Raw genomic sequence first — 95,074 nt, 5'->3', positions numbered from 1 at the left:
AGCGTTTTGGACCCACCTGACCCCATGCCGAACTCAGTAGTGAAACGAAACAGCGCCGATGATAGTGTAGCAGCTGCTATGTGAAAGTAGGTCATCGCCAGGCTCCAAATAAGAGAAAGCCCGATTCAAAAGAGTCGGGCTTTTTTGCGTTTTAGCTTTCAGCCAGGTAGGTTGGGTAGAGCGGAGCGAAACCCAACATAATCCATATGACCTTCTTCATAACCCATGGTTAAAAATTCTTAAAATCTCTACTGGTCTAACAGGTTAGCGATCTCTAAAATGGCTTACTTCACCTTGCGCTAATTCGTCTTTTATTAATGAGCTTTATCTCTTCATTGTGCATGACGAATTACCACGCTGTTGGGTTTCGCTGCGCTCTACCCAACCTACGCCAGAATTCCAAACCTTTACTCCTTCAACTTTCCCCTCGCTAACTTTACTCTTGTAATTCACGAGCTCGCTCAGCTGCCGTTCATTAAATTAACTTTGCTTTGTTTATGGCTTTGATTTAGGATCAAATCAGTTTAAAAGCAAGAACTAATGGCCTGTGTCTAGATTACTTATTTGTTTATTATTATTTTTTTCGAGTGCTTCAACCTTTGCTGTTGAGGTGACTAATTTATATCAAGATACTCTTAAAGTTGCAGACAAATCACGTGATGCTCGTTTGGCAGCAAGCCGTGAAGCGCTGCTAAATGTGTTGGTGAAAGTAAGTGGGGACACAAGCGCAGATCAAAACCCGGTTGCTAAACAACGCACCCGCGACATTTCCGATTACATGCTCAAATTTGAATATGACGAAAAAGCAGATGGCAGTTTAAATCTAGTTGTTAAGTTCGAAGCCAATAAGATTAATGCATTAATCAAAGATCTTGGCTTGCCACTTTGGGGGACACGTCGTCCTTTGGTGGCGATCTGGCTAGGCATTGAAGATAACTGGCGCCGTGAATTGGTTACTCAAGAATCATACCCACAGCTTGAACAGCTTATATACGACAAAGCAAGTCGTCGTGGTTTACCTGTGGTTGTGCCACTACTTGATTTACAAGATCGCGCTATTGTTGGGATACCAGAAGTGTGGGGTAATTTCTCTGAGCCTGTAGAGCGAGCTTCAAGTCGTTATAGTGCAGAGCGCAGTATTACTGCAAGAATGTATCAACAAGCTGATTCAGAAACCTGGATCCTTGATTGGCGTTTTACGAATGCTGAATTATTCGATACTAATCGTTTGATGGGTGATAAGCAGCAAATTGTTGCAGACATGATTGATAGTTTAGCAGGTGGCTTAGCAGCAGAATACGCAATAGATCCAACGATGATTGGCCAACTTGCTACAGCAACTTTCTATCTTAAAGGTATCAATAACTTTGTTGATATTGAATTTGCTAAACGCCGTTTAGAGAGCTTAAGTGTTGTTACTCGTGCCGTAATATCTGTGCGTACACCTGATAGCGTTCAATTTACTGTTAATCACACTGGCAGCATGAATGATTTTAGAAAAGCGTTAGAACTTGATAGTGCCTTTAAAGCGTATCAGGACCCGCGTGATTTCTATCAAGTGGTCAATAAAGATGAGCTTGAATATCAGTGGCAGGGGCTTTAATCGCAGTGCAAGAACCAATGCAAATGGCATTGCCAGTTACTTTGCCTGATGATGAAACATTTACTTCTTATTTTGGTGGCGAAAACTCGCTTGAAGTGAGTCACCTTAAAGATGCGTTCACAAAGCTTAGTAACAAATTTCAATATACTTATTTATGCGGTTTGGGCGATTCAGGTAAATCGCACCTGTTGTATGCGACCTGTATTCACGCTCAAGAGCGCGGTTTGTCAACCATGTTACTTTCGATGCGTGAAGTGATTGACTACGGCCCTGTGGTACTTGAAGGTCTCGAAAACCTTGACGTGTTATGTATTGATGACGTGCACTTGGTAGCAGGCAACGATGCATGGGAGAAAGGATTATTTAACTTTTTCAATCGCTTTAATGAGCCGGGCAAATACCTTGTGGTCACAGCTGATTTATTACCTGACATGCTACATATCAACCTACCGGATTTAGTTTCGCGTTTGAAGTGGGGCACAACGTTACAAATTCGTTCAATGAGCGATGATGACAAAGCCGAAGCGCTCGTACGCCGTGCTCACATGCGTGGCCTTGAATTGACGGATGAATGCGCGCGCTTTTTATTAACGCGATTAAGCCGTGATATGCGTGCATTATTAGACGTTTTAGATAAACTTGACCACGCCTCAATGGCTGCACAAAGAAAATTAACAATTCCTTTTATAAAATCAACGTTAAAGCTTTAGTAGGGCTAGAATCTAGTCCTTGCTTTCAGTTATCATTAGCTATTACAAAAATCCTTCTGTGAAAGACCAGGTACTCAATGAACTTAGAAAATATTTTAGCGCAAGCACTTGAGGCAGTTGCCAGTGCGAATGAAATCGCGCAACTAGAAGATATCAGGGTTAATTACCTTGGTAAAAAAGGTGAAATCACCAGCTTACTTAAAACGCTAGGCAAGATTGCCCCTGAAGAGCGTAAAGAAGCGGGTCAAGTGATTAACCAAGCAAAACAAGAAGTACAAACAGCCATTAACGAAAAGCGTGAGTTACTAGCAAGTAAGGCTCTTGAAGAGAAGCTAGCGGCAGAAACGATCGACGTAACTTTACCGGGTCGTGTTATGCCAACAGGTGGCTTACACCCAGTAACTCGTACTATTGAACGTATTGAAAGCTTTTTTGGTGAGTTAGGTTTTGCGGTTAAATCAGGTCCTGAAGTTGAAGATGATTTTCATAACTTCGATGCGCTAAATATTCCTGAGCACCACCCAGCGCGTGCTGATCACGATACTTTCTATTTCAACCCTAAGCTTGTGTTACGTACACAAACAAGTGGTGTACAAATCCGTACCATGGAAACTGAGCAGCCACCACTGCGCATCATTTCTCCAGGTCGTGTTTATCGTAACGATTACGACCAAACACACACGCCAATGTTCCACCAAGTGGAAGGCTTAATGGTTGATACAGATGTAAGCTTCACTGAGTTAAAAGGTATTCTGCACGACTTCTTACGTAACTTCTTTGAAGAAGATATGGAAATTCGTTTCCGTCCTTCTTACTTCCCATTTACCGAGCCATCAGCTGAGGTTGATGTTATGGGTAAAAACGGCAAGTGGTTAGAGGTATTAGGCTGTGGCATGGTTCACCCTAACGTTCTTAAATCAGTGGGTATTGATCCAGAAAAATACACAGGCTTTGCATTCGGTATGGGTGTTGAGCGCTTGACGATGTTGCGTTACGGCGTAAACGACTTACGTGCATTTTTCGAAAACGATTTAAAATTCCTAAACCAGTTCCGTTAAGAGTGAAGATATAAAATGAAATTTAGTGAAAAGTGGTTAAGAGAGTGGGTTAACCCAGCAATCGACACACAGGCTCTTTCGGAACAGTTATCAATGGCTGGTCTTGAAGTTGACGGTGTTGAGCCTGCAGCAGCTGAGTTCACAGGCGTTGTTGTTGGTGAAGTAGTTGAGTGTGGTCAACACCCAGACGCTGATAAGTTACGTGTAACTAAAGTAAACGTAGGTGGTGATGAGCTACTTGATATCGTCTGTGGTGCACCTAACTGTCGTCAAGGCTTAAAAGTCGCTGTTGCGACTGTTGGCGCTGTATTACCTGGCGACTTCAAAATTAAAAAAGCCAAACTTCGTGGTCAACCTTCACACGGTATGCTGTGCGCATTCGTTGAATTAGGTATCAGCGAAGAAGGCGATGGCATCATGGAATTACCAAGTGATGCGCCAATCGGTACTGATTTACGTGAGTACTTAAGCCTAGACGACAACATTATTGATGTTGACTTAACACCTAACCGTGGTGATTGCCTAGGTATCAAAGGCCTAGCGCGCGAAGTGGGTGTACTTAACAGTGTTGATGTAAACACACTTGAAATCGCACCAGTTGCTGCAACGATTGATGACAAAGTATCGATTGAGCTTGTGAATGATGAAGCGTGTCCTCGTTATTTAGGTCGTGTCATCAAAGGTATTAGCCTTGATGCAGAAACACCACTTTGGATGGTAGAAAAACTGCGTCGCAGTGGTATTCGCTCAATTGACCCTGTTGTTGATGTAACAAACTACGTGTTATTAGAGCTAGGCCACCCAATGCACGCATTTGATTTAAATGCGATTGAAGGTGGTATTAAAGTACGTAGCGCAAACGCGGGTGAAGAGTTAGTTCTGTTAGATGGCAACACTGCAAAACTAAACGAGTCTACGCTTGTGATTGCTGATCACAATAAAGCGCTTGCTATTGCAGGTATTTTTGGTGGTGAAAAGTCAGGTGTAACTGAATCAACGTCAGATATTTTATTAGAAAGTGCATTCTTTAACCCTGTCGCTATTGCGGGTCAAGCACGTAGCTACGGTTTACACACAGATGCGTCACACCGTTACGAGCGTGGTGTCGATTTTGCACTGCAAAAAGATGCGATGGAACGAGCGACAGCATTACTTCTTGAAATTGTTGGCGGTGAAGCAGGCCCAGTTGTTGAAGCAGTTGCAACTGACAAATTACCAAAAGTAACAGAAGTACGTTTACGTCGTGAGCGTTTAGACCGTGTAATTGGCCACCACATTGATGATGCAAAAGTAACTGACATCCTAACGCGTTTAGGTTTAGACGTTAAAGTTGTTGATGGTGTATGGAGTGCTGACGTACCTAGCTATCGCTTTGATATTCGTATCGAAGAAGATTTAATTGAAGAAGTTGCGCGTGTATACGGCTATAACAGTATTCCTAACGTTGCACCAACTGCTAAATTAAAAATGACTAACCATGACGAGTCGCATGTTGCGGTAACTAAATTCCGCAATACGCTTGTAACACGTGGTTACCAAGAAGCAATTACTTACAGCTTCGTTGATCCAAAAGCACAAGCAATTTTACACCCGCAAAGTGATGCGCTTGTATTGCCACACCCAATTTCGGTTGAAATGTCGGCAATGCGCGTGAGCTTGATGCCGGGTCTATTAGCGTCTCTAGTTTATAATCAAAACCGTCAGCAACCACGTGTACGTTTATTTGAGCACGGCTTAAAATTCTTACGTGACGAAAATGCTGAAAACGGTGTAAACCAAGTTGCTGTTATCGGTGGTGTAATCTCAGGTCTTGCACACGGTGAACATTGGGTTCAAGAGAAGCGTAGCGTTGATTTCTATGATTTAAAAGGTGATGTTGAAGCACTTTTAGCTATTAGTAACGATTCATCACGTTATGAGATAAAAGCAGAGCAGTCTGATGGCTTACACCCAGGCCAATCAGCCGTTATTTATGTTGATGGTAAAAAAGTAGGTTTCTTTGGTGCAGTGCACCCACAGGTGCAAAAGTCACTAGATATCAACAACACAGCATTTGTGTTTGAAATCGAAATGTCTGCACTAGAAAAAAGAAAATTACCAGAAGCAGTGGCAGTGTCGAAATTCCCGTCAAACCGCCGTGATATAGCGATTTTAGTGGAAGATCACGTAAAATCTGGCGATATTTTAAATGTCATAGAAAAAGTTGGCGGAAATCAATTGGTTGACCTAAACTTATTCGATGTGTATAAGGGCAAAGGTATTGAGCCAAATTATAAGAGTTTGGCGATTGCTCTAACACTGCAAGCGGTTGATAGAACGCTCGAAGAGAAAGATATCAATCAAGTAGTTGATAATGTGGTGGCCGCACTGGCCGAACAATTTAACGCATCGTTGAGGGACTAGATATGGCGCTTACTAAAGCCGACATAGCTGAACACCTATTTGAAAAACTCGGGATCAATAAAAAAGATGCCAAAGATTTAGTTGAAGCGTTTTTTGAAGAAATCCGCTCAGCGCTAGAAAAAGGCGAGCAGGTTAAGCTCTCTGGATTTGGTAACTTTGATCTTCGAGATAAAAAAGAACGTCCAGGCCGCAATCCGAAAACAGGTGAAGATATTCCTATTTCGGCACGCCGAGTTGTGACTTTTAGACCAGGTCAAAAGCTAAAAACTCGTGTAGAAGTTGGTACAAGCAAAGCAAAATAAGAAAAGGCAGCGTTAGCTGCCTTTTTTATTTGTCTGAGCACTGCACATTAGCGAGTTGGAATTATCAAAACCCGCGTGGTGATACGAAGCTTCCTTCTTGGATACTGTCGTAGGTTTTTTGTGCTAAATCATCTAAGCTGTCTAGGCTTTTGCCTGCGGCAGCAAGTTGATGTTCGATAGGTAAAATATCGACATTTTCATACCCTGATAATTGTGCCACGCGTGCAAAAGTGTATGCGTGCTTATACTTTTCGTGTTTGTAAAATAAGCTGACCAGAGTCGGGTAGATCTCTGGATTCGGTGTTTCACCTGCTTTATTTAACTCGAGCGTTTTGTATAGCAAATCAATGGTTTTTTCATCATCAAACTTCACGTAGTAGCTTGCCAAGAAAAACTGCATTTCAGCATCTTCGGTCACCCGTTTATCTTGTTTTTCTTCAAGGGCGAGTAGTTTAGTTAACGCTGATTGGTCGTTATTACGTGACCAATGGTAATACAACAAACCAGGGTGGTTCGTATTTTTGGTATCTTGAAAAATACGTGTCATTTCTTTAATGCTTGTTAAATGACCTTCAACGCGAGAGGTGGTTTTTTCTTTTAGTTTTATATGCTCAATCTTGGCCGCAAGCGATACACATTGATCGTATTTCTCAAAGTCTTTTAATAATTGATATTTGTTTTCGTCTGTTGGCGACTTATATTCAACATAACGTTGAATGATGACCTCGGCACGTTGCTCTTTACAGTGACTGTCTTTATTTAAATCACTGCAGAAGCCAGGTGTTTCGTCGCACACTTTCGCCAGTGTAAGCGGATCTTCACAGCCTGCTAATGCCAATAAACCAAGCAACACGCTTGCTCTTAATAACATTCCTTAACCTCTACTTAATTTGTACTACTTTATTCTAGCGCAATGATTTGTTCTGTAACAGTGGAGAATCGTTCGAGTTTAAATTAGAATACCCCTGCCTGAGATGTGTTGCTCTCAAATCACAACACATTTTTTAAGGCTATCCGTTCAAAATTGTTTAATTAGGTAAAAAAAATGACCTCATCTCACGAGTTAGAATACACAAGCAGCTGGCAAGAACGTCAAGATTACGCAGAAAGTATGCAACCTATCATTGGTAGACTTTACCGTAATCGTGGTATCGAAATCGCTGTATATGGCCGTCCTCTCGTTAATGCCAGTACAATCGATATCATCAAAGCACACAAAACAGTTGCTCAGTTTGAAGGTACAAAACTACGTTTACGTGAAAGCTTCCCTTTCTTAGAAGCAATTAGCAAAATGGACTTAAACTCAGCACGTATCGATATTGGTAAACTAGCGTATGGTTATTTGTTTAACGATGCTGCGAAAGGTCGCTCAGTTGAAGAGTACTTAACTGACGAATTAGCAGAAATCGCAAACTCAGAGCGTAAAGAACCACGTGATGTTGTGTTATACGGTTTCGGTCGTATCGGTCGTTTATTAGCGCGTCTTTTAATCGAGAAGTCAGGTCCTTATGCAGACCTACGTTTACGTGCAATCGTTGTACGTGGTGGTAAAGATGGTGACCTAGAAAAGCGTGCAAGCTTACTTCGTCGTGATTCTATCCACGGTCCATTCAATGGCTCAATTACAATTGACAAAGAGCGCAATGCAATTAAAGCTAACGGTAGCTACATCCAAGTTATCTATGCTAACTCACCAAGCGAAGTTGATTACACAGCTTACGGCATTGAGAATGCGCTTATTGTTGATAACACAGGTATTTGGAAAGACGAAGCAGGCCTTGGTCAGCACTTAGAAGCGAAAGGCGCAGCAAAAGTATTATTAACTGCACCAGCTAAAGGTAACATCAAGAACATCGTGTACGGTGTTAACAACCAAGATATCAAACCTGAAGATAAAATTGTCTGTGCAGCAAGCTGTACGACCAATGCTATTACGCCAACGTTAAAAGCGCTTAACGATAAGTTTGGTATCAAAAATGGTCACGTTGAAACTGTTCACTCGTACACCAATGACCAAAACTTAATTGATAACTACCACAAAGCTGAGCGTCGTGGCCGTGCTGCTGCACTTAACATGGTTATCACTTCAACAGGTGCTGCAAAAGCGGTTTCTAAAGCTTTACCTGAGCTTGAAGGTAAACTAACTGGTAACGCTATCCGCGTTCCTACGCCAAACGTATCAATGGCTATCTTGAACTTAAACCTTGAAAAAGGTACAACTGTTGAAGAACTAAATGCGTTCTTACGTGAAACAGCACTTCATTCAGACCTTCGTGATCAAATCGATTACACAGCGTCTACTGAAATCGTATCGACTGACTTAGTAGGTAGCCGTTACGCAGGTGTTGTTGATTCACAAGCGACAATCGTAGATGACAACCGCGTTGTACTTTACGTTTGGTACGATAACGAGTTCGGTTATAGCTGTCAGGTAGTACGTTGTATGCGTGATATGGCTGAAGTAACTTTCCCAAGCTTACCTCGCTAATACCTAAGTTATAAAGAATCTAGAAGCCAGCATTATGCTGGCTTTTTTAGTCGTGAAAGTTTTTGCAAATTTTCAGCATGTGATAGGCTGTTAAGGGTCTACACCATATTACTAACAAAACGTTCTAACTACAGAGCGTTGACTTAATTCTGAACTAACAAGCGAATAGCTAAGAATTATTTTTAACCAATAGGTTTATAGAATGAAAATCACCAGCAATTTTGACAGTGGTAATATCAAGGTTATTGAAGCCGTTGATCCACTGAATATTCAATTAGAAATCAATAAAGACAATCAGTCTGATTTTTTCCAGTGGTTTCACTTTCGTCTTGAAACAACTGCGTTTCAAAACCATAAATTACACATTAATAACCTAGAGAACTCAGCATACCCTGATGGCTGGGAAGGTTACCATGCGGTTGCATCATACGACCGTCAAACTTGGTTCCGTGTCCCATCTGAGTACGCAAACGGCACACTATCATTTGAAGTAGAGCCTGAGTGCGGCAGCATGTACTTTGCTTACTTTGCGCCATACAGCTATGACCGTCACTTAGATTTACTAGCATGGGCACAAAGCCAACATGCCTGTGAATTAGAAACATTAGGCGAAACCCTTGATGGCCGTGACATGAGTGTTTTACGTGTGGGTATTCCTAGCAGTGAGAAGAAAAAAATCTGGATCACGGCGCGCCAGCACCCAGGCGAAACTATGGCTGAGTGGTACGTTGAAGGTTTACTTCATAAATTACTTGATGATGAAGACCCACATGCAGCGGCACTATTATCTAAAGCGGTATTCTACATCGTGCCAAATATGAACCCAGATGGCAGTGTGCGTGGTCACCTACGTACTAACGCTAAAGGCGTTAACTTGAACCGTGAATGGCAAACACCGAGCATGGAAAATAGCCCTGAAGTTTTCTTAGTGCTTAACAAAATGCGAGAAACTGGCCTTGATATGCACTTAGATATTCATGGTGACGAAGCAATTCCTTATAACTTTGTTGCGGGTAGTGAAGGTATCCCGGGCTACGATGATCGCTTAAAAGAGTTAGAAGATAGCTTTAAAGCTGCGCTTTTAACTGTGACGCCTGAGTTCCAAGACGAACATGGTTATCCAAAAGATGAGCCGGGCCAGGCTAACTTAACTGTCGGTTCTTCTGCTGTCGCGCATGAATTTAATGCATTAGCGTACACGGTAGAGATGCCATTTAAAGATAACGATGATTTACCAGATCCAGATTATGGCTGGTCAGATCGTCGCTCGTATCAATTTGGTCAAGATACGTTAGCGGCTATTGTTAACGTGGTTGATAAATTAAGATAACGACCCTTACGGGCATCAGCAAAACTGATGCCCGTAATTGTATCTGATACCAATTTGCAAAAATACTTAATTAAACAAATTGGTATGAAAGTTAAAAAAGCAGCGGTGCAGAGCAGGATGCATCGAATGTTAATTTAGTAGGTACATTTATCATATTGAAAATTAACTGTTAACAAACTTGGTTGGTTTAAGTTAATATCCAATATATTCAGCTGTGAAGTAACAAAATTTCATTTTTATTTCTCACAGTTATCGAGTCGCGCATTCTCACAAGCTCACGCTGAGTATCGTAACTAACAATAAAAAATATAATCATAGAGGATATCCATGGAAGCTTTAGTAAGCGCCGTTAACGACATAATTTGGAGTGATGCACTCATTTATTTATGTCTAGGCGCAGGTCTGTTTTATTCCGTTTTAACCCGATTCGCACAAGTTAGACATTTTAAAGAAATGTGTAAATTATTACTTAGCTCTAATAATTCAGATACGGGTATTTCTTCGTTTCAAGCGCTAGCGGTTTCGTTATCAGGCCGTGTAGGTGTAGGTAATATTGCCGGGGTTGCTGCAGCAATCGGCTTTGGTGGTCCGGGTGCGATTTTCTGGATGTGGATAGTTGCGTTTCTTGGTGCAAGTACTGCGTATGCCGAGTCAACACTTGGTCAGATTTATAAATCAGAAGAAGACGGTCAATATCGCGGTGGCCCAGCATATTACTTCGACCGCTGCTTACAGCAAAAGTGGTTAGCCGTATTATTTGCAGTATCGGCGATTATTGCTTGTGGTGTATTCCTTCCGGGCGTTCAAGCGAATGCGGTAGGTAATGCATTCACACAAGTTTTTGGTGAAGGCACATTGGTTAGCACCAGCTTTGGTGAAGTAGGTAGCTTTAAGTTGGTTGCTCTTGCAATCATCTTAATTGTGCTTGCATTTATCATCTTTGGTGGCATTAAACGTATCGCAAACTTCACACAAATTGTGGTGCCATTTATGGCGCTAGGTTACATCGTGTTAGCGTTAATCGTGGTGTTCTTAAACCTAGATAAAGTGCCAGGTATCTTCTCAATGATCTTATCTGATGCATTCACCGCGCAAGCAGGCTTTGGTGCTGCTATTGGTTGGGGTGTTAAACGTGGTATTTACTCAAACGAAGCAGGGCAAGGTACGGGTCCGCATGCAGCATCAGCTGCCGAGGTAGATCACCCAGCTCAACAAGGCTTAGTGCAAGCATTTTCTGTTTATGTTGATACCATTTTTGTTTGTACAGCAACAGCGTTAATGATTCTAATCACTAAACAATACAACATTGTGGGTGAGTTACCTGCAGGTCAATTCATTGTGCAAAACGTTGATGCTGCAACTGAAGTAGGCTCTGCTGCTTTTACACAAATGGCATTATTTAGCGTATTTGGTGGCTTTGGTGAAGCATTCGTTGGTATTGCTTTATTCTTCTTCGCATTTACTACAATTCTTGCTTATTACTATATTGCTGAAACGAACGTTGCTTATTTAAACCGTTATTTCAAAGGCAATATTCCGTTGGTTGTTGTGAAGTTTGTCATCATGTTTATGGTGGCTTACGGTATGGTAAACAACTCAGGTTACATCTGGAATATTGGTGACATTGGCGTAGGCTTAATGGCCTGGATCAATATTGTGGGTATTTTGGCTATTTTCTTTGTCGCAAAACCTGCACTTAACTGTCTACGTGATTACGAAGATCAAAAGAAAGCCGGTGGTGAAATCACTTTTGATCCAGTTAAATTAGGCATTAAAAATGCGACTTTCTGGGAAAAGCGTCTAGCTGAAAAGGCGAAACAGAAACAATAAATCGTTTTTTTGAGTTTTTACGGTGAATTTAGTTGTGCAGGTTTTCGAATCTTCATAAATGAATGAAATTCAAAAAAGACATCGACTCATAAAACAAGTACAATAAAGGGCGCCTAAAGGCGCCTTTTTTATGCGTAGTATGGAGAAAGATATGGCGATTATTAGTTGCCCGCAGTGTGCAAAATCAATATCTGACAAACATAAGCAATGCCCGCATTGTGAATGCCAAGTCACCGATCTAAGCAATGAGCAATTGCAGCAAATGCAAAAAGAAACGCGCATTCGTAGACAACAAAAGTTTATGAATCAGTCTTTCCTCGCACTGATTTTATTTTTAGGGGGCTTTTTCTGTTATTACTTTATGCACCCCGAAGCAAAGTCTCTTGAGTGGTATGCCTATACATCGGCAATGGCAGTAGGTTTTGTGTGGTATCTTGTAAGCCGCATCTATTTAGTTGTTTTAAAAAAGAAAAAGTAACATGAATATTGATCACATCGTTAAAAATATCACCCCAGAAGTATTTGAACGTCTTCAGTATGGTGCCTCTACGGGTAAGTGGCCAGACGGCACTCCTTTGACTGAGGAGCAAAAACAACAAACCGTTCAACTCGTGATGCTTTATCAGGCTAAAGTTTCGCAAAGCAATGAGCAGTTTACCATTGGCGCAAATGGTGAAATGGTGCAAAAGAGCAAAGCTCAATTGCAAAAAGAATTCGCATCAGAAAATGAAATAGCTAGGTTTAGTGAAAATGATCTTTAAACACCTGTTTACTCCAAAATGGAAGCACCCTAAAAACCAAGTCCGTTTAGCTGCGGTTGAACGTCTTGATACAGAGCGTGACCTTAGCATCTTAAATAGCATTGCCCTTGAAGACAGCTCAGCTGAAATCCGCAAAAAAGCATTAAACAAAGTGAACGATATCGTTTTATGGTGGCAAGCATACAAGCAAGACCAAGCACTGAAAGACCTTGCTGAGCAGCATATCAATCAAGCAGTTTTAAATACCGACAGCCAACTAGATGCAAATATCAAAAATGAGTTTATTGAGCGTTACGCACCTGTCAAAACTCTTGAGAAACTCGCCTTTGCAGAAAAAGAACTTCAAGTTCGCGTTAAGTTACTTAAGCGTTTAGCAAACCCAAGCTTAATTGATAAAGCTTTTAAAGAAGGCCGTGAAGAGCTGCAATTGCAACTTGTTGAGCTTGTGATTAATCATCAACTTGCTAAATCACTATTAAAGCATGCAAAAGGTAAGGCGCATACCCAACTGGCGACTCATCTTGACAATGAACGCTTAGCGATAGAAATGCCTGCCAAAGTAGAAGCTGATACACGTGTGGTATTAGCAAAGCTTAATGCGCTTCGTGATAAAAATGACTTTCAGTTAGTGTCGATGCAACATGCTGAGTTATTACAGCAGTGGCAAGCTATCGAACTAAAATGGCTGAGCGATGAGCAAGTAAGCACGTTAGATAAGAAATATTCAGCGATTACGCAAAAGCTTGAATCGCACATTGCAGTTTTAAGTAAAGAGCATGAAGCAGCGCAGCAAGCGTTAGCTGAGCAACAACGTCAGGTATTGGCACTTGCAAGCCTTGAAGCAATTGGCGAAGAAATTGAAAATGCATTGCAATTAGGCTTAGAAACGCCAGAGCAAATTCAACAAGATTGGCTCGAGGCAAAAGTTGCAGAGGCAAAAGATGCATTAGCAGAGGCGGACTTAGCTGATAACCAAACTGTGCGTGATGTAAAACAACATTTAACAAATTTATTTAACCAAGTTGAGCAGTTACCGCAACTGGTTAGTGCTATTGCTGAGTTTAAAGAGACATTTGATCAATTAAATATCGTTGCGACAACTGAAGACGAAAGCGAGTTTGACGGTCTTAAACAGCAGTTTGAGCAACAGCAAAAATTAGCACGCAAAAAGCTGGCAAGTATTCCTAGTCGTTTACAAGGTCGCTTTAAAGCAAATTTAGCTGAAACAGTAAACAGTTGGCAGCAAGCGATGGCACCGCTGACGAATAAGTTTGAGAAAAATCAACAAACAGCTAAGCGTAAAGCTCGTGATGTAAAACGCTTAATTGAGCAAGGTCGCTTTAATGTTGCCTTTGGTGTGTTTAAAGGTTTTGAAGAGCTATACGCAACACTTACAGACTATTACAAACAGCCATTAAATAGCCTTAAAGCTGATTTAGAAGCGCAACTAGCAGAAGCAAAAGATTGGCAAAAATACGCATCGGCACCAAAGCGTGATGCGCTACTCGTTGAAGTAAATGAACTTGTTGCAACCGAGTGTACTGACCCTAAACAACGTGCAGAGCATGTTAAACAGTTACGTCGTCGTTGGAATGAGTTAGGGCGTTTAGATACTGATGCAGAAAAGCAACAAGGCGAGTTATTCGATCAACAAATTGAATTACTGTTTGCGCCGTGTCGTGAGTATTTCGCAGAGCAAGAGCAACAACGTGAGCAAGCTAAAGCACAGCGCGTTGAAATAATCTCGCAAATGCAGCAGTTAACAGAGCTTGATAGCTCTTCTGATGAGTTTGATTGGAAGCAGTTTGAAAGCAAGTTCAACCGTACCGCAAAAGCGTGGCGTTCTGCAGGTAATGTCGATCCTAAAACATACCGTGAACTACAAACGCAATTTAAAGCTGCACAATCACAAGTACAAGGTCAACTTGCTGCATTTCATAAAGCAAATGCTGAACAAAAAGCAGCACTTGTTGAGCAAGCAACACAGTTATCACAAAGTGATGATTTAGCTGCTGCGTGCCAAGATCTAAAAGCGCTTCAACAAACTTGGCAGACTATTGGCTTTGCAGGAATGAAAGCAGAAAACACCTTGTGGCAGCAATTCAGACGAGTTAATGACGAGACTTTTGCTAAGCGCAGTGCCGAGTTTGAACAGCAAAAGCAAGTACAGCAACAAAATGACGAAGTTGCCGCACAGCAGTTAAGTGAGCTTGAGTCTGCACTTGAGACCGTGGTGCATCTTGCACAGCTTAAAGATTTAACAGTGAAGCTAGCAGAGCTTGAATACTCAAAAGCGTTATCGGCACGCGTGACTCAGTTAGAGGCAGCGATTAGTGAAAAATCAGCGCTAATTAGTAAGCAAGCAGAGCAGTCTAAATTAACGGCTTTATTTGCTGCTCTTGAAAGCAACAGCGAACTGCCTTCGCAGTTTCAAGCTTCATTAACAACTAAGCTAAACGCTGCGCAGCTGTTAACCCGTATCGAAATTCTGGCAGGCGTAGAATCGGCTGATAGTCAGTTACGTATGACAGAGCAAGTTGCGATGTTAGATGATAAACACCGTGGCGAACAGGCAGATGTTTATTATTACTTAAAGCAATTACTTGCAGTCAGTGAGGGTTCAGTTTCAGCTGACACACTAGCAAGGCTTAAAGCAATATTTGCAATTTAACGAATAAAACCGCTTTTTAAAGCGGTTTTTTTCCGTGTGTTTTTGAGGAAAACAATGAGAATTTTATTACTACTTACCTGTTTATTTTTAGGGGCATGTAAAACGACAGATCAAGGGATGTCTGTTTACTCGTTTACCAATTCTGAAATTGAAGCAGCCCTTGCTAATCAATTACCAAAACTAAGTGAACAGATTAAGCTGATGGGCTTACCAGTTGATTTTGCGGTAAACGACCTGAGTGTCAATGTTGGCCCAGATAAACGTGATGTGGTGGTTTTAGGGGCCGATTCTAGTGCCGTCATCAAAGCGTTTGCGCTTAAGTATCCAGTACGCTTAAAGCTACAAATCGAAGGTAGCCCATTTTATGACAGCGAGAAAAAAGCGGTCTTTTTACGTAATGTAAAACTGGTTGATACAACAATCGACACCGCGGGTTTCAAGGGCAGCTTAAACTTATTAGATGATCAGGCAATGCAAGTGATTAACGGCTTTTTAGCGGTTAATCCTGTCTATAAGTTAAATATGAACGACCCTAAAGTTGCACTATTGAGCAAATTACCATTAGATATGAAAGTATCTCAGGGCGAAATTATCTTAGTGCCTACACTGTAAACCCATACGATATATTAAAGCGGCTTCTAGTCGCTTTTTTTATGATTGCTTGTTAAGCATGTTCAACCTTGTCATAATTGCTCGTGATATTTCGCGAATTGAGTGATTACTATGATCAAGGAATTTTTAAACGACCCCACGTTATTGCTAAACGCCGTTGGCGAGGGAATTTATGGCTTCGATTTATCGGGTAATGCAGTTTTTGTAAACCCTGCCGCTGAGCGCATGACAGGCTGGAAAGCAGACGAACTCCTTGGTAAAAAAATACATCAATATCATCACCATACTCGTAAAGATGGCTCGCCATATCCTGCAGATGAATGCCAAATATATTGCACTATGTTCGATGGCAAACACCGTCATGTAAACGATGAGGTATTCTGGCGTAAAGATGGAAGCTATTTTGCTGTTGAGTATACTTCAACGCCAGTTTATAAAAATGGTGCCTTGATTGGAGCAGTCGCGATTTTTCGCGATGTATCAAAACAGCAGCAAACAGAAGCGGCGTTGCGTGATGCCTTAGCACAAGTTCAGCACCTATCTGAGCAGCTTCAAGCTGAAAATGCTTACCTTATTTCAGAGTTAAACGAAGATTGGCAAGACTCTGGCTTAGTTGGGCAAAGTCATTCATTTCAAAGTATGCTCGAGCAAATTACCTTGGTAAGCCAAACTAATAGTACGGTTTTGATTTTAGGTGAAAACGGCACGGGTAAAGAGCTGGTGGCACGAAACCTTCACCGCTTGAGCAATCGTGCTGAGCAACCTTTCATAAAAGTAAACTGCGCGGCGTTTTCCGCCAACTTAATTGAATCTGAGTTATTTGGTCATGAGAAAGGGGCGTTTACTGGCGCTAATGAACGCAGAAAAGGGCGTTTTGAACTGGCTGATAAAGGCACTTTATTTTTAGATGAAGTTGCAGAGCTGCCATTAGAGGCGCAAAGTAAATTACTGCGGGTACTACAAGAGCAAGAGTTTGAGCGTGTCGGTGGTAGTCAAACTTTAAAAGTCGATATCCGAGTGTTAGCTGCAACAAATCGTAACTTGTGGCAAATGGTTGAGCAGGGCAGCTTTCGAATGGACTTGTATTATCGCTTAAATGTGTTTCCCATTCGTGTGCCTGCACTTCGTGAGCGCAAGGAAGATATTCCACTCCTCGCAGCAAATATTATTACGCAGCTGAACAAGCGCTTAGGTAAACAGTTAAAAGGGCTTAGCAAAGCAACACTCACCAAACTGGCGAATTATGATTGGCCAGGTAATATTCGTGAGCTACAAAATATTCTAGAACGTGAAGCAATTCTGTCTAAGCAAACTGTACTGCAGCTTTCAGCACCTTTGAGTAACGAGCAATCAAATGAGCAGGTGGTTTCTCTTGATGCAGTACAAAAGCAGCATATTTGTGAGGTGCTAAAACGCTGTAACGGGCAAATATCAGGTGAAAATGGTGCTGCAATCTTGCTGGGACTTCCCGAAAGTACCCTTAGATCAAAAATGAAAAAGCTAGCGATAAAGCGCTAAATCGTGAAATATCGCGATAACTCGCGATATATCGTGCTTTCAGTTGTTTGAATGTAAATTTAATCATTTAATATCAATAACTTATTTTTATTTTGTGTTGGCCTGATAGTTGCTCTGTCAGGCTATTACCGACACAAAAGTAAGTAGCAAAATGAAATTTGATATTAAAGAGCAAGACTTAATCATCAAGCCCTACAACCAAGAAGGGCCAATTTATATTCGTGAGCAAAAGGGGTATTTCCAACGTATCCGCCGTTACTTAGGCTGGGTGCTGATGCTGACGTTCATCGCCATTCCGTGGATCCCCTATGATGGCCGCCAAGCCGTATTACTCGATGTAGCCAGCCAAAAATTTACCCTGTTTGGTTTAACGCTGTTACCACAAGATTTTATGATCTTAGCTATGTTATTTATGACAGGGGCGTTTGCATTGTTTTTCGTCACTAATTGGTTAGGGCGTGTTTGGTGTGGTTACACTTGCCCTCAAACAATTTGGATGCTGATGTTTACTTGGGTCGAACACAAAGTTGTAGGTAACCGTAATCAGCGTATTAAACTTGATAAAGCTCAATGGTCAGTAAGTAAATGGCAAAAGAAAATCACTAAGCATGCAGCTTGGCTGGTGATCTCATTGCTTACATCTATGTCATTTATGGCTTATTTCATTCCTGCTAAGTCTCTATACATGAGCTTATTTACCCTAGAAATGTCTGGTATCGTCAGCTTTTGGGTATTCTTGTTCGCGTTTTGTACCTATGGTAATGCGGGATTCTTACGTGAAAAAATGTGTACAGTGGCGTGCCCATATTCGCGTTTTCAATCAGTGATGTTTGATAAAGACACGTTAGTTGTTACCTATGATCAAGCGCGAGGGGAGTCTCGTGGTGCGCGTAAGCGTAAAGCCGACCCTAAAGAATTAGGCTTAGGTGACTGCGTAGACTGTAACCTATGTGTTGAAGTATGCCCAGCGGGTATCGATATTCGTAATGGCTTGCAGTATGAATGCATAAACTGTGGCTTATGTATTGATGCGTGTGATAGCACTATGGAAAAATTCAACTATCAAAAAGGACTGATCAAATACGCCTCAGAAAAACAAATGGAAGGCAAAACGACCAACCCATTTAGATTAAAACTGCTTGGCTATGGCGGTTTAACGGCGCTGTTTGTCGTGGGCATGGTTGTGTGGATGGCAATGCGTACACCTATTGAGGCTTCTGTCATTCGTGACCGTAATTCCCTGTATCGTGTTAATTTTGAAGGTTTAGTAGAAAACCCATATACTTTATCAATTATCAACAAAACACAGCATAGCTTGAGCTATTCAATCGGTATAAGTGGTATTGCAGAAGCAAGCTTACAGGTGCCTGAAAAGATAACTGTTGAAGCAGGTCAGATGAAACGTGTGCCTGTCACTGTGGTTGCTGATGGCTACGAGTTAAAGTCAAAAGTAACGCCTATTAGTTTTCACATTCAAGCATTAGAAGATGCTGATATCGCAATAACTAAAGAAACTAAGTTTTACCGAGATTAACCTCAATCACGGCTCTAGAAACGAAAATGGCTTGTTTTTAACAAGCCATTTCTGCAAATTCGAGCTGCTTTAGCACATAAGCTTTAGCGCTGTCTAAATCATCAAATAAACAGTCCATTATTTGAATTGGAGATTGTGCTTGTGCAATGATGCGTTTCATTTGATTAAGCACAATAGACGAGCTAAACATATAAGCGGTTGCTATACAGTTAGTGCCTTGCAGGGCACGGAATAATTGAGTAAAACCACGTTCTGCATCAGGGGTGGTAGCAAGTAAATGGGTAGAATGACTAATATACGCCCACGGCTTTCCAGCGAAAGCAGTAATATGCTTTTTTAAATTGATTGCAAAGTCATTGACTAAACGAGCGTTAATATTGCCAGAAAACTGCCCAATAACAATTGGACCTTCAGTAATAATCCTGACACTGCCATAGTGATTCTTAAATTCCAATTTGCTTCCTTTTGAACTTAAAAAGAGCGCGAATTTTATACAATTCTATGTATGTGTCTAGTTATTTAGTATACAAATTTCAAAAAACATAACTTTTTCATTAATTTTATTTTTATGTGAATCCTATCTAATTATTTTGCATTGGAGTGAATAAATAATCCACTCCCTTTTTAAAGTATAGCTAACTATTTGTTAACAATGTAATTTAGAGCACCGCTAATTGAGGCTACTTGTGCATCAATACAAATGTCATCATTTGCTTGTGGACTATCAGGGTAAACCTCTGTTGTTGTGACATATTCTGCATCGGTTAAGCCCATACATAACCCCAGTTTTTTCGCTTGGTAATTAATTACACCAAATTGAGTTTGTGGTACGCCAATCAATTGGTTATTTTCATCACTTGGTGCGATGTGGGTTACTTTCTCAACTGATTTTATAATCGCTGTTTGAAATGCATCATGCGGACGCTCACTATCAGCGACAAGATAAAAGCCATCAGGAATGTTCCAGTTATCGTGGGTCTTTGCATCACGTGCTGCTAGAGCAGGGCGAAACTCACTATTATCAGTGTCTGTCGTTTCATGTAGGTCAATATGCACATAAGGTGCAATAGTGTTATCGGCTAAATATTGCATAATTGCTGCAGACTCTTCAGCGGGGCTATCTGCATAGAAAGAGCGATTTGGATCCGTGGCATTTGGATTCCAGCGGTTAATCGTTTCATATCCCCAAGGGCTGATACACGGAGCCACTAAAATATTAAAATCAGCAAAGTAGTCTTTGGCACTTCTCTTAGCAAACGCTAAAGCACCATGCACGCCACTTGTTTCATAACCATGAACACCACCGGTAACCAGCACAACAGGTTTATCAGCTTGCCATTGTTTGCTCTTTAAAATGTAAAGAGGGTATTTGTCGCTGTCGTAACTTAATGCGCCATATTGCTCAATATTGAAATCGCTTGTTAAAGAGTCTAGTTGCGATACAACATCATCTAAATAGCTACGCTTTACTGACTGTAATTCAAACCATGCTTTCTTATCTTCTTTGTTCCACGGCCTACCAGGGGTTCCTATAGGGTAACTCATAAAATACCTTGTTGTGACTTGCTGCAAAACGCCAAGCTTATCTAAGCTGTTAAGCTGCTGCAACTAGATAAGCTCAGTAGTAAAGTTACCTTGCTCGTACAGCTTTGCATGATGGTGCTTATGGGTCTCAAATAAGTAATTACGAAGTGCATCTTCACCTTGGCACACTTTCACTATTTTTCCGGCAATTCCTTTGCTGGTCGTTCTTATTGGCTTTACGCTAAGAATAACCTGTTCTTCACTCGGTAAATTAAATACCAACAGTATTTCTTTATTGAGAATAGGAGTTTGACGCTTTGGCTTGAGTAACACGCCTGTGCTTGATAAAGACAGTATCTGAAATTGCTCTGTGTGAATTTCGAGATCAGGCGTACGCCAGCTGCGTTCGATGCCTTTGGTGTCTATTACTTCTGGTGCGCTAAGTAAAGGGATCAGCTGACCATTCTCGTCCTTGGTAAATTCAAGAGGAAACCACAATTGATAAATCCCCACTTCAGCAAGCAGTGTCAGTTTGGCATTGGTAAGTAAACCATTTAATTTATCAGGCAAATTAAGCCTAACAGACATTTTTGTATCGGTTGGATCGCTATCAGTCCGTTCAGCCTCGAATAAACGGTTGAAAAAAGAGAGTTCTTGTTCGGATAAATGTGCCATATAAAGCTCCTTTTAAAGCACGCTTACTTATATGTATCATAAATTGTTCAAATTATGCACGTATAAAAAGCATTAATTGTGCCAGCAGCTTTGTGATTTATTTTGCGACGTATTTCACTTACACTGATAAAAAAACTAACAAGGATTTTATTTTGTCGAGCCTGACTGGTGTAAATAAAAGTTTAGTGATATTTGCTGCTTTAGTCGTTGTTTTAGCTGGTATTAAAGCTGCAAGTGTGATTGTTATCCCATTTGTATTGGCAGCCTTTATTGCCATTATTTGTAATCCCTTAATTCGTTTCTTTGCCAAATACGGTATCCCTAAAGGCATTGCTGTTGTATTTGTGATGTTGATGATTGTCGGTGTAGGGATAAGCCTTGCCGGGTTGGTTGGGCAATCGATGACCGATTTCTCTGAAAAGCTGCCTGAGTACAAAGCACAACTAAAAGAAGAATTTGTCTGGGTGGTTAATGTTGCAGCGAGTTATAACATCCTGATTGATAAAGAACAGATTATTTCTTTATTCGATCCGGGCAAAATGATTGATGTTGCAACCAACATGCTCACAGGCCTCGGTGGCGTGATGGCTAACTTGTTTTTGATCATCCTAACCGTGGTATTCATGTTGTTTGAAGGACCTATGCTGAGTAAAAAAGTGCATTTAGCACTTGATGATCCTGAAATGAAAATGCAGCAGGTTGATCGCTTTTTAGATTCAATTAATTCTTACCTGGCTATTAAAACGCTGGTTAGCTTAGGCACAGGTATGCTTGCAGGCTTTATGCTGTGGGCACTTGATGTTGATTACTTTGTACTTTGGGGTGTAGTGGCGTTCATGCTTAATTACATTCCAAACATAGGCTCTATCATTGCTGCCGTGCCTCCTGTGTTACTTGCTTTGATAACTCAAGGCCCACTGGTTGCAGGGTTTATTGCTGGCGGATATTTGGTTATTAACACCGTCATGGGTAACATTGTTGAACCGCGCTTTATGGGTAAAGGGTTGGGTTTATCGACGCTGGTGGTGTTTTTATCGTTAATATTCTGGGGCTGGCTGATGGGGACCGTGGGCATGTTGTTGTCAGTCCCATTAACCATGATAGTTAAAATAGCCTTAGAGACTAGTCAAGAAGGGCGATGGTTAGCTACCTTGCTTGGCAATGGCGAAGAGCTAAAACTTGAAGAGTAATACCAATCCGCAATAATACTTAATCATTTTGAGGGATTAAACCTGTCGCTATCTGCGTTAAAAATTTCTGATTTAGAACAACTAAATAACGAAATTTTTGCCTTGCTATCAACGAGGTTTTCTTGCCTCAAAATAGACCACTTAATTAAGCGAATTGGTATAAAAAGGCGCTTAAGCGCCTTTTTGTCCATGAGAATCTGTGAGTTGCTATTACTTTAGAGGTCGCTGTAAAACCTGCACATGGTTTTTTAGGATCTCAATTTCACATTGCTTGTAGGCAATAGCGGCTTTCGTACTATTTGGCATTTTTTGTAGATAACGCCAACGACAGCTGTCTTCTAAATAACGCTCTTGGTTCTTGATGCTGCGATTAAAAATCGGTAGCAATTGGCTGTTACCGCTATCCTCTTTGATTTTCTCAAGATCCATAGTGAGCTTATTAATCCACATCTTTTGGTCACGCTGCAGATCGGCGATAACTTGATCAAGACATTGAATATAGCGTTTGGTGTCATCGGTATTGTTGCTAGCAAGCTCACACGTTTGCTCTGCTTGAGCATGCGATGCACTCGCAATTAAAGCTAGAAAGCTGCCCTTAACGAGTATTGATGTTTTATTTTTTATCATGGTAATTAAACTCTAATATAAACTCAGCACCGGCTAGTTTCTCTGCATCTTTAATGGTTAAGGTGCCATTATACGAGTTGACTAAATCCGACACGATAGCCATGCCGACACCGTGGCCGCTTTCATAGGTATCGAGTCTGGTACCGCGAGTCAGTAATGATTCACGCTTGTGCTCAGGGACACCTGGGCCATCATCACTTATACTGAGGGTTAACTTTTTGTTCTGCTTAACCTTTATATCGACCTGTGAACGGCAAGCTTTACAGGCATTATCGATTAAATTACCAAGTAGTTCCATCAAATCTGTTTTATCACCCAAGAAATAGTCTTTTTCACTAACCTCTGAGGTAAATATAATATCTTTGTCGCGATAAACCTTGCTCATCGCGCTTATAATTGAGTCAATAACAGGCTTGATATGAGTTTGTTTCTTCCATGTGTCAGACGCACCTGTTGCAGCGCGCTTTAACTGGTGTTCGATCATCACATTAATTCGGTCTAGCTGCTCTTGTGCATCCGCATCATTGGCTAAAGGGCTTGATTTAAGCACTGCCAAAGGCGTTTTTAATGCATGAGCAAGGTCGCTCAACGAAGCACGGTAACGCTCTTTTTGGCGTTGCTGCGATTCAAGCAATAAGTTTAAATCGGCTTTAATAGTTTGTAGTTCAACCGGGTAAAGACCTTTAATTTGTTGGTTATCACCCGACTCAATGGCTTTAATTTCTTTATCGAGTCGTTGCAGTGGTCTTGCACTCCAAACAAAACCAATCGCCATGAGTGCAGCAATGGACACTCCCATGACATACATCCAATTTACGAGTGTCTGCTTAAAGCCATCCATCAACCTCAGTAGGGCATCATTACGCTTTAATAGGATAAAACGTGCATGCTCAGATTGATCAATGTTTTCTAAAATAACGGTAAGGGTTAACTGCCAGTACACGGTATTGTTGTATTCAACACGACGAAAATCCGCAGAGCCAGCTGGGGCTTCAAAGTTATCAGGAATAAAGTTGATATTAGTAGCCGATTCAGAATACCAAACTGGTAAGTCACCGCGATAAACCATCGCGTAGGTATCTGAGTTTAATCGATTTAGCTCTGGCGTTAAGATGGTGCTAGGCATAACAATGCCACGTTCAGTGAAATCAACTTCAGAAATTAATGAATATAAGTGAGCTTCGAGGGTTTTTTCGGTCGCTTCGACCAAAGAGGCGTAGTAAGCCTTACCAATTGAGAAAAACAGAATTGGTAGGGCGACTAATAAAACAAAGACAAGGATAAATCCTTGCCTTACTTTAAGCGGTATTTGCGATGCTACCACTGACTTTTAAGCCTATAACCACGGCCGCGTAATGTTTCTACTGGGTTAAGGGTACCATCAGGGTCAAGCTTCTTACGTAAACGCAATACGAAAACTTCGATTACGTTTGAATCAAGGTCAAAGTCTTGGTCGTAAATGTGCTCAGTTAGTTCAGATTTAGAAATTACCTTTTGTGGATTAACCATTAGGTATTCTAAAACTTTGTATTCGTATGCCGTTAAGCTAAGTTCTTTATCGTTAACCCATACTTGCTGTGAGCGAGTATGAATTTTAATAGGGCCAGCTGTCATTTCTGGGTTTGCTTTACCGGCGCTACGGCGGATAAGCGCATTACAGCGGGCAATTAGCTCTTCAACGTGGAAAGGTTTAGTTAGGTAGTCATCTGCACCTGCATCTAAGCCTTCTACTTTATCTTGCCAACGGTCACGTGCCGTTAAAATCAAAATAGGAATGGTAATACCTTGTGCACGTGCTTTGGTAATTAGTTCAATACCATCAACTTTAGGTAAGCCTAAATCGACTACCGCCATATCTAGCGGGTATTCGGTAATATGGAATAAACCAGCTTCACCATCGTGACAAAGGTCAACGCTGTAACGCTCTTTTTCTAGGGCATTACGAAGGTTATCTGCTAAGTGTAAATCATCTTCAATAACTAAAATTCGCATTCTTAATCCTTTTTCACTTCGCCAGTCTTTTTGTTCACATGGACATCAACCACGTGGCCGTTCGTTTTTAAAATTCTTACGGTAAATACTTTATCTTGCTCTGTGATTTTTAGGGTTCGGCCGTCTTCAGACTTTTTGGCGATCGTCACAGCCTGCTTTTTAGTCACCTCTTGGGCTTGTTTCTTATTGGCATCAGCATGAAAGCTTGATAATGCAAATAAAAGACTAAAACTGAAGGCTAATAATATGCGCATGACGGGGAACTCCTAAACCAGACCCATTTAGTTTAATTAACCAATTAACTAAAATTCAAGTAATTACGTTAAATTCTGTAATTCAATAGCCAAATCTTAGTTAATAAGCCGTGAACAAACACTGAATTATTGATTCAGTTAAGTTCAGAGGTTAACCAAATACTTTTTTAAATGGTTTTACGACTGAGTTGTCGTAAACACCCGCCGCAATATACGGATCGTTTGCAGCCCATTCACGTGCTGCTTCTAACGACTCAAACTCAGCAACCACTAATGAACCAGTAAAACCAGCGTCAGCTGGATCTTCACTATCAATGGCTGGCAATGGGCCTGCCGTAAATAAACGGTTTTGATCGTCTAATTCTTGAAGGCGTGCTAAGTGAGCAGGACGTGCAGATTTGCGAGCTTCTAAACTATTTTCAACATCCGTTGAATAAATCATATACAGCATGGTGTGTTCTCAATGTTATTTTTAAAAAATAGTAGCATATTCTTAGCAATAGACGAGAGATTATTCGCGTAATAATCTTTACACAAACCCATATAACTTTAACTTATAAAGCTTGAAATACGCGGTGTAACACTGTTAGAGTCGCTGGGTTGAGAAAATAATAATAAGGTTTTTAAATGAGCGAAAAACGCGAGCATTTTAGCTCCCGCCTCGGTTTTATTTTAGCGGCAGCCGGTTCTGCTGTAGGTATCGGAAACTTAGTAGGTTTTCCTGTTTCAGCCACAAAAAACGGCGGTGGTGCTTTCCTTTTAGTCTATGCATTGTTTGTCATTTTTATCTGTTTGCCAGTGATGATGGCTGAAATGGCCATGGGTCGTAAAGCGCAAAAAGATCCACTAGGTTCATACAAATTTTTAGCGGGTAATGATCCAAAATGGAACTTTGCTGGCTTTTTAGCTGTATTAACGCCATTTATGATTGCTGTTTTTTACATGGTGATCACGGTATGGATTTTCGGTTATTTATCGCAAACCGCTTTTGGTAATCTAGATGCCTTGGCGCAGCCGGATAATTTTGGCACCTTTATCAATAGCTACACCGTGTTTGGTTATATGGCCGTGGTTGCCATCATCGTTAACTTGATTTTAGTGGGCGGTGTTAAAGAAGGTATTGAAAAAGCGGCTAAGTTTATGATGCCAGCTTTATTTGTACTACTCACCGCGTTGGTTGTATACGTACTAACTCTTGATAACGCAATGGCCGGTGTTAAGTACTATGTTGTTCCTGACTTTTCAAAAATGGATGCCAGCGTATTAAATGGTGCATTAGCTCAAGCGTTTTTCTCGTTGTCACTGGGTATGGGTATCTTAATGACCTATGCATCGTATATTTCTAAGAAAGATGACATTGTTGGTAGTGCAAAAATGGTTGCAGTTACTGACTCGATGGTGGCATTTATTGCTGGTCTAATGGTGCTTCCAGCTATTTTCAGTTTTAACCCAGATACTGACCCTAGTAATTTATCAGATTCGTCAGTATCGATGATTTTTGTTTACCTACCAAAAATTTTATTAGCGTTACAAGCTGATATTGGCTACGTGGGTGCATCAATTGTTGCGTTTGTATTCTTCTTACTTGTCTTTTTTGCTGCAATTACGTCACTTGTATCAATTGTAGAGGTGCCAACAGCGACTTTAAGCGACCGCAAAGGTATTAGCCGTAAAAAAGCACTGGCTATCTTAACTTTATCTACAGGTGTTTTAACTGTGCTGTGTACAATGTCATTTGGTATGGTTGACTCGCTTACAAAGTTTGTTAGCTATGGCGGTGCAGATAAGAGCTTATTTGATATTGTTTATGATGTGTTTTACGACACAATTTTACCGCTTAACGGTTTAATGGTGTGTTTATTCGTTATGTATCGTTGGAAAAAAGCAAACTTGTCGGCAGAGTTAAGCCAAGGCTGTGAAGGCTATATTGGCAGCTTCACAGAGAAGTATGTGAACTTCTCACTATCAACGTTTATCCCTGCCATTTTATTACTAATCTTTGTAAATACGGTGGCGACTAAGTTTTTTGCATTTAGTATTTTCGGATTTTAAAGACCAGTTCAATACTTAGCCGCGCACTTTGCGCGGCTTTTTTATGCCTATTAAATTAAAAGGCCCCCGCATCGAGCACATCACCCAAGCCAAGGGTAAACATCCAAAGTCCCCATAAGCTGTGTTCAATCACACATACGAAGGTTGAGCGGCTTTGCGCGTAAGTATAAGAAAACAGCAGCCCCCCTAAAAAAGCCAACAGTACGGCCAATACATTCGCATAGACAATATGCGCCAATGCAAACACTGATGCGCTGACAATAATACGCACCGTTTTACTTGGCATAATGCGTTTGTAGCGATGGAAAAAGTAGGTTCTAAAAATCAGCTCTTGCGGCATCACCGATAAAATAGGGTAGAGCAATAACAACATTAGCCAATCGTTAAACGAGTTTCGTGGCAGTGAAAACCAGTTTTCTTGATTCATGATCCCGTAAAACATTCCAGAGAATAGCGCCCCTAAAAAGAAGAAACTAAATAAGCGACGTTTTACCGCACTAAATTGCCCAAGGCTTGTTAAACGAAAGCGTTTAAAATGGGGATCAGATAAAAGCAACATGCCGCACACGGCCATTAAAATAATAAGGGCAGGAATAAGCCAGTTAGCGAGGTAGGCACGAAGAAAGAAGCCTAATAGCGGCAAAGAAACAAATATGAGGGTAAATTCAAGCCAGCGGTATTGGTTAGCGTTCAATGTCGTCTCAGCGTGTTTTTTGCTTACGCTAACAAGCTAAGACGACAGATTTATGACATTAAGATTGCTTTGGATCTTTCTCTTCGTCATCTTCTGGTAAGTATTTGAATAGGGTGATGATCGTTGCTAACACGCAAACAAAGGTAATGCCCATTAAGCCAAACACTTTAAAGTTAACCCAAAAATCGAGCGAGAAGTTATAGGCAATGTAGATATTCAGCGCCGAGATACCAGCAGTCACTGCAACCCAAAACAGGTTAAGCTTATTCCAGAGCGCTTCAGGTACGTTGATTTCTTGTTTACTCTCAGAGGCATTTTCTAAAATCGAGCTTAGTGCTTTTTTCACTAAGTTTTTGCCAAGTACATAGCGGCTTACCAGCAAAGTAACACTGAAAATGGCATACACAATGGTGGCTTTCCATTTTACGAACTGCTCGTCGTGGAACACTAAGGTGAGGGTACCTAACACCACCGCTATGGCAAAAAACACCCAGTGACGGGTTGGCACTTTACCATCTTTAAAATAACAGTAAGCAACTTGAATTAAGGTGGTTAGCATCAGCAAGGCTGTTGCCCAATAAATATCAACTAACTTGAAAACCGCAAAAAACAGGATCAGCGGGATGTATTCAATAATCGCATGCATAAATTTATAAATGCTCTAATATAAAAAGATACTGGGTTGTATCAAGTTATCGTGCAAGATACAAGGTTGACTTAGCAGCCCTGAAAGCTTAGCCTCCCGAGCCAATCTGGCCTAAACCTGCGTTTAGGTTGTTTTACCTTATCTTTTTCCGCTTAACCTCAGATGATTAAGCGGCGTATTTTGGAGCACTTTTTATGAATAAAGCCGAGTTAGTATCGCAAATGGCTGCCCACAGTGAATTAACAAAAAAAGACACTCAAGCTGCCTTAACCAGCATGTTAAATGCTATCGAAAAGTCTCTTTCTGAGGGCGATCAAGTGCAAATTAATGGCTTTGGTACGTTTGCTCTGAGTTATTACCCAGCACGCAAAGGACGCAACCCACAAACCGGTGAAGAAATTGAAATAGAAGGCGCTAACAAGCCAGTTTTTAAACCTGCTAAAGCACTCAAAGACGGTTTATAAGCAGGATTTGCAAAGCTGTTGTAGTATTTACAGAGCATAAATAGAACACCTGAAAATTTATTCAATATTTTCAATCTATTAAGTTTGGCATGTTGTATGCTGTTAATCATTTAGGTTTACCTAAATAAGGAGATAACATGTCAAATTTAAATAGCCAACTGAATGGTAAAAAGATTGCTATTCTTGCAACCAATGGTTTTGAGCAAAGCGAGCTATTGTCACCACGAAGCGCATTATTAGAAGCGGGTGCACTTGTCGAAGTTGTGTCACTTGAGCGTGGCGATATCACCGCATGGGATGAAAACCAATGGGGTGAGCGAGTCAGTGTTGACCGTGTAGTCAGCGAAGCAGACTCTGCTGAGTATGACGCGTTACTTCTGCCTGGTGGCTTATTTAACCCAGATACGTTACGTCAAGATAGCGAAGCAAAAGCCTTTGTTGATGGTTTTTTCAGTGCCGGTAAAAACAAGCCCATCGCCGCGATTTGCCACGGCCCATGGTTATTAGCCGAAATTAATAAACTACGCGACCGCAAAGTAACCTCATACCCAAGTATTAAAACTGATTTAATCAATGCAGGAGCTAATTGGGTTGATCAAGAGGTGTGTGTTGATGAGGGCATAGTTACAAGCCGAAGCCCAGCCGACTTAGAGGCTTTTAATCGAAAATTCATAGAAGAGATTAAAGAGGGCGAGCATCGCCATCATTAATCATAAATGTTAAGCACAAAAAAGGGCCTTTATGGCCCTTTTTTAAGCAATACAATAAGTTACTTTGTAGCTGCCTTCATACTGGCTACAAACTCTTTTAAACCAGTTAGCATTGCTGCTTGATCATTAAGGTTTGCCTCGATGATTTTAACAACCGCAGAGCCTGAAATCGCACCAGCAGCTCCTGAATCGAGTGCTGATTTAACATCTTCCGGCGTTGATACACCAAAACCAAGTAATGCCGGTGCAGCATGGTAATCTTTTAGTTTTTTAACTAATGAATCTGCTGGCATTTGTGCCTTGGTTTCTGTGCCTGTCACACCTGCGCGTGAAAGAAGGTATGTGTAACCGCGGCCATATGACGCACACTCTCGTAACGTGTCATCATCAGCATTCGGTGTAGCAATAAAAATTGGGTCAATACCATTTTTCATTGCTGTTTGGCGAAATAGCTTTGACTCATGTAGCGGCACGTCAGCCACTAAAATTGAATCGACACCGGCTTCTTTAGCATCTTGATAAAACTTTTCGATGCCACGCTTAAACACAAGATTTGAATACAATAACAGGCCAATTGGAATATCGGCATTGTACTGGCGCACTTGTTTAATGATATCAAAGCAATCTTGGGTATTGATGTTTTCATCAAGTGCACGAATGTTGGCCGCTTGGATCACCGGGCCATCTGCAATCGGATCTGAAAATGGAATACCTAGCTCAAGGGCATCGGCGCCGCCATCAATTAAACTTTTGATGATTTCTACGCTCAGTGCTTTATTAGGATCGCCAATCGTAACAAAGGGTACAAAAGCACCTTGGTTTGTTTCATTTAATGTGGCGAACAGTTGTCCGTAACGGTTAGTCTGGCTCATAGTGCGCCTCCTTCTGATAAAACACTGTGTACGTGAGCCAAATCTTTATCGCCTCGGCCGCTTAGGTTAACCACTAAAATAGTGTCTTCGGTTTGTTGCTCGGCATATTTAAGGGCATATGCGAGGGCATGGCTTGATTCAAGCGCTGGAATAATCCCCTCGTTCTTAGCCAGTAGTTGGAATGCTTCAAGCGCTTCAGTATCGGTAATACCTACGTACTCAGCACGGCCAGTTTCATGTAAGTGCGCATGTTGTGGGCCAACAGCAGGGTAATCAAGACCTGCTGATACAGAGTAAGACTCTTCAATTTGACCATCATCATCTTGCATAATATAGGTATAGGTACCGTGTAAAATGCCTTTTGTGCCTTTACATAAGGTTGCACCATGCTGGTGGGTATCTAAGCCTTTACCAGCAGGCTCTACACCAATTAATTTTACGCTTGGCTCATCAATAAAGTCTGTGAACATACCAATGGCGTTAGAGCCACCACCCACGCAAGCAAGCACAGCATCCGGTAAGCGGCCTTCAGCTTTCAGTACTTGTTGTTTTGCTTCTTCACCAATCATTTTTTGGAACTCTCGCACCATGGTTGGGAATGGGTGAGGGCCTGCTGCAGTGCCTAGTAAGTAGTGAGCATCTTTGTAATTTGCTGACCAGTCACGCAGTGCTTCGTTTACGGCATCTTTTAAGGTGCCAGAGCCCGCTGTGACAGGAATAACCTCTGCGCCCATTAATTTCATACGAAATACATTTGGTTGTTGGCGTTCAACGTCTTTTGCACCCATGTAAATACGGCACTTTAAGCCAAGTAGGGCGCAGGCTAGGGCCGTTGCAACACCGTGTTGGCCGGCACCTGTTTCTGCAATCACTTCTTTTTTACCCATGCGTTTAGTAAGGAGTGCTTGGCCAAGTACTTGATTGGTTTTGTGTGCACCGCCGTGCAGTAAATCTTCACGCTTTAAATACAGTTTTACCTTAGGGTTTTTAACTAAGTTACGTGTCAGTGTTAATGGCGTAGGGCGGCCTGCGTATTCATTTAATAGTTTTTCAAACTCAGCCTGAAAAGCTGGATCGTTTTGCGATTTATTAAACTCTGCTTCTAGTTGCTTGAGTGCTGGCACAAGCAGCTGTGGTACAAACATACCACCGAATTCACCGAAATAAGCTGGATTTTGCATTCTAACCTCAATAATTTCTGATATGCGAAAACGCATTTTGTAATTTTGTTTGGCACTTTTTACCCGCTGACGCTTCAACGCCAGAATTTAGGTCAAGACCATTAGCACCGCGATAAAGCGCTGCGTGAATATTTTCTGGGTTTAAACCCCCGGCTAACATAAACGGCACGGTTGCCGTTTCTAGCACAGACCAATCAAATGCTTCGCCTGTGCCGCCTTTTTGGCTTTTGCTGTAAGTGTCGTACAAATGGCGGTCAACCCCTTCAAGCGGTTTGGGTAATTCGCCTTTAACGGCTTGGGCTTTCCAAATTTCACAGCCAAGCGGTAATTGCTTTCTGAGACTTTGAATATACTCGCTATTCTCGTCACCATGTAATTGCACTGCAGCTAATTTTAAGCTTTGTGCATAATCGACCACTTGTTCAAGAGGTGCATTGACAAACACACCCACATACGCGAGCGGGGCACTTTGCGTAACTTGCTTGGCACAGTCGATATCGACATAACGCGGTGACTTAGGATAAAAAATTAAGCCACCATACACAGCACCACTGGCGTAGGCTGCTATCGCATCTTGTGAACGGGTTAAACCGCACACTTTGTTCTCACCTAAAATGACTTTACGGCATGCGGCTTCTAAGTCGCGCTCAGCCATTAATGAGCTGCCAATTAAAAAGCCATCGCACAATGGTGCAAGGCGTTTTACATCTTTATGGGTATAAATGCCCGACTCTGAAATTACCACTTTGTCATTTGGGATAAGCTGACGTAAACGCTCTGTTGTTGCAAGATCAGTGCTTAAATCACGAAGGTCGCGGTTATTAATACCAATTAGGCTGGCATTAAGTGCAAGAGCACGGCTTACTTCTTGCTCATTACTGACTTCAGTGAGTACCGACATATTTAAAGAGTCAGCCACTTTATGAAGCGCTAAATATTGCTCGTCATCAAGAACTGAGAGCATTAATAAAATGGCATCACCACCAGATAAGCGTGCTAAATAAACTTGGTACTCATCAATAAAGAAGTCTTTACAAATAAGCGGCTGTTCCACTTGGCTGCGCACGTATTCAAGGTACTGATAGCTGCCTTGGAAATATTTTTCATCTGTTAGTACGCTCATACAGGTTGCGTACTTTTTATAAACCGATGTAATTTCGTCTAAATTAAATGGTTCGCGAATAAGTCCTTTTGACGGTGAGGCCTTTTTACATTCTAAAATAAACTGCGTACCGGTTGCTGCTAATGCTGCTTCAAAGTCTCGCTTGGTTGGCACAACCTCGCTAATGAATGACTCAAGCGGGCGCTGTGCTTTTCTTTGTTCTAATTCAATACGTTTGTCGGCAACAATTTTGTCTAACACGTTAGCCATGACTTACCTCAATAATTGCGTTCAATGTGTCCATCGCTTTTCCTGATGCTAATAATTCAATTACTTGATCTGCGGCTGCTTTTAAATCACTTGCTTTATCGGTTAAATAAAGAAGGGCGGCGACGTTGGCTATAATGGCAGCGTTATGCGCCATTTCACCTTGACCTTGTAAAATCGCTAAGCTTGCTTTTGCGTTATATTCTGGGCCTTGGCCTGCTAGTTGTTCAAGTGAATAGTTTGCAAGACCAAAATCGCTCGCTGTTAGCGTGTATTCGCTCAGTTCACCGTTATTAAGCTCAACCACTTTGGTTGTCCCGTGTAAGGCGATTTCGTCAGTGCCTGCACCGTGAACCACCATAGCGCGTTTTGTGCCAAGGGTTTTTAAGGTTTCGGCCATTGGTAAGCACAGTGAAGGGTCATAAACACCAAGCAATTGCACCTCAGGGGCAGCAGGGTTGGCCAGTGGACCTAAGATATTAAAAATTGTGCGGCTTTTAAGAGCCGTACGCACGCCCATCGCATGGCGTACACCACTGTGATAATGCGGTGCAAATAAAAATGTAAACCCAGTATTGTCTAAACAATGCGCTGCTTGCTCAGGGCTCATATCGATATTGATACCCAAGGCTTTAAGTAAATCAGCTGAGCCCGAGTTACTCGACACACTGCGATTACCATGTTTGACCATGTTGATGCCCGCAGCGGCAGCAACAATAGCAGCCGTTGTACTAATATTAATTGTGTTTGAGCCATCGCCACCTGTACCACAGCTATCAGCAAGTAAGGTTTTGCTGGTTTGAAATGGCACTGCATTGGCGCGCATTGATGCCGCCGCACCGGCGATTTCATCACTTGTTTCGCCTTTTAGTTTTAGGGCGATAAGTGCAGCCGTTAATTCAATATCATTAAGCTGGCCATTCATGATGGCATCAAATAATGCAGTTGCTTGCGAAAATGATAAATCTTGCTTTGCTAATAATTGGTTTAACTGGGTTTGAGTTGTTGCTTCCATGTTATTCCTCTACTGCACGCGTGCGGTTAAAAATTCAATGCTTTGTTGTAATAGCAATGCGCCATTTGGCGTTAAAATTGATTCAGGATGAAACTGATAGCCAAGGGCATTATCTTGTTGATGGTAAATTGCCATCGGAATATTTTCATAACAAGCAATTACTTCAACATCATCAGGGACTTTGGTTGCCATTAATGAATGATAACGAGCAACCGGCATTTTATCGCCCATACCCGCGAATACTGGGTGCTCAGTCAACGTAATAATTGATGACTTGCCGTGCACAGTTTCGCCTGCATGACCAATAACCCCACCGTAGCTTTGTGTTAGTGCTTGCTGCCCTAAACAGATACCCAGCATCGGGAAGCGGCCTTTACACAGTTCAATGAGCTCCATTAAACAACCAGCATCAGATGGTGCGCCAGGACCAGGTGAAAGCACTAATAATACAGGCACTGTCTCTTGGCACATTTTGTCGAAGATGCTTTGTGCACTGATGTTATTACGGTATACCACTAACTGGCACCCTAACATAGAAAGTTCATCGACTAAGTTATAACTAAATGAATCAAAGTTATCTAAAAAGTAGATTTTATAGGCTGATGTTGTCGTCATTATTGTGCCTCGTAAGTCGATTGAATCGCAGTGATCACAGCTTGTGCTTTAGCACGGGTTTCATTGGCTTCTGATTGTGGATCTGAATCAAACACCACACCTGCACCTGCTTGCACGTAGGCCGTGCCGTTTTTAACAAAGGCAGAGCGAATAACAATGCAGCTATCCATGGCGCCATCGCCCGTTAAATAACCCACTGCACCTCCATAGCTGCCGCGGCGTTTTTGTTCGGTTTGACGAACTAACTCGGCAGCGCGTACTTTAGGTGCACCCACTAAGGTGCCCATGTTCATACAAGCTTGGTAAGCATGTAGCGCATCGAGTTCAGGTTTTAAAGTACCCACCACGCGTGAAACTAAATGCATCACTTGTGAGTAGCGGTCTACTTTTAATAACTCTTTAGCGTGACGTGTGCCGGGTACGCTAATACGGGCTACATCATTTCTTGCTAAATCAACTAACATAAGGTGCTCGGCACGTTCTTTTTGGTCGTTACGAAGTTCAAGCTCAATGCGGCTGTCTAGGTCTGGATTAATTTGCCCGTTAGCAAACTTGCCACGCGGGCGAGTGCCGGCAATTGGGTATACCTCAACTTGTTTACTCTCTGCGCAATATTTGAGGGCTGACTCGGGTGATGCGCCGAATAACACGAACTCTTCATCGCGCATGTAAAACATATATGGGCTTGGGTTTTGTAGTTTTAATTGGCTATAAGCATGAAGTGAGTCAGGGCAGGCGAGAGAAAAAGTACGTGATGGCACAACTTGGAATATATCGCCATCAACGATGTTATTTTTTAACTTGATGACATGTTCGCAGTATTGCTCGTCGCTAACATCAACAGAAATTGGGTTTGAGCCTGTTTGCTTTTGCCCTTGGTAGCTTTGTGCATTGTCACATACGGCATTTAAACGCTCTAACTGTTGACCAACCTCAAAGCAGTTTGCATGGACTTCAGGGCCGTTGAACACATTGCCAATTAGCTCGGTTGTTTTTGCTTGATGGTCGATGACAACTAACGTTTCGGCGAGGTAGAAAACATAATCCGGGCAGCTGTTTTCGCCGTCAGGCACATCAGAAAGAGTTTCGAAATTAGCAACCATGTCGTAGGCAAACACACCGCCTAAGAACACAGAGAATGGGTTGTCTGTGGTGCTTTTAATACTGTTAATGCAGCTACGTAGCGCACTAAAAGCATTATCTGCTACTAATTTACTGGCTTCATCAATATCGCTTGCGACCTCGTTGTAGGTTAACGTTAATGTATCCTCTACAAGCTCTGCAGAGCAGTTTTGCACATGAGTTTGTAAATAAGGCAGTAATTGCTTGCCATTATTTGACTGTGCAGTGAGTGTGACCTGTTTGCCTTGGCAAACAATACGTAGCGCTGAGTCAACCAAAATTAGACTTTTTACACTGTCTTTAGAATCAATTTCAGCAGACTCTAACAGCAGTGAATTAGGCTTATCGAGTAAACTGTATAACGCAAGTGGGCTACTGATGTAGTCGCGCACTTGAGTGATACTGGTTACTTCACCCGGTGTCGTTGTTATATGACTAAAAATCAAACCTCATTCTCCCTCATTCCCAAAAACTCTTTAAAAAACAAAACCCCGCGAAGCGATGCTTGGCGGGGTTCGTATAAAGATGCCTATAAATTAGATAGACCCTTACCGTCCCGCTAAGCCAGGCGCCACCACCAATGATGTGTAAGAGTTGCTATGTAATTCATTATAAAACCTTAAAATTTAGATATAAAAAAACCCGCTACTTGAGCGGGTTTTGAAATCGTTAGACACGACAATTCGTCACCCGCTAGTTACGAGTGCCACCACCAAATTGTGATTTGAATTGTTTTGTTCATTGTTATTGCTTATTTAACGTGTCTGAAAGTGCATACAGTAAAGCGTACCTAAGCGGATACTGTCAAGTATTAATTTACATATTAGTACGAGTTCGGCATTTACCCATCGCAATTGCCCATTTATGAGGGTAAAACACACAGCTATATAAGATAATCACGCCCTCGCAGTAAATTTTTGTTATACTCACATCATTGATTCAAGAACTTACGTAAAGCAGTCTTTCCCTTTGATAAAATACGATTTACATAGCCACACCACATACTCAGATGGTCAGCTATCAGTCGAGCAATTGTTACACCGCGCGGTTGAGAAAAACATAGATGTGTTTGCAATTACCGATCACGACACGTTAAGTGCGATAAAACCTGCTCGCCAAGTCATTACAAATGATAATTTACCGCTTAAATTAATTGCTGGCGTTGAAGTATCAACAAAATGGGAAAGCTTTGAAATTCATATTGTTGGCTTAAATGTTGATGACGAAAATGACGCACTGTTGTCATTATTACAATCTCAACAAGCCAAGCGTGAAGAGCGCGCTTTAGAGATAGGTCGTCGCCTTGCGAAAAATGGTTTTGAAGGCATTTATGACCAAGCAAGGACATTTGCTGAAAACGCCCAGATCACACGGGCGCATTTTGCCCGTGCACTGATTGAACGTGGTGTAGCTAAAAACTTTCCTGGGGTATTTAAAAAGTACTTAGGGCGAGGAAAAACAGGTTATGTACCAAGTAGTTGGTGCGATATGCAAACTGCAATTGCTGCCATTCATCAAGCCGGTGGGGTTGCCGTTCTAGCACACCCTGGGCGTTATCAAATGTCGAATAAGTGGCTACGGAAATTAATTATTGAATTTAAAGATGCCGGTGGCGATGCGATGGAAGTTGCACAACCACAGCAAGCACCCAGTGAGCGCCAGTTTTTAGGTGAACTTTGCCGTGAATATGGCTTACTTGCGTCACAAGGGTCAGATTTTCATTTTCCGACCAGTTGGTTGGAGTTAGGTAAAAATTTATACTTACCAAAAGATTGCCAAGGGGTTTGGCAAGCATGGGAAGGGCAATAGGAGCGTGTAATGAGTCAGTTTTTTCATATTCATCCAGATAATCCGCAACCACGCTTAATCAGCCAAGCGGTTGATATTATTAAGCAAGGCGGTGTTATCGTATACCCAACCGATTCGGGTTACGCACTTGGCTGTAGCATTGGTAATAAGCAAGCAAAAGAGCGCATTGAACGTATTCGTGGCATTGAAAAACACCATAACTTTACTTTGGTCTGCCGCGACTTATCTGAGCTATCTACCTATGCTCGCGTTGATAATCAGTTATTCAGATTGATTAAAAATAACACCCCTGGGCCTTATACGTTCATCTTTAAAGGCACTAAAGAAGTACCAAAGCGTTTATTAAACGAAAAGAAAAAAACCATTGGTATTCGTGTTATCGAACACCCAATCACCTGTGCTTTATTGGCTGAATTAGGTGAGCCGTTAATGTCGTGCTCTTTAATTTTACCGGGTGAGCAATATACCGAGGCAGATCCTGATGAAATTCGCGATCGCATTGAAAAGCAAGTTGATTTAATTATTCATGGTGGTTATCTTCCTGAACAGGCAACCACAGTAATTGACTTGTCGGATGATGATATCGAAATCTTACGTGTGGGTTGTGGTGATACTAAACCATTTGAGTAGAGACTTCATTGACTAGCCCAGAGCTTGACGCGCCAGATAATTTACAAGAGCCAGTACAGCAAAAGCTGCCACTGGCTTTTTTGCATGGTAAAGCGGTGGTTGATAAACCTGAAGATTTATATATTCCCCCCGATGCATTAGAGATCATTTTAGAAACCTTTGAAGGTCCTCTCGATTTACTTCTGTATTTAATCAAAAAACATAAACTCGATGTACTAGAGCTCTCTATTTTTAGTATTACAGAGCAATACGTGAGTTATGTTGAAATGATGAGCGAGTTTCAGCTTGAGCTGGCTGGTGAATACCTTGTGATGGCGGCGTTATTAGCACAAATTAAATCACGACTATTATTACCAAAACATGAAGAGCTTGAAGAGGAAGAAGACCCTCGAGCTGAGCTTGTCAGACGTTTACAGGAATACGAACAATTTAAAAAAGCCGCAGAAAATCTTGATGAGATCCCTCGCGAAGGCCGCGATATTTTTGTTGCCGAAGCACTGGTGCCAGAATTCAGTGAGCGTGAGGTACTGTTACCTGACGTTGACATGAAAGACTTGTTAGTTGCGCTAAGCGACGTTATGGCCCGAGCTAAAACATTTGAACACCATCATATTACCGCAGAAGCCTTATCGACCCGTGAACGGATGAGCTTAATCTTAGATAAACTCTCAGAAGCCCAATCACAGCTACCTTTTAGTACTCTTTTTACGGTAGAAGAGGGCAGAAGTGGTGTTGTCGTTAGTTTTATCGCCATGTTAGAGCTGGTGAAAGAAAACCTGATCAGCTGCTTTCAGGTAGATGCCAATAGCCAGATTTATGTTGGTTTGGTGGAAGAAGGCGAATAGCTGGAAGTTAATAGTTTTAAGCAGTAAGTTTTAAGTTAGCTGTCAGAGTAGACTGAAAAATATAAGGAAAGCAGATGCAAAGTAAACATTTTACAATCAAAACCATGACCAAGAAGGAAGTCGAACTCATGATTGATTGGGCTGCAGCAGAAGGCTGGAATCCGGGCCTTAATGATGCAGAGTGTTATTTTGCTGCTGATCCTGAAGGATTTCTTGTCGGTTTTCTTGACGATGAACCTATTGCTACAATTTCTGCCATTAATTACCACGATGTATTTGGCTTTATTGGCTTCTACATTGTTAAACCCGGTTACCGTGGCAAAGGTTACGGAATACAAATCTGGAATGCCGCATTAAAGCGCCTTGAAGGGTTGAATATTGGCCTTGATGGTGTGGTGGAACAGCAAGAAAACTATAAAAAGTCTGGTTTTAATTTGGCTTATCGTAATATTCGTTTTGCAGGAGTAGGCGGTGGTAGTTCACCGCAAAATGCAGACATTGTAGATCTTAATGCTGTGCCATTCGAAATTTTTGACGCATACGAACAGGCTTTTTTCCCAGTGAATAGAGCAAACTTTACCAAAGCCTGGTTAAGCCAACCCCAATGCGACGCTTTGGGCGTAATGAACAATGGGGAACTGGCAGGATACGGCGTAATTCGCAAGTGCCAGAACGGCTTTAAAGTTGGCCCCTTATTTGCCGACTCACCAGAATTAGCTGAATCTTTGTTCCTTGCTTTAAAATCTAAAGCGAGTGCATCCGACGCTATTTTCCTTGATACACCAGAAATCAATCAAGCTGCTGTCGCTTTGGCACAGAAATACAACATGCAGGTGTCATTTGAAACCGCCAGAATGTATACCAACGACTCTCCGAGTTTGCCATTAAACCGTATTTTCGGTGTGACTTCTTTTGAAATCGGCTGAGCTAGATTTAGAATTAGCTAATATCTACCAATTAAACTTTACTAAAGAGTGTGTAATCCATTGTCTCAGATAATGAGGTTAATTTTATATTAATTTTCATAATGTGTGTTCCAAGCTGGCTAAAATCTTTGGGGGGGATAATGATTAATAGTGTAATAGAAAATAAAATAAATGAAGTTATTAACTTGTATTGTGTTCGCCAAGCAGTTGGTAATAGCACATCCTTGAGTTTAGGTTTTGGAAAAAAAGATAACGAAGCTAGTTCTGGAGAGTACCGTGAATGGGAAATTGGAACGTATTCAAGTAATTGGAGAGTTATTAAAAATAAACAGGTAATTTGTGCATGTTTAGATGACGTTGAAACAAATGAAGAGCTAGATGAAAAACTTAAAACTATCAGTTTTGGTTCAATTAGGGCTGTATCTCAAAATGATGTTGGCGACGTAACTTTATCTTTTGATAACTTTGTTCTTGTAGAAATTCTGTGTTTATCAGATGAGGACGACGAAATGTTTCATGTTTTCTGCCCTAATTCAGAATATATTGAATATAATCCTTGCTCAGGTTGGAGAATTGGTCGTTCTGACTCCCCTTGGAAGTAATGATTTGAAACCACAGCCAGCAGAAGCTGGCTTTGTTTTATGGGTGAAAATAGTCGAAATTGCCTATATCAAATTACCGTATAGTACCAAACACCTTCCCCTTTCAACTTTTTTTGGGTGTGCACATACGCACAGAAGCTGTTCGTTTTACGCTATTTTCATTATATAAATCCTAAGCTAAGCTGTACCTAGTTTCACGATTCTCATGGGAAATGAGTATGTTAAAGAATTCAAAGTCAAGTTATGGCTGGGTGGCCATCTTAGTGCACTGGTTAATGGCACTTGGGGTGTTTGGTTTGTTTGGCTTAGGCGTATATATGGTTGAGCTAACCTATTACGACGCTTGGTACAAAGGTTCTTTGGACTTGCATAAAAGCGTTGGTATTACCTTAGCGGCATTATTGCTGTTTCGATTTGGTTGGCGCTTGTTAGGCACCCAACCTGAGCCTGTTGCAGGCAGTTCAAAAGCAATGAATCGAGTTGCACACTCAGCCCATAAACTAATTTATTTAGCTTTAGTCGTCATTGTGACATCAGGCTATTTAATTTCTACGGCTGATGGCCGTGCAATTGAAGTATTTAATTTATTTGATGTACCGGCATTACCAGAGTCGGTCGCAAACCAAGAAGATATTGCAGGTAAAATTCACTTTTATGCCGCGTATGGGCTAATAGCTGTGGTTGTTTTACATGCTTTAGGGGCACTAAAACATCATTTTATCGATAAAGATAAAACCTTAATTAGAATGATCAAACCATTGAAGGATGATTAAAATGAAAAAATTACTATTAGGCACAGCACTAAGTGCTGCACTTTTCTCAACAGCAAACGCAAATGCAGCTGACTACGTTATTGATACAGACGGTGCACACGCATTTGTAACTTTTAAAATTAAGCACTTAGGTTACAGCTGGTTACATGGTCGTTTTAATACTTTTTCAGGTGACTTTAGTTATGACGATAAAGCGCCTAATGCATCTAAAATCAATGTAACGATTGATACTAAAAGCATCGACTCAAACCATGCTGAGCGTGACAAGCACTTACGCGGAAAAGACTTCTTAAATGTTGATAAATACCCAACGGCAACATTCAAAAGCACCTCAATCAAGTTTGATGAAGACGGTGACGAAGCAGATGTAACAGGTGAATTCACCTTAAATGGTGTGACTAAAACCATTACTTTTGAAATTGATAAAATTGGTGAAGGTAAAGATCCATGGGGTGGATACCGTGTTGGTTTTGAAGGTGAAACAAGCCTTAAACTAGCTGACTATGGTATCGACTACAATCTAGGCCCTGCTTCTACGCATGTTGATATCGGTTTATTCATTGAAGGTGTGCGTAAGTAAGCACCATTAATACGACTGCCAATTCGCATAACTATGTGGATTAGGAAATTAAAAGTGCCGCTCAATGAGCGGCACTTTCGTTTCTATCTTTTAACCTTTTTTCTAAAATGGGCTGTAAATTATCAGGTAGCCAGCGAACTAAAACATCATGAAAAGCGTTTGTGTGAGCTATTTTTTCAAGGGTTTCATCTAGTAGTTTTACCGTTTCTTTGCCTTGTTTGTTATTTGTACAACCTATATAACCAACGCTTAATGCCGGTGCTTCGGTGAGTGTCAGTTGGGTCAATTCATCTTTAAAGCCCATTGAGTGCGCCAAATAGTAATGTTCGCTAGGGTAGCCAAGTAATATATCAATGCGCTTCTTATGCAGCATATAAGTTAAGCTTGCGAGTGTATCTCTGCCGGGGCGTGAGATAATATTAGCGTCATGGCTTTCGTTAATCACGCTATCTATATCGGTGCCAAACGAGCGGCTCATTGATACCCCTAATGCCAAGTGTTTTTCGTTTAATAACGATTTTAAAGACACGGGTTTTGTGACGTCTAACTTAAGTTTTGTGGCTAACTCTTTACGTATGGCAATGGAGGGTGATAAACCCACTGTTGAAGTGTGCTCTGTAAACTGAATATGCTGCTTACGGTGCTCGCTTTGATATAACGACAGCATACAGTAATTGTTGTGTGGGTTTGATAGTTCATTCACGGCACGACTAGCCGGCAATAAAGTGCGTTTAAATGAAACCTCTGGCAGAAATTGCTCTAGTAATTTGATCACACTTTCGTCACGACCAGTTCCTTCATATTTGTCATTCATGATGTAGTAGGGAGCAAAATCAACCATGATCCATTCGATTGACTTCGGTTGCTTGGTTGCAGCAACTGGCAGGCAGAAAAGTAATAGTAAAATAGAGCACGTAAAACGCATTTTTACTACCTATTTGTGGGCTTAAAATATAAGTGTAGCAGGAATTTAGCTATATGCAGGCTGGTGATGAAAAACTAAAACGCCAGCGTATTGGCTGGCGTTTATCGGTAGGGTTTAGTTGGCTTTTAGCCACTTCACAAATTGGCGTGCATCACTGGCCTTTTGGAAGATGGCGTTTTTTAAGCCTTGCGTGTCACTAAAAATTACACGCTGTTTATTTACCGAGATTGATTGCACTGGGTGTGCGATCTGGATCAAAGATCCGTTGTATTTATATGACATAATAAAACTCACTCTTTCTTTTGTCTGTGTCTGTAGAGCTTTAATAGGCATTTAAAAAATACAGACCGACATTTGTTGTCTTGCTAACAGTGTTGACTAAGTTTGTGACAGTTTGGTGATGATTTGAAAATTCATCAAAATGTCATTTAGCAAACGAGTTGCAAGTATTTATACGAATATGCGGGAATTACTGGATCAAGGTAAGGGGTTAACCGCGTGGTTTCTAAAAACCAGACAAGTAGAGTACTGTAAGAATTAACTAAGCGCAAGGTTTATTTTTTAAACATCAAAAATAATTTCTGGATGTTTTATAGAAACGGGCGTATTGTGATTAGGCACAAAATAACAATAAGAAGTATGCATATGAATTACCTTTTGGTGTCAGATATATTTGGTAAAACAGCGCATTTATCGCTGCTTGCCCAGCAGCTTCGCGGTAAGGTGAGTCTTTGCGACCCTTACCAAGGAGAAATTCAGCTCCCTATAAATGAGCAGTTTCAATACCAGCATTTCTTAACACAATGCGGCCATGATAGTTATTTTGAAAAAGTACATTTAAAAATGGCTGCTATTCGTCAGCCAACCACGATTATTGCATTTAGTGCAGGCGCTGCTGCCGTTTGGCGAGCTCAAGCAGAGTTAAAAAATTCATTCATTAAAAAAATTATTGCCTTTTATCCATCCCAAGTCAGATATCATCTTGAGCTTGAGGCTAACGTCCCTTGTCGATTTATTTTTCCTCACAGTGAAGAGCATTTTGATATTAAGCCTGTGGTTGCTTCATTAAAAAGCAAAGCAAAGGTGAGCTGTGAAATAGCCGACTTTGGTCATGGTTTTATGAATCCGTTATCTGAAAATTTTAATCAGTTTGGCTATCAGCAATTTACAGAACAACTGTTAAAAGAAAGTTGTCATCTAGAAGTTACCACCAACCATTAAAAACTAGTCTATAGTCATTACTAAACAATAATATAAGTAATAACTATGACGGACCAAGCAAATTACAGCCATTTCTTATCTAACCCGGTTGCTAAACCACCTTGTCGAATGATCAATGCGCAAATGTACGGATTTTTTGTTGCAGGGTGTGAGCAAAAAATGCAGCAGTATGTTGATGCAACTTTAAATTTACTAGCAACCGAATCAACCTCGTTTAATGTGTTAGGGAGCACGTGTTTACTTACCTTCACTGATATCGAAAAAATCTCTTCGTTAACGCCACCTTTTTCAGATCATGGCTGGATGCAAGAAACCGATATTATTATTTGGCTCCCAGTCGCAAAAATGCAAGGTGGTGACATTAGTCATTTATATTGGTATCCGGCATTTATTAGCGTCAATAACATTTATGCTTTAATTAATGGCCGAGAAGCCTGGGGTTATAATAAATACCTCTGTGAATATCAAATGCCTGCGACTGTGAGTGATGCGGGCGCCTTTAGCATTTCTTTAGAATGTTTTGATGTGTTTAACCCAGACTCTAAATTAGCGATGCATGATCTATTAACCATTGAGCAAACGCAGGCAAGCACGAAGGAAAACCTACTCGATAACTTATCGCATTTTTCTAAACACGTGACAGATTTATTTGATGCGCAAATTCAAGGCATTGATTTATCACTTCTTAAACAATTGTTAAGCGGGTTTATACATCCGCAGATGGATCAGATTTTGTTTAAACAATTTCCCGATGGTCAAGGAGATAAAGCCGTTTATCAAAGCGTGGTTCACTCACCATCTTTAATCAAAAAAATTCACCAATTAAAACTTTTACACAATGATTTTAGTTTGGATGTAAAAGCCCTTGCGAGCTTTCCTCTGAATGACATGTTTGGCATTGCACTTGGCAAACAAGCGGTTCATTTACCCTTTTACGTCAATATGGACTTTGACCAGCTTGGCGCAACACAACTGTTACCGGTACAGGGGTAACCATGGAAAAAGAAAAAATTACCATTGTCGGTGGCGGTGTTGCAGCGATGACCGCGGCAGTGTATTTAACCGAGCAAGCTAATTGGCAAAGCCAACGCGAGATTACCATTTATCAACAGGGGTGGCGCCTAGGTGGTAAAGGGGCGAGTGGCCGAAACGCCCATTTTGGACAGCGAATCGAAGAGCATGGTTTACATGTTTGGTCTGGTGCCTACGTAAATAGCTTTCGCACCTTAGAAGGGGTGTATAACGCACTCAATCGACCTGCTAGTTGTTCATTGGCTACTTGGCAGCAGGCATTTAAACCACACAGTTTTATTGCTTTACAAGAGTTTATTGATAACGAATGGCAAACTTGGCCGATAGATTTTCCTACCGTTGAAGGGAACCCCGCTGATGGCAGCCTAGATATAACAGTGTGGGACTTTGTCACCATGACATTAGCATGGCTAAAAAAATGGACCGAAGGTATTGAACATGTTTGTCAGCAGCAAGACGCTAAAACCACTTTAGTGACTAAAAAGTCACGGGATCAATCGTTACTCAAACACATGTATCAAGAAATCAAAGCAGACATTGATACCCATTTAAATGGCGCAAAGAAATTCATCGATGATATTGAAGCAGGCGCAACTGAAATTGCCTCGAACCCACGAACATTGATAACTCATTTGCTGCAGTTCACCGAAAAGCAGGCCACCCATACAGATAAACAGGCCGATCGACTGGTGATTTGGTATATCGTCAGAAAGTTAAAACGTTGGTTTAAAGACCAAGTTATTGATTTACTCGATGACAACCCAGAGCTGCGCAGACTTTATATTTGTGCCGATCTTGCGATTGCAATGCTCACCGGATTGATTAAAGACAAAGTATATCGCGACGGTTTTGGTGTCATTAATTGCTTCGACTTTCGTCAGTGGCTCGAAAAAAATGGTGCTAACAAAACTTACAGTGTCGATTCCGCGCCAGTGCGTGGCTTTTATGATTTGGTGTTCGCATACCCTAAAGGTGACTTTAATAAACCCAATGTTGAAGCAGGCGTTGCCGCCCTTGCCATGTTACGTATAGGGCTTTGCTATAAAGGCGGCGTGATGTGGAAAATGCAAGCTGGGATGGGCGATGTCATTTTTGGGCCAATTTATGAACTTTTAAAGCAGCGCGGCGTTAAGTTTAAGTTTTTCCATCAGTTAACTAACTTAGCTGCAGGGCAAACTGACCAAGGTGAACAGCTGGTAAGTAAAATTGAGCTTTGCCAACAGGTGAGTTTAGTTGGCCAAGACTATGATCCGCTCATCGATGTTAAGCAGCTACCATGCTGGCCAAGTGAGCCTCTGTATGAGCAAATCAGCTCTGAACAAGCGCACTTATTACAAGAATATCAAATCAATTTAGAGTCATTTTGGAGTAATTGGCCCGAGGTGTATCAAGAGCACTTTGGTACCCCATTGCCAACAGTGACGCTTCGCCATGGTATTGATTTTGACACACTTATTTTAGGTGTATCGGTTGCCTCACTTGAACACGTGGCCCCTGAACTTTTAGCTGTAGATTACGCGCTCTCTCAACAAGCTACAAAAGTACAAAGTGTAGCGACTCAGGCTTGCCAGGTATGGTTGAATAAAACCGACCAACAACTTGGCTTTACGCAAACCAATGCCGCTCATGAAGGACCTATTTTAAGTGGCTTTGTTGAGCCGTTTGATACCTGGGCGGCAATGGGCAACTTGCTCGATAAAGAAGATTGGCCAAGTGAAAATGCGCCCGTGAACATTGCCTATTTTTGCAGTGCATTTAGCTGCGAAAACTATCCACCTGCCAGTGCTCATCAATTCCCAGAGCAAATGAAAGCCGAAGTAAAATCAAATATGCATAATTTGTTTAGTGCAGATATGCGGCCACTTTGGCCTCAAGCCTATATTGATAACAAATTTGATTGGCAGGTTTTTTACAGTGATCCGCACAGCATTTTACCTGCTCTCGAGCAACAATACTGGCGCGTTAATGTTGATCCCAGTGAGCGCTACGTCTTATCTGTGGTTGATACAAGTAAATACCGCCTAGCTACTGATGGCAGTCAGTTTGTCAATTTGCGCATCACTGGCGATTGGATAAAAACCGGTGTTAATGCTGGCTGTGTTGAGGCTGCTGTAATGGCCGGTATGCAAACAGCGCGGGCAATATGTGGTTGGCCAAGCGAAATTAGCGGAGAGCATGCATTCGAAAAAAGTTAGGGTGAGCAAAGTTATAAATAAGTATGCGTATAAGTCATGAATTTTCATGATTTATATGCGACTTTAATCTATTGTTTGGTCTATACTTACCACTAAATTACAACAATTTAACAAGTTTCCCTCTTTTAAGGTCTAAAAGCCAATGAAGCGACCCTTTCTGAATGATCCTAAATTTATGATGATGTCGAGCACCTGCTTGGCAGCATGTGTAATGGCAAGCGCTTTTGCACAAGGAGCTGAGACTGAAAAAGACATGGAAGTTATTAGCGTTTATGCACAAAAGCGTCCGCAAGCAATTGAAGATGTGAGTGTAGCGGTAAGCCAAGTGGATGGCGAAATTTTAAAAGCTCAGCATTTTAAAGATTCAACTGAAATTGGCTTGTTTGCGCCAAATGTTAAAATCACCCAAAACGCCGCAGAAGGGACGCCTCCCGCTGTGAGTATCCGTGGGGTGGGGTTACTTGATTACAATACGGCTAATACCTCACCTGTTGCTATGTATCTTGATGGCGTTGCGGTGGGGTCTGCTAATAATCAAATTGTTAACTTGTACGATATTGAACAGCTCGATATTTTACGCGGCCCGCAGGGTACCTTGTTTGGTCGTAATTCTACCGGTGGTGCAATACTTATACGCTCAAATCGCCCTGAGTTTGATAGCTATGGCTCGTTGACATTAGGCGTTGCCAACAATAATGCCACCAGCGTTGATGGTATGTGGAACCAGCAACTATCAGGTTCCAGTGCATTACGAATTGCGGTTAACTATCAAGACTACGAATACTCAACAAAAAACACTTATGCAGACTCGCCAACAGCAGGCATGGAGCAGAAAAATGCCCGTGTGTCTTTTTTGTCTGAGTGGGATGAGGTTGATCTTTACCTGCAAGCGCATATTGAAGATTGGGATGGTATTGCCCAGCCAGTTGGTAGTATTGGTATTGTCGCAAACCCTTTAACGGGTGAGCTGTGTTCACCAGCAGATGCGGGCTCAACACGCTGTTTTGATAACTTTGGTTTTAATGATGGCAGTGATGACTTCTTTGCGGTGAGCGTCAATAACGATTCACCTCATAAATCCGATGGCTACGGTTTTATTGCTGAACTGAATTGGCATTTAAACGAGCAAAGTACATTTACTTCACTGTCGAGCTTTAACGATTTAGAAAGAAGCCACGCTTTTAACTGCGATGGCTCCCCAGCTCGTTTGTGCGAAGGGGTATTAGGGTTAGATACCCAACTATTCAGCCAAGAATTCAGGTTATTAAACGAACTTGCTGATTACACACTCACCAGTGGTATTTATTTTGCCGATGAGACAATTGAGCAAGATAATTTAAATGATATTTTGCGTGATTTCCGGGGTGTTTTACCGACAAATTTAACCGCGACCTTTATCTACGATAACGAAATCAAGATGCAAAATTTGGCTGTATTTAGCCAAATTGAAGTGCCTGTCGCAGATAAATGGATGATTACAGCCGGTCTTAGATATGACTATGAGTCACTTGAGTATGACTCAATCGCCACCTTAAATGCGGTGGTTGATGTGAACGACTTAGACGGGGTACTGGTACCATTTTATCGCGTTACCGATGAGCAGTCGGATAACGGTTTTACCGGGCAATTTGCCGTTAATTATCGCTATTCAGATACAAGCAATCTTTATTATCGTTTTGCTAATGGTAGTAAAAGCGGTGGCTACAATGGCGGCTTTTTGTCATCCGAAGAACAAGCAATCTTGGCAAACTATGGCAAAGAGCGCTTAAATGCCCATGAAATTGGCTTAAAGTCGTTCTGGCCTGGGAAGCAACTTAGAATGAACTGGGCGGCGTTTTATTATGATTATAACGACCAACAAGTGTTTATGAACCAAGCGTCAGAAACACCGCAAATGCCCCCAGTGCAATTACTTGAAAATGTGGCTGACTCAACAATTTACGGCCTTGAAACTGAAATTAATTACCAAGCAACTAAGCAATTAGCCATGCTACTTTCAGTAGGCTATATCCCCCATGCTGAATTTGAAGAGTACGTTGACCCACTTGGTAATAGTATTACCGATAACCAACTACCATTTACCTCTAAATGGAATGTATCAGCGGGGTTAAAATACGACACCAGCTTGGCGTCGTATCCGTTATCGGCCAACATTATTTACGATTATCAGTCTGAGTTTTATTTTGACCAGAACATGAACCCATATGCCCGCCAAGACGGTTTTAGCATTGTTAATGCGCATCTAAAATACGATGTTGAAAATTGGTCATTTACTTTATGGGGCAAAAATTTATTTGATACTGAATACAGTCAGTTAAAGTTCGATTTAAGCTCGTTCCTAGGCATGCTTGAAGACTTTAAAGGGGAAGGGCGTCGCTATGGCTTTGATGTTTCACTGCAATTCTAGTCGTTGCCATCTCCACACTGGTACAGGGGTTTTGTGAATGCGGTTTAAGCTGTATTTTAGTACTCTGCTGTTTTTGTTGTTATTAAGTGTTTCGGCTAATGCACAAGAGACGTTTGTCTACACCGATGCTGTGGCTGATCAAAATCTTCATGATGTCGGTGATGTGTTTACGGCGAACGATAATATGTTCCCGCAATCAGTGGCTGAAATTGATACTTGGCGAGCCAGCAAAAAGCCACAATCTCGAATAAGCTCGGTTGGTGGTAGTTATTGGTTAATTGTTGAAATTGAAAATCAAAGTGATATCGAAGATTTAGTGCTCTATCCGTATAACACCTTGGTTTCAAAAATAGAAAGCCGCATTTACGATATCACTGATCCAACAGCCCCCATACAGCACTTTGTAACGGGTGGTAAAGAGCCAAATCAGTTTGCATTCCACTATGGTAATCGTTTGTCTCTTGTGAAAGGCAAGCGCTATACGCTTATTACTTATTTTGAAAGTGACTACTTTTATACCCCTGCAAAGCTAGTATTAACGCCATACCAAGATTATTTTCAGAATATAACCGTTGAAAATATGGTCATGATGCTCTGCTTTGGGGTGGGTATTGCGCTTGGCTTATATAACTTATTAATTTATTTGGTTTCCCGTGATGTGACACATCTTTACTATGCATTATTTACTGCATCTTGGGTGTTTGCTTGGAGCCACTTTTTCCATATTTCGGATCAGCTATTTGGTTACTATAATCCTCACCTTCATTGGCTTGGCTTTGCGCTCACGCCATTAACCAATATTCTGTTTTACAACAACTTGCTTAAACTCAAAGAGACATTTCCAAAACTGGCGCAATTATCATTGATGGTGGGTGTGATCGCGACCTTGGGTATACCGTTTTGTATTTTATGGCCAAGCTTTGGTTTTTATTGGTCAACGTTAGTGACGGGCGTTGCTTTATGTTTAGGCTTATACATAGGTATTCGCTGTATGCTTATTGGCTTTAAGCCGGCGCGATATTTTGTGCTTGCTTACATAGCCATGATGCTACCGAATATGGTAGGTAATTTAACGAATTTAGGCTTGCTGCCAGCAACCTCCATTAATTTATATTTATTGGGTTTGATAGGCACCGCTATGGACGCTATGTTGCTTGCGTTTGCTGTGGCCGATAAGTTTAGACTGCTTCACGATGACAACGTAGAGCTCAACAAAAATCTAGAAGAAAAAGTCCATTTAAGAACGTTGGAGCTTGAAGAACTCGCCTCAGAGCTTCGCGATGCAAATGAGGCTAAAAGCCGTTTCTTAGCGAATATCAGTCATGAAATTCGCACCCCAATGACGTCAATCATTGGTTATGCAGATGGCATTATGCTCGGGGATATTAAGCCCCATGAGCGCAACCATGGAATTGGGGTTATTTTGCAAAATAGTCGTCATGTTCTTGGATTAATTAACGATATCCTCGATATGTCGAAGATTGAAGCTAACAAGCTCGAAATTGATTTAGTCGAAACGGACTTGTTTGCCACGATTGCCAATATAGAGTCGCTCATTGGCAAGCAAATTCGCGATAAGGGCTTAAAGTTCAGTGTCGATTATCAGTTCCCATTACCAGACTACTTGATTACCGATCCGAGTCGATTAAGGCAAATCTTATTAAACTTAACAACCAATGCCCTTAAGTTCACGCAAGTGGGGCGTATAACCTTAACTGTGAGCTGTCACAACGATAAGTTGTCAATTAGTGTAAAAGATACTGGCATTGGTATGACTGAAAAAGAGCAGCAGTTGTTATTTAGTGCTTTTTATCAAGCTGATTCGAGTATTTCTAGGCAGTATGGTGGCACAGGTCTTGGTCTTAATATTTCAAAGAGCCTTGCGCAGAAATTGGATGGGGATATCAGCGTTAAAAGTAATGTCGGCTCTGGCAGTGAGTTTATTTTCACTATGTCGGTGTACACCACAGACAACACTCGTTGGCTCAATGATATGAGCGAAGTGAAACTTGTTGAAACCTCACCGTTTAGTAAGCTTGATGCGCCAGAGAACCTAAAGGGCAGGGTATTACTTGCCGAAGACCACCCAGATAACCGACGTTTAATTGCGCGAATATTAGAGCGTATGGGGCTGACAGTGACCACCGTTGAAAATGGTAAAGACGCAGTACAAGCAACCCTCGAAGACAGCTTTGACCTTATTTTGCTCGATATTCAAATGCCGATTATGGACGGCCAAGAAGCTTTAAAAATGATGCAAGCAACCGGAGTAAGCGTGCCTATCATTGCGCTAACAGCGAATACTATGAAGCATGAAGTGACGCGTTATATGAAGCAGGGCTTTAATGATTTGATTGCAAAACCAATCGATAGAAATGCCTTTAGTCATAAAATTGCCAGTTATTTAGAATGCGATGAGTTAGCAGATATAAAGTTGCCTGAAAAAGAGTTTCAGGCATTAAAAAATGATTATATAAAAGGGTTAGAGACACAGTACAAAGAAATGCTAGAACAATATAAAAAAATGGATTTAGAAGGGTTTAGCAAAAATGTGCATATGCTCAAAGGTGCAGCTAATATGTTTGAGTGTGAAATGCTGTATGTAAAAGCAGTGGCTGTCGATACGGCCTTAAAAGAGGATACTGTAACCTTGGATACCCAGTTAATTGGCTCATTATTTAATGCGATGGAAAATGAATTTACCAAGGTAACCCATTGATTGTTTGAATAGCGGCTATTTATTTGTAAGCACAGACAAATTAGCTATTTCTTGATATTAATATTGTTAAAACTCTTTGCTGGGAAGGCATGATGCAGTATCAACATATTTCAGTCCCCTCGAACGGCGCGCAAATTACGATTGATAGTAAGGGCCAATGGCATATTCCTGATAACCCGGTTATTGCTTATATTGAAGGCGATGGTGTGGGTCAAGATATTAGCCCGGTGATGCGAGATATTGTCGATGCTGCGGTGAGTCATGCTTATCAAGGTGATAAACAAATACATTGGATGGAAGTGTTCAATGGCGAAAAAGCGGCAGCATTATACGACGGCGACTGGTTCCCGCAAGAAACCCTGCATGCCGTTAGACAGTATAAAATTGCCATAAAAGGGCCGTTAACAACCCCCCTTGGCGGAGGCTTTCGCTCATTAAATGTGGCTCTTCGTCATGAGATGGACTTATTCGTTAACATGCGGCCCATTCGCAGTTACCCGCATTTACCATCGCCCTTAAAAGAGCCTGAAAAAACCCAAATCACAGTAATACGCGACAGCTCTGAAGACGTTTACTCGGGCATTGAATGGCAGGCTGGCAGTATTGACAACGAACGTATGCTTGATTTCTTATGCCAAGAAATGGGTGTCACCCGACTTCGTTTTGATAACCAATGTGGCATTGGTATTAAAAATAGCTCGAAAGAGGCGGCAGAGCGACTAATGCGTTACGCCCTTAACTTTGCCCTTAAAGAGCGCAGTGAATCACTGACTGTGGTGCACAAAGGCAATGTATTAAAATTTACCGATGGCGCTTTTAAACGCTGGGCATTTGCCCTTGCAGAGCAAGAGTTTAACGCTGAAGCGCATGAAAATGGTCGTTGGTTGGTGATCAAACGAGACGAACAAGATGATTTAATCATTAAAGAAGTGATTGCTGATAATATGCTTCAACAAGCGCTGCTCACCCCAGAGCAATTTGATGTGGTGGTAACAACCAATCAAAACGGCGATTACTTAGCTGATATGCTAACCGCACAAGTCGGTGGGGTAGGTATTATGCCTGCGGCAAACTTAAATAATGAAGTGGCCTTTTTTGAACCAACTCATGGCACATTTAATCGCATCGCCGGGGAAGATAGTGCAAATCCAACAAGCAGTATTTTAAGTGCGGTTATGATGCTACGCTTTATGGGCTGGCACGAAGCGGCGAATAAAATAGAAAAAGCCCTAGAACAGACGCTTACAGCGAATGAAATGACGTTTGATTTGGCTAACTTAGTAGCCGATGCGACGATGCTTAGTTGCAGTGATTTTGCAACAAGCATCATCGCGCGAATAAGTAACTCAAATAATGAACCATATTAAGCGGCATTGGCGCTTTTAACTGCGTAGACACATGGTTTACCTGTTAACTGTGCTGCACGTTGATAAATGTGCTCTGCACCCGGCTCATTGCTTGTCATGCCTGTTAATGTATCCATTAACGCAACCACTAAAATAGCTGGTACTTGGCAGCAATATTCATCGAGCACTGCAGTTGTTGTTTGTGCATCAACATGGCAATGCGGGTGAGTACGTACTGTGCTATATGCTTTTAACAGTGTGTCTGCTTGTAAAACATCATCATCTTGATGTTTGGTTTTACGACATTGGCAACCAAACTCATCAACCATGGTTGCCAGTGTTTGGTAAATTTCTTCGCAAGCTAAATCGCTTTTTTTACAAAGCTGCTGCTCGATGAATGAGTGTAATTGACCATTGATGTAAAGGCCGTCCTGTTGAGTGAATTGCGCTGAAGTTTCCATAATCATTTTCTCTTTGTTTATGTGCTTAACTTCACTCTAGCCCTTCACTCATTATTAATGAAATTGTTGTTTTCAATAACTGATATTGATTTTATCAATATTATGCTTGTTTTTAGCGATCAGCCACAGTACTGGCAAAGGCGAGTAGCTCTCTACGCAGCCACTGATGCGGGTTTGCGTGATGTAGCAAAGGGCTCCATAACATTTTTACTTCAATAGGAACTATTTGAAATGGAACTGGACTTATTACCAAATCAGTGTGTTTTGCAAGTAACATGGCTTGGCGGCGGGGCAATGTGGCAATAAGTTGAGGTGATTGGCAAAGTAGGCTCGCCACCATGTAATGGCGGGTGAATACGCGAATATTGCGGGTTTGTTCTAATTGCCATAATGCCTCATCGACCCAGCCGAGTTTTTGGCTGCCTGATTTATTTGTTACGGCCGCTTCAACGCCCCAACCAGCCCGATTTACCCAAATGTGTTCTTGTGCAAGGTAGCCTTCAAGGTTTTGTTGTTGTAAGTAAGGGTTGTCTGGGTGTGTTAAGCAGCAGTAATTGTCTCGCCACACACTGGCTTGGTGGAATGAGCGGGGCAGGCCGTTAAAGCGATTAATGGCAAGGTCGATGGTGCCTTTTTCCATATCTTGAAGGTTAACATCACTTGGGCTCAAAATATCAAAATTAAGCCCAGGGTTCTTTGCTAGCTGCTGGGTGATAAACGGCGCAATAAGCGTTGACTCAAGGTAGTCGTTTGCCATGATCCGAAACGTTATATTTGCGGTGCTCGGGTCGAATACCTCACTAGGCTGAGTAATTTCCTCAGCCATTTTTAACAGTGATTCTATTTCAGGTTTAAGGCTGAGCGCTTTTGCGGTTGGCGTCATTGTGCCAGCGGCTCTTACTAATAATGGATCATCAAATAAATCACGCAAACGTTTAAGGGCATTACTCATTGCAGGTTGAGTCAAAGCTAGTTTATTGGCGGCTTGAGACACACTTTGTTCGTCAATGAGGACATTTAAATACACCAATAGGTTGAGGTCGACGTGCCTAATATTCATTTGATCAATCTTATTTATTATCTTTATTAATTACCTAAATTAAAGCGCGCTTGCTATTGTGTGTAAACAAGGCGACTAAAATAATCAGCATAAGCGATAAAAATAATGCCACAGCAAAGTTCACATTTGGCTGTTAAATCACACAGCGAACAGTTAAATCAGGTCGTAGCGACTAAGCTTGCCCGTGCGGTGTATGCTGGCTTTGAGGCTATGTTTGCAGAGTTTTTAAATATAACTCTCGGCGCTCAAAGTCGTTTTGAACAGCGCCAGTGGCATCAAGTTCAAGGAGCTATGAAATCGCGACTGCAGGTTTACGAAGGGCAAGTAAAAAAGGTAAGCCAAGCGGTAAAAATTATTGCTTATAGCGAAGTAGACGACCCAGCGCTTTGGTTATTAGCCAAACAAATATACGCAGAAATGGTGCAAAATCACGAAAACCAGCCCATTGCTCATACCTTTTTTAATTCAACCTTCGGTGCAATTTGGGACTCACGAAAAATCCGCAATGTGCACTTGTTTGTGCTAAAAGCGCGCTATCAACTGGGGCCAAGGCCCTTTGATTCACTGGTTAGCCGCATTTCTCTGCAAAATGGCTTTGAAAGTGCGATTAGTAGCTTGATAAAGCGCCATGTGTTTCGCTCACAATACGCTAACTTTGCTGATGATGTAGCCATGTTACAGCGCACCTTGATTGCTGGAGCGAAACAACAATGCCCACAAGTTTATGAGCTGCTTGCTCTCAACGATGGCTATATTGAATACGCCAATTCATTGTTTTTCAGAAATAAAGCGTGCTACATCATAGGCCGCTGTATTGCTAAAAATGGCGATAACATGCCATTTGCGATTGCGCTATTAAACAGTGAAAAAGGTCTTCACATTGATGCCGTGATGATGGGAGCTGATCAACTCAGCTTGTTGTTTGGCTTTGCGCGTACTTATTTTATGGTCGACACTGACCAACCCGCCCGATATGTTGATTACCTCAGTGTTTTAATGCCTCATAAGCAACGTTTTGAGCTGTTTAATGCCATAGGCTTTATCAAACACGCGAAAACCGAGTTTTATCGTTATAAAGTTGATACCACCCGTAATAGCCCCGTTGACGATAAATACACACTTGCGCCGGGTACGCCGGGCATGGTGATGCTGGTATTTACCACCCCAGGCTCAGATTATGTGTACAAGGTAATAAAGGATAAATTTAGTGCGCCAAAAACGGCCACCAAACAACAAGTAATGGCTAAGTACGACTTTGTTAAACAAGCTGACCGAGTAGGCCGGCTAGTTGATACACACGAATTTCGTTATTTAGCGTTTGATTTAAGCCGATTTAGTGATGAGCTTATACAAATAATGCAGCAGCAAATTGGCGATAGCTTAGTGATTTCGGGTAATGCACTTATTTTGCGCCATGTGTATGTTGAGCGCAAAATGACGCCGCTTAATTTGTATATCAACGACTGTGATGAGCGAAAACTGCAGCAAGTAATGGTTGATTACGGTAAAGCAATAAAAGAGCTTGCGGGGGCTAATATTTTCCCCGGTGATATGCTGATGAAAAACTTTGGTGTAACTCGTTGGGGAAGAGTGGTGTTCTACGACTACGATGAAATTTGCCCGATGACAGAGTGCCAATTTCGAGAGCTGCCCAAAACCGAGGATTCATTAGATGAACTCAGTAGCGAAAGTTACTTTGATATCGCAGAAAATGACGTATTTCCGAGCCAGTTTAAAGTATTTTTTAGCGCCAATAAGCGGGCGTTTGATCACTTTAATGTTGCGCATCAAGATATTTTCACCGCCACAATGTGGCAGCAATTACAAACAGCTATAAACGATGGGCAATTGCTTGATGTTTATCCTTATAAGCAGTCTTGGCGCTTTTCTTCGATGAGAGCTCAAATGAAAAAATCTCAATCTATAACTGTTTAATAGGAACATAGTGTTAGCGTATGCTGTTTAAAAAGCTAAGGAACGCACTATGAAAAACACACTGTTAATATCGAGTTTATTTATTTCGTCTATGGTAAGCGCCAATCCGTTATTAGGTAGCTGGCAATTTGTTGAAGGCAAATATGCAACCAATGACGGCTATGTGACGGCAAAAGCGCCAGAAATAACCTCAGTTAAACTGATTACACCCAGTCATTTTAGCTATATCACCCAAAAACAAGGCAACTTTCATTATGCTGGTGGCGGCAAATATGTTTTGCAAGACCAGCAATTTATCGAAACTTTCTCCTATGGTAATGTACCTTCACTACTTGGTAAGACCATGGCATTTGATTACAAACTAGAAGGTGACTTGTGGCACCACACCTTGTATGAAAATGGTAAGTTAGTCGAAGCTGAGATCTGGCAACGAATTAAATAGAAGGTGATATGCGTTATATTAAGCACGAAGACTCACAGTTACATTTTGCGCAAACAGATAAACCAGCCCTAAAAGATAACGAAGTTCTTATTGCTGTTGCAGCAATCGGCGTTAATCGCGCAGATTGTTTACAGCGACAAGGTAAATATCCTGCGTCCAAAGGTGACAGTGAGATTCTAGGGTTAGAATGCGCCGGTACCATTGTTGAGCAAGGTAGTGCAGTATCGGGAGATTGGCTTAATAAACGCGTTTTTGCCTTGTGTGCGGGCGGTGCTTACAGCGAGTATGTTGCCGTTGATGCTGCGCAAGTAATGTCGTTACCAGATGAAATGACAATGGCAGAGGGCGCTGCTATCAGTGAAGTATACTTAACGGCTTTTTCTGCCTTATTTCAATTTGGTCAGCTCAAAGCGGGGCAGACGGCACTGATCCATGCGGGAGCTAGTGGTGTCGGTGGGGCGGCAATTCAAATGGCAAAACGCGCAGGCGCTCAAGTGGTGATCACTGCAGGTAGTGATGAAAAGTGTGAGCATGCCAAACAGCTTGGTGCAGATCACACCATTAATTATAAAACCACTGATTTTGTAGAGTACTTCAAAGCCAATAATTTACAGGCCAATACCATTGTTGATCCTGTTTCTGGAAGCTATTTAAATAAAAATGCTGCCGTTGCAGCAATGGATTGCCAAATTGTGATGTTAGCCTTTTTAGATGCGCGCTTTGCTGAGGTTGACTTTGCAAGGCTGCTAAGCAAACGTATTTCCTTTCATGCATCAACCTTGCGTAACCGTTCAATTGAATTTAAACGTGATTTAAAAGAGCAGTTTATTTCGCGTTTTTATGATGACTTGGCCAACGGGCTTTTCGATTGCAATATCTATAAAACCTTAAATTGGCAAGAAGCGAATGAGGCTCACCGTATTTTAGATAACAACGAAAACTCGGGAAAAGTGGTGATGTTAGTTGAATAACATCAATTTGCCCATATTATTGGTTTTATTAGTAGTTAAAAGTAAAGGTTAATATGAACCCTATTATTGCAATGCTCAAAGAGCACAATGTAAGTGACGAAAAAGTGCGTGAGCTGTTTCAAGCGTTTATGGAAAACCCAATGATGGCAATGGGTCTGGTTCAACAGTTAGGTATCCCACCAGAAAAGCTTCAACAATTGATGGCATTAGTGATGACGCAGCCACACCTTATTAAAGAAGCGGCTGAATCAGTGGGTATCAGTGATGATGAAGTTGAGCAAGCCAAAGCGCAGTTCAAAAATCAGCAGTCATAAAATTAAATGATACGAATTTAAAAAAGGTTAGCTCTTCGGCTAACCTTTTTTGTTAATTACTGATACGAAAACACGTCGTCTAGTTTCTTATCAAACAGTTGAGCAATCTTAAAAGCCACCTCGAGCGAGGGTGAATATTTACCTTTTTCAATTGCTACTATAGTTTGCCTTGAAACGCCAACTGCCTCTGCCAATGCTTGCTGAGTCATTTCGTTGTGATGAAATCGAAGTTCCCGAATGGTATTACTGAGCTGTTTTGTCATCTAGCTGTCTCTTCGATATAAATAGGCTTTGCTGGCAATAGTAATAATGTCACTGACTAAAAAACCAATAATAAGAAAGTGCATAATATTATATAGATCAGAGACCTCAGGTAACAGCATGCGTCCAGATACGCGCTCAATTTGCGTCGCTAAAAATACACATATTAAGATAGTTGCAGAGCAAAACCAGTGACCAAGCTTGGTGCTTTTTAGGTCAATGAGCTTATCACGCTCATCATCCCCTAAGTCTGCTTCTTTGTGTTTAATACCAGCAAGTACAGATTGCATAATTATCTCTAGGATCACCGCAACTACGGCAACCCTATACAAATAAGACACCATGGTCTCTTGGCTTAGAGCACCCGCGGCTTGTAGTGAATTAATACCTAACAGGTAATAGCTTAACAGGCCTATGGTTACCACCAAGGTGCCCCAAATTGTCATTTCTTTGTAGCTCATTTTCTTCCACCCTATGTAAAAAATATTTGACTTGGTGTTAAGTAAACTACTCATTGCTTGCTGTGTCAAATATTTTTAACATCATGTATGGTATTTTTATCATTGACGCATTTCGTTACATTTAGTTAAGAACTAATTTGTACCGCTCAGACTCCTAATGACACAAACAATAAATAAGGAACGAATATGAACTGGCTTTTAAAAGTATGGAAAAATAACCGCTCATTGATTTTATTTATCTGCTTGATGAGTGTGTTTAGAAGTGCAGTGGCTGATTGGTATGAAGTGCCAACAGGTTCTATGAATCCGACCATTGTTGAAGGGGACCGTATTTTAACGGATAAAATGGCTTATGATCTGCGTGTACCATTTAGTCATATTTCGCTAATGCGTACTGATGAGCCAAAAGCCGGCGATATTATTGTATTTGATTCTAAGGCTGCAAATAACCGTTTGATAAAGCGTGTTATTGGCGTGCCGGGCGATACAGTGACTTTAGTCGATAATAAATTGATCATTAACGGTAAAGCACTTGATTATTTATTGGCTGATGACAAGCAACAGCAGCAAACACTGATTGAAAACCTTGCTGGTGTTCAGCATGCTATTCAGGTATCAAAAACGCCTTCGGTGATGCAGCATTTTGCCCCTGTCGTTATTCCAAATGATATGTATCTAGCGATGGGCGATAACCGAGACCACAGTGCAGACTCGCGAGTGATTGGGCTAGTGCCTCGCAGTGAGTTATTAGGCAAAGCTAAAAGAGTCATAGTGTCACTTGATTATGATGATTATTACTTACCTCGAAAAGAGCGACTCTTGCATGATTTGTACATAGCACCCTAGATAAAAATCGTACAAAATTGGCAATTTATAATTTTATGTTTCAATATTAACGACATAAAAATAATAAGCCAAAAGGTAAAGTATGATAAATGATAAGTGTGCGAGATTAATTCGATCTTTTTTGTTACTCGTCTTTTCAATTAGCCTAGTTGCATGTGGTTCGAGCTCAAAAAACGAATCTACAAAAGTTGATGACACTAACAGCTCAACACCGGATACAGGTGTTGAGCTTGTCGATAACAGTGGTAGTGCTGACTATAAAATTATTATTTATGGCAATAGCCATAGTGCTAGATTAGGGGATTTGCTTGAACAGCTTATTTCCAGTGAGTTAACCAACGCTCAAGTTTCAACGCTTACCGTCAGTGGTCGTTTTTTAGATGAAATAGTGAACACATCGGGCAATGTTGAAAAGCTACAGCAAGCCAATTGGAGCCATGCTATTTTTCAAGGTCAAAAGTATTCTCAGTCTGGCTCTGTTAATTATTCTACAAGTGAGGCTGAGCGATTAATTGCCAGTGCAAAAGAGCTGGAAATTACACCTATTTTGTTTCCTGAGCATCCGCAAAGAGGTGATAGCAAAGAAGGGGAGCTTGTTTATCAATTGCATTTGTCGATTAGCGAAAAAGAGGCAAGCTGTGTTGCACCAATCGGCTTAGTTTGGGACAAAGCAATCGCCGCATTACCTGGGCTTAATTTTTACAGTGCAGATGGAAATCATGCTTCAGATGCAGGGCACTTACTGACCGCGATGACTTTTTATGAAGTTATAACAGGTGAGCTTGCAGATACCCTAGCTTACAATGCTGCTTTTGCGATTACCGAACAGCAACACCAGCAGTTTGGGCAAATAATTACTCAAGTACTGACTGAATATCCTGCATGCCCCAGCTCTTAAGCTAACAACATTAATCTAAAGCATTCATTAAATACAAAAAAACCGTTGTGTCTGAAACACAACGGTTCTTTATATTAACTAGCAATTGTGTAATTACATTACACGCATGCCAGGCTCTGAGCCTTCATCAGGGTTAAGAATATAAATTTCTTTACCGCCAGGGCCTGCAGCTAATACCATGCCCTCAGACATACCAAAACGCATCTTACGAGGCTTAAGGTTTGCTACCATTACAGTTAGCTTGCCTTCGATGTCTTCTGGTGCATACGCAGATTTAATGCCTGCGAATACTTGGCGCGTTTCGCCACCTAAATCTAAGGTTAGTTTTAATAGCTTATCTGCGCCTTCAACGTGTTCTGCTTTAGCAATTTTTGCTACGCGTAAATCAACTTTAGCAAAATCATCAAATTCGATTTCTGGGCTGATAGGTTCTTTTGCTAGTGGGCTGTTTGGATCAATCTTGTCTTTTTCAGCAACTAGACTTTCTTTTGACTCTTCAATCATTTTGTTTACTTTATCCATTTCAACACGTTGCATTAACGGTTTGAACTTATTAATTGCGTGACCAACCAGCGCTGTTTGCGCGCCTTGCCATGTTAAACCGTCGTTTAAGAAGGCTTCAACGTTTGCAGCCATACCAGGTAGAACAGGTTTTAAGTAGGTGATAAGTACACGGAACATATTTAAACCAAGTGAGCATACATCGTGTGCTTCTTGTTGTTTTGTTTCGTCTTTAATTAACACCCATGGCGCTTTAGCGTCGATGAATTGGTTTGCTTTATCAGCAAGGGCCATGATTTCACGAATTGCACGGCTGTAATCACGGTTTTCGTAGTGATTTGCAATGCTTGCAGAAGCCGCTTGGAACTCACCTAATAGCGCTTCGTCCATTACGGTGTCGCTAAGCTTGCCGTCAAACTTCTTGGTGATGAAGCTTGCACAACGACTTGCGATATTAACCACTTTACCTACTAAGTCTGAGTTTACACGTAGTGCAAAGTCTTCAAGGTTTAAATCAAGGTCAGTGATGCCGTTGTTTAGTTTTGCTGCGTAGTAATAACGAAGATACTCAGGATCTAGGTTATCAAGGTAAGTGCGCGCCTTAACAAAAGTGCCTTTTGATTTAGACATCTTCGCGCCATTCACAGTTACAAAACCATGGGCAAATACATTTGTTGGCTTTCTGAATTTTGCGCCATCTAACATTGCCGGCCAGAATAAGCTGTGGAAATAGATGATATCTTTACCAATGAAGTGGTAAAGCTCTGCATCTGAGTCTTCGCGCCAGAATGCATCAAAATCAATCCCTTTTTTATCACACAGGTTTTTAAAGCTTGCCATGTAGCCGATTGGTGCATCGAGCCACACGTAGAAATATTTACCCGGTGCACCAGGGATTTCAAAACCAAAGTAAGGTGCGTCACGGCTGATATCCCACTGCTGTAGGCCATCTGCAAACCATTCATCAAGCTTGTTCGCCATTTCTTGTTGAATCGTGCCTGAGTGTAACCACTCTTTAAGCATGTCTTCAAAAGCAGGTAGGTCGAAGAAGTAATGCTCAGAATCTTTTAAAATTGGCTCAGCACCCGACATTACAGAGCGTGGGTTAATAAGCTCAGTTGGGCTGTAAGTTGCACCACAAGAATCACAGCTGTCACCGTTTTGATCTTCTGACTTACACGTTGGGCAAGTACCTGTTACAAAACGATCTGGTAAGAAGATACCTTTCTCTGGGTCGAAAAGTTGAGAAATAGTATGCTTTTTAATGTGACCTGCTTCATTTAAACGGTTGTAGATTAACTCGCTGAAATGACGGTTTTCTTCACTGTGCGTGCTGTGATAGTTATCAAACTCAATGTTGAAATCAGCAAAGTCACGTTGACGTTCAACACTCACGTTTTTAACCATCTCTTCTGGCGAGATCCCTTGCTTTTGCGCATTAAGCATAATTGGTGTGCCGTGAGCATCATCCGCGCAAACGTAATAGGTTTCATGACCTTGTTGTTTTTGGAAACGCGCCCAAATATCAGTTTGGATATATTCTAGTAAATGACCTAAGTGAGTCGGGCCATTGGCATAAGGTAATGCGCTAGTAATCAGGATCTTTCGCTGTGCCATAATCATTCCGAATTGAGATTAGTTCGATGCAAATATGCTCGAATATCATTATTTAATTCATTGTGAGTTGCTTATATGCAACCTAAAGCAATGATATTATCTAATTGTCTGGTTTTAATGCCTTGAATGTTACATAATTCCGCAGCACTTTTCATCAAAGAAACGCTAATTTATTGCTATGTTTGGACTGTCAAAACTATTCTCAAGTAAATCGGCTGAAAAAGCACCTATCATTGCTGCCTTAGCCGCTTATCGTAGTAGCGCATTTGCCATTGGTATTGAGCAAGATTGGCTCGAAGAGCTTAATCAAAACAGCGATAAAAGCTGGCAGGTAAAACTAAGCCTACCTTTTGCTAGCGTGGGCGAAATCCCTGAAATTGAAAAATTTGTCGCCGATAAACTATCAGTACAGGTGTCAATTAGTGCTAAAGTGAAATTACCTAGCGCATATAGTTTTAAGCAAATTAAACATATTGTGCTCGTTGCTTCAGGTAAGGGCGGCGTTGGAAAGTCAACCACCGCGGTGAATCTTGCCTCGGCTTTAGAACAAGAGGGTGCCAAAGTGGGTATTCTTGATGCTGATATTTATGGCCCGTCTATTCCATTGCTTTTAGGTTTGCAAGGGGCAGAGCCGAAAACAGCCGATGATAAAAACTTACTTCCTTTTGAAGCGCACAACCTCAAAGCGCAATCGATCGGCTTTTTAGTACCTAGCGATGATGCAACCGTTTGGCGCGGACCAATGGCATCGGGAGCACTTAATCAGTTAATGAACGAAACCGCTTGGGGTGAGCTTGATTATCTAATTGTTGATATGCCTCCAGGTACGGGCGATATTCAATTAACCATGAGCCAAAAAGTGCCAGCCAGTGGTGCAGTGATCATTACCACGCCTCAAGATTTAGCGCTAGCCGATGCACAAAAGGGCATTGCTATGTTCAATAAAGTGAACGTGCCTGTACTTGGTTTAATTGAAAACATGAGCTACTTCTTATGTGGTCATTGTGGTGAGCCTAATCATGTATTTGGTAAAGATGGTGCCGTAAAATTAGCACATTGTCATGGTGTGCCTGTGCTGGCAAATATTCCACTGGCCATTGAAATTCGTGAAAGCTCGGAGCAGGGCGATTTAATTGCCAAAGACAACGCGGCTCAAATAAGCGAAACCTACAAAACCGCTGCCCGTGTACTTGCCAGTAGCTTGTATTATCAACAGGCGCACACAAGCGCAGTTGAAATAGTCATTACTGAAGATTGATTGTTGCAAAGATTTTGTTAATGGGTTTATCTTATTAACAAAATCTTGGGTGGTTCTTTATCATTAACTTTGCTCTTAACCCCCTCTTTTAGCCGTATATAGCCTACATTTTCGTTAAATATGTCCAAAAAACAAAATCGCCACAAATGTTAATTTTTTATTGACGTTTTAATAACCTTATCATAGTCTAATGAAAGCGCTTACATTTACGGGGTTTTTTATTTGTCTTTAAATGTAAGCGCTTACAATTGACTGGTTAGAATAATATTCATATAAATCAGTTGAGTACTAACAAACACATAATGTTAGGGTTCAATGCAATGAACAGATTCAAAACACACTTAACACAACTTACAATGGCGCTTTCAGTAGCGACATTAGCTGGCTGCGGCGGCTCTGCCACAGATACGAAAATTGATACTGTCAACCCAACTGAGCCTGTTTCAGATTGGGTGATGGTTTGGGAAGATAACTTTGACGGCGATGCCATTGATGACAAAAAATGGAGTTTCGAAATAAACTGTGCGGGTGGCGGTAATAACGAAAAACAATGTTATACCGACAGTGAAGAAAACGCCTTTATTGCAGACGGTATTCTACATATCGTTGCGTTACCTGCGGAAGAAGGGGCTGATAAGCCTTATACCTCTGCGCGTATTAATACTCGTTACAAAGCTGATTTTAAATATGGTCGCTTTGAAGTACGCGCAAAGCTGCCTAGTGGGCAAGGTTCTTGGCCTGCGTTTTGGATGATGCCTACCGATGAAGTTTATGGTGGATGGCCTCGCTCTGGTGAAATCGACATTGTTGAGTCGGTTAATTTAAAAGTACCAACCGAAGACGGTGTAGAATCAAATATCTACGGCACATTACATTACGGCCAAGAGTGGCCAAATAATGATAGCAGTGGCAAAGCTTATACCTTCGCTCAAGATTCTAATCCTGCTGATGACTTTCATACTTATGCTATCGAGTGGCAAGAGGGGGAAATTCGTTGGTACGTAGATGATTATTTATATGCTACACAGCGCCAATCAGAAGTGCTTTATGATGCGAAGGGCAATGAGATTGCACTTAAGCACAGAGGCTGGTATTCAGAGTACTTCGATCAAACAACCGGAGAGTTAACGACTTTTTGGGATGCATCTCCTTACGATCAAGAATTTTATTTAATCCTGAACTTCGCAGTGGGTGGTGATTGGCCTGAAAACGTTAATGCAACCGGTATTGATACAACTGTATTCGAAAATGGTCAAACTTTTGAAGTGGATTATGTTCGTGTTTATGAGTGTGCGCAAGACCCTGATACAGGTAAAGGTTGTGAAACAGTCCGCCCAGGTTATGACAACTTAGACGATGCACTTGTGCAAGGCAAAGCTCCGGCTCCAACACCACCAAGTGATGGCACGGTAACGCCGCTTACTATTTTTGATAGTAGCTTTAACCCTAACTGGCCGGCATGGGACTGTTGTGGTGGCACAACGCCTGAGTTAGTTGAAGATGCCGACCGTGGCAATGTGGTTGAATTTAGTGTGGGTGCAGAGCCTACGGTAAATGGTTTTATTAGCCGTGATGCCTTTATTACCGATGAAAACGGTGAAGCCACTCCTTATGACGCAAGCGCTATGCTAGAAGACGGTTATGTGCGTTTTGATATGCAAGTGACTTCATTACCTTCTACTCCAGATGCACCTTGGCTTTTCAAAATTGAAAGTGATGAAGGCAAGACAGCCGTTGAACTAAACCTAAGTGCTAGCACTGAAGGTGTTAGCCCAGTTGCTGGTGAATGGCAAACTTATACTTTCCCACTGCAAACATTAGCTGATGCGGGTTTAAATGTATCGCTGATTGATGTGATCATGATTTTCCCTGCGTGGGGTCAAGGTGATGGTGCTGTTTATCGTGTGGATAATGTAGAGATCACAAATGATGCACCTCCTGCAACATTAACTCTTTTTGCTGACGAGATGAATCTTGATTGGCCACTTTGGAACTGTTGTGGTGATTTAGCACCTATTGAGGCCGTCGATGATGAGCAACATGGTTTGACTGCTGAATTTTCGATTGGACCAAAACCAACCGTTGTTGGCTTTAACAACCGTACTACATCAGGCGGCAGTGGCAGTCAATTTGATGCATCATCTTTAATTGATGAGGGTGTATTGCAATTTGAGATGAAGATCACCTCTTTATCATCAACACCGGATGCAGCTTGGTTTGTTAAAGTAGAATCTAGTGGTGGCCCTGATAATGGTGGTACTGCAGTTGAAGTTAACCTTAATACCAGCATAGAAGGTGTTGACCCTGTTGCAGGTGAGTGGCAAACCTATACTTTTACGGTCAATTCATTGTTACAAGCCGGTTTAGACATAAGTTCAATTGATGTCATCATGGTATTTCCTGCGTGGAGTCAAGGTGAGGGAGCTGTGTTCCGTATTGATAATGCAGTTATTTCAAACCCGTAATTAACATTGGCAACAAGTGATGGGTGCTGAATTCGGCACTCAGTATCCATGACAACATATTGCAAAAGCAGGTAAATCATGAAAAGCACAAAATTTATTAAAACACCTCTTGCAGCGTCAGTTGCGATGATCTTAACTGCAGGGCTGGGCACTATGTCTGCTTATGCACAAGATGAACAAGAGAAAGCTGATAACGATATTGAAGTTATCGAAATTAAAGGTATTCGTGGCAGTATGATCCGCGCCATGGATATGAAACGTGATGCAACAGGTGTTGTAGATGCGATTTCAGCAGAAGAGATGGGTAAATTCCCAGATACTAACTTAGCTGAATCATTACAACGTATTACAGGTGTATCAGTGAGTCGTTCTAACGGCGAAGGTAGCGAAATTACGGTACGTGGTTTTGGTCCTGAGTTTAACCTCGTAATGCTGAATGGCCGTCAAATGCCAGGTACGGGTTACACCCGTTCTTACGCCCTTGAGAATATTGCCGCTGACGGTGTCAGTGCACTTGAAGTAGCGAAATCAGGGCAAGCAGATGTACCAAGTGGTGGTCTAGGTGCTACGGTAAATATTATTACTACGCGCCCATTAAATAGCCCTGGCGAGAAATTTAGCTCGTCTATTAAGGCTATTCACGATTCATCTAATGAGGCCGGTGATGATGTAACCCCAGAGTTTTCTGCAATGTACAGCAATACTTATGTTGATGATACATTTGGTTTTGCGGCATCATTCTCACATCAAGAACGTGATTTTCAACAGCAAAACGCCAATATTCAAGGTTGGCAAGCCAATGTTGATTTACCGACCCTTGATGAAGCTGACTACATTGACCCTCGTGCAGTCGATAGCGAAGGCAACCGTGTCGGTAATCATTTCTTTCCGAAAGACATGAACTACAGCATTGCTGATGTTGAACGTGAGCGCACTAATGGCCAAGTAACTTTACAGTACTCGCCAATTGAAAGCTTCACTGCAACGGTTGATTACACGGCGAGTCGTGCAATCACCGGTGTGAATACCGTGGGTTGGGGTATTTGGAATGAGTTTGGCAGTAACATTAACAGCTATGAGCTTGATGAAAATGGTACAGCGATTTATGCCGATATCAGTGGTAATGATGGTTCATTTACAGCAAGCCGTGGCACTACTGAAGTTAAAGCACGTTCAATTGGTTTAAACCTAGAGTGGCAAATTAACGACCAGTGGGAAGTTGAGTTCGATTATCACGATTCGAAAAACGAAACAGATAACGGCGCAGATGATGGCTTAGGTTCTGATGGTCAAATCATTCTTGGCTCAGATCAGTTACAGAGCAAAGTATATGATTATCGCACTGGTGAAGTTCCGCATGCCTACGTTAACTGGAACAATGGCACAACGGTGCTTGATCCAAGTGAGATTGATTCAAACTTCAGTCAGTTTATTTACTCGCCTGGTGAGTCTAATGTTGAGCAAGCTCAGCTTCATGCAACCTGGTTTAATGAAAGCTTTGAAATTCCACTTGTTAAAGTGAAATTCGGTGCTGCCAATACTAAGCAAACTATGGGCGGTTTTACTGCATGGAGTGGCTTACGTGGCGGCCCTGGTTTTAACCCATCATTCACCGAAATCTTCCCTGATGGCATGTTCACTTATAATGATACAGGCGACATGCTAGATCAATTCTCTGGTGGTGGTAGTGCCCTTGAACCAAATTACTATTACACCTATAGCTTTGAAGAAGCGTTAGCGCGTCAACTTGACTTTTTAAACGAAGATTTATTGGGCGATAATCAGTACTCAATAGACCCATTCTTTGATGGTATCGACAGTGAAAGCTACGTAGAAGAGAAGACACAAAGCTTCTATGTGAACAGCTTATGGGAGTTTGAATTATCTGATTACTTCGTACAGATTAACGCAGGTCTTCGTTATGAAGAAACGGATGTGACCAGTACGGTTCGTCAACGTGTTGAAAGCCAAGTTAACTGGGTGAGTGCATCTGAGTGGATCATGCAGTACGAAACTGGCGGTACAGATAACTTTTATCAAGAAGAAGGTAACTATGATATCTGGTTGCCGAACATCGACGTAAAAGTTGAAATTACAGACGAGCTTGTTGGTCGTGTTTCATGGGGTAAAACCATGGCACGTGCGCCGCTGGGTAATTTGGCTGGTGGCCGTAGCTTAACGGGTAGCCCGAAACCAGGTTCGCGTACAGGTAGCCAAGGTAATACTAATCTGTTGCCATTTGAATCAACTAACCTCGATTTATCACTTGAGTACTACTACGGCGAAGGTAGCTATGCTTCGGTTGGTTACTTCAAAAAAGACGTAGATAACTTTATTCAAACGCAAATAACTGAAACAACCATTGATGGTTTATACGATATCTTAAATGGTCCTCGTTACCTTGAAGCTGTGGCATCTGTAGAAGCTCGTGGTGAGCAAGCTACAAGTGACGCTGTGTTCAATGAAATGCTGGCATTAGGTTATGGTAATGCGGATGGTGCTATTGAACCAACGAGTTCTGATCCACTGATGGTGTGGGATATTACTCAACCACAAAACACGGATAGTAAATCAGTTGATGGCTTTGAACTAGCTGTTCAACACTTATTTGGTGAAAGCGGCTTTGGTTTAGGGGTTAATGCTACGTTTGTTGATGGTGATGTTGAATTTGATGTAGCAAGTTTGACTCAACAAGCTCCTTTATCTGGCTTAAGTGACTCAGCTAACTTCCAAGCTTTTTACGATAAAGATGGTTTATCTGTGAAAGTGACTTACGCATGGCGTGACTCTTACTTAATTGGTGTTGGTCAAGCACAAGGCTCATCTGATGCGCCGCCACAATTTGGCGATACATATGGTCAGTGGGACTTGAGTGTTAACTACGACATTAACGAAAACACGACTGTTTTCTTTGAAGGTATAAACCTTAACAACGAAACTGAGCGTGGCTATGGCCGTTACGAAGAGCAGTTCTTATTTGCTCGTCAATATGGACCACGTTACACAATCGGTGCCCGTTATAGCTTTTAATATGTGATCTCAAAAGGAACAAAAGCCGCTCGTTGAGCGGCTTTTTATTATCTATTTTAATTAATTAATAATTATTGAAGCAACGCACTGTTGATTTGTGTAATATATGCCTCACTAAGTCCACTATAATTAGCTTTTCGTAGACGCAAAAGGTTTGTGTTTTTTGTTAAAGTTATCGTTTTTTCCAACTTTAAATCAAATGTTTAAGTTGTTTAGGTAGAATAATAAATGAGATTATCAGATACCCATATTCAGCAATATATTGACGAAGGCCGCATTGTTATAGAGCCAGCACCAAGTAATGAAATGATCTCGGGTGTCACGGTTGACCTGCGTTTGGGCAATAAGTTTCGTGTTTTCCAAGATCATACTGCTGCGTATGTTGATTTAAGTGGCCCTAAAGATCAGCTTAATAAGGCAATGGAATCAATCATGAGTGATGAAATTGTGCTTGATGAAGAAGAAGCTTTTTTCCTTCATCCAGGTGAATTAGCATTGGCTATTACTCATGAAAAAGTTACTTTACCAGCAGATATTGTTGGTTGGTTAGATGGTCGCTCGTCGTTAGCACGCCTTGGTTTGATGGTACATGTAACAGCGCATCGTATTGATCCAGGTTGGTCGGGTAATATCGTTTTAGAGTTTTATAACTCAGGCAAGCTGCCACTTGCGCTTCGTCCAATGATGAAAATTGGTGCCATGAGTTTTGAAACCATGACAAGCCCAGCACAGAGCCCTTATAACACACGTAAAGATGCTAAATATAAAGATCAAAATACGGCAGTAGCAAGCCGCATTAGTGACGATAATAAATAATCCTTCAACATGTGGTCTTTGGGCCACATATCATTATTTGTTCAACTTTTTACTTATTTGCATTCTCATAAATTGGCAATTTAAGCGTATTCATCCCATACTTTTAGCTGGTGTTTAAAGCACGGAGCTAAAATGCACTTTATTGGCAAGCTGATCCATCAGGTTATAAAAATTTTGCTCGTTTTACTGGGCTGCGTATCGCTTCATAGTGCCAGTATTAATGCTGCAAGCAATAACTTACCGGTATGGGTACTTGATTCAGAACAGCCTTTAGCCAAACTTAGTCAGACCCTCGAAGTATCACTGCAAAATGCTGAGCCTTTAAATGCTTTAGAAAACAATACGGTTCGCCTCGCAGCACAAACCTCCTATTGGTTAATTATCGATTTACAGCAATTGCCTGAAAATAAAAACTATGTTGTTTATCTTAGTGAGCCTAACTTAACGTGGGCAAAGTTTTATCTGTTAGATGAAAATTATCAGTCCACCAATGATCAGCGGCTTGCTTCTCTAGAAAGTTTATCGAATGTGCGACCTCATTGGTTAATAGAGCACAGCCAAGGAGCTCGCTGGGCGCTAGTTAACTTCGTGCACAAAAGATCTCTAACATTAGAACTAGGTGTCGAAACAGCAAAAAGTTTTGAAGTTGACTTACATCAAACTATTTTGAGTTACGGTGCGATTTTAGGGGGGCTGATTTTGTGTATGTTTGTTTGTGGTGTTTACTTTTTTGTATCCCAGCGAACAAAATACTTAGTCCTAAATGCCTATTTTATATTGGTCACCATTGGGTTTTTAATCGATAACGGATTAATAAATTATCTAATTGGTGGTTTTAATTGGGAATCTAAATGGCCTGTTAATGAGTTTGCATTATGTTTTGTGAGCTATTTTTTATATCATTTTTTAGCGATCCATACCTATACAGCAAAGTTTAAAAAGGCCTGGCAAGCAATGATGCTGTGTTTATTCAGTGCAGCTTTATTGTCATCACTATTGCCTCATTTTAATCGTCAGTGGTTATTTATAGTCAGCTGTTTGGGCTTTTTGTGCTTTGCCTCTGTAATATTTTATAGTTTGATTAAGCGTAAGGGTAATCGTACTCATCTGCGTATTTTTATGCTTCTAATTATTGTTATTCAGGCGTTAAGTCTGTTTTTATGGAATGGATTTGGTATTGGCTACCATGGAATTCATAACACCATTTTATTGCTCACATCATTGGCGATCTGCTCCGTACTGTTATTAAAAGACCGTCAGCAAATTTCAGCATTTAGTTATTCGATGCTGCACGATGCGGATACGAAGCTACCAAATAAACAATTTTTACTCGCGCAAATGATGAAAAAAGTGTCGCAAAAGCAACATTTTTCAGTTTTATTATTTAAACCTCATGTACTCTCAAATGCACGTTCTACCTTTGGGTTTGAGCAAGCTAATATTTGTATCAATGAAAAACTAAGTATATTAAACATTCAGATGCAGACCATGAATACATTAAAGTTGGAAGTTCAAGCCACCAGAAGCACATGGCTTGCTCATATTGACGATAGTACATTTGGGTGTTTGATCTTGGGCGAACTAGAATTAAGCCATATTGAGCAATTTGCCTGCATGATCCATGGTGTGTTTGAAGAGGGCCTTACTCATGAAGAAATTAACTTAGTCGACCGTGTTGATATTGGTGTTGCTTATTACCCGATGCATGGCAATACCGCGAAACAAATATTGCAATGTGCAATACAAGCAATGACTGAAAAGCGCCTACAAGGTGAACGTTGGCGTATGTTCGACTCAGAAAGTGCGCGGCTTTCTGAACAAAGGTTATCCATTGCGGCAGCGCTTAAAATTGCGATTGATGAAAATCAGCTAAGTTTGCACTTTCAACCGCAGATATGTTTGAAAACGGGCAAAGTAGTTGGCTGTGAAGCATTACTGCGCTGGACACATCCAATTTTTGGTATTGTTAGTCCTGAGATATTTATTCCAATTGCAGAGTCAGCAGGGGTGATCAATCAGCTAACAGAGTGGGTCGTTGAAAAGGGGGTTGAATGGCAAGCGAAGTTTTGCAAACTGATACCCGATCATGTTATTTCCATCAATATTTCTGCAAAGGATTTATTAAATAAAAATTTACCTGTGCTGCTAATTACCATTTTAAATGAGCAAAATGTGGCGGCTGAATCAGTGATGTTAGAGCTCACTGAATCAGCGACCTTAGAAGAGAGTAAAAAAATTAAAGCCATGCTTGATGATTACCGTTTAATAGGTTTAAAACTCGCTATTGATGATTTCGGTACAGGCTACTCATCACTTGCCTATTTAAGCCAACTTGGTTTTGATGAAGTCAAAATAGATAAACAATTTGTGTTAAATCTGCCGTTTTCGGTTAATGATCAAAGTATCTGTAAGGCAACCTGTGATATCGCCACTACTTTAGGTGCACATGTTGTTGCTGAGGGTATTGAAGATGAGCAAAGCCTCGCTATGTTACAAAGCTATGGTTGCCAGTTTGGACAGGGATATTATTTTTCAAAACCCCTTGCCGCAGATGATTATTTAGACTGGATAAGCAAGGTGCAAAAACTTGACCTTAATCTTGATGCAACAGCGAACCTAGCTGATTAAAATATTTAAGCAAGGCTTCAAAACAATTCATCGTATGCTGCTCATCCGGGTAGATTAAGCCACTTTTCGATAAGCCACTCACTAAAAAGCTATTTTTGATGTTAGGGTGGACGCTAATACACTTTTCAAAACAGCGGGCAGCTAGTTCCTCAGGCATACTCATATAAAGTTGCTTTACTTGCTTATCAAAAGCGATAGATTGTTTTACGAATTCATTTGGATTTTTACCAGAGTTATCTAAAAATACCTGATGATAAAACTCATTTAAGCGTTGATTAAGTGGATGACTCAAGTCTGGTGACTGTTCGAGCCACAGCGCCGAACAGAATTGCATGCTCTTTCTGCCGCTAAATAAGTGCTGACAAATATGATGGTCAAAAGCATGAAACCATTCATGGGCGAGTGCGCCACCACCTGCATTTTTAGCCAGCGCAAGGGTTTGGCTGTGAGCATTATAATGAGCCTGCACACCTTTTTGTCCGCCATGACCAAAAGCAAAATTGAGTTTCCCTCTAAGGCCAATTGCCGTTGGCGGTAAAGTCAGTATTTGCGCAAGATCGGCTAAAGCATCGTAAATTAAATTCGCCGCTAATAGCCGTTCTTGCTTATTAACCCAATTACCAACCACCATAGTGCGAAAACCAAAGGTGTCGCGAATATCGTCAAAATCGACCTGATCATCAAAGCGATAATCGGGTCCCTTACGATGAAAACCTGCGCTTAGTCGTTTTGATACACGCATTAGAGATAGCGTGCCTTAACATCATCCGGCATATGCTGGGTTTGCTTATCGACCAGTGCTGCTAATAATCTGTATAGTGGTGTTACATCAATGCCTTCAATTAATTTAAGGCTATGAGCTACAGCTTCTAAAGTTGATAAACTATCTGCTCGAGGTGCTTTACGGATGACGTATTTGTTTTGTGGTATGTGCTTAAAACTCACCGTTTGAAATGCACGGAGGCTAGGGGTTAATTGCAGCATTTTGTAGGCTTTTTTCCATGTACCATCAATTACGATTAAATGATTTAAAGACTGTTTGAAAGCATCTGTAGTGGCAGTGTGCTCATCTAGACTTAAGGCATCCTCAGTAGGGTAAAGAACCGCTGTTGTTGCTTTTGGCAATGTTGCAAGCTGTAAAAAGTCTTGCTCTGACTCACCAGCGATGATCTGGCAATTTTCTAAACCTAAATTCAGTAAATTGGCCGTATTTTTAGTGACTTTTTCCTCACTTGGGTGGCGTAATATAATGATTTTTAGTTTATTATTGATTATGCTTATTGAATCACATAAACAGGTTTTAATTGAAAAGCCACAATGTGAGCATAATTCTCTAGCCATAGATACTCTTGTATACATTTGAAGTCTCTTTAGTATACATGAGCTAGAGCTGTAATTTTGCATTTTTAAAGCAGACAGCTAAAATTGCGATTTAAATATTTGGTTTTATTAAGGGATAAAGATGACGACTATCACTATCGATGAAAGTGCGCTTGAAGGAATGGAGTCGCTACTGGGTGATCAATTTGCTGACACGCTTTCTTTTTGTTGTAGCGAGTTTCAAAGGTTAGGCTCTGAAGTGCACGCTAATCTTGGTTCAGACAACGAAGCTGCAGCGCGTCATGCTCATAGCTTAAAATCAAATGCTGCCCAATTTGGAGCCCAAAGTCTATCTGAGCTCGCTCAATCAATTGAGCATGCACTCAATGAAGGGAATGCTGATATAGCACAGCAAAACAGTGCAAGTATCGATCAGCAAGTTTCTGGCTCTGTAGAAAAATTACAAGCTTGGTTCGCTACTCGCTAAAAACTTGAATTTATTTCAGTTATAACCGCAAAAATCCTCTGGCGTGGTGGCCCCTTACTAGGTTAGTCTTAAGGCTAATTAGTAGAGGTAACCATGTCACAAATCAAAAAGAGTCACAAACTAGACGGTGTCTGTTATGACATACGTGGGCCTGTGCTTGCACAAGCTCGAAAAATGGAAGACGAAGGGCAAAAAGTATTAAAGCTAAACATTGGTAATCCAGCTGCCTTTGGCTTTGATATGCCTGAAGATATGCACAAAGATATCATTCGTAACTTATATTCAGCCCAAGGCTACTGTGACTCTAAAGGCCTCTACTCAGCCCGTGTGGCAGTCTATCAGCACTATCAGCAACGCGGCTTATATAACCTTGATGTCGATAATATTTATATCGGCAATGGGGTCAGCGAACTCATTCAAATGACCACGCAAGCACTACTTGATAATGACGATGAAGTGCTTATTCCTGCACCGGATTATCCGCTATGGACAGCTTCGGTTAAATTAGCAGGGGGTAACCCTGTGCATTATCTTTGTGATGAAGAACAAGATTGGTTTCCTGATATTGCTGATATTAAATCGAAGATCACCTCAAAGACCAAAGCATTGGTGCTTATTAACCCAAATAACCCAACCGGTGCGGTATATAGCGATGATCTGTTGATGGAACTGATCAACATTGCTCGCGAGCATAAATTATTGTTATTGAGCGATGAAATTTACGAGAAAATCTTGTACGACGGTGTCAGCCACAGCTCAATTGGCGCACTGTGTGATGATGTACCAATTATCACCTTTAATGGCCTAGCAAAAACGTACCGCGCTGCGGGATTGCGAATGGGCTGGATGGTGCTAAGCGGTCGCACTAGCATGATGGACGATTTGAGCCGTGGCCTAGATATGCTGGCATCAATGCGCTTATGTGCTAATGTACCAGCACAATATGCTATTCAACAAGCTTTAGGTGGTGTGCAGTCAATCGATAACCTGATAAACCCAGGTGGTCGGCTTTACGTTCAGCGTGATATTGCATGGCGTGGTTTAAATGCAATTGATGGTATTAGCTGTAAAAAGCCTAAAGGGGCGCTTTACGCATTTGCGAAAGTGGATACGGCGCACTTTAATATTAAAGATGATGAGCGCATGATTTTAGATTTACTCAAAGCGGAGAAAATCTTATTAGTGCATGGTCGCGCTTTTAACTGGCCTGATCCTGATCATTTTAGATTGGTGTTTTTACCAAACAAAGATGATTTAACAGAAGCCATGAGTAAGATGCAGCGATTCTTCGCTGATTATCGACAAAGCTAAAGAAAGCGAGCCGAGGCTCGCTTTTTTAATACGCTTTATCAACACGCACCGTGTTATCATTGAGGTACACCAAACGTACTTTATCACCTTGGTTAAACAGCATTTGGTTATCTTTGTCTTGCACAACCATAAACTGTTCGCCGCTTTCTACTTTGATCATCAATTCAACGAGCTGATATTGTATAACGCGACTGTTTTGCTGACGGTTGTGAGCAACAGAGCCACCAATCATCGAACCTAAAATGGTTGCTACAGTACGGCCACTACCGCCACCAAACTGATTACCGATTACACCGCCAATAAGTGCACCGCCAAAGGTTTCCCAGCCGTTGGTTTTATCTTTGACCAGTTCTTGTTCGGTAATGGCTCGTACTGACTGTACTGAGCCAAACAACACCTGTTGTACTGGTACTGCTTTGTTACGCTGGTAGTCAGCATAACTAGGCGAGCTCAGTAATAAACAGCTTGCTAAGATTGCTACTAGGTATTTCATAAACCCTCCTGGCTACCAGCCAAAAGTTGATTTCTCACGTGTTTTACGGATTTCAGTTTCATCAGCCCACTCAACTAAGCCGCTTTTTAAATCCATTAAACGCATAGTGAATTTGTAATAGACATCAGCCTTGTCAGCATTTGATTTAACGATGCTCGATAAGTTGCCGTATAACATATATTGCGCACCAACTTGCTGGCCAAAAGCAATAGCGGTATTTGGGTTTACAAGTGGGTCAACGTTTTGGAAATTAAGTTGCTCACGCACAGCCTCAACACGGGTCATATCAACAAAGCGGAACTTACCACTGCGTAGTAACTGTGTTGAAATTGAATCGGTTATTGATTCAGTATCAATGTGCTCGCTCGTTTTGTTTTTAATACGCTCAACAAACACGACTGGGCGAGTATTTGCTGTCATGGTGCCAACCACAGGTGAAGCAAGTAACGAGTCTGTCATTTGGCTTGCTACTTTTTGTAGATCTGTTGAACCAAAATTGATGTCTGTGGTTTCAACAGCTTGCGCATCACCATAGCTAACAACGGCCTTATTAGCACAGCCAGATAGTAACAAAGCGCTTGTCATTGCAACGGCCGCAGCCGATTTAACAGAAAGTAATTTCATTGTAGTATCCTTAATCTTCAAATTCTTGTGCTTCTGTTGACACTTCACGCACTGCAAGCGAGAAGGTGACAGCATTTGCTGTCGGGGCTAGGCCCGGTAATTGAGTTTTAGCAAATCCAAATAAAGTAATGGGTTGCCAAGGTGAGTGGTTGCCGCGAATAACAAAGCCATCAGCGTCATACCAAGTAAATTGGTATTGTAAATATTGAGACTTTTTATATTGGCTTGCCAGTGTCACAACCACATCAGTTAAGCCATTCGTTTGGCGTGTTTTTACATCTGTAATGGCTAATTTCTTGCCAAGTTCAGGGTTATTAACAATCAGTTGTTGGTTATACTGTTGTGATGCCTGCTCAACCCCAATGCCAGAAGTGGTAGGGCGTGAGGAGCAAGCCGCAACAAGTAAAATGGTTAATAGTGGCACTAAGTATTTCATCATTGCTCCTAGAGTTGTACAACGTGTGTGTCGTAGTAGTTATTTATGGAGGTTAGAAAAATCAAGGTTAACCCTTGCTTACCAACCGTAAAAGTTATTTCGCCATGCCCTGGCACAGTTAAAGTGTGCTGACCTGTGGGCATTGGGTGCTGAGCAATGCTAAGTTGGCTTGGTAAAGTCAACCAGCTTCGTGTATCAGCTTGCTCAGATGCAACGTTATAAATGTTGGCTAAAATGTTACCAACATCGCCGCCACTTCTTGCTAACTCTGCACGTACCTTTTCTTTTGCTACCAGACGCATTACTTGTCGGGTTATTCTGCCAGCACTTTGATCTTTTAATGTCTTCGCCGCTAACGCTTCGAGCCTAACAATGGGCGTCAGTGGCAAATTTTCGCCATCGAGAGTCACTGTTTTATCACTGGCCGCATAGGGCGCAGCGCGATAAACTGGCATGGCAACACTATAAAAGCGTGCATCGCCACGCGAAGTATAAATAGGTAACCGTAAATTAAACTCTTGCCTTGCTGGTATTAAACCTTGCTCTGCAATTACAATTACTTGGCCCGTGTTTGCTTGAGTCTGCTTTAGCTTGCCAAAGCGTTTGCTAAATTCTTCAAAGTCCTGATCAAACCCTTGTTTTTTGGCAAGGCGTAACACTGCTTGCTGTAAGTAGCTATTCTCACTGTTTATTTCGAGCGCTTTCTTATAGTCGATATAGGCATCATCAAATTGTTTATCTGCCTCATAAAGTAGGGCCGATAAATAAAACGTAAAAGCATTTTGAAAGCCATTTTTGACATTACCAATTAACTCGGCCATATCAGGGTAGCCTTCAGCGGCCTGTTCTGCTTGTTCATCAAGTACAGCTTGATTATCTTTTAGTGCATCTTCTTGCACTTTATTAGCGCGTCTAACTTCAACTAATGCAGATTCAAGTTGTTTATCAAATACATAACTCAATGCTTTGTAGCTATGCAGCATAGTCATTTCATAGGCTGCCGGCTCATAACCAATCACAGAGTCATTGGTTAATAATGAGTTTGTTTGCTCAAGGCCTGCACTTAGCTGTACTTTGGCTGCTTGACGCTTTTTTTCCATATTTTGATAAACAGCTTCAAAGGTCTCATTGGCCTGAGAATTTTGTTTTGCCAAAAACTCAAGACGGGCCGTTTCAAGCTGATTTAACAAATAGTTACTGTGAACACGGCTATTACTTGGCAAAAGTTGCTGAGCACTTGCAATGTTATTTTGAGAAACAGCTTGGCGCACAGGTCTTAGCTGCGTAGCATAATCTTGGAATAGATCAGTAATACCTATGGTACTGCAACCAGATAACAGTAAAGCAGCTCCAATAAATAAACGTCGATGCACTGAACACTCCTTTTAAACAATGTACTCAGATTAGCATACGCGGCTTAACCTTATATGATAAATTATGTAAAAAATCGTAAGTTAATAGACAACTTTCTGGTCTTTTTATTTTTTATGTTAAAGGAACACCGCATTTGTTAAGCACTGTACTGTATACCTTGATTGCACTTTGTGCGTTTGCAGCTAATTCTTTGCTGTGCCGAATGGCATTGCAAAGTGGTGATATTGATCCGTTAAGTTTTACTGCCATTCGCTTAGCCAGTGGCGCGTTTATGTTGCTTGGCTTACTTTTATGGCAAACAAAGCTAAAGCAAACAAAATCACAATCAGCACAACCTTTAACCGATAAAGGTAACAATATCAGTGCGCTTAGTTTATTTGTTTACGCGCTGTGCTTTTCAGTTGCCTATGTTGATTTAAACACAGGCACAGGCGCACTTATCTTATTTTCGGCAGTGCAGTTAACCATGATAGGTCATAGTGTTTTAAATAAAGAGCCACTCAGTAAAGTGCAGTGGGGGGCTTTGTTTGTTGCTTTTGCGGGTTTTATTTACTTAATGCTGCCCTCAGCCACCGTACCTTCATTCATGCCTGCAATGCTCATGGCGTTAAGTGGTGTGGCGTGGGGTGTTTACAGTATTCGCGGAAAATCATGCAGCTCACCTTTGCAAGCAACCAGCTTTAACTTTCTAAGAAGTTTAATACTTGTGCCAATTTTAGTCTTTCTAGCCGTGGTTGATTGGCAGGGTATCACAGCAACTGGCGTTTATTTGGCGATAGCTTCAGGAGCGCTTGCATCTGGGCTTGGTTATAGCATTTGGTACATTGCACTACCTAGGCTTAAAAGTAGCCAAGCAGGTGTGGTACAGCTAACCGTGCCCGTGCTTGCCACATTAGCAGGGGTGGTGGTATTAGATGAGCAATTAACTGCGCGTTTAGTTGTAGCCAGCGCCTTAATTCTTGGCGCTGTACTGGTGTTTTTAATGGCTAAAAAGCGCAGTGTCTAGATTAGGGCTTATTAACATTTAATACGTAGCGTTCATACAGGGTGTTTAGTTCGGCTAGTATCGCTTGTTTGCCGCTAAGCTCACTTTGTTCAATACATTGCTGTAATGTTGCAACTGACAAATACTGCATCATCTTAGCAGCTGCACCAATATGACTAATATGCCAAGGCTCAGGGGCAACCCCACCTTTGTATTCTTGGTAAGGGCGATAAAAACCATACTTTTCTAGGTTATCGTCAAGCCATGTAGCAAGCTTGGCAAAGGGCCCTGTGGGCGAATACTCATCAGGGGTTAATTGCAGCTGATAATCATCGTCAATAGGGCGGGTATCGTAAATGTCGAGGTCGGTACCAAAGTGGTGCCTACTTGCCCCAGGGAGTGCCGAGTAAAGCATAATAGCGTGGCACTTTTCAGTATCACTTAGGCTTTTTAAATCTACTGCTTTTTGCTCAAAGGTGTAAACCGGTCGAAGGCCCTGAAATTTAGCATTCCAAATTGCACTTTGACGATAAAAATCGCGAAAGCTTGAGGCAATTGTCAGATCAATACCTGCTTGTTTTGCCCCTTGCTGCAGAGCTAAAAAATCATTAACAATATCACGATGCAAGCGATGATTTTGTAGCTCAACTAAATGTGAGCTACTTAACCCCGTGGCGCATTGTTTAAGCTCGGTTTGGTTCATGTAAGCAGTTGCTCTAAAATGACTTCGTAAATATCAGCTAGTTGAATTAAATCATCGGTGCTAACACATTCATCTACTTTATGAATAGTTTCATTACGCGGACCAAGCTCAATGACTTTGGCACCCGTTTGTGCAATAAAGCGACCATCAGAAGTACCGCCGGTGGTTTCAAGTGCGGTGTCGCGTCCAGTTACTTGCTTAATAGCGTGAACGGTGGCATCAACTAACGGACCATGGTCGGTTAAAAACGGTAGTCCATTAACAATCCAATTTAGCTCGTAATTGAGGTTGTGTTTCTCAACAATATCAACCACTCGTTGCTGTAGCTGTTGGTGGGTGACTTCGGTGCTAAAACGAAAGTTAAATTGAATTTCAAGTTCACCTGGGATCACATTACCAGCACCGGTGCCACCGTTAATATTCGAAACCTGAAAACTCGTTGCAGGGAAAAATTCGTTACCTTGATCCCACTCGGTTTGACTTAGCTCAGTTAACGCAGGAGCAGCTAAATGAATTGGGTTTTGCGCTAAATGCGGGTAAGCAACATGGCCTTGCACACCTTTCACAGTTAAAAAGCCAGTTAATGAACCACGACGACCATTTTTTACCACATCGCCAAGTACATCTCGTGAAGATGGTTCGCCAACTAGGCATAAATCAATCTTCTCACCTCGTGCTTCAAGGGTATCGATAACACGGGTTGTGCCGTTGATAAACGGGCCTTCTTCATCAGACGTAATTAAAAACGAAATTGACCCTTTATGATCAGGGTGTTTAGCGACAAAACGCTCGGTGGCAACCACCATGGCAGCTAAAGAGCCTTTCATATCGGCTGCACCGCGGCCATGTAACATACCGTCTTTTACCTGTGCAGAAAAAGGAGGGTGCTGCCAATTTTTTTCAGGACCTGTTGGTACAACATCTGTGTGACCAGCAAAACAAAAATGCGGTGACGCATCGCCCTTACGAGCCCAAGTATTTAGCGTATCAGTGAAAAACAGTGATTCAATATTAAAGCCAAGTTTTTCAAGGCGTTCGTTCATTAACGCTTGGCAACCAGCATCTTCAGGCGTTACTGATTCACGCTGAATAAGCGCTTGAGCAAGTTCAATAACAGGGTGAGTCATTAGGCAAAAATCTCATCGTATTGAGCGGCTTTAAAACCTAAGTGGTATTGGCCGTTATGCACAAGTACCGGGCGCTTGATCATCGCAGGTTGCTCAACCAGTAATGCTAATGCAGTTTCTTTATCTAGGTTTTGCTTTTGCTCATCAGATAATTGACGGTAAGTTGTGCCGCGTTTATTAACTAAATCTTGCCAATCAATGTGCGCTGCAAACTCATTAACTAGCTCAGCACTAATGCCGTCTTTACGGTAATCATGGAAAGTAAACTCTTGATTGTTATCAGTTAAATATTTCTTGGCTTTTTTGATTGTATCGCAATTGCTGATACCGTACATGATAGTCATAAATTCTACTTTTTCGTTACAGTGAGTAATGTGTCTACCCCAGCAGTGACCTGAGATAGTGAATAATATAGGGGTCCAAGGTGTTGGCTATTGAGAACGCACAGTGTGCCAAGCATAGGGCTGCTCAGCTCGCGTAAATCAAAATAGGCTAATCGTTCACCTTGGCTAATTTTACTGCCGTTTAATTTAGCAATATTGGTGTGGTTGATATGTTCTTCAACCGATGAAAACGATAAGTTTAATAAAACTTTTAAACCGTTTTTTGCCTGTAAAATGTATTCTTTACCGGCATTTTTAACTTGTAATAGGGTGCCATCGAATGGCGCGATGATGTTGTGGCTAGTTAGTTCAACACTAATCCCTGGGCCAAGGGTGGCAAAACGAAAAAATGGCTCAGGGTGTTCGCTAATGCTTTTTACACGCCCAGTAAATGGGCTTTTAATGGCCATGCAGCGTGCTTTTCTGAGGCTGCGTTCGGGTAAGTATTGAACTTCGTTAGTCATGGCTTATTTAACATCACCTAGCACATGGTAACCGTCTTTTTTCAGAGCTGTAATGGCTTTGGCCATACTTTGCTTTTTCACCAATACATAATCGGTATCGTAAGTTGATAAAGCAAAAATCGAAATTGACGCTTTTGCTAGCACCCCAGAAATGTTCGCCATAATACCTGTTAATGAAAAACCAAGTGGGCCAATGACTTCCAGTGCTTGCCAGTCGGTTTCTTGGTCCAGACTGTCGAGCTGGAAACTACTTGGGCAGACAATAGACAGCTCATCAGCCGTTTTTGCAATAAAGAAAATAGCTTGTTGGAGTAAGGCAGGGTCAATCGTTGCATCGACATCTAAACTATGAATGGTAAGTTCTTCACTATGAAGTTGTAACGTTTGTTTTGACATCTGCGATCCTATCTTTGAAGCCTTTGAATTTATAGTATAGGTAAACAAAGTTAAGATAAAGCGCAATAATTTTGATTGCTGAGGTTTTGCCCAATATCGCTGTTGAGGTTGTCCACAGATTCTGTGGATAAATATGGGAATAGGTCAGTATAAAGAAGGTAATAGGCTAATTTATAAGGATTTTATAAATTAGCCTAAATTTTGAAGGGTTAATTTTCTAAGCTTTCAACTTGCTTAGCTTGAATCGCTGTAAGGGCAATGGTGTAAACGATATCGTCTACTAATGCACCACGGCTCAAGTCATTTACCGGCTTACGCATACCTTGCAGCATAGGGCCAATACTAATTAAATCAGCACTACGTTGTACGGCTTTATAAGTTGTATTACCGGTATTTAAATCAGGGAATACAAACACCGTTGCTTTACCTGCAACCGGGCTGTCTGGTGCTTTCTTAATTGCGACGTTTTCCATAATTGCAGCATCATACTGAAGCGGGCCATCAATCACTAAATCAGGGCGCTTTTGCTGGGCAAGTTTAGTGGCTTCACGCACTTTTTCTACGTCAGCACCTGAACCCGAAGTCCCCGTACTGTAGCTTATCATTGCAACACGCGGTTCAATACCAAACGCAGCCGCTGAATCAGCTGACTGGATCGCGATATCGGCCAGTTGCTCTGCCGTTGGGTCTGGGTTGATTGCACAGTCACCGTAAACCAGAACTTGATCAGGTAACAACATAAAGAATACTGACGATACCAACGATGAACCTGGTGCAGTTTTAATTAACTGTAACGGCGGGCGAATCGTATTCGCTGTAGTGTTAACCGCACCCGACACTAGACCATCTACTTTACCTTGTTCAAGCATCATGGTGCCGAGCACCACGTTATCCAGTAATTGCTCTTGAGCAACTACTTCTGTTAAGCCTTTGTTTTTACGAATTTCAACCATAGGCGCAACATAATCGTTGATCACATCACTTGGCTCAACAATAGTTACGTTATCGTTAAGCTCAACACCTTGTTGCTCAGCGATACGTAAAATCTCTTCTTTGTCACCAAGTAAAATTGTTTTTGCAATGCCACGTTGACCACAAATTGCCGCAGCTTTAATTGTGCGCGGCTCATTACCTTCTGGTAAAACAACCGTTTTATTCGCTTGACGAGCTTTATCTGTCAGTAAGAAGCGAAACGCTGGTGGAGACATTTTACGAGTACGACCAACACTTTGTGCCAAGCTGTCTAACCAGTCAGAGTCAATATGGCTGGCGTTGTGATCTTTTACTTTATCGATACGTTGGTCATCATCACACGGTACTTCCATATTGAAGTTGTGCAGTAATAAAGATGTGCGCCATGTATCTTCTTCTGTAGCAAGAATTGGCAGGCCAGTATCCATCGCTTGTTCGCATAATTTCATTATGCGATCTTCAGGTTTAAAACCACCGGTTAATAAAATAGCCCCAAGCTTGGTACCATTCATAGCCGATAAACAAGCGGCAACGAGTACATCAGAGCGATCGCCCGGAGTGACCAGTAATGCACCTGGGGTAAAGTGGCTTAAAATATTCGATACAGTACGAGCACAGAAAGTAACTCGACGTAAACGACGGTGAGCCATGTCGCCTTCATTAATAACTTCAGCCTTTAGGTATTCACATAAATCACGCACACGCGGCGCTACTAGGTCGAAATCCCACGGGATTGAACCTAATAATTTAAATGGGTGCTTTCTGAAAATAGGCAGCGATGCTAAACGGTTTAATTCGTTTTCAAGTTGTTCAGGCTCATGGGCTTCAACAAGGTCAGCACGGGCACGACCTTCGTCATCTAAAGGTGCATTAACTTTGTTGAAAATACAGCCTAACACGCGAGGGTGGTTAACACCGCCATAGTTGCCTGAGGCGATTTCTAAACGGTCTTCAATTTGGTCGTTGCTATCGTTACTAGGTGTTAAAACAAAAACTATATCAGCACCCAGTGTTTGCGCGATTTCACGGTTTACACGACCAGCATATGGCTGACGACGTGTTGGCACCATACCTTCGATAATAGCAATTTCGTCTTCTTTAATAGTGCTTTCAAAGCGCTCTACGATTTCTTCTAGTAAATCGTCGCCTTTACCATCACCAATCATTTGCTCTGCATAGCTAAGCTCAAATGGTGTCGGTGGATTAATTGGCGAGCCATGGGTAACAATTTGCGTCGACTTTTCAGGACCTGTATCGCCAGAACGTGGCTGTGCAATTGGCTTGAAAAAGTTCACTTTGAGCGCTTTTTGCTCAAGCGCACGCACTAAACCAACAGAAACAGATGTTAAACCAACCCCAGTCGAAATAGGGATCAACATAATTCTACGTGCCATTTACTTAACCCTCCTTTGCAATGCGGGCTGCATCGTTAGCAATAACCCATTCTTCGTTGGTCGGGATCACAAACGCTTTAGCATGCGTTTGGCCTTTTGAAATTAAGCCTTCTTTACCAAAACGTGCCGCTAAGTTTGCAGCTTCGTCACACTCAAGGCCTAAAAAGCCTAATTGGGTGATCACTTTGTCGCGAATGATATCTGAGTTTTCACCAATACCACCGGTGAAAATAAGCGCATCAAGGCGCTGCACAGGCACTAAGAATGCGGCGATTTGCTTTGCTAAGCGGTAGCAGAAAATATCGAGTGCAAGGTTCGCCTGCGGGTGGCCCTCAACGGCGGCTTCTTCAATAGTGCGACAATCATTTGATAGTTCACTAATACCTAACAGGCCACTTTGCTTATTAAGTAAGTCATCAATTTCTTGTACTGAATAATTTAGTTGCTGAGTTAAAAACGTGAATAAACCAGGGTCGATACTACCACTGCGGGTACCCATCACTAAGCCTTCAAGCGGTGTAAGGCCCATACTGGTATCAACACTCTTACCATCTTTAATCGCACATACCGAACAACCATTACCTAAATGTGCACTGATCACATTGGTTTGCTCGCGCTCTTTGCCTAATAATTTTGCAGCTTCACCTGCAACATAATAATGGCTTGTACCATGGAAGCCATAACGTCTTACACCATGCTCTTTATAAAGCGAGTAAGGTAGGGCGTATAAGTAAGCAATATTTGGCATGCTTTGGTGAAATGCTGTATCAAATACAGCAATTTGTGGCAGCGCTGAGAACGCTTGCTGTGCAGTACGAATGCCCAATAAGTTGGCTGGGTTATGAAGTGGAGCAAGTGCGGCTGTTTTTTCGATAGCTGCAAGTACATCATCGTCAATAAGCACAGATTCAGTGAAATGCTCACCACCGTGCACAACACGATGACCCACAGCAATTAAATTATCTGCAAGGCCTAGCTCATTAACAAGCTTCACAAGCTCAGCAATGGCTGCATCGTGGGCTTGGCCCTTTGCAAGCTCAATAAGTTGTTTTTCACCATTATATTTATATTTGATTGAAGGCGTGTCTGAGCCAAGGCGCTCAGCTAAACCAGAAATAACTTCGTCAGAAGTGGCGGCATCTAAAATGGCAAATTTTAAACTTGAACTACCACAGTTCAGTACTAAAACATGTTGTGGTGAGCAAAGGGGCGTCGACATAGCTAGGTCCTAAAAGTACGATATCAGTCAGTGTATATTAAGGCTTGATAATTAGAATTCTTTGCCAGTATAGTAAATAAGTATTTTGTTGCTACACTTAACAAAGCTAGGCTGTAATTATACTAAAGTCTGGTTGACTTAAGCCGATAACATTTTATCTCATTTAGACTTTAAACGTTAGTCTCCTAACCATTAATTTGGTATTAAAACTAGGACAGGTTTTGCAGGGATTGTATCCGGGAGTGTGTTACACTCGGTTGTGAAACAAGTTGAAAACCCTAGGAGTGATGATGCAAAAAGGTGTCATGTCACAAGTGCAAACAGGTCGTCAATACGCTAAAAAATGGCCGATGCGACAAGAGCTCGCTCCATTGTTTGCCGAATTTAGAGTGATCAAGGCCACTGATCTGGCAATTACAGTGATGCCAATTTTGGCAATGCTGACCGTATTTATGCAAGTGAATTACTTAGGTAGTGATTATTTTCCACAAGCTATCACTATCGCGCTTTTCTTTTTATCACTACCGCTTCAAGGTTTGTTGTGGCTAGGCCGCCGTGCAGAAACCCGTTTAGAGCCAGCAATGCTAAGTTGGTATACCGAGCTGCACAGTAAAATGAAGGCGCATGGTTATCAGTCACAGTTAACGACTGAAAAACCACGCTACACCGATTTAGCTCAATTATTAAAAGATATGTTCGAAAAAATGGATAAAGCCTTCACTAAAGAACACTTCTAATCGCGAACAAACTGGCTCACATAAAACGATAACGTTACTTTTTGTGGGCCTTGATGCTCAATCTGCTGCCAATGCTCCGGGCGAAACTTCCACGCAAACGGCGTCATCATAATTAAATGTTTAATCTCACCGACCGACAACAGCACCTGCTGTTCTAATAAATTTATCGACTCTTTGCTGAAGCCTGCTGGTGGTTCTATCTCTGTATGCGGTTTTACATCAGCATAAATAAACGCTTTTAACTCTTTAAGGTGCCAAGGGCCAGGACTTGCAACAATTAAACTAGCTTGCGGCTTGGCAAGGCGGGCAAGCTCTTGTGCAAATAAAGGGGCAAACACACTAACAAGCACATCAGCCTGCGCATCTGCAAAAGGGGCTTGGCTAATCGACGCGACACTAAAATGCGCATTTTCGTAGCGCTTAGCGGCGTATTTTACCGCGGGCTTAGAAATATCGACACCATATACATCGGCACTCGACTGCGCTGCTATAGCTTGAGTATAAAAACCTTCACCACAGCCTAAATCAATCACTGAACTTGGTTCGAGAGATGCCACTAACTCAGCTAAAGCCTGCTGTAAAAACAAATAGTGTCCGGCACTTAAAAAAGCGCGGCGAGCTTGCACCATTTCAAGATTATCGCCTGGTTGTTTAGACTTTTTATTTTGCACGGGAAGTAAATTGACATAACCCTCTTTGGCGATATCAAAACTGTGGTTGTTGTCACAACGGTAAGTTTTGTCGTTTAGAGTAAGTTCAAGTTTGCAAAGCGGGCAGTGATAGTGAAGACTCATGAGTCTAAATAGTCCTTATCATAAAAGGTTTTAACCCAATGAGGGCGATAGGTGATCATCAAGGTAATGGCCATGCCATTGAGCATTGCTTCAGGAAACCAAATTATGGCACACAGGATCAGATAGTTTTCTGAAATCTCAATAAAACTGTAATCACCAAGCAAGTAATAAAACACACCGCTGGTAAGTATTTTAATACAGGCGGTAACAGCAGCGGTTAAAAACGCGCATAAAAAGATATAAATAAAAAAGTGTCTCGGCAGGTAGCTATAGCAAAGCACAAAACACAAATAGCTCAATGTAATTGGTAAAAAAGCAGTAAACAATAAATGCACTGGCAGTATTGATACTGGCAACTGAGCGACTAATACCAAGAGTAAACTTGCAAGAAGGCTTGCAAAAATAGCCAGCCGCCAACCTAAAATTAGGGTCACTGCAGTAACCCCTAAAATATGCAATTCGAGGCCTGGCAATATCCCCGCTTTAATGCGCCACAGTACCGCAAGTACTAAAGCACATGCGAGCACACCCACTTGTCTTATTGGCGTTGCAAATAATTGTGATGCGCTTTGCTTATCAAAGCTGAGCCAAAGTATTAGAGCCACACAGCTCCACAAAGGGAGCTGCCATTGCAATGTGTCTATCATGCGTTAAATGTTGACCAAATTGGCGCATGATCAGATGGTTTTTCGATACCACGCAATTCGTAATCGATACCAGACTCAACACAACGCTCAGCAAGAGCTGGAGTTGCTAAGATCACATCAATACGTAGACCACGGTTGTCATCAAAACCTTTTGAGCGGTAATCAAACCACGAGTATTGCTCAGTTTTTTCTGGGTAAAGTTCACGGAAGGTATCTTTAAAGCCCCAGTTTAATAACGTGCTTAACCATTCACGCTCTTCAGGTTGGAAAGAACACTTACCTGTTTTTAACCAGCGCTTACGGTTTGGTTCACCAATACCAATGTCGAGATCGGTCGGTGAAATATTAATGTCGCCCATCACAATAACATCTTGCTCTGGCGTGTGGTTATCTTCTAAGTGAGTCATTAAATCTTTATAGAATTGACGCTTATAAGGGAATTTGGTTTCGTGGGCAATATTATCCCCTTGCGGGAAGTAGCCATTCATCACCGTTAGGTCACGACCATTTTCTTGTGTCACGGTAACACTGATCATACGACGCTGTGATTCGTCGGTATCGGTTGCAAAGCCTTTAACTACTGATTTCGGCTCTTGTTTACATAACATAGCCACGCCGTAATGCGCTTTTTGACCGTGAAAATAAACGTGATAACCCATTTTTTGCACATCTTCGAGAGGGAAGGCCTCATCATGTACTTTGATTTCTTGTAAGCCAATAATATCTGGTTGATGTTTATCAATTACGGCTTGCAATTGGTGTAAACGAGCGCGCAGGCCGTTAATGTTAAATGAGATTACCTTCATGGTGCACCTATTATTTTTGTTTCAGTGTTTAGCGCAATTCTATCATCAAACTAGGGCTTATTCATGAGCTAATTACGAAAATCAAATTGGGTAAATGTTGATCAATTGCTGCTTAATTTAAAAACATTGTTAACTCACTATTAATTATTAAATTAAATAAATAATTCAGTTGATCTGCTTATTTTTGTTTATATAATGCGCGCAAACCACCCGTTCATATTATGTACTATTTAAAGGTAAACCATGAAAAAACAATTAGTGATGCTTTCTCTTGCATGTATCTCATTTGGCTCATTAGCAAGCAACCCGCACTACTTTTCAGCTGATAACAGTATTGAATCGAAGTTATGTAGCTTAAGTGCAAACGAAGGGTTTACCGCTGCACGTAAAGAAGCAGCAAAGCATGGCATTTCAATGTCACGTTTTTCAAAAAGCATTTTATGTAACGGTACTGACATTCGTGAAATTGCAAAAAAAGCACAATCACAAGAAGTAGCAAAAGCAGCGATTGAAGTGTTTGCTAAAAATGAGCAAAAAGAAACTCAACTTTGCATCACTGCACTTAAAAAAGGTTTAACACCTGTGCGTGAAAAAATTGGCAACTTAAACACGTTAAAATGTAATGGCGAAGCAGTAACAGACTTCGTTAAGCGTTACCAAAACGCAGCTATCTAATAGCGGTATTTTTGTTATTTGTAAAAAGCGCTCTTCGGAGCGCTTTTTTTATGAAAAAATTACAGCAACCTATGAAAAGCTTGCTAAATCATAGGCTTAACAGTAACTTAACTAGATTGTAAGTGTTTGATTTTAGTCAATAAGGCATTTTGGCATTCAACTTGAAATAGTCTAATTGAATCTAATCTACTACAAGGAAATGTCTTATGAAAAAGTTAACTTTAGCATCTACAATTTTAGCAGCACTAAGTCTTTCAGCATGTTCTGCAAGTAACTCTTTAGCAAAAATCGACAGCGATTTTGGCAGTCTAGATAATGACAATGACGGCTATATCTCTAAGGTAGAAGCTGACGATGATGCAATTTGGGAGCATTTTTCAAACATCGATACCAATATGGACGAGCAAATCAGCCGTACTGAATTTAATGCATACATGCAATTAAATACAGGCAAGGTGGCAGCTGATAGTGAGGTATCTGAATCAGCATTTAAAGCTGAAATCGCTAAATTTGACCCAATCGAAAATGACTTTAAATCGTTAGATAACGACAAAAATGGTTATGTTTCAATTGAAGAAGCTGATGACGACGATATCGCAAATCACTTTGGCTATATGGATAGCAACAAAGATAAGCGTATAAGCCGCACTGAGTTTGTTAATTACATTAGCAAATATGGCAGCGACGTTGCCGAAGATGATGCCCTTGAAATGGTTAAAAATAGCTAATTTCAAAATTCATTTATAAATATCCCCCAAAGCCAGTGTTTTACACTGGCTTTTTTACAATAATTTTTCCAACCTTGGCCGACTTCTGTCATAATAGAGCGTTAGTGATTTAAAATGACCTTTAGTAGCAATGGCCACAAAACGTATCAGTGATGAACAGTTAGTCGAAATCATAGAAGCCGCGATTTTTGTTGCTGGAAAACCTGTGTCTAAACGTCATTTAAAAGAGACAGTATTAGCTGATTTAAGCGTATCTATGCCGCGCATTAATAATGCAATTGAACAAATTCAAACGCATTATCAAACCCGAGGCATTAAGCTTGTTGCAGTAGGCAGCGGTTACAGGTTTCAAGCCTGCGCTAGTTTAGCGCCTTGGCTGGCAAACTTATGGCAAGAGCGCGCACCTAAATACTCACGAGCACTACTAGAAACGTTATCCTTGATTGCCTATAGACAACCTATTACCCGTGGTGAAATTGAACAAGTACGGGGGGTCGCTGTTGGCTCAGGAATAATTAAAACCTTATTAGAAAGAGAGTGGGTTAGAGTTGTTGGCCATAAAGAGGTGCCCGGGCGCCCAGCGTTGTATGCCACAACATCCGCTTTCTTAGATTATTTTTCATTAGCTGGTTTAGATGAATTACCGCCGTTACCTGAACTTCAGGAGAGTAAAATCAACCAGCTATTGAGCGATCCTTCTGTGAGAGAACTATCTGAATGAGTAATGTAGAAACTGAAAAGTTACAAAAAGTATTAGCCCGTGCTGGCGTGGGTTCACGTCGTGAAATGGAAAAATACATCGATGCCAACCGCGTGAGCGTGAATGGTAAAGTGGCTCGTTTAGGCGACCGCGTAGAAGCAACCGATGTAATTCGTGTTGACGGTCACGTAGTGAAAATCGAAGACAAAGCCGACCGTATTTGTCGTGTGCTTATGTATAACAAACCAGAAGGTGAGTTATGTACGCGTAAAGACCCAGAAGGTCGTCGTACGGTATTTGACCGTTTACCACGTGTTGATGGCGAACGCTGGATTGCAGTTGGCCGATTAGATATTAATACCGCAGGTTTAATGCTGTTTACTAACGATGGTGAACTTGCTAACCGTTTAATGCACCCAAGCTACGAAGTAGAGCGTGAGTACTCAGCTCGTGTGTTTGGTGAAGTGACTAACGAAACGCTACGCACTCTAACAAAAGGCGTTGAGCTTGATGATGGTCCTGCGAAATTCTTAAACATCAAACCTATGGGTGGTGAAGGTATCAACCGTTGGTTCAATGTGACTTTAACAGAAGGTCGTAACCGCGAAGTACGTCGTTTATGGCAATCACAAGATGTTGAAGTATCGCGTCTTATCCGTATTCGTTACGGTAAGTTAGAGCTTGATAAGCGCTTGCCACAAGGTGGTTGGGCTGAACTTGATTTAGACACGGTTAACTATTTACGCAAAACAGTACAACTAGGCCGCGAAACGCAAACTAAGCTGTCGGTTATTCCTGAAAAGCGTAAAGACAAACGTGCCAAAATTAACCAAATCCGTAAGGCGGTTAAAAAGCACAATCAACGCGCTAAACAAACTAAGCGTCGTTAATCAGAAATATAATTGTTTGCAGATAAACTAATTTATTTGCAAACAGGCATAAAAAAAGCAGCGATTTCGCTGCTTTTTTTGTTTCACAATGCTAATTCTTATTAAGCATTTTCAACTGCTGTACGTGGGTCAACATATTCCATGTTGAAAGCTTCAGCTACTTCTTTATAAGTAACTTGGCCTTTGATCACGTTTAAGCCTTTTAAGAAGTTTGCATCGTCAAGAAGCGCTTTCTTATAGCCTTTGTTAGCAAGGTTGATGATGAACGGTAATGTTGCATTGTTAAGTGCGAACGTAGAAGTACGTGGAACAGCACCTGGCATGTTAGCAACACAGTAGTGAACAACGTCATCAACGATGTAAGTAGGATCAGCGTGAGTTGTCGCCTTAGAAGTTGCGATACAACCACCTTGGTCGATTGCAACGTCAACGATTGCAGAACCAGGCTTCATTGCTTTGATGTGCTCAGCTGTTACTAGTTTAGGCGCTGCTGCACCTGGGATTAGTACGCCACCGATCACAAGGTCAGCTTCTAGTACGTGTTTTTCTAGTGCATCAGCAGTAGAGTAGATAGCTTTAACTTTATTACCGAACTGTGCGTCTAATGCACGTAGTACGTCGATGTTACGGTCAAGAACAACAACGTCAGCACCTAGGCCAACAGCCATTTGCGCTGCGCTACGACCAACCATGCCGCCGCCGATAACAACAACTTTAGCTGGCTCAACACCTGGTACACCACCAAGTAACATACCACGGCCGTGGTTTGATTTTTCAAGCGCTTGTGCACCAGCTTGAATAGACATACGACCAGCAACTTCACTCATAGGAGCAAGAAGAGGTAAACCGCCACGTGAATCAGTTACTGTTTCGTAAGCGATACACACTGCGCCACTTTTAACTAGGTCTTCAGTTTGTGGAAGATCCGGTGCTAAGTGAAGGTAAGTAAATAGAATTTGGTCTTCGCGTAACATTGCACGCTCAACAGCTTGTGGCTCTTTTACTTTAACGATCATTTCAGCTTTAGCAAAAACGTCTGCTGCTGTAGGTAAAATTTCAGCACCAGCTGCAACATAATCTTCGTTAGTGAAGCCAATGCCCATACCAGCATCAGTTTCAACAAACACTTGGTGGCCATGGTTTACTAGTTCACGAACACTCGCAGGAACCATACCTACACGGTATTCATGGTTTTTGATTTCTTTAGGTACACCAATAATCATAGTTTTTCGCCTTAATAGAACGGGATAAAATTTTTGACTATTATATTCATGACCAGCCAGTGTGTCTCACCTTTTTTAAGTGCTATTCTAGTGATATAATCTAAAAATATATTTTAAACAGTGCAAAACTCTGGTTTGGCTTATGCATCAATTACTCGACAGAATAGACCGTAAAATTTTAATGGAATTACAGCTCGATGGTCGGATCTCTAACGTAGAGCTGGCAAGGCGTGTAGGATTAAGTGCCACCCCTTGTTTGGAACGGGTAAAAAAGCTCGAAAGAGAGGGCTATATACTCGGATATAAAGCAGTAGTGGATCCTGCTAAGCTTGGCCAAGGTTTGTCGGTTTATGTAGAAGTCACTATCACCAAAACCTCACCAGATGTTTT

Annotated in this window: 92 protein-coding genes and 1 rRNA gene (1 of these 93 only partly in view); 53 read left to right on the top strand and 40 right to left on the bottom strand. The window is 41.5% G+C overall.

Features of this window, described 5'->3' with window-relative positions; translation table 11 throughout:
• From rrf to ihfA, 6 genes are all read left to right on the top strand, one after another.
• A 5S ribosomal RNA gene (rrf, locus tag L1272_RS04730) occupies positions 1-103 on the top strand; the annotation flags it as partial.
• 444 nt (positions 104-547) lie between these two features.
• Positions 548-1,603 carry a DUF2066 domain-containing protein gene (locus L1272_RS04725; protein ID WP_138618828.1) on the top strand — a complete coding sequence of 352 codons (1,056 nt, stop codon included), beginning with the start codon at positions 548-550 and terminating at the stop codon, positions 1,601-1,603.
• Complete coding sequence (gene hda, locus L1272_RS04720; protein ID WP_171038282.1) at positions 1,603-2,313, top strand: DnaA regulatory inactivator Hda; 711 nt, start codon at positions 1,603-1,605, stop codon at positions 2,311-2,313. The genes L1272_RS04725 and hda overlap by 1 nt, the downstream gene beginning before the upstream one ends.
• Before the next feature lie 77 nt (positions 2,314-2,390).
• The gene (pheS, locus tag L1272_RS04715; protein ID WP_054552893.1) at positions 2,391-3,371 is read left to right on the top strand and encodes a phenylalanine--tRNA ligase subunit alpha; all 981 of its coding nucleotides are present in this window, start codon (positions 2,391-2,393) and stop codon (positions 3,369-3,371) included.
• Positions 3,372-3,386: 15 nt separating this feature from the next.
• Entirely contained in the window at positions 3,387-5,774 is a 2,388-nt protein-coding gene (gene pheT, locus L1272_RS04710) for a phenylalanine--tRNA ligase subunit beta (protein WP_235372851.1), read from the top strand.
• A gap of 2 nt (positions 5,775-5,776) precedes the next feature.
• Positions 5,777-6,076, top strand: a complete 300-nt coding sequence (gene ihfA / locus L1272_RS04705; RefSeq protein WP_002960690.1) for an integration host factor subunit alpha — start codon at positions 5,777-5,779, stop codon at positions 6,074-6,076.
• A 64-nt stretch (positions 6,077-6,140) separates the two neighbouring features.
• Here the strand turns inward: ihfA and L1272_RS04700 are convergent, their stop codons facing one another.
• Positions 6,141-6,947, bottom strand: a complete 807-nt coding sequence (locus L1272_RS04700; protein WP_054552895.1) for a DUF2989 domain-containing protein — start codon at positions 6,945-6,947, stop codon at positions 6,141-6,143.
• Between the two features lie 174 nt (positions 6,948-7,121).
• On the opposite strand from L1272_RS04700, the gene L1272_RS04695 reads away from it, so the two are divergent.
• The 9 genes from L1272_RS04695 (at position 7,122) to ccoG (ending at position 18,820) form a co-directional block, all read left to right on the top strand.
• Positions 7,122-8,564, top strand: coding sequence for a glyceraldehyde-3-phosphate dehydrogenase (locus L1272_RS04695; RefSeq protein WP_054552896.1), 1,443 nt, complete (start codon positions 7,122-7,124; stop codon positions 8,562-8,564).
• 202 nt (positions 8,565-8,766) lie between these two features.
• The gene (locus L1272_RS04690) at positions 8,767-9,894 is read left to right on the top strand and encodes a M14 family metallopeptidase (RefSeq protein ID WP_054552897.1); all 1,128 of its coding nucleotides are present in this window, start codon (positions 8,767-8,769) and stop codon (positions 9,892-9,894) included.
• A 327-nt stretch (positions 9,895-10,221) separates the two neighbouring features.
• Entirely contained in the window at positions 10,222-11,724 is a 1,503-nt protein-coding gene (locus L1272_RS04685; protein WP_054552898.1) for an alanine/glycine:cation symporter family protein, read from the top strand.
• 151 nt (positions 11,725-11,875) lie between these two features.
• Positions 11,876-12,202: a hypothetical protein gene (locus L1272_RS04680; RefSeq protein WP_054553080.1), complete on the top strand. Its 327-nt coding sequence runs from the start codon at positions 11,876-11,878 to the stop codon at positions 12,200-12,202.
• Between the two features lies 1 nt (position 12,203).
• The gene (locus L1272_RS04675; RefSeq protein ID WP_054552899.1) at positions 12,204-12,485 is read left to right on the top strand and encodes a YeaC family protein; all 282 of its coding nucleotides are present in this window, start codon (positions 12,204-12,206) and stop codon (positions 12,483-12,485) included.
• Positions 12,475-15,156: a DUF349 domain-containing protein gene (locus tag L1272_RS04670; RefSeq protein WP_235372850.1), complete on the top strand. Its 2,682-nt coding sequence runs from the start codon at positions 12,475-12,477 to the stop codon at positions 15,154-15,156. Before L1272_RS04675 ends, L1272_RS04670 begins: the two co-directional genes overlap by 11 nt.
• Positions 15,157-15,210: 54 nt before the next feature.
• On the top strand, positions 15,211-15,768 hold the full coding sequence (locus L1272_RS04665) for a DUF1439 domain-containing protein (protein WP_166340678.1): 558 nt from the start codon (positions 15,211-15,213) through the stop codon (positions 15,766-15,768).
• Positions 15,769-15,879: 111 nt separating this feature from the next.
• Entirely contained in the window at positions 15,880-17,286 is a 1,407-nt protein-coding gene (locus tag L1272_RS04660) for a sigma-54 interaction domain-containing protein (RefSeq protein WP_199529813.1), read from the top strand.
• Between the two features lie 151 nt (positions 17,287-17,437).
• Positions 17,438-18,820 (top strand): cytochrome c oxidase accessory protein CcoG, encoded by a 1,383-nt coding sequence (gene ccoG / locus L1272_RS04655; protein ID WP_235372849.1) that lies wholly within the window; start codon positions 17,438-17,440, stop codon positions 18,818-18,820.
• A gap of 37 nt (positions 18,821-18,857) precedes the next feature.
• Here ccoG and L1272_RS04650 read toward each other — a convergent pair whose 3' ends face one another.
• The 3 genes from L1272_RS04650 to L1272_RS04640 form a co-directional block, all read right to left on the bottom strand.
• A complete protein-coding gene (locus L1272_RS04650; protein WP_054552903.1) occupies positions 18,858-19,274 on the bottom strand; it encodes a hypothetical protein in 417 nt (138 codons plus the stop codon).
• A gap of 185 nt (positions 19,275-19,459) precedes the next feature.
• Positions 19,460-20,365, bottom strand: a complete 906-nt coding sequence (locus L1272_RS04645; RefSeq protein WP_199529897.1) for a M14 family metallopeptidase — start codon at positions 20,363-20,365, stop codon at positions 19,460-19,462.
• A gap of 63 nt (positions 20,366-20,428) precedes the next feature.
• Positions 20,429-21,019 carry a hypothetical protein gene (locus L1272_RS04640; protein ID WP_199529898.1) on the bottom strand — a complete coding sequence of 197 codons (591 nt, stop codon included), beginning with the start codon at positions 21,017-21,019 and terminating at the stop codon, positions 20,429-20,431.
• A 152-nt stretch (positions 21,020-21,171) separates the two neighbouring features.
• Here L1272_RS04640 and L1272_RS04635 point away from each other — a divergent pair, with 152 nt between their 5' ends.
• Positions 21,172-22,209 (top strand): AI-2E family transporter, encoded by a 1,038-nt coding sequence (locus L1272_RS04635; protein ID WP_054553083.1) that lies wholly within the window; start codon positions 21,172-21,174, stop codon positions 22,207-22,209.
• 210 nt (positions 22,210-22,419) lie between these two features.
• Here the strand turns inward: L1272_RS04635 and L1272_RS04630 are convergent, their stop codons facing one another.
• From L1272_RS04630 to L1272_RS04610, 5 genes are all read right to left on the bottom strand, one after another.
• Positions 22,420-22,836 (bottom strand): hypothetical protein, encoded by a 417-nt coding sequence (locus L1272_RS04630; RefSeq protein ID WP_138602354.1) that lies wholly within the window; start codon positions 22,834-22,836, stop codon positions 22,420-22,422.
• Positions 22,823-24,160, bottom strand: coding sequence for an ATP-binding protein (locus tag L1272_RS04625; RefSeq protein ID WP_054552906.1), 1,338 nt, complete (start codon positions 24,158-24,160; stop codon positions 22,823-22,825). The genes L1272_RS04630 and L1272_RS04625 overlap by 14 nt, the downstream gene beginning before the upstream one ends.
• The gene (locus L1272_RS04620) at positions 24,154-24,828 is read right to left on the bottom strand and encodes a response regulator transcription factor (RefSeq protein WP_054552907.1); all 675 of its coding nucleotides are present in this window, start codon (positions 24,826-24,828) and stop codon (positions 24,154-24,156) included. The genes L1272_RS04625 and L1272_RS04620 overlap by 7 nt, the downstream gene beginning before the upstream one ends.
• A gap of 2 nt (positions 24,829-24,830) precedes the next feature.
• The gene (locus tag L1272_RS04615; RefSeq protein ID WP_054552908.1) at positions 24,831-25,082 is read right to left on the bottom strand and encodes a PepSY domain-containing protein; all 252 of its coding nucleotides are present in this window, start codon (positions 25,080-25,082) and stop codon (positions 24,831-24,833) included.
• Between the two features lie 151 nt (positions 25,083-25,233).
• Entirely contained in the window at positions 25,234-25,533 is a 300-nt protein-coding gene (locus L1272_RS04610) for a YciI family protein (RefSeq protein ID WP_054552909.1), read from the bottom strand.
• A gap of 176 nt (positions 25,534-25,709) precedes the next feature.
• Between L1272_RS04610 and L1272_RS04605 the strand changes: the two genes are divergently transcribed.
• Positions 25,710-27,134, top strand: coding sequence for a sodium-dependent transporter (locus tag L1272_RS04605; protein WP_054552910.1), 1,425 nt, complete (start codon positions 25,710-25,712; stop codon positions 27,132-27,134).
• 55 nt (positions 27,135-27,189) lie between these two features.
• Here L1272_RS04605 and L1272_RS04600 read toward each other — a convergent pair whose 3' ends face one another.
• Complete coding sequence (locus tag L1272_RS04600) at positions 27,190-27,828, bottom strand: CPBP family glutamic-type intramembrane protease (RefSeq protein WP_054552911.1); 639 nt, start codon at positions 27,826-27,828, stop codon at positions 27,190-27,192.
• 58 nt (positions 27,829-27,886) lie between these two features.
• Entirely contained in the window at positions 27,887-28,474 is a 588-nt protein-coding gene (locus L1272_RS04595; RefSeq protein WP_054561224.1) for an inner membrane-spanning protein YciB, read from the bottom strand.
• 194 nt (positions 28,475-28,668) lie between these two features.
• Between L1272_RS04595 and L1272_RS04590 the strand changes: the two genes are divergently transcribed.
• Both L1272_RS04590 and L1272_RS04585 read left to right on the top strand, forming a co-directional pair.
• Entirely contained in the window at positions 28,669-28,938 is a 270-nt protein-coding gene (locus tag L1272_RS04590) for an HU family DNA-binding protein (RefSeq protein WP_138602350.1), read from the top strand.
• Between the two features lie 137 nt (positions 28,939-29,075).
• Positions 29,076-29,648 (top strand): type 1 glutamine amidotransferase domain-containing protein, encoded by a 573-nt coding sequence (locus L1272_RS04585; RefSeq protein WP_054552914.1) that lies wholly within the window; start codon positions 29,076-29,078, stop codon positions 29,646-29,648.
• Between the two features lie 59 nt (positions 29,649-29,707).
• On the opposite strand, the gene trpA is transcribed toward L1272_RS04585, so the two are convergent.
• Genes trpA through L1272_RS04555 form a run of 6 tightly spaced genes read right to left on the bottom strand, consistent with a single transcriptional unit; the run spans position 29,708 to position 36,268 of the window.
• Positions 29,708-30,520, bottom strand: coding sequence for a tryptophan synthase subunit alpha (trpA, locus tag L1272_RS04580; RefSeq protein WP_199529899.1), 813 nt, complete (start codon positions 30,518-30,520; stop codon positions 29,708-29,710).
• Positions 30,517-31,701: a tryptophan synthase subunit beta gene (gene trpB, locus L1272_RS04575; protein ID WP_138619900.1), complete on the bottom strand. Its 1,185-nt coding sequence runs from the start codon at positions 31,699-31,701 to the stop codon at positions 30,517-30,519. Before trpB ends, trpA begins: the two co-directional genes overlap by 4 nt.
• 7 nt (positions 31,702-31,708) lie before the next feature.
• Entirely contained in the window at positions 31,709-33,073 is a 1,365-nt protein-coding gene (gene trpCF, locus L1272_RS04570) for a bifunctional indole-3-glycerol-phosphate synthase TrpC/phosphoribosylanthranilate isomerase TrpF (protein ID WP_199529900.1), read from the bottom strand.
• Positions 33,066-34,085, bottom strand: a complete 1,020-nt coding sequence (gene trpD, locus L1272_RS04565; RefSeq protein ID WP_138602342.1) for an anthranilate phosphoribosyltransferase — start codon at positions 34,083-34,085, stop codon at positions 33,066-33,068. Before trpD ends, trpCF begins: the two co-directional genes overlap by 8 nt.
• 9 nt (positions 34,086-34,094) lie before the next feature.
• The gene (locus L1272_RS04560; protein ID WP_062565123.1) at positions 34,095-34,700 is read right to left on the bottom strand and encodes an aminodeoxychorismate/anthranilate synthase component II; all 606 of its coding nucleotides are present in this window, start codon (positions 34,698-34,700) and stop codon (positions 34,095-34,097) included.
• A complete protein-coding gene (locus L1272_RS04555; RefSeq protein ID WP_062565124.1) occupies positions 34,700-36,268 on the bottom strand; it encodes an anthranilate synthase component 1 in 1,569 nt (522 codons plus the stop codon). Before L1272_RS04555 ends, L1272_RS04560 begins: the two co-directional genes overlap by 1 nt.
• 523 nt (positions 36,269-36,791) lie before the next feature.
• Here L1272_RS04555 and rnm point away from each other — a divergent pair.
• The 7 genes from rnm to L1272_RS04520 all read left to right on the top strand — a co-directional run bounded on the left by rnm (position 36,792) and on the right by L1272_RS04520 (position 41,987).
• Positions 36,792-37,631 carry an RNase RNM gene (gene rnm, locus L1272_RS04550; protein WP_199529901.1) on the top strand — a complete coding sequence of 280 codons (840 nt, stop codon included), beginning with the start codon at positions 36,792-36,794 and terminating at the stop codon, positions 37,629-37,631.
• Positions 37,632-37,640: 9 nt separating this feature from the next.
• Entirely contained in the window at positions 37,641-38,261 is a 621-nt protein-coding gene (locus L1272_RS04545; protein ID WP_130166260.1) for an L-threonylcarbamoyladenylate synthase, read from the top strand.
• An 8-nt stretch (positions 38,262-38,269) separates the two neighbouring features.
• On the top strand, positions 38,270-39,106 hold the full coding sequence (locus L1272_RS04540; RefSeq protein ID WP_054561234.1) for a segregation and condensation protein A: 837 nt from the start codon (positions 38,270-38,272) through the stop codon (positions 39,104-39,106).
• A gap of 74 nt (positions 39,107-39,180) precedes the next feature.
• The gene (locus L1272_RS04535) at positions 39,181-40,032 is read left to right on the top strand and encodes a GNAT family N-acetyltransferase (protein WP_235372848.1); all 852 of its coding nucleotides are present in this window, start codon (positions 39,181-39,183) and stop codon (positions 40,030-40,032) included.
• Positions 40,033-40,172: 140 nt separating this feature from the next.
• Complete coding sequence (locus L1272_RS04530; RefSeq protein ID WP_199529903.1) at positions 40,173-40,634, top strand: hypothetical protein; 462 nt, start codon at positions 40,173-40,175, stop codon at positions 40,632-40,634.
• A 218-nt stretch (positions 40,635-40,852) separates the two neighbouring features.
• Positions 40,853-41,407, top strand: coding sequence for a cytochrome b (locus tag L1272_RS04525; protein ID WP_199529904.1), 555 nt, complete (start codon positions 40,853-40,855; stop codon positions 41,405-41,407).
• Between the two features lies 1 nt (position 41,408).
• Complete coding sequence (locus L1272_RS04520; RefSeq protein ID WP_054552925.1) at positions 41,409-41,987, top strand: YceI family protein; 579 nt, start codon at positions 41,409-41,411, stop codon at positions 41,985-41,987.
• 61 nt (positions 41,988-42,048) lie between these two features.
• Here the strand turns inward: L1272_RS04520 and L1272_RS04515 are convergent, their stop codons facing one another.
• Positions 42,049-42,912, bottom strand: a complete 864-nt coding sequence (locus tag L1272_RS04515) for a TIGR02285 family protein (RefSeq protein WP_199529905.1) — start codon at positions 42,910-42,912, stop codon at positions 42,049-42,051.
• 53 nt (positions 42,913-42,965) lie between these two features.
• On the opposite strand from L1272_RS04515, the gene L1272_RS04510 reads away from it, so the two are divergent.
• From L1272_RS04510 to icd, 7 genes are all read left to right on the top strand, one after another.
• Complete coding sequence (locus L1272_RS04510; RefSeq protein ID WP_171043800.1) at positions 42,966-43,112, top strand: hypothetical protein; 147 nt, start codon at positions 42,966-42,968, stop codon at positions 43,110-43,112.
• 445 nt (positions 43,113-43,557) lie between these two features.
• Positions 43,558-44,133: a dienelactone hydrolase family protein gene (locus tag L1272_RS04505; RefSeq protein WP_166340690.1), complete on the top strand. Its 576-nt coding sequence runs from the start codon at positions 43,558-43,560 to the stop codon at positions 44,131-44,133.
• A 45-nt stretch (positions 44,134-44,178) separates the two neighbouring features.
• Positions 44,179-45,126, top strand: coding sequence for an acetoacetate decarboxylase (locus L1272_RS04500; protein ID WP_199529906.1), 948 nt, complete (start codon positions 44,179-44,181; stop codon positions 45,124-45,126).
• Positions 45,127-45,128: 2 nt separating this feature from the next.
• Positions 45,129-47,360, top strand: a complete 2,232-nt coding sequence (locus tag L1272_RS04495; RefSeq protein WP_235372847.1) for an NAD(P)-binding protein — start codon at positions 45,129-45,131, stop codon at positions 47,358-47,360.
• Between the two features lie 142 nt (positions 47,361-47,502).
• Positions 47,503-49,767: a TonB-dependent receptor gene (locus L1272_RS04490; RefSeq protein ID WP_187490333.1), complete on the top strand. Its 2,265-nt coding sequence runs from the start codon at positions 47,503-47,505 to the stop codon at positions 49,765-49,767.
• Positions 49,768-49,804: 37 nt separating this feature from the next.
• Complete coding sequence (locus L1272_RS04485; protein WP_199529909.1) at positions 49,805-52,486, top strand: 7TM diverse intracellular signaling domain-containing protein; 2,682 nt, start codon at positions 49,805-49,807, stop codon at positions 52,484-52,486.
• A 92-nt stretch (positions 52,487-52,578) separates the two neighbouring features.
• Complete coding sequence (icd, locus tag L1272_RS04480) at positions 52,579-53,853, top strand: NADP-dependent isocitrate dehydrogenase (protein ID WP_199529931.1); 1,275 nt, start codon at positions 52,579-52,581, stop codon at positions 53,851-53,853.
• Here the strand turns inward: icd and L1272_RS04475 are convergent.
• Positions 53,850-54,293, bottom strand: coding sequence for a hypothetical protein (locus tag L1272_RS04475; RefSeq protein WP_138602318.1), 444 nt, complete (start codon positions 54,291-54,293; stop codon positions 53,850-53,852). The genes icd and L1272_RS04475 overlap by 4 nt on opposite strands.
• Positions 54,294-54,405: 112 nt before the next feature.
• Positions 54,406-55,353 carry a LysR family transcriptional regulator gene (locus L1272_RS04470; protein ID WP_199529910.1) on the bottom strand — a complete coding sequence of 316 codons (948 nt, stop codon included), beginning with the start codon at positions 55,351-55,353 and terminating at the stop codon, positions 54,406-54,408.
• Positions 55,354-55,458: 105 nt separating this feature from the next.
• On the opposite strand from L1272_RS04470, the gene aceK reads away from it, so the two are divergent.
• Genes aceK through L1272_RS04450 form a run of 4 tightly spaced genes read left to right on the top strand, consistent with a single transcriptional unit; the run spans position 55,459 to position 59,015 of the window.
• On the top strand, positions 55,459-57,288 hold the full coding sequence (aceK, locus tag L1272_RS04465; protein ID WP_166340695.1) for a bifunctional isocitrate dehydrogenase kinase/phosphatase: 1,830 nt from the start codon (positions 55,459-55,461) through the stop codon (positions 57,286-57,288).
• Positions 57,289-57,337: 49 nt separating this feature from the next.
• Positions 57,338-57,730 (top strand): hypothetical protein, encoded by a 393-nt coding sequence (locus L1272_RS04460; protein ID WP_199529911.1) that lies wholly within the window; start codon positions 57,338-57,340, stop codon positions 57,728-57,730.
• Positions 57,731-57,738: 8 nt separating this feature from the next.
• Complete coding sequence (locus L1272_RS04455; protein ID WP_199529912.1) at positions 57,739-58,701, top strand: zinc-binding dehydrogenase; 963 nt, start codon at positions 57,739-57,741, stop codon at positions 58,699-58,701.
• A gap of 53 nt (positions 58,702-58,754) precedes the next feature.
• The gene (locus tag L1272_RS04450; RefSeq protein ID WP_054561248.1) at positions 58,755-59,015 is read left to right on the top strand and encodes a DUF2999 family protein; all 261 of its coding nucleotides are present in this window, start codon (positions 58,755-58,757) and stop codon (positions 59,013-59,015) included.
• Positions 59,016-59,071: 56 nt separating this feature from the next.
• Here L1272_RS04450 and L1272_RS04445 read toward each other — a convergent pair whose 3' ends face one another.
• Together L1272_RS04445 and L1272_RS04440 are read right to left on the bottom strand one after the other, a co-directional pair.
• Positions 59,072-59,278 carry a helix-turn-helix transcriptional regulator gene (locus L1272_RS04445; RefSeq protein ID WP_054552938.1) on the bottom strand — a complete coding sequence of 69 codons (207 nt, stop codon included), beginning with the start codon at positions 59,276-59,278 and terminating at the stop codon, positions 59,072-59,074.
• Positions 59,279-59,737 (bottom strand): hypothetical protein, encoded by a 459-nt coding sequence (locus L1272_RS04440; RefSeq protein ID WP_199529913.1) that lies wholly within the window; start codon positions 59,735-59,737, stop codon positions 59,279-59,281.
• A gap of 186 nt (positions 59,738-59,923) precedes the next feature.
• Here L1272_RS04440 and lepB point away from each other — a divergent pair, with 186 nt between their 5' ends.
• The gene (lepB, locus tag L1272_RS04435; protein ID WP_166340699.1) at positions 59,924-60,583 is read left to right on the top strand and encodes a signal peptidase I; all 660 of its coding nucleotides are present in this window, start codon (positions 59,924-59,926) and stop codon (positions 60,581-60,583) included.
• 82 nt (positions 60,584-60,665) lie between these two features.
• Positions 60,666-61,481 carry a hypothetical protein gene (locus tag L1272_RS04430; RefSeq protein WP_235372846.1) on the top strand — a complete coding sequence of 272 codons (816 nt, stop codon included), beginning with the start codon at positions 60,666-60,668 and terminating at the stop codon, positions 61,479-61,481.
• 93 nt (positions 61,482-61,574) lie between these two features.
• On the opposite strand, the gene metG is transcribed toward L1272_RS04430, so the two are convergent.
• On the bottom strand, positions 61,575-63,599 hold the full coding sequence (gene metG / locus L1272_RS04425; protein ID WP_054552942.1) for a methionine--tRNA ligase: 2,025 nt from the start codon (positions 63,597-63,599) through the stop codon (positions 61,575-61,577).
• A 178-nt stretch (positions 63,600-63,777) separates the two neighbouring features.
• Between metG and apbC the strand changes: the two genes are divergently transcribed.
• The 5 genes from apbC to L1272_RS04400 all read left to right on the top strand — a co-directional run bounded on the left by apbC (position 63,778) and on the right by L1272_RS04400 (position 73,796).
• Positions 63,778-64,857, top strand: coding sequence for an iron-sulfur cluster carrier protein ApbC (apbC, locus tag L1272_RS04420; protein ID WP_199529914.1), 1,080 nt, complete (start codon positions 63,778-63,780; stop codon positions 64,855-64,857).
• A gap of 320 nt (positions 64,858-65,177) precedes the next feature.
• Positions 65,178-67,322, top strand: a complete 2,145-nt coding sequence (locus L1272_RS04415; protein WP_235372845.1) for a glycoside hydrolase family 16 protein — start codon at positions 65,178-65,180, stop codon at positions 67,320-67,322.
• A 78-nt stretch (positions 67,323-67,400) separates the two neighbouring features.
• Entirely contained in the window at positions 67,401-70,352 is a 2,952-nt protein-coding gene (locus tag L1272_RS04410) for a TonB-dependent receptor (RefSeq protein ID WP_199529915.1), read from the top strand.
• A 228-nt stretch (positions 70,353-70,580) separates the two neighbouring features.
• Positions 70,581-71,168, top strand: a complete 588-nt coding sequence (gene dcd, locus L1272_RS04405) for a dCTP deaminase (protein ID WP_054552946.1) — start codon at positions 70,581-70,583, stop codon at positions 71,166-71,168.
• 132 nt (positions 71,169-71,300) lie between these two features.
• Positions 71,301-73,796: an EAL domain-containing protein gene (locus L1272_RS04400; RefSeq protein ID WP_199529916.1), complete on the top strand. Its 2,496-nt coding sequence runs from the start codon at positions 71,301-71,303 to the stop codon at positions 73,794-73,796.
• On the opposite strand, the gene L1272_RS04395 is transcribed toward L1272_RS04400, so the two are convergent.
• Both L1272_RS04395 and L1272_RS04390 read right to left on the bottom strand, forming a co-directional pair.
• Entirely contained in the window at positions 73,762-74,538 is a 777-nt protein-coding gene (locus tag L1272_RS04395) for a CLCA_X family protein (RefSeq protein WP_138600098.1), read from the bottom strand. The genes L1272_RS04400 and L1272_RS04395 overlap by 35 nt on opposite strands.
• Complete coding sequence (locus L1272_RS04390) at positions 74,538-75,137, bottom strand: tRNA-uridine aminocarboxypropyltransferase (RefSeq protein ID WP_138600097.1); 600 nt, start codon at positions 75,135-75,137, stop codon at positions 74,538-74,540. The genes L1272_RS04395 and L1272_RS04390 overlap by 1 nt, the downstream gene beginning before the upstream one ends.
• Before the next feature lie 121 nt (positions 75,138-75,258).
• Here L1272_RS04390 and L1272_RS04385 point away from each other — a divergent pair, with 121 nt between their 5' ends.
• Together L1272_RS04385 and L1272_RS04380 are read left to right on the top strand one after the other, a co-directional pair.
• Positions 75,259-75,603: an Hpt domain-containing protein gene (locus tag L1272_RS04385; RefSeq protein WP_054552950.1), complete on the top strand. Its 345-nt coding sequence runs from the start codon at positions 75,259-75,261 to the stop codon at positions 75,601-75,603.
• A 93-nt stretch (positions 75,604-75,696) separates the two neighbouring features.
• Positions 75,697-76,914, top strand: coding sequence for a pyridoxal phosphate-dependent aminotransferase (locus L1272_RS04380; protein WP_138600096.1), 1,218 nt, complete (start codon positions 75,697-75,699; stop codon positions 76,912-76,914).
• Positions 76,915-76,939: 25 nt separating this feature from the next.
• On the opposite strand, the gene L1272_RS04375 is transcribed toward L1272_RS04380, so the two are convergent.
• From L1272_RS04375 to L1272_RS04360, 4 genes are read right to left on the bottom strand one after another with little or no spacing between them, the layout of a single operon-like run.
• Complete coding sequence (locus L1272_RS04375; RefSeq protein WP_199529917.1) at positions 76,940-77,407, bottom strand: glycine zipper 2TM domain-containing protein; 468 nt, start codon at positions 77,405-77,407, stop codon at positions 76,940-76,942.
• Positions 77,408-77,419: 12 nt separating this feature from the next.
• Complete coding sequence (lpoB, locus tag L1272_RS04370) at positions 77,420-78,031, bottom strand: penicillin-binding protein activator LpoB (protein ID WP_199529918.1); 612 nt, start codon at positions 78,029-78,031, stop codon at positions 77,420-77,422.
• A 10-nt stretch (positions 78,032-78,041) separates the two neighbouring features.
• Complete coding sequence (locus L1272_RS04365; protein ID WP_054552954.1) at positions 78,042-78,467, bottom strand: YcfL family protein; 426 nt, start codon at positions 78,465-78,467, stop codon at positions 78,042-78,044.
• Positions 78,468-78,475: 8 nt separating this feature from the next.
• A complete protein-coding gene (locus L1272_RS04360) occupies positions 78,476-79,840 on the bottom strand; it encodes a COG3014 family protein (RefSeq protein ID WP_235372844.1) in 1,365 nt (454 codons plus the stop codon).
• 134 nt (positions 79,841-79,974) lie between these two features.
• Here L1272_RS04360 and L1272_RS04355 point away from each other — a divergent pair, with 134 nt between their 5' ends.
• Positions 79,975-80,847, top strand: a complete 873-nt coding sequence (locus tag L1272_RS04355) for a DMT family transporter (protein ID WP_235372843.1) — start codon at positions 79,975-79,977, stop codon at positions 80,845-80,847.
• Position 80,848: 1 nt separating this feature from the next.
• Here the strand turns inward: L1272_RS04355 and L1272_RS04350 are convergent, their stop codons facing one another.
• The 7 genes from L1272_RS04350 to L1272_RS04320 all read right to left on the bottom strand — a co-directional run bounded on the left by L1272_RS04350 (position 80,849) and on the right by L1272_RS04320 (position 87,484).
• Positions 80,849-81,529 (bottom strand): M15 family metallopeptidase, encoded by a 681-nt coding sequence (locus L1272_RS04350; protein ID WP_235372842.1) that lies wholly within the window; start codon positions 81,527-81,529, stop codon positions 80,849-80,851.
• Positions 81,526-82,656: a succinyl-diaminopimelate desuccinylase gene (gene dapE / locus L1272_RS04345; RefSeq protein ID WP_054552957.1), complete on the bottom strand. Its 1,131-nt coding sequence runs from the start codon at positions 82,654-82,656 to the stop codon at positions 81,526-81,528. The genes L1272_RS04350 and dapE overlap by 4 nt, the downstream gene beginning before the upstream one ends.
• On the bottom strand, positions 82,656-83,000 hold the full coding sequence (locus L1272_RS04340; protein ID WP_054552958.1) for an ArsC family reductase: 345 nt from the start codon (positions 82,998-83,000) through the stop codon (positions 82,656-82,658). The genes dapE and L1272_RS04340 overlap by 1 nt, the downstream gene beginning before the upstream one ends.
• Positions 83,001-83,005: 5 nt before the next feature.
• A complete protein-coding gene (locus L1272_RS04335) occupies positions 83,006-83,503 on the bottom strand; it encodes a PTS glucose transporter subunit IIA (protein ID WP_188730213.1) in 498 nt (165 codons plus the stop codon).
• Between the two features lie 3 nt (positions 83,504-83,506).
• Positions 83,507-83,899 carry an ACT domain-containing protein gene (locus L1272_RS04330; RefSeq protein WP_054552960.1) on the bottom strand — a complete coding sequence of 131 codons (393 nt, stop codon included), beginning with the start codon at positions 83,897-83,899 and terminating at the stop codon, positions 83,507-83,509.
• Positions 83,900-84,108: 209 nt separating this feature from the next.
• Entirely contained in the window at positions 84,109-86,265 is a 2,157-nt protein-coding gene (gene pta, locus L1272_RS04325; RefSeq protein ID WP_138615758.1) for a phosphate acetyltransferase, read from the bottom strand.
• A 4-nt stretch (positions 86,266-86,269) separates the two neighbouring features.
• Positions 86,270-87,484: an acetate kinase gene (locus tag L1272_RS04320; protein WP_199529922.1), complete on the bottom strand. Its 1,215-nt coding sequence runs from the start codon at positions 87,482-87,484 to the stop codon at positions 86,270-86,272.
• Between the two features lie 290 nt (positions 87,485-87,774).
• On the opposite strand from L1272_RS04320, the gene yfbV reads away from it, so the two are divergent.
• The gene (yfbV, locus tag L1272_RS04315; protein ID WP_054552963.1) at positions 87,775-88,221 is read left to right on the top strand and encodes a terminus macrodomain insulation protein YfbV; all 447 of its coding nucleotides are present in this window, start codon (positions 87,775-87,777) and stop codon (positions 88,219-88,221) included.
• Here the strand turns inward: yfbV and L1272_RS04310 are convergent.
• From L1272_RS04310 to xthA, 3 genes are read right to left on the bottom strand one after another with little or no spacing between them, the layout of a single operon-like run.
• On the bottom strand, positions 88,218-89,015 hold the full coding sequence (locus L1272_RS04310; RefSeq protein WP_235372841.1) for a putative RNA methyltransferase: 798 nt from the start codon (positions 89,013-89,015) through the stop codon (positions 88,218-88,220). The genes yfbV and L1272_RS04310 overlap by 4 nt on opposite strands.
• On the bottom strand, positions 89,012-89,662 hold the full coding sequence (locus L1272_RS04305) for an energy-coupling factor ABC transporter permease (protein ID WP_235372840.1): 651 nt from the start codon (positions 89,660-89,662) through the stop codon (positions 89,012-89,014). The genes L1272_RS04310 and L1272_RS04305 overlap by 4 nt, the downstream gene beginning before the upstream one ends.
• The gene (xthA, locus tag L1272_RS04300; protein WP_054552965.1) at positions 89,659-90,468 is read right to left on the bottom strand and encodes an exodeoxyribonuclease III; all 810 of its coding nucleotides are present in this window, start codon (positions 90,466-90,468) and stop codon (positions 89,659-89,661) included. The genes L1272_RS04305 and xthA overlap by 4 nt, the downstream gene beginning before the upstream one ends.
• A gap of 243 nt (positions 90,469-90,711) precedes the next feature.
• On the opposite strand from xthA, the gene L1272_RS04295 reads away from it, so the two are divergent.
• From L1272_RS04295 to rluB, 4 genes are all read left to right on the top strand, one after another.
• The gene (locus L1272_RS04295; RefSeq protein ID WP_054552966.1) at positions 90,712-91,143 is read left to right on the top strand and encodes a hypothetical protein; all 432 of its coding nucleotides are present in this window, start codon (positions 90,712-90,714) and stop codon (positions 91,141-91,143) included.
• A gap of 206 nt (positions 91,144-91,349) precedes the next feature.
• On the top strand, positions 91,350-91,871 hold the full coding sequence (locus L1272_RS04290) for an EF-hand domain-containing protein (protein WP_138600085.1): 522 nt from the start codon (positions 91,350-91,352) through the stop codon (positions 91,869-91,871).
• Between the two features lie 130 nt (positions 91,872-92,001).
• Positions 92,002-92,592 carry an SMC-Scp complex subunit ScpB gene (gene scpB / locus L1272_RS04285; RefSeq protein ID WP_054552968.1) on the top strand — a complete coding sequence of 197 codons (591 nt, stop codon included), beginning with the start codon at positions 92,002-92,004 and terminating at the stop codon, positions 92,590-92,592.
• A complete protein-coding gene (rluB, locus tag L1272_RS04280; protein WP_063704647.1) occupies positions 92,589-93,461 on the top strand; it encodes a 23S rRNA pseudouridine(2605) synthase RluB in 873 nt (290 codons plus the stop codon). The genes scpB and rluB overlap by 4 nt, the downstream gene beginning before the upstream one ends.
• 101 nt (positions 93,462-93,562) lie before the next feature.
• Here rluB and ald read toward each other — a convergent pair whose 3' ends face one another.
• The gene (gene ald, locus L1272_RS04275) at positions 93,563-94,684 is read right to left on the bottom strand and encodes an alanine dehydrogenase (RefSeq protein ID WP_054552970.1); all 1,122 of its coding nucleotides are present in this window, start codon (positions 94,682-94,684) and stop codon (positions 93,563-93,565) included.
• 142 nt (positions 94,685-94,826) lie between these two features.
• On the opposite strand from ald, the gene lrp reads away from it, so the two are divergent.
• Positions 94,827-95,074 carry the 5' portion of a leucine-responsive transcriptional regulator Lrp gene (gene lrp / locus L1272_RS04270; RefSeq protein WP_054552971.1) on the top strand. The gene runs 232 nt beyond the window's last position, so only the first 248 of its 480 coding nucleotides appear in the window; the start codon lies at positions 94,827-94,829; its stop codon lies off the right edge, out of view.

This window comes from Pseudoalteromonas sp. PAST1, from assembly GCF_021532515.1.
GTDB classification, from domain to species: Bacteria; Pseudomonadota; Gammaproteobacteria; order Enterobacterales; family Alteromonadaceae; genus Pseudoalteromonas; species Pseudoalteromonas simplex.
The sequence above is the reverse complement of the archived record's forward strand: the minus strand, read 5'-3'. Positions and strand labels throughout refer to the sequence as shown.

What these genes read in the sequence shown, in the direction of transcription:
- trpCF (WP_199529900.1), bottom strand. Translation starts at nt 33,073, where the DNA reads ATGGCTAACGTGTTAGACAAAATTGTTGCCGACAAACGTATTGAATTA.
- yfbV (WP_054552963.1), top strand. Translation starts at nt 87,775, where the DNA reads ATGCAAAAAGGTGTCATGTCACAAGTGCAAACAGGTCGTCAATACGCT.
- L1272_RS04365 (WP_054552954.1), bottom strand. Translation starts at nt 78,467, where the DNA reads ATGAAATACTTAGTGCCACTATTAACCATTTTACTTGTTGCGGCTTGC.
- L1272_RS04525 (WP_199529904.1), top strand. Translation starts at nt 40,853, where the DNA reads ATGTTAAAGAATTCAAAGTCAAGTTATGGCTGGGTGGCCATCTTAGTG.
- L1272_RS04510 (WP_171043800.1), top strand. Translation starts at nt 42,966, where the DNA reads ATGCAGGCTGGTGATGAAAAACTAAAACGCCAGCGTATTGGCTGGCGT.
- icd (WP_199529931.1), top strand. Translation starts at nt 52,579, where the DNA reads ATGCAGTATCAACATATTTCAGTCCCCTCGAACGGCGCGCAAATTACG.
- L1272_RS04610 (WP_054552909.1), bottom strand. Translation starts at nt 25,533, where the DNA reads ATGCTGTATATGATTTATTCAACGGATGTTGAAAATAGTTTAGAAGCT.
- L1272_RS04520 (WP_054552925.1), top strand. Translation starts at nt 41,409, where the DNA reads ATGAAAAAATTACTATTAGGCACAGCACTAAGTGCTGCACTTTTCTCA.
- L1272_RS04290 (WP_138600085.1), top strand. Translation starts at nt 91,350, where the DNA reads ATGAAAAAGTTAACTTTAGCATCTACAATTTTAGCAGCACTAAGTCTT.
- scpB (WP_054552968.1), top strand. Translation starts at nt 92,002, where the DNA reads ATGGCCACAAAACGTATCAGTGATGAACAGTTAGTCGAAATCATAGAA.
- ihfA (WP_002960690.1), top strand. Translation starts at nt 5,777, where the DNA reads ATGGCGCTTACTAAAGCCGACATAGCTGAACACCTATTTGAAAAACTC.
- L1272_RS04640 (WP_199529898.1), bottom strand. Translation starts at nt 21,019, where the DNA reads ATGGCACATTTATCCGAACAAGAACTCTCTTTTTTCAACCGTTTATTC.
- L1272_RS04415 (WP_235372845.1), top strand. Translation starts at nt 65,178, where the DNA reads ATGAACAGATTCAAAACACACTTAACACAACTTACAATGGCGCTTTCA.
- L1272_RS04470 (WP_199529910.1), bottom strand. Translation starts at nt 55,353, where the DNA reads ATGAATATTAGGCACGTCGACCTCAACCTATTGGTGTATTTAAATGTC.
- L1272_RS04690 (WP_054552897.1), top strand. Translation starts at nt 8,767, where the DNA reads ATGAAAATCACCAGCAATTTTGACAGTGGTAATATCAAGGTTATTGAA.
- L1272_RS04500 (WP_199529906.1), top strand. Translation starts at nt 44,179, where the DNA reads ATGACGGACCAAGCAAATTACAGCCATTTCTTATCTAACCCGGTTGCT.
- L1272_RS04460 (WP_199529911.1), top strand. Translation starts at nt 57,338, where the DNA reads ATGAAAAACACACTGTTAATATCGAGTTTATTTATTTCGTCTATGGTA.
- trpD (WP_138602342.1), bottom strand. Translation starts at nt 34,085, where the DNA reads ATGGAAGCAACAACTCAAACCCAGTTAAACCAATTATTAGCAAAGCAA.
- dapE (WP_054552957.1), bottom strand. Translation starts at nt 82,656, where the DNA reads ATGACTCACCCTGTTATTGAACTTGCTCAAGCGCTTATTCAGCGTGAA.
- L1272_RS04530 (WP_199529903.1), top strand. Translation starts at nt 40,173, where the DNA reads ATGATTAATAGTGTAATAGAAAATAAAATAAATGAAGTTATTAACTTG.
- L1272_RS04505 (WP_166340690.1), top strand. Translation starts at nt 43,558, where the DNA reads ATGAATTACCTTTTGGTGTCAGATATATTTGGTAAAACAGCGCATTTA.
- lepB (WP_166340699.1), top strand. Translation starts at nt 59,924, where the DNA reads ATGAACTGGCTTTTAAAAGTATGGAAAAATAACCGCTCATTGATTTTA.
- L1272_RS04390 (WP_138600097.1), bottom strand. Translation starts at nt 75,137, where the DNA reads ATGGCTAGAGAATTATGCTCACATTGTGGCTTTTCAATTAAAACCTGT.
- L1272_RS04620 (WP_054552907.1), bottom strand. Translation starts at nt 24,828, where the DNA reads ATGCGAATTTTAGTTATTGAAGATGATTTACACTTAGCAGATAACCTT.
- lpoB (WP_199529918.1), bottom strand. Translation starts at nt 78,031, where the DNA reads ATGAAATTACTTTCTGTTAAATCGGCTGCGGCCGTTGCAATGACAAGC.
- L1272_RS04330 (WP_054552960.1), bottom strand. Translation starts at nt 83,899, where the DNA reads ATGTCAAAACAAACGTTACAACTTCATAGTGAAGAACTTACCATTCAT.
- dcd (WP_054552946.1), top strand. Translation starts at nt 70,581, where the DNA reads ATGAGATTATCAGATACCCATATTCAGCAATATATTGACGAAGGCCGC.
- rluB (WP_063704647.1), top strand. Translation starts at nt 92,589, where the DNA reads ATGAGTAATGTAGAAACTGAAAAGTTACAAAAAGTATTAGCCCGTGCT.
- L1272_RS04340 (WP_054552958.1), bottom strand. Translation starts at nt 83,000, where the DNA reads ATGACTATCATGTACGGTATCAGCAATTGCGATACAATCAAAAAAGCC.
- L1272_RS04410 (WP_199529915.1), top strand. Translation starts at nt 67,401, where the DNA reads ATGAAAAGCACAAAATTTATTAAAACACCTCTTGCAGCGTCAGTTGCG.
- L1272_RS04585 (WP_054552914.1), top strand. Translation starts at nt 29,076, where the DNA reads ATGTCAAATTTAAATAGCCAACTGAATGGTAAAAAGATTGCTATTCTT.
- L1272_RS04375 (WP_199529917.1), bottom strand. Translation starts at nt 77,407, where the DNA reads ATGAAATACCTAGTAGCAATCTTAGCAAGCTGTTTATTACTGAGCTCG.
- L1272_RS04665 (WP_166340678.1), top strand. Translation starts at nt 15,211, where the DNA reads ATGAGAATTTTATTACTACTTACCTGTTTATTTTTAGGGGCATGTAAA.
- L1272_RS04380 (WP_138600096.1), top strand. Translation starts at nt 75,697, where the DNA reads ATGTCACAAATCAAAAAGAGTCACAAACTAGACGGTGTCTGTTATGAC.
- L1272_RS04385 (WP_054552950.1), top strand. Translation starts at nt 75,259, where the DNA reads ATGACGACTATCACTATCGATGAAAGTGCGCTTGAAGGAATGGAGTCG.
- L1272_RS04615 (WP_054552908.1), bottom strand. Translation starts at nt 25,082, where the DNA reads ATGCGCATATTATTAGCCTTCAGTTTTAGTCTTTTATTTGCATTATCA.
- L1272_RS04450 (WP_054561248.1), top strand. Translation starts at nt 58,755, where the DNA reads ATGAACCCTATTATTGCAATGCTCAAAGAGCACAATGTAAGTGACGAA.
- L1272_RS04605 (WP_054552910.1), top strand. Translation starts at nt 25,710, where the DNA reads ATGAGCGAAAAACGCGAGCATTTTAGCTCCCGCCTCGGTTTTATTTTA.
- L1272_RS04645 (WP_199529897.1), bottom strand. Translation starts at nt 20,365, where the DNA reads ATGAGTTACCCTATAGGAACCCCTGGTAGGCCGTGGAACAAAGAAGAT.
- L1272_RS04310 (WP_235372841.1), bottom strand. Translation starts at nt 89,015, where the DNA reads ATGAGTCTTCACTATCACTGCCCGCTTTGCAAACTTGAACTTACTCTA.
- L1272_RS04485 (WP_199529909.1), top strand. Translation starts at nt 49,805, where the DNA reads ATGCGGTTTAAGCTGTATTTTAGTACTCTGCTGTTTTTGTTGTTATTA.
- L1272_RS04320 (WP_199529922.1), bottom strand. Translation starts at nt 87,484, where the DNA reads ATGTCGACGCCCCTTTGCTCACCACAACATGTTTTAGTACTGAACTGT.
- L1272_RS04660 (WP_199529813.1), top strand. Translation starts at nt 15,880, where the DNA reads ATGATCAAGGAATTTTTAAACGACCCCACGTTATTGCTAAACGCCGTT.
- L1272_RS04400 (WP_199529916.1), top strand. Translation starts at nt 71,301, where the DNA reads ATGCACTTTATTGGCAAGCTGATCCATCAGGTTATAAAAATTTTGCTC.
- pta (WP_138615758.1), bottom strand. Translation starts at nt 86,265, where the DNA reads ATGGCACGTAGAATTATGTTGATCCCTATTTCGACTGGGGTTGGTTTA.
- apbC (WP_199529914.1), top strand. Translation starts at nt 63,778, where the DNA reads ATGTTTGGACTGTCAAAACTATTCTCAAGTAAATCGGCTGAAAAAGCA.
- L1272_RS04430 (WP_235372846.1), top strand. Translation starts at nt 60,666, where the DNA reads ATGATAAATGATAAGTGTGCGAGATTAATTCGATCTTTTTTGTTACTC.
- L1272_RS04680 (WP_054553080.1), top strand. Translation starts at nt 11,876, where the DNA reads ATGGCGATTATTAGTTGCCCGCAGTGTGCAAAATCAATATCTGACAAA.
- xthA (WP_054552965.1), bottom strand. Translation starts at nt 90,468, where the DNA reads ATGAAGGTAATCTCATTTAACATTAACGGCCTGCGCGCTCGTTTACAC.
- L1272_RS04350 (WP_235372842.1), bottom strand. Translation starts at nt 81,529, where the DNA reads ATGAACCAAACCGAGCTTAAACAATGCGCCACGGGGTTAAGTAGCTCA.
- L1272_RS04545 (WP_130166260.1), top strand. Translation starts at nt 37,641, where the DNA reads ATGAGTCAGTTTTTTCATATTCATCCAGATAATCCGCAACCACGCTTA.
- ccoG (WP_235372849.1), top strand. Translation starts at nt 17,438, where the DNA reads ATGAAATTTGATATTAAAGAGCAAGACTTAATCATCAAGCCCTACAAC.
- L1272_RS04515 (WP_199529905.1), bottom strand. Translation starts at nt 42,912, where the DNA reads ATGCGTTTTACGTGCTCTATTTTACTATTACTTTTCTGCCTGCCAGTT.
- L1272_RS04335 (WP_188730213.1), bottom strand. Translation starts at nt 83,503, where the DNA reads ATGACTAACGAAGTTCAATACTTACCCGAACGCAGCCTCAGAAAAGCA.
- L1272_RS04685 (WP_054552898.1), top strand. Translation starts at nt 10,222, where the DNA reads ATGGAAGCTTTAGTAAGCGCCGTTAACGACATAATTTGGAGTGATGCA.
- L1272_RS04590 (WP_138602350.1), top strand. Translation starts at nt 28,669, where the DNA reads ATGAATAAAGCCGAGTTAGTATCGCAAATGGCTGCCCACAGTGAATTA.
- L1272_RS04495 (WP_235372847.1), top strand. Translation starts at nt 45,129, where the DNA reads ATGGAAAAAGAAAAAATTACCATTGTCGGTGGCGGTGTTGCAGCGATG.
- aceK (WP_166340695.1), top strand. Translation starts at nt 55,459, where the DNA reads ATGCCACAGCAAAGTTCACATTTGGCTGTTAAATCACACAGCGAACAG.
- metG (WP_054552942.1), bottom strand. Translation starts at nt 63,599, where the DNA reads ATGGCACAGCGAAAGATCCTGATTACTAGCGCATTACCTTATGCCAAT.
- trpA (WP_199529899.1), bottom strand. Translation starts at nt 30,520, where the DNA reads ATGAGCCAGACTAACCGTTACGGACAACTGTTCGCCACATTAAATGAA.
- L1272_RS04630 (WP_138602354.1), bottom strand. Translation starts at nt 22,836, where the DNA reads ATGATAAAAAATAAAACATCAATACTCGTTAAGGGCAGCTTTCTAGCT.
- L1272_RS04440 (WP_199529913.1), bottom strand. Translation starts at nt 59,737, where the DNA reads ATGAGCTACAAAGAAATGACAATTTGGGGCACCTTGGTGGTAACCATA.
- L1272_RS04490 (WP_187490333.1), top strand. Translation starts at nt 47,503, where the DNA reads ATGAAGCGACCCTTTCTGAATGATCCTAAATTTATGATGATGTCGAGC.
- L1272_RS04395 (WP_138600098.1), bottom strand. Translation starts at nt 74,538, where the DNA reads ATGCGTGTATCAAAACGACTAAGCGCAGGTTTTCATCGTAAGGGACCC.
- L1272_RS04670 (WP_235372850.1), top strand. Translation starts at nt 12,475, where the DNA reads ATGATCTTTAAACACCTGTTTACTCCAAAATGGAAGCACCCTAAAAAC.
- L1272_RS04475 (WP_138602318.1), bottom strand. Translation starts at nt 54,293, where the DNA reads ATGGAAACTTCAGCGCAATTCACTCAACAGGACGGCCTTTACATCAAT.
- L1272_RS04595 (WP_054561224.1), bottom strand. Translation starts at nt 28,474, where the DNA reads ATGCATGCGATTATTGAATACATCCCGCTGATCCTGTTTTTTGCGGTT.
- L1272_RS04295 (WP_054552966.1), top strand. Translation starts at nt 90,712, where the DNA reads ATGAAAAAACAATTAGTGATGCTTTCTCTTGCATGTATCTCATTTGGC.
- L1272_RS04695 (WP_054552896.1), top strand. Translation starts at nt 7,122, where the DNA reads ATGACCTCATCTCACGAGTTAGAATACACAAGCAGCTGGCAAGAACGT.
- ald (WP_054552970.1), bottom strand. Translation starts at nt 94,684, where the DNA reads ATGATTATTGGTGTACCTAAAGAAATCAAAAACCATGAATACCGTGTA.
- L1272_RS04560 (WP_062565123.1), bottom strand. Translation starts at nt 34,700, where the DNA reads ATGACGACAACATCAGCCTATAAAATCTACTTTTTAGATAACTTTGAT.
- L1272_RS04445 (WP_054552938.1), bottom strand. Translation starts at nt 59,278, where the DNA reads ATGACAAAACAGCTCAGTAATACCATTCGGGAACTTCGATTTCATCAC.
- L1272_RS04700 (WP_054552895.1), bottom strand. Translation starts at nt 6,947, where the DNA reads ATGTTATTAAGAGCAAGCGTGTTGCTTGGTTTATTGGCATTAGCAGGC.
- trpB (WP_138619900.1), bottom strand. Translation starts at nt 31,701, where the DNA reads ATGCAAAATCCAGCTTATTTCGGTGAATTCGGTGGTATGTTTGTACCA.
- pheT (WP_235372851.1), top strand. Translation starts at nt 3,387, where the DNA reads ATGAAATTTAGTGAAAAGTGGTTAAGAGAGTGGGTTAACCCAGCAATC.
- L1272_RS04305 (WP_235372840.1), bottom strand. Translation starts at nt 89,662, where the DNA reads ATGATAGACACATTGCAATGGCAGCTCCCTTTGTGGAGCTGTGTGGCT.
- pheS (WP_054552893.1), top strand. Translation starts at nt 2,391, where the DNA reads ATGAACTTAGAAAATATTTTAGCGCAAGCACTTGAGGCAGTTGCCAGT.
- L1272_RS04535 (WP_235372848.1), top strand. Translation starts at nt 39,181, where the DNA reads ATGCAAAGTAAACATTTTACAATCAAAACCATGACCAAGAAGGAAGTC.
- L1272_RS04675 (WP_054552899.1), top strand. Translation starts at nt 12,204, where the DNA reads ATGAATATTGATCACATCGTTAAAAATATCACCCCAGAAGTATTTGAA.
- L1272_RS04455 (WP_199529912.1), top strand. Translation starts at nt 57,739, where the DNA reads ATGCGTTATATTAAGCACGAAGACTCACAGTTACATTTTGCGCAAACA.